Annotated in this window: 110 protein-coding genes and 8 pseudogenes (1 of these 118 cut by a window edge); 57 read left to right on the top strand and 61 right to left on the bottom strand. The window is 59.6% G+C overall.

Going from position 1 to position 112,480, the window contains the following annotated elements:
* The 4 genes from KEC16_RS10535 to KEC16_RS10520 form a co-directional block, all read right to left on the bottom strand.
* Positions 1-617: the 5' end (the start) of a nitric oxide reductase activation protein NorD gene (locus tag KEC16_RS10535; RefSeq protein WP_211548611.1), read on the bottom strand. Its footprint begins 1,279 nt before the window's first position; only the first 617 of its 1,896 coding nucleotides appear in the window; the start codon lies at positions 615-617; its stop codon lies off the left edge, out of view.
* Positions 618-623: 6 nt separating this feature from the next.
* A complete protein-coding gene (locus KEC16_RS10530) occupies positions 624-1,400 on the bottom strand; it encodes a CbbQ/NirQ/NorQ/GpvN family protein (protein WP_211548609.1) in 777 nt (258 codons plus the stop codon).
* Positions 1,401-1,469: 69 nt separating this feature from the next.
* A complete protein-coding gene (locus KEC16_RS10525) occupies positions 1,470-2,807 on the bottom strand; it encodes a cbb3-type cytochrome c oxidase subunit I (protein ID WP_211548608.1) in 1,338 nt (445 codons plus the stop codon).
* Positions 2,808-2,822: 15 nt separating this feature from the next.
* On the bottom strand, positions 2,823-3,272 hold the full coding sequence (locus KEC16_RS10520; protein ID WP_211548606.1) for a c-type cytochrome: 450 nt from the start codon (positions 3,270-3,272) through the stop codon (positions 2,823-2,825).
* Between the two features lie 203 nt (positions 3,273-3,475).
* On the opposite strand from KEC16_RS10520, the gene KEC16_RS10515 reads away from it, so the two are divergent.
* The gene (locus KEC16_RS10515) at positions 3,476-3,874 is read left to right on the top strand and encodes a hypothetical protein (RefSeq protein ID WP_211548604.1); all 399 of its coding nucleotides are present in this window, start codon (positions 3,476-3,478) and stop codon (positions 3,872-3,874) included.
* A gap of 20 nt (positions 3,875-3,894) precedes the next feature.
* Here KEC16_RS10515 and KEC16_RS10510 read toward each other — a convergent pair whose 3' ends face one another.
* On the bottom strand, positions 3,895-4,320 hold the full coding sequence (locus tag KEC16_RS10510; RefSeq protein WP_211548602.1) for a bacteriohemerythrin: 426 nt from the start codon (positions 4,318-4,320) through the stop codon (positions 3,895-3,897).
* A gap of 182 nt (positions 4,321-4,502) precedes the next feature.
* Between KEC16_RS10510 and KEC16_RS10505 the strand changes: the two genes are divergently transcribed.
* The 3 genes from KEC16_RS10505 to KEC16_RS10495 all read left to right on the top strand — a co-directional run bounded on the left by KEC16_RS10505 (position 4,503) and on the right by KEC16_RS10495 (position 6,194).
* Positions 4,503-5,135 carry a hypothetical protein gene (locus tag KEC16_RS10505; protein ID WP_211548600.1) on the top strand — a complete coding sequence of 211 codons (633 nt, stop codon included), beginning with the start codon at positions 4,503-4,505 and terminating at the stop codon, positions 5,133-5,135.
* 20 nt (positions 5,136-5,155) lie between these two features.
* Positions 5,156-5,557 (top strand): iron response transcriptional regulator IrrA, encoded by a 402-nt coding sequence (gene irrA / locus KEC16_RS10500; protein ID WP_211548598.1) that lies wholly within the window; start codon positions 5,156-5,158, stop codon positions 5,555-5,557.
* 484 nt (positions 5,558-6,041) lie between these two features.
* Positions 6,042-6,194, top strand: coding sequence for a hypothetical protein (locus KEC16_RS10495; protein ID WP_211548596.1), 153 nt, complete (start codon positions 6,042-6,044; stop codon positions 6,192-6,194).
* A gap of 297 nt (positions 6,195-6,491) precedes the next feature.
* On the opposite strand, the gene gor is transcribed toward KEC16_RS10495, so the two are convergent.
* The 6 genes from gor to KEC16_RS10465 all read right to left on the bottom strand — a co-directional run bounded on the left by gor (position 6,492) and on the right by KEC16_RS10465 (position 15,173).
* A complete protein-coding gene (gene gor, locus KEC16_RS10490; RefSeq protein WP_211548594.1) occupies positions 6,492-7,871 on the bottom strand; it encodes a glutathione-disulfide reductase in 1,380 nt (459 codons plus the stop codon).
* A 31-nt stretch (positions 7,872-7,902) separates the two neighbouring features.
* The gene (locus KEC16_RS10485; RefSeq protein WP_211548592.1) at positions 7,903-9,567 is read right to left on the bottom strand and encodes a hybrid sensor histidine kinase/response regulator; all 1,665 of its coding nucleotides are present in this window, start codon (positions 9,565-9,567) and stop codon (positions 7,903-7,905) included.
* Between the two features lie 161 nt (positions 9,568-9,728).
* Positions 9,729-11,582: an adenylyl-sulfate kinase gene (gene cysC / locus KEC16_RS10480; protein WP_211548590.1), complete on the bottom strand. Its 1,854-nt coding sequence runs from the start codon at positions 11,580-11,582 to the stop codon at positions 9,729-9,731.
* An 18-nt stretch (positions 11,583-11,600) separates the two neighbouring features.
* The gene (gene cysD / locus KEC16_RS10475; RefSeq protein ID WP_211548671.1) at positions 11,601-12,401 is read right to left on the bottom strand and encodes a sulfate adenylyltransferase subunit CysD; all 801 of its coding nucleotides are present in this window, start codon (positions 12,399-12,401) and stop codon (positions 11,601-11,603) included.
* A 13-nt stretch (positions 12,402-12,414) separates the two neighbouring features.
* Positions 12,415-13,110 carry a phosphoadenylyl-sulfate reductase gene (locus KEC16_RS10470; RefSeq protein WP_211548588.1) on the bottom strand — a complete coding sequence of 232 codons (696 nt, stop codon included), beginning with the start codon at positions 13,108-13,110 and terminating at the stop codon, positions 12,415-12,417.
* Positions 13,107-15,173 carry a nitrite/sulfite reductase gene (locus KEC16_RS10465; RefSeq protein ID WP_211548586.1) on the bottom strand — a complete coding sequence of 689 codons (2,067 nt, stop codon included), beginning with the start codon at positions 15,171-15,173 and terminating at the stop codon, positions 13,107-13,109. The genes KEC16_RS10470 and KEC16_RS10465 overlap by 4 nt, the downstream gene beginning before the upstream one ends.
* 143 nt (positions 15,174-15,316) lie before the next feature.
* Between KEC16_RS10465 and KEC16_RS10460 the strand changes: the two genes are divergently transcribed.
* From KEC16_RS10460 to mepK, 3 genes are all read left to right on the top strand, one after another.
* A complete protein-coding gene (locus tag KEC16_RS10460; RefSeq protein WP_211548584.1) occupies positions 15,317-15,736 on the top strand; it encodes a rhodanese-like domain-containing protein in 420 nt (139 codons plus the stop codon).
* 134 nt (positions 15,737-15,870) lie between these two features.
* Complete coding sequence (locus KEC16_RS10455) at positions 15,871-17,472, top strand: L,D-transpeptidase family protein (protein ID WP_211548582.1); 1,602 nt, start codon at positions 15,871-15,873, stop codon at positions 17,470-17,472.
* A gap of 83 nt (positions 17,473-17,555) precedes the next feature.
* Positions 17,556-18,119 carry a peptidoglycan L,D-endopeptidase MepK gene (gene mepK, locus KEC16_RS10450; protein ID WP_211548580.1) on the top strand — a complete coding sequence of 188 codons (564 nt, stop codon included), beginning with the start codon at positions 17,556-17,558 and terminating at the stop codon, positions 18,117-18,119.
* Here mepK and KEC16_RS10445 read toward each other — a convergent pair.
* Complete coding sequence (locus tag KEC16_RS10445; RefSeq protein WP_211548578.1) at positions 18,110-18,787, bottom strand: hypothetical protein; 678 nt, start codon at positions 18,785-18,787, stop codon at positions 18,110-18,112. The genes mepK and KEC16_RS10445 overlap by 10 nt on opposite strands.
* 109 nt (positions 18,788-18,896) lie before the next feature.
* Between KEC16_RS10445 and KEC16_RS10440 the strand changes: the two genes are divergently transcribed.
* The 5 genes from KEC16_RS10440 to KEC16_RS10420 all read left to right on the top strand — a co-directional run bounded on the left by KEC16_RS10440 (position 18,897) and on the right by KEC16_RS10420 (position 24,993).
* Positions 18,897-20,984 (top strand): ATP-binding protein, encoded by a 2,088-nt coding sequence (locus KEC16_RS10440; protein WP_211548576.1) that lies wholly within the window; start codon positions 18,897-18,899, stop codon positions 20,982-20,984.
* A gap of 84 nt (positions 20,985-21,068) precedes the next feature.
* Positions 21,069-21,752 (top strand): response regulator transcription factor, encoded by a 684-nt coding sequence (locus tag KEC16_RS10435; RefSeq protein ID WP_211548574.1) that lies wholly within the window; start codon positions 21,069-21,071, stop codon positions 21,750-21,752.
* A 76-nt stretch (positions 21,753-21,828) separates the two neighbouring features.
* Entirely contained in the window at positions 21,829-22,326 is a 498-nt protein-coding gene (folK, locus tag KEC16_RS10430) for a 2-amino-4-hydroxy-6-hydroxymethyldihydropteridine diphosphokinase (protein WP_211548572.1), read from the top strand.
* A 13-nt stretch (positions 22,327-22,339) separates the two neighbouring features.
* Positions 22,340-22,720, top strand: coding sequence for a dihydroneopterin aldolase (locus KEC16_RS10425; RefSeq protein WP_211548570.1), 381 nt, complete (start codon positions 22,340-22,342; stop codon positions 22,718-22,720).
* Between the two features lie 140 nt (positions 22,721-22,860).
* Positions 22,861-24,993 (top strand): ATP-binding protein, encoded by a 2,133-nt coding sequence (locus KEC16_RS10420; protein ID WP_211548568.1) that lies wholly within the window; start codon positions 22,861-22,863, stop codon positions 24,991-24,993.
* 145 nt (positions 24,994-25,138) lie between these two features.
* Here the strand turns inward: KEC16_RS10420 and KEC16_RS10415 are convergent, their stop codons facing one another.
* Positions 25,139-25,381, bottom strand: a complete 243-nt coding sequence (locus KEC16_RS10415; RefSeq protein WP_249209065.1) for a DUF2312 domain-containing protein — start codon at positions 25,379-25,381, stop codon at positions 25,139-25,141.
* 301 nt (positions 25,382-25,682) lie between these two features.
* Here KEC16_RS10415 and KEC16_RS19830 point away from each other — a divergent pair.
* The 3 genes and pseudogenes from KEC16_RS19830 to KEC16_RS10400 form a co-directional block, all read left to right on the top strand.
* Positions 25,683-26,089: pseudogene (locus tag KEC16_RS19830) on the top strand (transposase); the annotation flags it as partial.
* Between the two features lie 88 nt (positions 26,090-26,177).
* Positions 26,178-26,498 carry an XRE family transcriptional regulator gene (locus KEC16_RS10405; RefSeq protein WP_211548565.1) on the top strand — a complete coding sequence of 107 codons (321 nt, stop codon included), beginning with the start codon at positions 26,178-26,180 and terminating at the stop codon, positions 26,496-26,498.
* Between the two features lie 632 nt (positions 26,499-27,130).
* Positions 27,131-28,015: pseudogene (locus tag KEC16_RS10400) on the top strand (IS3 family transposase); the annotation flags it as partial.
* 3 nt (positions 28,016-28,018) lie between these two features.
* Here the strand turns inward: KEC16_RS10400 and KEC16_RS10395 are convergent.
* The 4 genes from KEC16_RS10395 to tnpA form a co-directional block, all read right to left on the bottom strand.
* Positions 28,019-28,681 carry a UPF0149 family protein gene (locus KEC16_RS10395; RefSeq protein WP_211548563.1) on the bottom strand — a complete coding sequence of 221 codons (663 nt, stop codon included), beginning with the start codon at positions 28,679-28,681 and terminating at the stop codon, positions 28,019-28,021.
* Positions 28,665-30,155 (bottom strand): IS66 family transposase, encoded by a 1,491-nt coding sequence (gene tnpC, locus KEC16_RS10390; RefSeq protein ID WP_249209086.1) that lies wholly within the window; start codon positions 30,153-30,155, stop codon positions 28,665-28,667. Before tnpC ends, KEC16_RS10395 begins: the two co-directional genes overlap by 17 nt.
* 96 nt (positions 30,156-30,251) lie before the next feature.
* Positions 30,252-30,599 (bottom strand): IS66 family insertion sequence element accessory protein TnpB, encoded by a 348-nt coding sequence (gene tnpB / locus KEC16_RS10385; protein WP_211548559.1) that lies wholly within the window; start codon positions 30,597-30,599, stop codon positions 30,252-30,254.
* Positions 30,596-30,973, bottom strand: coding sequence for an IS66-like element accessory protein TnpA (tnpA, locus tag KEC16_RS10380; protein ID WP_211548557.1), 378 nt, complete (start codon positions 30,971-30,973; stop codon positions 30,596-30,598). The genes tnpB and tnpA overlap by 4 nt, the downstream gene beginning before the upstream one ends.
* 137 nt (positions 30,974-31,110) lie before the next feature.
* Here tnpA and KEC16_RS10375 point away from each other — a divergent pair, with 137 nt between their 5' ends.
* The gene (locus KEC16_RS10375; protein ID WP_211548555.1) at positions 31,111-31,524 is read left to right on the top strand and encodes a tyrosine-type recombinase/integrase; all 414 of its coding nucleotides are present in this window, start codon (positions 31,111-31,113) and stop codon (positions 31,522-31,524) included.
* A gap of 20 nt (positions 31,525-31,544) precedes the next feature.
* Here the strand turns inward: KEC16_RS10375 and KEC16_RS10370 are convergent, their stop codons facing one another.
* The 7 genes from KEC16_RS10370 to KEC16_RS10340 all read right to left on the bottom strand — a co-directional run bounded on the left by KEC16_RS10370 (position 31,545) and on the right by KEC16_RS10340 (position 38,943).
* Positions 31,545-32,144, bottom strand: a complete 600-nt coding sequence (locus KEC16_RS10370) for a nucleoside/nucleotide kinase family protein (RefSeq protein ID WP_211548553.1) — start codon at positions 32,142-32,144, stop codon at positions 31,545-31,547.
* Positions 32,141-33,568, bottom strand: coding sequence for a prenyltransferase/squalene oxidase repeat-containing protein (locus tag KEC16_RS10365; protein ID WP_211548552.1), 1,428 nt, complete (start codon positions 33,566-33,568; stop codon positions 32,141-32,143). Before KEC16_RS10365 ends, KEC16_RS10370 begins: the two co-directional genes overlap by 4 nt.
* A gap of 129 nt (positions 33,569-33,697) precedes the next feature.
* Positions 33,698-34,834: an iron-containing alcohol dehydrogenase family protein gene (locus tag KEC16_RS10360; RefSeq protein WP_211548549.1), complete on the bottom strand. Its 1,137-nt coding sequence runs from the start codon at positions 34,832-34,834 to the stop codon at positions 33,698-33,700.
* Positions 34,835-34,845: 11 nt separating this feature from the next.
* The gene (locus tag KEC16_RS10355; protein WP_211548547.1) at positions 34,846-36,048 is read right to left on the bottom strand and encodes a phosphomethylpyrimidine synthase ThiC; all 1,203 of its coding nucleotides are present in this window, start codon (positions 36,046-36,048) and stop codon (positions 34,846-34,848) included.
* A gap of 364 nt (positions 36,049-36,412) precedes the next feature.
* Positions 36,413-37,476 (bottom strand): IS3 family transposase gene (locus tag KEC16_RS10350; protein WP_428846056.1). Its coding sequence is split into 2 segments (ribosomal slippage): positions 36,413-37,209 and positions 37,209-37,476, totalling 1,065 coding nucleotides; the frame shifts between segments, so codons are not numbered across the junction.
* Positions 37,477-37,654: 178 nt separating this feature from the next.
* Positions 37,655-38,110 carry a hypothetical protein gene (locus tag KEC16_RS10345; protein ID WP_211548545.1) on the bottom strand — a complete coding sequence of 152 codons (456 nt, stop codon included), beginning with the start codon at positions 38,108-38,110 and terminating at the stop codon, positions 37,655-37,657.
* Complete coding sequence (locus KEC16_RS10340; RefSeq protein WP_211548543.1) at positions 38,107-38,943, bottom strand: hypothetical protein; 837 nt, start codon at positions 38,941-38,943, stop codon at positions 38,107-38,109. The genes KEC16_RS10345 and KEC16_RS10340 overlap by 4 nt, the downstream gene beginning before the upstream one ends.
* 814 nt (positions 38,944-39,757) lie before the next feature.
* On the opposite strand from KEC16_RS10340, the gene KEC16_RS10335 reads away from it, so the two are divergent.
* Complete coding sequence (locus KEC16_RS10335) at positions 39,758-40,015, top strand: hypothetical protein (RefSeq protein ID WP_211548541.1); 258 nt, start codon at positions 39,758-39,760, stop codon at positions 40,013-40,015.
* A gap of 55 nt (positions 40,016-40,070) precedes the next feature.
* Here KEC16_RS10335 and KEC16_RS10330 read toward each other — a convergent pair whose 3' ends face one another.
* Both KEC16_RS10330 and KEC16_RS10325 read right to left on the bottom strand, forming a co-directional pair.
* Entirely contained in the window at positions 40,071-40,358 is a 288-nt protein-coding gene (locus KEC16_RS10330) for a hypothetical protein (RefSeq protein ID WP_211548539.1), read from the bottom strand.
* Positions 40,359-40,406: 48 nt separating this feature from the next.
* Entirely contained in the window at positions 40,407-40,943 is a 537-nt protein-coding gene (locus KEC16_RS10325) for a hypothetical protein (RefSeq protein WP_211548537.1), read from the bottom strand.
* Between the two features lie 63 nt (positions 40,944-41,006).
* Between KEC16_RS10325 and KEC16_RS19825 the strand changes: the two genes are divergently transcribed.
* The 3 genes and pseudogenes from KEC16_RS19825 to KEC16_RS10310 all read left to right on the top strand — a co-directional run.
* Positions 41,007-41,219 (top strand): helix-turn-helix domain-containing protein, encoded by a 213-nt coding sequence (locus KEC16_RS19825; protein WP_211548535.1) that lies wholly within the window; start codon positions 41,007-41,009, stop codon positions 41,217-41,219.
* 251 nt (positions 41,220-41,470) lie between these two features.
* Positions 41,471-45,709: an NACHT domain-containing protein gene (locus KEC16_RS10315; RefSeq protein ID WP_211548533.1), complete on the top strand. Its 4,239-nt coding sequence runs from the start codon at positions 41,471-41,473 to the stop codon at positions 45,707-45,709.
* A gap of 172 nt (positions 45,710-45,881) precedes the next feature.
* Positions 45,882-45,998 (top strand): annotated as a pseudogene (locus tag KEC16_RS10310) (transposase); the annotation flags it as partial.
* A gap of 121 nt (positions 45,999-46,119) precedes the next feature.
* On the opposite strand, the pseudogene KEC16_RS20005 reads toward KEC16_RS10310, so the two are convergent.
* Positions 46,120-46,578, bottom strand: a pseudogene (locus KEC16_RS20005) (IS630 family transposase); the annotation flags it as partial.
* On the bottom strand, positions 46,571-47,074 hold the full coding sequence (locus tag KEC16_RS20000) for an IS630 family transposase (RefSeq protein WP_211548531.1): 504 nt from the start codon (positions 47,072-47,074) through the stop codon (positions 46,571-46,573). The gene KEC16_RS20000 and the pseudogene KEC16_RS20005, both read right to left, overlap by 8 nt.
* 86 nt (positions 47,075-47,160) lie before the next feature.
* On the opposite strand from KEC16_RS20000, the pseudogene KEC16_RS10300 reads away from it, so the two are divergent.
* A pseudogene (locus KEC16_RS10300) lies at positions 47,161-47,313 on the top strand (transposase); the annotation flags it as partial.
* A 229-nt stretch (positions 47,314-47,542) separates the two neighbouring features.
* On the opposite strand, the pseudogene KEC16_RS10295 reads toward KEC16_RS10300, so the two are convergent.
* A pseudogene (locus KEC16_RS10295) lies at positions 47,543-48,594 on the bottom strand (IS110 family RNA-guided transposase).
* Positions 48,595-48,667: 73 nt separating this feature from the next.
* Between KEC16_RS10295 and KEC16_RS10290 the strand changes: the two are divergent.
* Positions 48,668-49,594, top strand: a pseudogene (locus KEC16_RS10290) (IS3 family transposase); the annotation flags it as partial.
* An 88-nt stretch (positions 49,595-49,682) separates the two neighbouring features.
* Here the strand turns inward: KEC16_RS10290 and KEC16_RS10285 are convergent.
* A protein-coding gene (locus KEC16_RS10285; protein ID WP_249209063.1) for an IS5 family transposase occupies positions 49,683-50,524 on the bottom strand; the annotation gives its coding sequence in 2 pieces (ribosomal slippage) (positions 49,683-50,152 and positions 50,152-50,524; 843 coding nt in all).
* Positions 50,525-50,791: 267 nt separating this feature from the next.
* On the opposite strand from KEC16_RS10285, the gene KEC16_RS10280 reads away from it, so the two are divergent.
* From KEC16_RS10280 to KEC16_RS10270, 3 genes are read left to right on the top strand one after another with little or no spacing between them, the layout of a single operon-like run.
* Positions 50,792-52,210, top strand: coding sequence for a site-specific integrase (locus KEC16_RS10280; protein WP_211548529.1), 1,419 nt, complete (start codon positions 50,792-50,794; stop codon positions 52,208-52,210).
* Positions 52,203-55,562, top strand: coding sequence for a VPA1269 family protein (locus KEC16_RS20120; RefSeq protein ID WP_211548527.1), 3,360 nt, complete (start codon positions 52,203-52,205; stop codon positions 55,560-55,562). Before KEC16_RS10280 ends, KEC16_RS20120 begins: the two co-directional genes overlap by 8 nt.
* A gap of 20 nt (positions 55,563-55,582) precedes the next feature.
* Positions 55,583-56,359, top strand: coding sequence for a hypothetical protein (locus tag KEC16_RS10270; RefSeq protein ID WP_211548525.1), 777 nt, complete (start codon positions 55,583-55,585; stop codon positions 56,357-56,359).
* Positions 56,360-56,472: 113 nt separating this feature from the next.
* On the opposite strand, the gene KEC16_RS10265 is transcribed toward KEC16_RS10270, so the two are convergent.
* Together KEC16_RS10265 and KEC16_RS10260 are read right to left on the bottom strand one after the other, a co-directional pair.
* Positions 56,473-56,736, bottom strand: a complete 264-nt coding sequence (locus KEC16_RS10265; protein ID WP_211548523.1) for a DUF2312 domain-containing protein — start codon at positions 56,734-56,736, stop codon at positions 56,473-56,475.
* A gap of 155 nt (positions 56,737-56,891) precedes the next feature.
* A complete protein-coding gene (locus tag KEC16_RS10260) occupies positions 56,892-57,047 on the bottom strand; it encodes a GapR family DNA-binding domain-containing protein (protein ID WP_211548521.1) in 156 nt (51 codons plus the stop codon).
* 336 nt (positions 57,048-57,383) lie between these two features.
* Here KEC16_RS10260 and KEC16_RS10255 point away from each other — a divergent pair, with 336 nt between their 5' ends.
* On the top strand, positions 57,384-57,788 hold the full coding sequence (locus KEC16_RS10255) for a response regulator (protein WP_249209061.1): 405 nt from the start codon (positions 57,384-57,386) through the stop codon (positions 57,786-57,788).
* A 116-nt stretch (positions 57,789-57,904) separates the two neighbouring features.
* On the top strand, positions 57,905-58,291 hold the full coding sequence (locus tag KEC16_RS10250; RefSeq protein ID WP_211548519.1) for a response regulator: 387 nt from the start codon (positions 57,905-57,907) through the stop codon (positions 58,289-58,291).
* A 10-nt stretch (positions 58,292-58,301) separates the two neighbouring features.
* Here the strand turns inward: KEC16_RS10250 and KEC16_RS10245 are convergent, their stop codons facing one another.
* Positions 58,302-59,090, bottom strand: coding sequence for an N-formylglutamate amidohydrolase (locus KEC16_RS10245; protein WP_211548516.1), 789 nt, complete (start codon positions 59,088-59,090; stop codon positions 58,302-58,304).
* Positions 59,091-59,226: 136 nt separating this feature from the next.
* Between KEC16_RS10245 and ykgO the strand changes: the two genes are divergently transcribed.
* Together ykgO and KEC16_RS10235 are read left to right on the top strand one after the other, a co-directional pair.
* Positions 59,227-59,352, top strand: coding sequence for a type B 50S ribosomal protein L36 (gene ykgO, locus KEC16_RS10240; RefSeq protein ID WP_041633398.1), 126 nt, complete (start codon positions 59,227-59,229; stop codon positions 59,350-59,352).
* Between the two features lie 102 nt (positions 59,353-59,454).
* Positions 59,455-60,024: a tetratricopeptide repeat protein gene (locus KEC16_RS10235; RefSeq protein WP_211548514.1), complete on the top strand. Its 570-nt coding sequence runs from the start codon at positions 59,455-59,457 to the stop codon at positions 60,022-60,024.
* Here the strand turns inward: KEC16_RS10235 and KEC16_RS10230 are convergent, their stop codons facing one another.
* The 3 genes from KEC16_RS10230 to KEC16_RS10220 are packed head-to-tail and all read right to left on the bottom strand — an operon-like array spanning position 60,025 to position 61,752.
* A complete protein-coding gene (locus KEC16_RS10230) occupies positions 60,025-60,732 on the bottom strand; it encodes a Crp/Fnr family transcriptional regulator (RefSeq protein WP_211548512.1) in 708 nt (235 codons plus the stop codon). It lies immediately after the preceding gene.
* A 37-nt stretch (positions 60,733-60,769) separates the two neighbouring features.
* Positions 60,770-61,216, bottom strand: a complete 447-nt coding sequence (locus KEC16_RS10225) for a YaiI/YqxD family protein (protein WP_211548510.1) — start codon at positions 61,214-61,216, stop codon at positions 60,770-60,772.
* Positions 61,213-61,752, bottom strand: a complete 540-nt coding sequence (locus tag KEC16_RS10220) for a GNAT family N-acetyltransferase (RefSeq protein WP_346344064.1) — start codon at positions 61,750-61,752, stop codon at positions 61,213-61,215. The genes KEC16_RS10225 and KEC16_RS10220 overlap by 4 nt, the downstream gene beginning before the upstream one ends.
* Positions 61,753-61,853: 101 nt before the next feature.
* On the opposite strand from KEC16_RS10220, the gene ccoG reads away from it, so the two are divergent.
* The 3 genes from ccoG (at position 61,854) to KEC16_RS10205 (ending at position 65,129) form a co-directional block, all read left to right on the top strand.
* Entirely contained in the window at positions 61,854-63,320 is a 1,467-nt protein-coding gene (gene ccoG, locus KEC16_RS10215) for a cytochrome c oxidase accessory protein CcoG (protein WP_211548506.1), read from the top strand.
* Positions 63,321-63,555: 235 nt separating this feature from the next.
* The gene (locus KEC16_RS10210) at positions 63,556-63,696 is read left to right on the top strand and encodes a hypothetical protein (protein WP_211548504.1); all 141 of its coding nucleotides are present in this window, start codon (positions 63,556-63,558) and stop codon (positions 63,694-63,696) included.
* A 185-nt stretch (positions 63,697-63,881) separates the two neighbouring features.
* Entirely contained in the window at positions 63,882-65,129 is a 1,248-nt protein-coding gene (locus KEC16_RS10205) for a phosphatidylserine decarboxylase family protein (protein ID WP_211548502.1), read from the top strand.
* Positions 65,130-65,173: 44 nt separating this feature from the next.
* Here KEC16_RS10205 and parE read toward each other — a convergent pair whose 3' ends face one another.
* The gene (gene parE / locus KEC16_RS10200; RefSeq protein WP_211548665.1) at positions 65,174-67,165 is read right to left on the bottom strand and encodes a DNA topoisomerase IV subunit B; all 1,992 of its coding nucleotides are present in this window, start codon (positions 67,163-67,165) and stop codon (positions 65,174-65,176) included.
* An 84-nt stretch (positions 67,166-67,249) separates the two neighbouring features.
* Here parE and KEC16_RS10195 point away from each other — a divergent pair, with 84 nt between their 5' ends.
* Positions 67,250-67,648 carry an acyl-CoA thioesterase gene (locus tag KEC16_RS10195; protein ID WP_211548500.1) on the top strand — a complete coding sequence of 133 codons (399 nt, stop codon included), beginning with the start codon at positions 67,250-67,252 and terminating at the stop codon, positions 67,646-67,648.
* On the opposite strand, the gene KEC16_RS10190 is transcribed toward KEC16_RS10195, so the two are convergent.
* Entirely contained in the window at positions 67,649-68,272 is a 624-nt protein-coding gene (locus KEC16_RS10190) for a hypothetical protein (protein WP_211548498.1), read from the bottom strand.
* A 333-nt stretch (positions 68,273-68,605) separates the two neighbouring features.
* On the opposite strand from KEC16_RS10190, the gene KEC16_RS10185 reads away from it, so the two are divergent.
* From KEC16_RS10185 to KEC16_RS10160, 6 genes are all read left to right on the top strand, one after another.
* Positions 68,606-69,283: a response regulator transcription factor gene (locus tag KEC16_RS10185; protein WP_211548497.1), complete on the top strand. Its 678-nt coding sequence runs from the start codon at positions 68,606-68,608 to the stop codon at positions 69,281-69,283.
* The gene (locus tag KEC16_RS10180; RefSeq protein WP_346344063.1) at positions 69,270-70,673 is read left to right on the top strand and encodes a sensor histidine kinase; all 1,404 of its coding nucleotides are present in this window, start codon (positions 69,270-69,272) and stop codon (positions 70,671-70,673) included. Before KEC16_RS10185 ends, KEC16_RS10180 begins: the two co-directional genes overlap by 14 nt.
* 72 nt (positions 70,674-70,745) lie before the next feature.
* Positions 70,746-74,174 (top strand): ATP-binding protein, encoded by a 3,429-nt coding sequence (locus KEC16_RS10175; protein ID WP_211548495.1) that lies wholly within the window; start codon positions 70,746-70,748, stop codon positions 74,172-74,174.
* Between the two features lie 60 nt (positions 74,175-74,234).
* Positions 74,235-74,873, top strand: coding sequence for a response regulator (locus KEC16_RS10170; RefSeq protein ID WP_211548493.1), 639 nt, complete (start codon positions 74,235-74,237; stop codon positions 74,871-74,873).
* Between the two features lie 70 nt (positions 74,874-74,943).
* Positions 74,944-75,549, top strand: a complete 606-nt coding sequence (locus KEC16_RS10165; protein ID WP_211548491.1) for a response regulator — start codon at positions 74,944-74,946, stop codon at positions 75,547-75,549.
* Between the two features lie 3 nt (positions 75,550-75,552).
* The gene (locus KEC16_RS10160) at positions 75,553-76,230 is read left to right on the top strand and encodes a response regulator (RefSeq protein ID WP_211548489.1); all 678 of its coding nucleotides are present in this window, start codon (positions 75,553-75,555) and stop codon (positions 76,228-76,230) included.
* On the opposite strand, the gene KEC16_RS10155 is transcribed toward KEC16_RS10160, so the two are convergent.
* Both KEC16_RS10155 and KEC16_RS10150 read right to left on the bottom strand, forming a co-directional pair.
* Positions 76,220-77,170, bottom strand: a complete 951-nt coding sequence (locus KEC16_RS10155) for an HWE histidine kinase domain-containing protein (RefSeq protein ID WP_211548487.1) — start codon at positions 77,168-77,170, stop codon at positions 76,220-76,222. The genes KEC16_RS10160 and KEC16_RS10155 overlap by 11 nt on opposite strands.
* Before the next feature lie 104 nt (positions 77,171-77,274).
* Positions 77,275-77,904 (bottom strand): response regulator, encoded by a 630-nt coding sequence (locus KEC16_RS10150; RefSeq protein ID WP_211548486.1) that lies wholly within the window; start codon positions 77,902-77,904, stop codon positions 77,275-77,277.
* A gap of 178 nt (positions 77,905-78,082) precedes the next feature.
* On the opposite strand from KEC16_RS10150, the gene KEC16_RS10145 reads away from it, so the two are divergent.
* The 3 genes and pseudogenes from KEC16_RS10145 (at position 78,083) to KEC16_RS19805 (ending at position 80,718) form a co-directional block, all read left to right on the top strand.
* Entirely contained in the window at positions 78,083-78,472 is a 390-nt protein-coding gene (locus KEC16_RS10145; protein WP_211548484.1) for a NifB/NifX family molybdenum-iron cluster-binding protein, read from the top strand.
* Between the two features lie 190 nt (positions 78,473-78,662).
* Positions 78,663-79,796, top strand: a pseudogene (locus KEC16_RS20115) (HAMP domain-containing protein); the annotation flags it as partial.
* 382 nt (positions 79,797-80,178) lie between these two features.
* Positions 80,179-80,718 carry a methyl-accepting chemotaxis protein gene (locus KEC16_RS19805; RefSeq protein WP_346344062.1) on the top strand — a complete coding sequence of 180 codons (540 nt, stop codon included), beginning with the start codon at positions 80,179-80,181 and terminating at the stop codon, positions 80,716-80,718.
* 57 nt (positions 80,719-80,775) lie between these two features.
* Here the strand turns inward: KEC16_RS19805 and KEC16_RS10135 are convergent, their stop codons facing one another.
* A complete protein-coding gene (locus KEC16_RS10135) occupies positions 80,776-82,689 on the bottom strand; it encodes a propionyl-CoA synthetase (protein ID WP_211548479.1) in 1,914 nt (637 codons plus the stop codon).
* Positions 82,690-83,057: 368 nt separating this feature from the next.
* Entirely contained in the window at positions 83,058-83,234 is a 177-nt protein-coding gene (locus KEC16_RS10130; protein ID WP_211548477.1) for a YdcH family protein, read from the bottom strand.
* 138 nt (positions 83,235-83,372) lie between these two features.
* Here KEC16_RS10130 and KEC16_RS10125 point away from each other — a divergent pair, with 138 nt between their 5' ends.
* Positions 83,373-83,939, top strand: a complete 567-nt coding sequence (locus tag KEC16_RS10125) for a UbiX family flavin prenyltransferase (RefSeq protein ID WP_211548475.1) — start codon at positions 83,373-83,375, stop codon at positions 83,937-83,939.
* 80 nt (positions 83,940-84,019) lie between these two features.
* On the opposite strand, the gene KEC16_RS10120 is transcribed toward KEC16_RS10125, so the two are convergent.
* Positions 84,020-85,114, bottom strand: coding sequence for an ATP-dependent 6-phosphofructokinase (locus tag KEC16_RS10120; RefSeq protein ID WP_211548473.1), 1,095 nt, complete (start codon positions 85,112-85,114; stop codon positions 84,020-84,022).
* 98 nt (positions 85,115-85,212) lie between these two features.
* Here KEC16_RS10120 and KEC16_RS10115 point away from each other — a divergent pair, with 98 nt between their 5' ends.
* Both KEC16_RS10115 and KEC16_RS10110 read left to right on the top strand, forming a co-directional pair.
* Positions 85,213-85,419: a YdcH family protein gene (locus tag KEC16_RS10115; protein ID WP_211548471.1), complete on the top strand. Its 207-nt coding sequence runs from the start codon at positions 85,213-85,215 to the stop codon at positions 85,417-85,419.
* 47 nt (positions 85,420-85,466) lie between these two features.
* A complete protein-coding gene (locus tag KEC16_RS10110) occupies positions 85,467-86,645 on the top strand; it encodes a multidrug effflux MFS transporter (protein ID WP_211548469.1) in 1,179 nt (392 codons plus the stop codon).
* On the opposite strand, the gene KEC16_RS10105 is transcribed toward KEC16_RS10110, so the two are convergent.
* On the bottom strand, positions 86,642-87,373 hold the full coding sequence (locus tag KEC16_RS10105; protein ID WP_211548467.1) for a GGDEF domain-containing protein: 732 nt from the start codon (positions 87,371-87,373) through the stop codon (positions 86,642-86,644). The genes KEC16_RS10110 and KEC16_RS10105 overlap by 4 nt on opposite strands.
* Positions 87,374-87,491: 118 nt before the next feature.
* Here KEC16_RS10105 and purE point away from each other — a divergent pair, with 118 nt between their 5' ends.
* The 4 genes from purE to KEC16_RS10085 all read left to right on the top strand — a co-directional run bounded on the left by purE (position 87,492) and on the right by KEC16_RS10085 (position 90,386).
* Positions 87,492-88,007 (top strand): 5-(carboxyamino)imidazole ribonucleotide mutase, encoded by a 516-nt coding sequence (gene purE / locus KEC16_RS10100; protein WP_211548465.1) that lies wholly within the window; start codon positions 87,492-87,494, stop codon positions 88,005-88,007.
* 5 nt (positions 88,008-88,012) lie between these two features.
* Positions 88,013-89,092 carry a 5-(carboxyamino)imidazole ribonucleotide synthase gene (locus tag KEC16_RS10095; RefSeq protein ID WP_211548463.1) on the top strand — a complete coding sequence of 360 codons (1,080 nt, stop codon included), beginning with the start codon at positions 88,013-88,015 and terminating at the stop codon, positions 89,090-89,092.
* Between the two features lie 103 nt (positions 89,093-89,195).
* The gene (locus KEC16_RS10090; RefSeq protein WP_211548461.1) at positions 89,196-89,630 is read left to right on the top strand and encodes a CBS domain-containing protein; all 435 of its coding nucleotides are present in this window, start codon (positions 89,196-89,198) and stop codon (positions 89,628-89,630) included.
* Positions 89,631-89,756: 126 nt separating this feature from the next.
* Complete coding sequence (locus KEC16_RS10085) at positions 89,757-90,386, top strand: DedA family protein (protein ID WP_211548459.1); 630 nt, start codon at positions 89,757-89,759, stop codon at positions 90,384-90,386.
* Here the strand turns inward: KEC16_RS10085 and KEC16_RS10080 are convergent.
* Positions 90,380-91,189, bottom strand: coding sequence for a lysozyme family protein (locus KEC16_RS10080; protein ID WP_211548457.1), 810 nt, complete (start codon positions 91,187-91,189; stop codon positions 90,380-90,382). The two genes, KEC16_RS10085 and KEC16_RS10080, sit on opposite strands and share 7 nt — an antisense overlap.
* Positions 91,190-92,032: 843 nt before the next feature.
* Between KEC16_RS10080 and KEC16_RS10075 the strand changes: the two genes are divergently transcribed.
* The gene (locus KEC16_RS10075) at positions 92,033-92,392 is read left to right on the top strand and encodes a hypothetical protein (protein WP_211548455.1); all 360 of its coding nucleotides are present in this window, start codon (positions 92,033-92,035) and stop codon (positions 92,390-92,392) included.
* 1 nt (position 92,393) lies between these two features.
* Here KEC16_RS10075 and KEC16_RS10070 read toward each other — a convergent pair whose 3' ends face one another.
* Positions 92,394-92,909 carry a GNAT family N-acetyltransferase gene (locus KEC16_RS10070; protein ID WP_211548453.1) on the bottom strand — a complete coding sequence of 172 codons (516 nt, stop codon included), beginning with the start codon at positions 92,907-92,909 and terminating at the stop codon, positions 92,394-92,396.
* A 6-nt stretch (positions 92,910-92,915) separates the two neighbouring features.
* Positions 92,916-93,212 (bottom strand): type II toxin-antitoxin system TacA family antitoxin, encoded by a 297-nt coding sequence (locus KEC16_RS10065; protein WP_211548451.1) that lies wholly within the window; start codon positions 93,210-93,212, stop codon positions 92,916-92,918.
* Positions 93,213-93,340: 128 nt separating this feature from the next.
* Here KEC16_RS10065 and KEC16_RS10060 point away from each other — a divergent pair, with 128 nt between their 5' ends.
* Together KEC16_RS10060 and KEC16_RS10055 are read left to right on the top strand one after the other, a co-directional pair.
* The gene (locus KEC16_RS10060) at positions 93,341-93,706 is read left to right on the top strand and encodes a toxin-antitoxin system TumE family protein (protein ID WP_211548449.1); all 366 of its coding nucleotides are present in this window, start codon (positions 93,341-93,343) and stop codon (positions 93,704-93,706) included.
* A complete protein-coding gene (locus tag KEC16_RS10055; protein ID WP_211548447.1) occupies positions 93,699-94,064 on the top strand; it encodes an HVO_A0114 family putative DNA-binding protein in 366 nt (121 codons plus the stop codon). Before KEC16_RS10060 ends, KEC16_RS10055 begins: the two co-directional genes overlap by 8 nt.
* Before the next feature lie 10 nt (positions 94,065-94,074).
* Here the strand turns inward: KEC16_RS10055 and KEC16_RS10050 are convergent, their stop codons facing one another.
* Positions 94,075-95,085, bottom strand: coding sequence for a Kiwa anti-phage protein KwaB-like domain-containing protein (locus KEC16_RS10050; protein WP_211548445.1), 1,011 nt, complete (start codon positions 95,083-95,085; stop codon positions 94,075-94,077).
* A 23-nt stretch (positions 95,086-95,108) separates the two neighbouring features.
* Positions 95,109-95,660 carry a hypothetical protein gene (locus KEC16_RS10045; RefSeq protein WP_211548443.1) on the bottom strand — a complete coding sequence of 184 codons (552 nt, stop codon included), beginning with the start codon at positions 95,658-95,660 and terminating at the stop codon, positions 95,109-95,111.
* 195 nt (positions 95,661-95,855) lie between these two features.
* Here KEC16_RS10045 and KEC16_RS10040 point away from each other — a divergent pair, with 195 nt between their 5' ends.
* Positions 95,856-96,410, top strand: coding sequence for a recombinase family protein (locus KEC16_RS10040; RefSeq protein ID WP_211548441.1), 555 nt, complete (start codon positions 95,856-95,858; stop codon positions 96,408-96,410).
* A gap of 148 nt (positions 96,411-96,558) precedes the next feature.
* Here the strand turns inward: KEC16_RS10040 and KEC16_RS10035 are convergent, their stop codons facing one another.
* Positions 96,559-97,863, bottom strand: coding sequence for a Ros/MucR family transcriptional regulator (locus KEC16_RS10035; RefSeq protein WP_211548439.1), 1,305 nt, complete (start codon positions 97,861-97,863; stop codon positions 96,559-96,561).
* A 424-nt stretch (positions 97,864-98,287) separates the two neighbouring features.
* Here KEC16_RS10035 and KEC16_RS10030 point away from each other — a divergent pair, with 424 nt between their 5' ends.
* Complete coding sequence (locus tag KEC16_RS10030; RefSeq protein WP_346344061.1) at positions 98,288-99,130, top strand: DNA adenine methylase; 843 nt, start codon at positions 98,288-98,290, stop codon at positions 99,128-99,130.
* 118 nt (positions 99,131-99,248) lie between these two features.
* Here KEC16_RS10030 and KEC16_RS10025 read toward each other — a convergent pair whose 3' ends face one another.
* From KEC16_RS10025 to KEC16_RS10010, 4 genes are all read right to left on the bottom strand, one after another.
* Entirely contained in the window at positions 99,249-99,662 is a 414-nt protein-coding gene (locus tag KEC16_RS10025) for a hypothetical protein (RefSeq protein WP_211548437.1), read from the bottom strand.
* A gap of 123 nt (positions 99,663-99,785) precedes the next feature.
* Positions 99,786-100,052 (bottom strand): hypothetical protein, encoded by a 267-nt coding sequence (locus KEC16_RS10020; RefSeq protein WP_211548435.1) that lies wholly within the window; start codon positions 100,050-100,052, stop codon positions 99,786-99,788.
* 271 nt (positions 100,053-100,323) lie between these two features.
* Positions 100,324-101,838 (bottom strand): VapE domain-containing protein, encoded by a 1,515-nt coding sequence (locus tag KEC16_RS10015; protein ID WP_211548433.1) that lies wholly within the window; start codon positions 101,836-101,838, stop codon positions 100,324-100,326.
* Positions 101,831-102,667, bottom strand: coding sequence for a hypothetical protein (locus tag KEC16_RS10010; protein ID WP_211548431.1), 837 nt, complete (start codon positions 102,665-102,667; stop codon positions 101,831-101,833). The genes KEC16_RS10015 and KEC16_RS10010 overlap by 8 nt, the downstream gene beginning before the upstream one ends.
* A gap of 417 nt (positions 102,668-103,084) precedes the next feature.
* Between KEC16_RS10010 and KEC16_RS10005 the strand changes: the two genes are divergently transcribed.
* Together KEC16_RS10005 and KEC16_RS10000 are read left to right on the top strand one after the other, a co-directional pair.
* Positions 103,085-103,585 carry a tyrosine phosphatase family protein gene (locus tag KEC16_RS10005; RefSeq protein WP_211548428.1) on the top strand — a complete coding sequence of 167 codons (501 nt, stop codon included), beginning with the start codon at positions 103,085-103,087 and terminating at the stop codon, positions 103,583-103,585.
* A complete protein-coding gene (locus KEC16_RS10000; RefSeq protein ID WP_211548426.1) occupies positions 103,576-103,980 on the top strand; it encodes a hypothetical protein in 405 nt (134 codons plus the stop codon). The genes KEC16_RS10005 and KEC16_RS10000 overlap by 10 nt, the downstream gene beginning before the upstream one ends.
* Positions 103,981-103,990: 10 nt before the next feature.
* On the opposite strand, the gene KEC16_RS09995 is transcribed toward KEC16_RS10000, so the two are convergent.
* A complete protein-coding gene (locus tag KEC16_RS09995; protein WP_211548423.1) occupies positions 103,991-104,140 on the bottom strand; it encodes a hypothetical protein in 150 nt (49 codons plus the stop codon).
* 143 nt (positions 104,141-104,283) lie between these two features.
* Here KEC16_RS09995 and KEC16_RS09990 point away from each other — a divergent pair, with 143 nt between their 5' ends.
* Positions 104,284-104,637, top strand: coding sequence for a helix-turn-helix domain-containing protein (locus tag KEC16_RS09990; RefSeq protein WP_211548421.1), 354 nt, complete (start codon positions 104,284-104,286; stop codon positions 104,635-104,637).
* Positions 104,638-104,737: 100 nt separating this feature from the next.
* Here KEC16_RS09990 and KEC16_RS09985 read toward each other — a convergent pair whose 3' ends face one another.
* From KEC16_RS09985 to KEC16_RS09960, 6 genes are all read right to left on the bottom strand, one after another.
* Positions 104,738-105,223, bottom strand: coding sequence for a sigma factor-like helix-turn-helix DNA-binding protein (locus tag KEC16_RS09985; RefSeq protein WP_211548419.1), 486 nt, complete (start codon positions 105,221-105,223; stop codon positions 104,738-104,740).
* 112 nt (positions 105,224-105,335) lie between these two features.
* On the bottom strand, positions 105,336-106,124 hold the full coding sequence (locus tag KEC16_RS09980) for a hypothetical protein (RefSeq protein ID WP_211548417.1): 789 nt from the start codon (positions 106,122-106,124) through the stop codon (positions 105,336-105,338).
* Complete coding sequence (locus KEC16_RS09975; RefSeq protein WP_211548415.1) at positions 106,121-106,867, bottom strand: M48 family metallopeptidase; 747 nt, start codon at positions 106,865-106,867, stop codon at positions 106,121-106,123. The genes KEC16_RS09980 and KEC16_RS09975 overlap by 4 nt, the downstream gene beginning before the upstream one ends.
* On the bottom strand, positions 106,867-109,872 hold the full coding sequence (locus tag KEC16_RS09970) for a type I restriction endonuclease subunit R (RefSeq protein ID WP_211548413.1): 3,006 nt from the start codon (positions 109,870-109,872) through the stop codon (positions 106,867-106,869). Before KEC16_RS09970 ends, KEC16_RS09975 begins: the two co-directional genes overlap by 1 nt.
* Positions 109,873-109,890: 18 nt before the next feature.
* A complete protein-coding gene (locus KEC16_RS09965; RefSeq protein WP_211548411.1) occupies positions 109,891-111,162 on the bottom strand; it encodes a restriction endonuclease subunit S in 1,272 nt (423 codons plus the stop codon).
* The coding region (locus tag KEC16_RS09960) for an N-6 DNA methylase (protein WP_211548409.1) at positions 111,143-112,480 on the bottom strand (1,338 nt) is incomplete at its 5' end. The genes KEC16_RS09960 and KEC16_RS09965, both read right to left, overlap by 20 nt.

The raw sequence follows: 112,480 nt of genomic DNA, 5'->3' as shown, positions 1-112,480 counted from the left end.
GCGGCAAGGGCCGGCCAGACCGGCAAAGGCTGGCCGCGCAGCATGGCGACGACCAAAGCCTCGACCTCGGCCTCGACCCCATTCAACCGGCGCAGCGGCCGCGCCGCCAGCAAGGCGGCGCACAAGGCGGCATGGCGGGGCCGCAAACCGGGGAATTGCGCCAGAACCACAGCCGAGGCCTCGGCCGCACGGCTCAGAAAAGCCAGGTCGGCGGCCAACGGGTCGGTCTCAGTCGCCGCAGCCGGCGGCAGCACGGCGAAGAACGCCGCCAGCCAGAAATACAAGGCGCGGTTCAGTTCCGGGTCCGCGAAAAATTCGATGCAATCGGGCAGCGACAGCGACACCTCGTCGCGGCTGGACACCGCCAGACGCTCGTCATCCATGCCGACACGCTGTTTCCAGCTTAGCCGGTGGGTCGAAGTCTTCAGACTGGACGAGGTGATGCTGATGCCGCCATCGCCGCCCAGACCGCGAAAGAACACCGCCAATTGACCGCGCACGTGATCAAGCGGGACGCCAGCTTCGGGATAGCGGGGCCAGGAATGCTTTTCCCCCACCAGCCGATGCCACAGGCGGCCGACTTTTTCTTCCAGTTCCAGGCCTTGCAGAACGGACATGGCCGGTTATCCGAAGACCGCCAGAACCACTTCGTCCAGCCCCTTTTTCACATCCAGATCATCGGTCAACGGCTCGATCATCGCCGCTTGCACCGCTTCGCGCAGGCCGAGGCCGGCCTTGATCAAGGTGGCGCAATAGACCAGCAGACGGGTGGAAACCCCTTCTTCCAGATCGTGGCCCTTCATCGCCCGCAAGCGCCCGGCCAGACGCACCAATTGGCCCACCCGGTCGGCATCCAGGCCGGTTTCCTCGACCACCACCGCGCATTCCACCTCCGCCGGCGGAAAGTCGAACTCGATGGCGACAAAACGTTGCCGGGTCGATGGCTTTAACTGCTTCAACACATTCTGGTAGCCGGGGTTATAGGACACCACCAGCATGAAATCATCGGGGGCTTCCAGCAATTCACCGGTGCGGTCAAGCGGCAACAATCGGCGGTCATCGGTCAGCGGATGCAGCACCACGGTGACGTCCTTGCGCGCTTCCACCACTTCGTCCAGATAGCAGATGCCGCCATGACGCACGGCATTGGTCAGCGGTCCATCGGTCCACACCGTGTCGCCGCCCTTCAGCAGATAACGCCCGGTCAAATCGGCGGCGGTCAGGTCGTCATGGCACGATACCGTATGCAGGCTCTTTTGCAGTTTCGCCGCCATATGAGCAACGAAACGGGTCTTGCCGCAGCCGGTCGGCCCCTTCAACAACAAGGGCAACTTGTGGCGGAAAGCCAGCTCGAACACGGTGCATTCATTGCCCACCGGCAGATAAAACGGGATATCCATCACCGCAACTCCAAAAAAACAGGGGTGGCCGACGATGCGGCGGCCACCCCCTTTGACGAGGCTAAAAGCTTACTCGGCGGCTTGATAGCCGGCGGCCTGCTTGGCCTTGCCCGGAACCACCAGCGACCAGACGATCAGCAGCACACCCAGCAGAGTGAACAGACCGGCGCCAAGACGGAACTGGTAGAACAACTGCAACTGGTCCTGAACATCCATGAAGCTCATGCCCATGACGCGTTGCAGATGGGTTTGCACCACACCGGCGAAGGTCAGGGCAAAGGTCATGAACGACACCGCGCCCGAAGTGATCCAAAAGCCCCACATATTGAGCAATTGGTTATAGGGCTCACGCTTCAGGATCAACGGCATGGCATAGGTGAACATGGCGATGTTCAGCATGACATAGGCGCCGTAGAAGGCCAGATGACCATGGGCGGCGGTAACCTGGGTGCCGTGGGTGTAATAGTTGATGGGAGCAAGCGTGTGCAAGAAACCCCACACACCGGCGCCGAAGAAGGCGAAAGCCGAACAGCCCAAGGCCCACAGCAGCGCCGCCTTGTTGGGATGGCTGCGCCCCCCTTTCCACACCATGTAGAAGGTGAACACCACCATGGCGAAGAACGGCAGGACTTCCAGGGTCGAGAAGACGGAACCGATCCACTGCCAATAGGCCGGGGTGCCGATCCAGTAATAATGGTGCCCCGTGCCCAAGATCCCCGAGAACAAGGCCATGGCGACGATGACGTACAGCCACTTTTCGACGATTTCACGATCGACGCCGGTCAGCTTGATCATCAGGAAGGCCAGCACCGAGGCCATGACCAATTCCCACACGCCTTCCACCCACAGATGCACGACCCACCACCAGAACATCTTGTCGAGAACCAGATTATTCGGGTTATAGAGCGAGAACAGGAAGAAGATGGCGATGCCCCACAACCCCAACAACAAGATGTTGGTGATGGCGGTCTTGCGGCCCTTCAACACCGTCATGGTGACGTTGTACAAGAACATCAAGGCGACGACGACAATGGCCAGCTTGATCCACAGGGGCTGTTCCAAAAATTCACGGCCTTCGTGAATCTTGAACAGATAACCGACCACGGCGGCGGCGGCCCCGAACAGGAACAGCCAGAATTGGATCACCGCCAGCTTAGGGCTGTGCAGCTCGGTTTCCGCCTCTTCTGGAATAAGGTAATAGGCGCAACCGAAAAATCCCATCAACAGCCAAACGATCAAGGCGTTGGTGTGGATCATGCGCAAGATGTTGAAGGGAACCAGATCGGCCAGGAAATTGGGCGCGACCACCACAGTGCCGAGTAAGGTGCCGAACAGCACCTGGGCGACGAACAAGGCCAAGGCGCCGGCGAAATAATACAGCGCCACCTTTTGCGATTGATATTTCATGATGTCACCTCCCGGTTAGCCGCTGACCTTGGGCGGCCAGTTCTGGGTGTCGACTTCGCTGGTCCACTTGAAGAAGTCGGCCAGGCTGTCCAACTCGCTTTCGCTCAGGTTGAATTGCGGCATCTGCCGGCGGCCTTCGACGCCGGACGGTTGGCTTTTCATCCATGCCTTAAGCGTTTCGCGGGCGCCATCGGGATCTTCCCGACCGCCAAAGCGAATCCAGACATTGCCCAGTTCCGGGGCGAAATAAGCGCCTTCACCCATAATGGTGTGGCAATTGACGCAGGAATGTTTTTCCCACACATGCTTGCCAGCCGCCACCCCTGGGGTGATCGGATTGGCTGCGGCGATGGCGTTGGCCTTGGTGACGCTATGCACGGTCAAGGCAACGAACACCGCGAAGAAAAAGGCCGTCCCGCCATAGAAAATATTGCGGGCAGCGGCTTTCGTCAGTGTCTCGGACATGGTCGCTCCTAAGGGTCTCGAGGGTTTTCACACAACCCATCGCGGAACTCCCCCCGCCGATGGTCGCACCCTGAACTCACACGCGGGGCGCACACCCCACGTCGGGACCAACCTATGAGACCGACAAGGCGGCAGCTTTAACATTGGTCAAGCTGGTGGTGAAAGAACGGGACAAACGCCGGCGATCCGGGAAGAATGTCGGCATGACCAAGCCTGCGAAAATCAGAATCGGCGACGACGACAGCGTGATCCCGCTGATGCTTGGACCAATAGGGTTCGGCATTCCTCGCTGGCTGCCCTTGGCTCTGCTTTATCTGGCGGTGGTCCTGGGCCTGGGAGCCATGGCCGAGACCATCGGCTGGCAACCGGCATGCGATGCCGCCAATATCGGCCCCGGAGTGATCGGCGGGATTGATCTGCTGCGCCGCCTGCGCACCACCCATTACCGTTGGGTCAATCCGGCTGGCGGCATCACCATCACCCCCGCCTCGCTGGTCGATCGCCTGACCTTTCGCGAATGCGGCTGGTATTTTCCCGTGCTGGCGGCGCCCCTGCCGCTTTGGCTGGTCGGCGGGCTGATCTGCGTCATCGCCTTGAGTTAGGAAAAATCAAGGATGCGCTGTCAGCTGGGATCGCGCACCCGTCGCGTCAAGGCCCAATTGCCCAGACGGCGGTCGCATTCATGGGAATGTTCCAACATCCAGCGCGCCACCACTTCGGACACCACCACGCGATCGATATCGGCACAGACATTGGCGGCGCGCATATGGCGCAATTGCTCGATGATGCGCCAATGATCCCGCCGATGATGATCTTCATGCGGATAGCCGGCTTCGACCATGAGCTGTTCCTGCAGGGCGAAATTCCGCCCCATGTATTTCAGCAAGGCGGTAAGACGCGTGCATTCGGTGCGGTCGCAACGGCCATGCTGGCGGCGACATTCCACCAGCGGCTCGAACAACCGCCCCATGACATAGCACAAGCCCTCGGTGCCGCGATCGATCTCGCGTACTCCCGTGCTCAATGACGTATGTCCGGCGATGGGCATCGGACGCTCCCCGCGAAACCGTATTATTTATGATTGAACTGACGGTACGGCAGTGGGCGGTGCAACAGCAACGGTTTAATACACAGCATTTGTGCTGTTTTTTACCCATATTCCGGGTTGACAGGGGCGCCGCCCGCGCTTTATTTTGCGAATGATTTTCATTTGCATAATGAGAGGCCGTCATGAGCCATTCCCGCGTCACTGCCTTTACCTTCACCGGCTCCAGCCGTCCCATGGGGCCGGGTGATTTTATTTGGCTGGCGGCGTTGGGCAGCGCCAGCCGTGGCGCCACGACGGCGGCGGCAATCTGCGCCTGCATCGACACCATCGCCGCCGGACAATGGTCGCCGTCGGCGCAACTGGTCTGCGATTGCCTGGATGAAATGGCGCGGGCGCGACATCTCAGCTTTTGCCATGACGGCAATTACAACCTGTTCACCATCACCCCCCAGGGGAGCGGCATTCTGGCCATGATGCTGGCCTTGCCGATCGAGCGGCCGACCACCCCGCTGGGGCAGGTGGGGACCCGGCTGAAACTGGCCTTCCTCGATCTTGCCGCCGCCGACGAACGCCGCCTGCATCTGACCGATCTGATCGCCGCCCACCAAGAGGAATTGGACCGCCGGCCCGATTCGTGCGCCGATTGTCACGCCCCCGGCTGCTTTGGCCGCATGTGGAGCACCCATCACACCGAGACCCTGCGCCGAGACCTTGAATTGTTGCAACGGATGCGTGAGATGAACGATACCCGCGATTCTACCCGAGGAGATGGTTGTTCCGCTCATGGATTGCGCCTAAACTGCATCTCAAATTAAGGTTATTTGGAGAATAAGACGTGCTGCGCATCGACGAAGCGACGCTAAGAAGCGTCGAAATCCGCCCCACCCGCCAGCGCCTTACCATCGGCCGACTGATCGAGGATGGCGGCAGCCGCCACCTGACCCCCGATAGCCTGCACCAGGAAGCGCTTTCCCAGGGCATGCGCTTGTCGCTGGCCACCGTCTACAACACCTTGAACGAATTCGCCGCCGCCGGTCTGGTCAAGCGGGTTCCCATGGGCGAGCGCAGCTGGTTTTGCACCAACACCGCCGAACACCACCATTTCTACCACGAAGCCACCGGCCGCATCGAAGACATCCCGGGGTGCCAGCCCCAGGTTCTCGGCTTGCCGGATGCGCCCGAAGGGATGGAAGTCGCCGGAATCGACGTTATCGTCCGGTTGCGCCGCGCCTCCTGACGCTGTCTTGTCCGATCAGGCGCAAGTGATCCGCTTGAGGTGTTCGACGTAGTGGACGAGGGTGGCGCCTGATCGGCGCCGGGCGGCTGTCACAGTAGCTTCTCCCTCGCCTCTTTTTTTCTGCTGGATTCATAAGTCGTGAAATTCTGCGGGTATCGGGTCGCCTCGCGCAGGGGGCTTGCGACTTTTGCCCAATCCACCCTCGCTGGATTGCGACTGCATCCGCATCCGTTGCCACAGCCCACCAATCCCCCGTGACGGGTCGGCAAAAGCTTGCGACAAAGGCCATATTTCCCGTGTCAGTGAGGAAATCCCCCCCCTCAGCTTCAAAGACAGCGGCCTCGCCTTCGACCGCGCCAACACGGTCGCCCAGTCCATGGGCCTATCCATGGAGGAAAATACCTGCTGGCCCGCATCGCCGAGGGGCACAAGCTGCTGCGCAATTGCCATCTCCCCCCAATGACAGCGATCTGGAAGAGCCGACATGCCAGCGTTGGGGAATTCCAATCCACGATCGGTGATCGACGCCGTCGACATGACCGGCTTGACTCTCGCTGCCATGTCCTCACCCGCCATCGACCAGCTTCACCGCCGGATCGCCCGCCTGTGCCAATGCTTACGCTTGCGGATGAACTGATAGACATCTCCCTTGCCGCCATAAATACATGCAACGACGAACTGAAGCAGCGCAAGGGCGCTGCTTGACCGATTGTTCACATGATATTTGTTTTTTCATTGAAGCGGTGATCTCAGTGCCGCAATTCAGTGGATGCCATAACAAACTCCCGGCATCAATTTTGGATGCCGCTATGTCCGCATTCGGGCACCACGATTAGATCCGAGAACGCCCCCTTTGGGCGCAAAGCGGACAACTGAACTACCTTCAGCGGAGCGGCCGGCAATAAGCCGGAACACCATTCCCGCGCCCATCTCCTTATTCCTGGCATTCCGGGCTGGGGTCGGGGCGTTTGTCGCGCATGGTCACCAGTTCTTCCGCCGCCGTCGGGTGGATGCCGATGGTGGCGTCGATTTGGGCCTTGGTGGCGCCGCATTTCAGCGCCACGGCGAAGCCTTGGACCATTTCGGCGGCGTCGGGGCCAAGCACGTGGATGCCCAGGACCTTGTCGGTGGCGCGATCGACGATCATCTTCATCAGCGAACGTTCGTCGCGGCCGGACAGGGTGTTCTTCATCGGCTTGAAGCGCGACACATAGACGTCGATGGCGCAGCCCAGCTTGGCGCGGGCCTGTTCCTCGGTCAGGCCGACGGTGGAGATGGTCGGCATGGAGAAGACGGCGGTGGGGACGTTGTCGTAATCGACCGTGCGCGGGGCGCCGAGATAGAGGCTGCTGACCAGGGCCATGGCCTCGGCGATGGCCACCGGGGTCAGGTTCATGCGGTCGGTGACGTCGCCGATGGCATAGATGGATGGCGCCGAGCTGCGCGAATATTCGTCCACCACCACGGCGCCGTTGGCGTCCAGCCGCACCCCGGCTTCCACCAGCCCCAGACCGGCGGTATTGGGGGCGCGGCCGGTAGCGTACATGACCAGATCGACACGCAACGATTCGTCGCCCGACAGCCGCAGATCGTAACCGCCGGCGACCTTTTCAATGGACAGAACCCGAGTATCGCAACGCAGATCGACGCCCTTGGCGACCAAAGCCTCGTCCAAGGCGGCGCGGATATCTTGATCGAAGCCACGCAAGGTCGCCTCGCCGCGCAGGATTTGCGTCACCGCCACCCCCAGCGCATTGAAGATGCCGGCGAATTCCACCGCGATATAGCCGCCGCCGACGATGGCGATGGATTTGGGCAATTGCAGCAGGTCCAACGCCTCGTTCGAGGTGATGGCATGTTCGATGCCGGGGATATTGGGCAAGGATGGCCGGCCGCCGGTGGCGATCAGGATGTGTTCGGCCGAATAAGGTTTCCCGCCGGCGGCGATGGTATGGGCATCAATGACGGTGCCGCGCCCTTCCAGCACGGTGACGCCGGAATCGCGCAAAAGGCGGTGATAGACGCCTTCCAACCGGTTCAATTCGGCGTTCTTGGCGCTGACCAGACGGCCCCAATCGAACGAAACATCGCCGATATCCCAGCCAAAGCCGGCGGCGTCCTCGATTTCCTCGGCCATATGAGCGCCCATGACCAGCAGCTTTTTCGGCACGCAACCGCGCATGACGCAGGTGCCGCCGACCCGGCTTTCCTCGGCCACCGCCACCCTTTTGCCCAACCGCGCGGCCATGCGCGAAGCGCGCACGCCGCCGGAACCGGCGCCGATGGTGACAAGGTCGAAATCAAAACCGGACATGGGAACACTCCTTGACTGCTGCGCCCACAGACTAGCAATCCAAGGGCGGAGAAGAAAGCCGGATGGTCACCGTGGTGCCCTGCCCCGGCTGGCTGTCCAAGGTCAGGGTGCCGCCATGCAATTCGATGAAGCGCTTGGCCAGCGGCAATCCCAGACCGGTTCCGGCGAACTGGCGGCTAAGGTCGCACTCGACCTGCACATAAGGTTCCAGCACCCGGTCGATATCCTTGGCGTGCATGCCGATACCGGAATCGGTGACCTTGATCCATACCCCCAGGCCATCTCGGCCCAGGGCCAAGATGACATGACCGCCAGCCGGGGTGAACTTGACGGAATTGGCCAACAGATTGAAAAGCACCTGCTTGAAGCGCAAGGGGTCAACCAAGGCCTGGCCGGGGTCGCATTCCGTGTGCAAGCGCAGATCCAGACGATGGCGCATGGCTTTTTCCGCCATCAACCGGATCACCTGTTCGGCCAGCGGCACCAGCGGCAACCATTCGGGCGTCAGGTCGAAATGACCGGCCTCGACCTTGGACAGGTCCAACACCTCGTTGATGATGGACAATAAATGAGTGCCGGATTCCCAGATGGCTTGGACGTATTCCTTATAAAGCGGATTTTCCATCTTCCCCATCACTTCCAACCGCATGGCGTCGGAAAAGCCGATGATGGCGTTAAGGGGGGTGCGCAATTCGTGGCTCATATTGGCCAGGAACTCGCTTTTGTAGTGATTGGCGGCCTCGGCCTGCCGCCGCGCCGATTCGGCTTCCTCGGTGCGGGCGGCAACGCGATATTCCAGCAGGTCGTTGGCCTGACGCAACGCCGTTTCCGCCCGTCGGCGGTCGGTGATGTCCTGGCCGACGATGACGACGCCGTCATCGTCGCTATCCAGCGGCGCCAGGTTCCACGAAATGATGTATTGCCCCAAAACGGTTTCGTGGTCGCGGATTTCCTGTCCTTCGCGCACATGGGCAAGCCATTGGTCGAACACCCCCCCATCGGCGCCCACATGATCGCGCCCCAAGATCTCCCCCCACAACTTGCCGATGGCGACAGCGGCGGTCAGGCCGAACATGCGCTCGGCCTCGCGGTTGAATTCCTGCACCCGGCCATCACCGCCGACGACGACGATGATGCTGGCGGCGACCTCGACCAGCGAGCGGAAACGGGATTCGCTGGCGCGCAAGATCGCTTCGCGCCGTTTGCGGTCAGTGATGTCCCCCAACGATCCGACCATGCGGGTGGCGATGCCTTGCTCATCGCGCACCGCCAATCCGCGCGATAAAATCCAGCGGTACTCGCCATTGCGGTCCCGCACCCGGTATTCGCTTTCAAAGTAATCGCTGCCGCCCTTGAGGTAACGGATCAAGGTCTCTTGGTAATAACCGCGGTCATCGGGATGCACCATCTTCAGCCATTCATGCGAATTGGTGCGCACGGTTTCGCCGGAAAAACCCAAGATCGCCAGCAGTCGGGCCGACAGGTACAATTCCTTGCTGATCGGGTTCCAATCCCACAACCCTTCATTGGGGCCGCGCATGGCAAGGGCGTAACGCTCCTCGCTTTCGCGCAACGCCTTGGTGGTGGCCATCAGGGCATCGCGGGCGGAATTGGCTTCCTTTTGCGCCAGTTCCAATTCGCTGATGCGCGAGCGCAGCCGCGAGACGACCGCGCGGCGGCGGAATGGCCCGACCATGATTGTCGATTTAATCCGGAGCCGGTTTGTCCCCACGCCATCTCCCCGCAATTTTTATTGGTATTACCTTTCAATCAGTGTGAGGTCGCAAGAGGATAAGAACAAGGGGGGCGAAGGTATGCTTCGCCCCAATACTTTAACCCAGACCTCATCCTTATTGATTAAGCGCTGCGGGATTCAACCGCATTGCGGCCGAATTCGGCTTCCACATAGGCGACCAGTTCCGACACCGTTTCCTCTACCGATTTGCCGTCGGTATTAAGCGCCAATTCTGGATTTTCCGGAGCCTCGTAGGGGGCGGAAATGCCGGTGAAATCGGCGATCTCGCCCTTGCGTGCCTTGCGGTACAGCCCCTTGGGATCGCGGCGTTCGCATTCTTCCAGATCGGTGGCGATGTGGATTTCGTGAAACGCCTGGGGATCAATGGACCGCACCCGGTCGCGATCGGCGCGATAGGGGCTGATGAATGCCGTGATCACCAGCATCCCGGCGCGGGCGAACAGATGCGCCGCCTCGCCCACCCGGCGGATATTCTCGGTACGGTCTTCGTGCGAGAAGCCCAGATCCGAGCACAACCCGTGACGGACATTGTCGCCGTCCAGCACATTGATCTGCCAGCCCTTTTGGAACAGACGCTTTTCCAGTTCCATGGCAATGGTCGACTTGCCGGCCCCCGACAGACCGGTCAGCCACAGCACCCCGCCCTTGTGGCCATTGGCACGGGCACGGGATTCGGTGGTCACCTGATGGTCAACCTGGAAGATGTTCCGGTTGTCCAGCGCCTGGGCGATGATACCGCCGCCGACAATGTCATAACCATGAACCAGAACGAAACGACCCAGCCGGGCATTGTCGCCAAAGCTGTCGAAAGCCATCGCCCCACGTGAGCGCAGCACCACTTCGGCCACGGCATTGCGGCCGACCTGGGCGCCTTGATGGCTGCCCAAATCCTCGACGTCGATGACCCGCTCGATGGCGGCGACCTCGACATGATATTCAGCGGTGGCCAGCTTTAACTTTAAGCGGTCACCCAAAGCCAGCGGATCGCGGCCCAACCAGAATACGCGGGCGCGGATTTCATGGGCCAAGGCGGGGGCGCCTTCGGCCAGATGGGCGACTTGGCCGCGTTCGACGAAAATCGGCTCGTCCAGGGTGACGCCCACCGACTGGCCGGCATGGGCGGTCACCACGCTGATGTCGCTGCCCGCCCAACCTTCGATCGAGGCGATGCGCGCCGATTTGCCCGAGGGCGAGAACACCAATCGGTCGCCGACCTTGATCCGGCCGCTTTCGATGCGGCCGGCGATGATGCGGCGATGATCGAATTTATAGACATCTTGCACCGGCAGACGCAGGCCCAGATCGGTGACCGAGGCGGCGGCGGAAAAACCATCAAGCGCGCCGATCACCGATGGCCCCTGATACCAGGGCGACTTTGTCGAGGCGGTGGCGATATTATCGCCGCCACGGGCCGACACCGGCACCACATGGGTCGGGATCACGCCGATGCCGCCCAGATAGGCGCGGATTTCGGCTTCGACTTCGTGGAAACGGCTTTCCGACCACTCGACCAGATCCATCTTGTTGACGGCCACCGCGATCTGGGTCAGGCCCAGAAGATGCAGCAGATAGCCATGGCGGCGCGATTGTTCCTGCACCCCTTCGTCGGCGTCGATGACCAACAATGCCGCCTCGGCCGAGGCGGCGCCGGTGATCATGTTCTTCAGGAATTCCTTGTGACCGGGGGCGTCGATGATCAGCACCGGCCGGTTGCCGGTGTGGAAGCGCAATTGCGAGGTGTCGATGGTGATGCCTTGATCGCGTTCGGCCTGAAGCGCGTCCATGACGAATGCCCATTCGAACGGCATGCCGCGCTTGTCGCAAACTTCTTTCAGGTATTCGACCTTGCCTTCGGGAAGCGCGCCGGTTTCGTGCAGCACGCGGCCGACCAGGGTGGATTTGCCGTGATCGACGTGACCGACGACAACGATTTTCAGCGGGGAAGTGTTGGACATGATCAGGGCGTCCCTTGCTTACATGTAGCCGGCGGCGCGCAGCCGCTCGAAGGCATCTTCGGATTCACGGTCCTGGGCGCGGCCGGCGCGTTCGGACGTCTTGGTGGTCTCCAGTTCCTCGACGATCTCGTCCACAGTGGACGCGGTCGAGGCGATGGAACCGGTGCACGGGGCGCAGCCCAAGCTGCGATAGCGCCGGCCATTCTTGGCGAAGTACAGATCGACCACCGGGATGCCTTCGCGGGCGATGTAACGCCACACGTCCAATTCGGTCCAGGCCAGCAGCGGATGGATGCGCAGATGGGTGCCGGGGGCGAAATCGGTCTTGAACTGGTCCCAGAATTCCGGCGGCTGGTCGCGCACGTCCCATTCGTTGGTGTCGTTGCGGGGAGAAAACACCCGTTCCTTGGCCCGAGTCCCTTCCTCGTCGCGGCGGATGCCGGCGATGACGCCGGTATAGCCGTGCTCGGCCAACAACGCCTTCAAGCCTTCGGTCTTCAAGGCCGAACAGCAGGTGACGCGGCCTTGCTCGGGGCTCATGCCCGCCGCCAGGGCGGCCTTGTTCTGACCGATGATCAGCGGCAGATTCCATTCCGTGGCGACGCGATCGCGGAACTCGATCATTTCGGGAATCTTGTAGCTGGTATCCACATGCAGCACCGGAAACGGCACATGACCGAAAAACGCCTTGCGGGCCAGCCACAGCATGACGTTGCTGTCCTTGCCGATGGACCACAGCATGGCGATCTTGTCCAGGCGGTTGAAGGCTTCGCGCAGGATGTAGATGGATTGCGCTTCCAGTTGATCGAGGTCGTTCATCATCTTCTTTCCGTCAGATCCCGGCGCCATCGCGGCCAAGGACAAGAGAGGTATGGATTCCGCATTCAGTCTTGGCGCTGCCGGCCCAACGCCCGGCACGGGCGGATTCGCCCGGCTTGGTCGGCCGCGTGCACGGCCAGCAGCCGATGGAGCGATAGCCCTGCTCCACCAATGGATGGCTGGGCAGCCGACGGGCGACAAAGGTCTTGCGCACCGCGTCCTCGTCCCAATTGGCCAATGGGCTGACCTTGACCACGCCGCCGGCAAACGCGACCGTCGATAAGGCTTCGCGCTCGAAACCGTGGGCCTGCTTGCGGCCGTCGATCAGGGCGTCGAAGCCTTCCACCGCCCGCGCCAGCGGCAGCACCTTGCGCAGGTGGCAACAACGGTCGTGATCGGTGCGCCACAAATCCTCGGCTTCGGCTAAATCCTCGGAGGCCGGACGAACCACTCGCACATCGGTCAGGCCCAACTGGCGCTCCAGCCGATAGCGATATTCCAGCGTCTCGTCGAATAATTCACCGGTGTCAAGGAAGATCACCGGCACCGAGGGATCGACCTGGGCCACCAGATCCAGCAATACCGCCGATTCGGCTCCGAACGACGAGGTCACGGCGATGCGGCCGGGAAACACCTGGCGGGTCATGACCGTGATAAGTTCAGCTCCCGACAGATGCCCATAGGTGGCGCTGTAATCGACGGAGTTCATTGCGCGGCTCCCAACAGGGCAGTGATGTCGCCGATTTCGGCCACCACCGGCGGCGGCGGCGCAGTGACCGCCTCGGTCACGGTGTCGAGAAGATAGGCCACCGCTTCGCGATAAAGGTCGGCGGTTTGTCCACCCGCCACCCGCACCGCCACCAAGGCTTCCACCACCGCGGCAACATCCCCCCAAGTTTGAGCCACCTGCGACTCGACGGCTTCCAACGCCACACCGTCTTCGCTGGTAACGCCACGGGCATGCAGCAGCCGCCGCAAGGCAAAGACTAAGGCTTGGCTGGCTTCGGCGCGGGCTTGCTCGGACTGGCCGACGATCAGGTTGCGATCGGCGGCGATCAGCGCATCGTCGGCCAGATCAGCGTAGCACAGATCCATGGCGAAGGGAGCGGCGCACTCGCCCTTTGCCTGCGGCGCGCCGGGAAAATCCACCGCATCGCCCCAATCGACGAACAGCCCATCGGCCTGCGCCATGTCCAGCGGCGCCAGGATCGCCTCGATACCGTCCTTGCCCAGACGTTCGGCCCAACCGCGCACGCTTTCGCCGGGCTGGCGGCCGGCGGCCAGGGCTTGGCGCAGCAAGCTCAGGGCCTGATCGGCCAACTTGGCCGGAATGGTCGGACCCGACAGGCCGATCGCACCGCTATTGGCCTCGCCGCCGATATGGAGTTGGTAATGCGGAGCCGAGCGGCCATCGACCTTTTTGGCAGCGCCGTGCAGACCGAAATCGGCGATATGATGCAGGCCGCAGGAATTCTGGCACCCGGAAACATGGACGCTGATCCCCTTGGCCAACGGGTCCAATTGGGCCGAGGCAAAAGCCTGACGGGCGAAATTCTGCGAATTGGTGATGCCGATGCGGCAGGTGGTGGTGCCGGGGCAGGAAATCACGCTGGGCGCGTCCTCGGCCGAAGCAGGAACCTGCAAGCCGATGGCGCGCACGCCGGCAACCAGAGCATCCACCTTATCGGCGGCGACGCCCAGGAACACCAGATTTTGCTCCCGCGTTGCCCGCAGATCGGAAACGCCGGCCTGTTCGGCGATCTCCGCCAAACGGTCCAACTGATCCGACGACAAGATCCCCAGGGGCACCAACACCGACAGCGCGACGCTGCCGTCATGGGCGGTGATCAAACCGACCGGAGCGCGGGAAACCGGGGCTTCCAAAGCGTCGCGCCATTCCAGCCCAACCCAGGGACGCTGCGGCAAGGCGCGGACACGGTCGAATTCCTCAACGAACAAAGTGCGGAACTTTTCCTCGCCGAAACGCTTGACCACGAATTTGACCCGCGACGCATTGCGGTTACGGCGATCGGAATAACGTTGATGCAGACGGGCCAAGGCCTCGATCACCGCCGGCAGATCGGTCTCGGCGACGAAAGGCAGCACCTCCACCGCCGGGCGCGGCAACGAGCCCAGCCCGCCGCCGGCGACAATGCGAAAGCCCTTGGCCCCGTCCTTTTCCACCGCGATCAGCCCAAGATCGTGGATGGTGGAATGGCCGCAATCGGTGGCGCAGCCAGACACCGAGAATTTCAGTTTGCGCGGCATGTTCTGCACTAACGGATGGCGGATCCACGCCCGCGCCAATTGATCGGCGACCTTGCCGGCATCGACCAGCTCACGCGGGCAGGCGCCGGCCAGGGCGCAAGCGGTCAAATTGCGGATGGTGTTGCCGCACGCCTCGCGGGTGGTGATGCCGTTGCCGTAGAGCAATTCCAGCAATTCAGCGCTTTGGTCCAGCGGCACCGAATAAATCTGCACATCCTGGCGGGTGGTCAGATGGGCGTCACCTTGGGCGAAACGACGATTGGCGGCGCCGATGGTGCGCAGCCAGGACGGCGACAGCCGGCCGCCGGGGATCTTGATGCGAACCATCTGCACCCCCGGCTGCTTTTGCCCATAGACGCCAAAGCGCAAACGGAAAGCGGTAAAGCGTTCGCCGTCCCATTCGCCCAGCCGGTGGCGCTCCAAGCCGCGACGATACTCCGCCAGGTCGCTGTCGCGCACCAAAGGCTCGGCCAAAACCGGATCGACGTGGATGGCATCCAACATTGCAGGCACCCTTTCTTATTCACACCCTTGAAGGTGTATGTCATACTGTGATTTACGAAATATCACGACACAATCTACAAAACAACAGTTTTTTGTGTATATTAATCCCATTTACCACTAGACTATATGTAGAAAGGAAAGCCATGAGCTCTTATGCCGGCGATATCTCGCCCCGCGATACCTGGGATAAACTGCAATCCGATCCCGAGGCTCGCTTGATCGATGTTCGCACCCAGGCTGAATGGCAATATGTCGGCCTGCCCGACCTGTCGGCGCTGGAAAAACAGCCTGTTTTGGTGTCCTGGCAGGTGTTCCCGACCATGGCCCGCAACGAGGCTTTCGCCCAACAACTGGCCGCTCAGGGCATCGACAAGGACACGCCGTTACTGTTCTTGTGCCGTTCGGGGGTCCGCTCCAAGGCCGCCGCCGAACTGATGACCAGCCTGGGCTATAGCCAATGCTGGAATATCAGCGACGGCTTCGAGGGGCCGCTGGACGATAGCCGCCATCGCGGCGATCAAGCCGGCTGGAAGGCGCAAGCCCTGCCCTGGCTGCAAGGCTGACCCCCCAATCAATAGTGTTGCACAACGGACGCAGTGTCGCGGCACCATCACCATGGTGTCGCGACAAAAGTTGACTTCCCCGGCTACAGGGATGATATCCAATGCCAGATAGAATCCTGTCCAGGTAGAAAACCGTGTCCTTTGTTCGTCCGCTCTATGTCGTCGCGGCTCTGGTTTTGTTGCCCGTGCCGTTCTGTCCGGCCGCCTGGGCGACATCCATCGCCTCGCGGCTGGCCGAAGACAGCGCCGTCATCCAGATCGGCGAGCATCCGCTGGAAGCCGACTTGATCCGCGAGTTCTATAGTGAACGCGCCTTCAAGCCGGCATGGGATGGCAATTCCAGACAACGGGGCGAGCATCTGCTTGATCAGATTCGCGCCATCGCCCCGACCGAGGGATTGCGGGCGCAATCCTATACGGTTCCCGAAGCCGCCGGCGCCGACGACCGCGACCTGCTGATTTCGGAAACCCTGGCCCGTTTTGCCCGCGACCTGTCCATCGGCCGGGTTACGCCGTCGCGGCAAGTGGGCGGCATGGGAACGGAAATCCGCGCCAAGATCGACAGTGCCACCGTGCTGCGCGACCTGGCCGCCGGCCGCGACCTGTTCGCCACCCTGATTCCGGTACAGCCTGCCTATGCCGGCTATCACCGGCTGAAAGTGGCGCTGTCCCTTTACGAAAAACTGACCGAAGCCGGCGGTTGGACCGCCATCGCCGACGGCGCCTCGATCAAGCCGGGAATGGAAGATGCCCGCCTGCCGGCTGTGCGTAAGCGCCTGATGATGACCGGCGAGCTGGCTGCCAATCAGGCTCAGGGCAAGACCCTGGACGCGCCGCTGGTCGAAGCGATCAAACGCTTCCAAGCCCGCCACGGCATCGACCCCGATGGCGCCATCGGCAAGCAGACGCTGGCCGCGCTCAACGTCAGCGCCGAGGAACGGCTGCGCCAGGTTGCCGCCAATCTGGAACGCTGGCGCTGGATGCCGCGACGGCTGGACGGCACCCATATCGCCGTCAACCTGCCTGCCGCCCATTTCGAGCTGGTGCGCGACGGCCATATCGACATGGCCATGCGGGTGGTGGTTGGCGATGTCTCACACCAGACGCCGACCATGGCCACGACCATGACCTCGGTGGTCATCAACCCGACCTGGACGGTCCCGCCCTCGATCGCGACCAGGGAAATCCTGCCCAAACTGCGCAAGGATCCCAGCTATCTGGCCAGCAACAACATGCGCATCCTTGACGCCTTCGATACGGATTTCGAAAAGGCGCAAGGACTGGGCATCGACTGGTCGCGCTATTCCAAATTCCCCTATCGCCTGCGCCAAAAACCCGGCGCCGACAATGCGTTGGGACAGGTCAAGTTCAACTTGGACAATGGCGACGACATCTATCTGCATGACACCCCCAAGCGCCAGTATTTCGGCCATATCTTCCGCGCCCTGTCCCATGGCTGCGTGCGGCTGGAACGCCCGGTCGAGTTGGCCAAGATGCTGGTGCCGACGCAGAGCGACAAGCTGGAGGAATGGGTCAAGGACGACACCACCCGCACCCTCAAGCTGGATAAGCCGCTGACCGTCTATCTGATGTACATGACCGCCTGGGCCGACGAGGATGGCACCGTGCATTTCCGCGAGGATCTCTACGGTCACGATGCCCGGCTCAAGACCGCGCTGAAGCGGCGACAGCACCCGCAACAGCCCCAAGTCAGCCAAGAACCCGCCAAAAGATAGCTGTGCGTTACGCCTTTCATTGCGGGTTGACTCCATCCCCCCCGGCGATGGTATGACTCTCCCCGTCATCAGGGGAATACCGTATGAACCAGGATCACACTGGCGACCGCACCTTGTCGCGCCGCCTCTTTCTTGGCGCCGGCATCGGTGCCGCCGCGACGATGACCTTGACCTCGCCCCTCGAGGCGGCGGTTCGCGCCATGCCGGAACGCGCCCTCAATCTTTACAATATCCATACCGGTGAATGGCTGAAGACGGTCTATTGGGCCGATGGCCGTTACATCGCCAAATCGTTGGCCCAAGTCAGCCACTTGCTGCGCGACCACCGTTCCGACGATGACCATCCCATGGATCCGCGCCTTTTGGACCTGATCGCCGCCACCCATCGCCGCCTCGGCTCGAAGGGGGCCATCCATATCATTTCCGGCTATCGCTCGCCCGCCACCAACGCCCTGCTGGCCGCCGCCACCGATGGCGTCGCCCAAGGCAGCCTGCACATGAGCGGCAAGGCGGTGGATATCCGCATTCCCGGCACTACCATCCGCACCGTTGGCCGGGCGGCCAAGTCGCTTCGCGGCGGCGGCGTCGGCACCTACCTGAACTCAAAATTCGTCCACGTCGATACCGGCCGCATTCGCTATTGGTGAGCGCCGCGGCCTTCGAGCAAGGGACGCAGCGATTCAAGCGCCAGCGCAAGCCGTTCCGGCGGCACCGAGCGCAGGTCCATGCCGAACCAACCGGCCGGCAATTCAAACATCCGTTCCTCGACCCGGCCGATCCTGACATTTGACAATGTCGTCTCCACCTCGGACCTGCGGCCGTCGCCGCTGCTGAGGGTACCGGCCGCCTTCAACATAATCCCTTCGGCCGAGAACCAGGCATGGCCGTCGAAACGGCTGCCCTTGGGGCCAGAGCCGCTGACCTTGAAGCGTGTCGCCTTGAGACCGGCGACGGTGTCGGTGCCGACCCGGCTGCGCTCGACGGTCAAGCTATCCAGACCACCGGCCAGAGTGGCGACGGCGGCAAAGCCCAGTCCCACATACCAATGACCGCTGGGCTTGAGCAAATAGGCGCTGTCGCTATCGCGGCGCAAGATGACAGCCTGGCCACCGTCCTTGGTGCCGAAATCACGGCGTTCCCGTCCCGGCGCATGCCACACCGTGCCGTGATAATTCCCCTTATCGCCACTGACCTGAAAGTCGGCCGTGAATGAAACCGCCGGGTCCAGCAGGTCCATGGCCCGTTCCGCCGCCATGCTTGGCAGGACCATCACCACATTCAAGACTAATCCGACGAAGTAGGACCCGATCCGCATGCCACACCCTTTTTGCCTGGGGCTTAATCCTAGGAAACCCTATCGCCCCGTCACGCCTCAGGCTAGCATGTAACTCCAACCTGCCGACAGGGAAAGGCCCTCCGCCTCAATGATCGCTCATTCCGTCGCCGATCAATTGCGCCAGATCGACCGCGCCGTCACCACCCTGACCCGCTCGACCGAGGCATTGCTCAGAGCGACCGACGAAACCACCTTGTTGGAACACATCTGTCGCATTGCCGTCGAGGTGGCCGGTTTCAAGCTCGCCTGGGTTGGCTATGCCCAATCCGACGACGATCGGTCAATCCTGCCGGTGGCGGTGTCTGGCAGGGGGGCCAGCTATCTTGACGAGATCAAGGTCTCTTGGGGGGAAGATTGCTTGGGTCAAGGCCCGATCGGCAGCGCTATCCGCACCGGCCTCACCCAGATCACCGCCGACACCCAAACCGATTCCCGCTTCGCCCCCTGGCGCGATGTGATCAAGAAGCACGGTTTCCGCTCGTGCATCGCCTTGCCCTTGTCTCAGGTCGCCGAGCGCATCGGCGCCTTGGTCATCTATGCCGGAGAACCCGATGCCTTCGATGCCGACATCGTCCGCCTGCTGGAGGATTTGGCCCGGAATCTCAGCTATGGCATCGGCACGCTGCGCATGCGCGTCGAACATGATCGGGCCGTGCGCGAATTGGCCGAAAGCGAGGAACGCTACCGTTCGCTGATCGAACTGACTCCGGACGCCATCTTGGTCCATTCCATGGGTGAGGTGATGTTTGCCAATCCGGCGGCAAATCAGGTCTTTGGCGCCGGCCTGCCGGAACTGATCGGCAATTCCATCCTGACCCTGATCCCCGCAGCAGAACAACCGGACATCGTCCAGCGCTTTGCCCAGCCGCCGCCGGGCAAAGTCCGGGCCGAACACAAGATGATCCGCTTGGACGGCAGCGTCTTTGATGCCGAAGTGGTCGGCACCACCATCACCTTTCATGGTCGACCGGCCCGCCTGTTGGTGATCCGCGACGTTTCCGATCGGCTTGAGGTGCAAGAACAGCTGGTGCAGACGGCCAAGCTGGCCACCTTGGGGGAAATGGCCGCCGGGCTGGTGCATGAATTGTCACAGCCGCTGAACATCATCCGGCTGACCGCCGAAGGGGCTTTGCTGTTCATTGAACGCGGCAAGGCCACCCCGGAATGGCAGGCGCAACAATTCCAGTTGGTGGCCGAACAATCGCAACGCACGGCCGAGATCATCGACGACATCCGTATTTTCTCGCGCCGCGACAATTCTCCGGTTCAGGTTTTCGATGCCGTGGCGGCGACCAAATCGGCCATGGCTGTCCTGGAAGGCCAGTTGCGCCCCGACGAAATCACCTTGATCACCCACCTGCCCGGCAACGCCATTCCGGTCCGCGGACGGCGCGTCCAACTTGAGCAAGTGGTGATGAACCTGCTGTCCAACGCCCATCATGCGCTGAAGGAAAAGCGCGAGCGCGAAGGCAATGGTTGGCCGGCCGAAATCACGGTCACCGGCCGCCGCACCGCCGACCGGCTGATCATCCGGGTGACCGACAATGGTCCAGGCGTGCCCGCCGCCGTCCGCGCCCGCATCTTCGAGCCGTTTTTCACCACCAAGGAAGCCGGTCGCGGCACCGGATTGGGATTATCGGTCAGTTTCGGCATCATCAATGCCATGGGCGGGCGACTGGAGCTGGAAAGCAGCGCCAAAGGCGCCTGCTTCGTCATTTCCCTGCCCACCGACGATACGGCCGAGCCGGAAACGATCGTCGCGCCAAGCCCGCAGCTCTGCCCCATTGATGCCCATATCATGGTCGTCGATGACGAAAAGACAGCAGTGGAGACGCTGGGCCGCTATCTGACCGAAATGGGATACCGGGTCACCTTGTGCGGTTGCGGCTCCGAAGCCCTGGCCCGTTTCAAGGCCGACCCCGCCGATGTGGTCATCACCGATTTGCGCATGCCTTCGGGCGGCGGCGAACAATTGGTGGAACAATTGCGCGAATATGACCCGCTGCAACCCATCGTCATCGTCACCGGCCATCTGGGGGCGACGGAAAGACTGGCGGAAAATCTGCAAGACGACCGCTGCGCCGTTTTGAAGAAGCCGGTGGCCCTGGGCAAGCTGGGCGAGATCATCGCCACCTTCTTGTTACCCCCCGGTGATGAAGAATTTACCCCATCGTGATGGTTGCCATTGTTCATGGCGATTTGTCCCTCTATGCTTTCGTACTATCAATCCGGTCCGTCGGTCGGGGCGAAGGAGCGTGATATGCAGATATTGGTCGCAGATGACCACAAACTTGTGCGTGACGGGCTGAAGCCCTTTTTGCACGAACTCGATTCTTCGGCGGAAATTCTGGACGCCTCGAACCTGTCCGAGGCTCTGGCCGCCGCAAGCAACGCCCCCACCTTGGGATTGATCTTGCTTGACCTGATGATGCCGGGCATGGATGGCCTCAAGGGGCTGGAGAGCGTGCGCAAGCAATGCCCGGACGTGCCGGTGGTCATCGTTTCCGGATTTTCCACCCGTGACCACGTGGTCGCCGCCGTCCAGGCCGGAGCCGCCGGGTTCATTCCCAAAACCGTCAGCGGCGCCGCCATGGTCAACGCGTTGCGCTTGGTGCTGTCGGGGGAAAAGTACCTGCCCTCCTCCACTTTCTTCGAAGATCCGGTGCAGGCGCCGATGATGCCGCGCCAGCCGACCCCGACCCGCACCGGCGAAATCCCCGCCCCTTTCGACAAATTGTCGCGACGCGAATCGGAAATCCTGGCGCTGCTGGTGGAAGGCCGCACCAACAAGGAAATCGCCATCGTTCTGGAATTGCAGGAAATCACCATCAAGGTGCATCTGCGCAACGTTTACCGCAAGATTGGCGCCGCCAACCGGGCGCAGGCGGTTCGCATCGCCATGTCTTCGGGCTGGGCGGCGCCGTTGGATCTGGCTTCCAACTGACCCCACGCACACACCGCTTGCCTTAACCGCCGTTTCGGAGGATTGTTGCGCCCTTCCAAGGCCAAGGGCAGGAGCAATGGCAAGCGTTTATCTGGGATTGGGCACCAATCTGGGCGACCGTGCCGCCAATTTACGCACCGCCCTCGCCGCCCTGTCCCAATTGGGACAGGTCGCCCGGCTCTCGCGGGTTTATGAAACCGCGCCGCTTTACGTCACCGACCAACCAGCCTTCCTCAACATGGCGGCCTGCCTGGAAACCGCCCTTGCGCCCCAGGCTCTGCTGGGTCGGTTGAAAGTCCTGGAAGATGAATTAGGACGGGTGGCGTCGCGCCGTTACGGCCCGCGGCTGATCGACCTGGATATCTTGCTGCACGGCGACAATATCGTCGATCTGCCGCAGCTGAGCATCCCCCACCCGCGCCTGACCGAACGCCGCTTCGCCCTGGCACCGCTGGCGGATTTGGCGGCGGACGTTATTCACCCGGTGGCCGGGCTGACCATCGCCCAATTGCTGGCGGCCCTGCCCGCCGATGACGACGATCAGGTGATCGTGGTCGACAACGCCCTGATCTGAAAGAGGATACGTCATGTTCGCACAGTCCGGCGACGCCAGAATCTACCGCATCCTGGTTCGCGATCTGGTGCTGAAATGCCTGATTGGCATTCATGCCCACGAACTTCTGGCGCCGCAACGTGTCCGCATCAATGTCGAGATGGCGGTTCTGGAACAAGCCGGTCCTCTGTCCGACGATATCGCCAATGTGGTGTCATACGAAGACGTCATCGAGGGCATCAAGCGTATGCTGGCGGAAGGTCACATCAATCTGGTGGAAACCTTGGCGGAAAACATCGCCGCCCTGTGCCTGGTCGATCCACGCGTCCGCTCGGTCCGCATCCGGGCGGAAAAGCTCGACGTCTACGCCGAAGCCGCCTCGGTCGGCATCGAAATTGAACGCCGTCGCGAATAGCCCTGGCCGACAACGGCGAGATATGCACACACCCATAAGCATTGATCCGTCAACCTTTAGATTGCGCGCTTGCCACGCCTAGAACGGCCCCCCACAATACGTCTTCTGGGCGTAATGAATGGGGATGGCAGTCCAAGCTCATGGATTTTCGTCGGCGTAGTCTTCGCATCTGGGGCGCTGCCGCTCTTTTGGCATTGACCACCTCTGTCATGTCGGCGGCGCAACTGGCTTATTCGCGCCAACGCCACCTTGATTCCGGTCGCGAACTGGCGCTCGCCCTGTCCAATGCCGCAGCCCAACGGGTTCTGGCCAGCATGCAATTGCTTGACCGATTACTGCAAGAAGCGGTCAGTCGTATCCCCTCGCAAGGCCCCGTTCCCCCCGGAATTTTAGAACCCTTGCGGCCGAAACTGGCCACCGCCAACGAAATCCAGGCGCTGTCCTTCATCGATGGCGATGGCATTTTACGCCAAGTCGTGCGCCGCCAAGCGGAAATACCGCCGCAGATCCTGTCGGTGGATGTTTCCGATCGTTTGCATTATCAGTTTCAGCGGCGTCATTGGAGCGAAGACCGCATGGCGGTGTCGCCACCGGCCATCGATTATTTGACCGAAAGCATGGCCTGGTTCGCCTCGCGCCCGGTGATCAGCCCTGACGGACGCTTTCTCGGCATGGCTGGAATGGCCATCGACCCGGAATTGCTCGCCGCCCCCTTGCGAGCCGGGACCCCTGGTGACGGCGACGCCGCCGGCATTTTTTCGACCGAGGGCGTCCTCTTTGCCCGTCACCCCTATGTGCCGCAAAGCATCGGCCGTCCCATCACCGGTTCGTCGGTGTTTCAGGCCTATAGCGAATTGGGGGAAAGCGGCAGTGTCGCCGAAATCGTCAGTACGGCCGACGAGAAGACGCGCACCGTCGGCTTTACCCAGGTTCCTGGTTATTCCCTGGTCGTCAACGTCGGCATCAGCCATGAACGCCTGTTGCGCCAGTGGTGGCGCGAAGCGCAGATCCATGGCGGCATTCAGCTTGCCTTGACCTTAGGCATCTTTCTGCTGGCTTGGGGGATGGTTCGGGCGGAACGCAAGCACCTGAGCGCCTCGGAAAAACTGCGGGCCACCGAGCGTGAGCATATCGACACCTTATCGCGTGAGGTGGAAAGTCAGACCGCCCAATTGCAGCATTCCCTGGCGGCCTTGCAGGAAAGCGAAGAACGCTTCCGCCTGATCGCCGATATCTCGCCATTGCCGCTGGTGGTGACACGGCGTTCCGACAGCGTGGTGGTCTATATCAACACCCAGGCGGCGGAAGCCTTCCAGGTTCCGCAAGCCGACGCCAAGGGTAAGATTGCGCCCAATTTCTGGGAAAACCCGCTTGACCGCACCCGCATGGTTGAAGCCCTGGCCAAGGACGGCTGCATCCGTAATATGGAAACGGTGCTGAAGCGGGCCGATGGCCAGCGCTTCACCGCCTTACTCTCTGCTGCTTTCGGCCATCTGCAAGGCGAGGCCATGGTTTTGGTCAGCGTCATGGATATCAGCGAACGCAAGTATCTGGAACAGGAACTGGCCCGTTCCAACGCCGAGCACCAGCGCTTTTCCTATGCCATCTCCCATGATCTGCAAGAGCCTTTGCGCATGGTGGCCAGCTATCTGGCGCTGGTCGATCGCCGCTATGGCGAAAAACTGGATCAGGAAGGGCGCGACTTCATCGGCTTTGCCGTCGATGGCGCCAAGCGGATGTCGCGGATGATTTCCGATCTGCTTGAATATTCGCGGGTCCGGCGTCAGACTTGGGACTTTCAAACCTCCGACCTGAACGCTGTCGCCGCCGACGCCCGCGCCAACTTGGTGGCCAGCATCCAAGACAGCCAAGCTCAAATTGACATCGGCCCGATGCCCACCGTCGCCGCCGATTCCGGCCAAATCATGCGCGTGCTGCAAAACCTGATGGGCAACGCACTGAAATACCGTTCCCCCGATCGGCCGCCACAGGTCACCGTCAGCGCCACACGCGACGGCGGCTTTTGGAACATCTGCATCGTCGACAACGGCCGCGGCTTCGATCCGAGCGAGAGTGAACGGCTGTTCCAGATATTTCAGCGCCTGCACCCCAACAGCGGCATTGACGGCTCCGGCGTCGGGCTGGCGCTATGCCGTTCCATCATCACTGCCCATGGCGGCGCCATCTGGGGCCGAAGCGACGGTCCCGATCAGGGGGCGACCTTCTGCTTCAGCCTGCCCGTCGAAAGGCAGAGCCAAAAAGGCGCGGAATAATCCCGCGCCATGTCCTGGGCAACCCGACACAGATCAAGCAACCGATCGGCAGCCCGCTCGAAATTGCCCCCCCTATGAATAAAATCAGGCGGCCCACAATGGGGCCGCCTGTCAGATCCACACATCAAATTAACGCCTGAAATGATCAGACCATGCCAAGAGCAGCCTTATAAAGCTCAAGCAGCTGATCAACTTCCTCTCGCTCTTGGTCTTCCATTTTCCTAAGGGAAATGATTTTCCGCAAAATTTTCACATCGAAGCCTAATCCCCCCGTCACCATTTGTATTCCATCCACAGAATTAACCCGAACCGTGTTCATATCTACCTGTGATTCTACCCCTTCCGAATCTGTATCGCAAACATCTTTGTGAACCTCGGAGCCGCGCAAGGACCGCTTGCCCCGGGCCCGCGCAGTGGGCAAGGGCTTGAGCGTAGCGCCCCTTGCCCATGAGCAGGCTTGGGGCATAAAGGGCCTTTCGTGGATCTGAGGTGAACCTGGGTGAGTGCGCGGGGTGAACGGCCCCAGGGGGGCCGAGAGGGGCAAGGCCCCTTGGGGGGCAAGCAATTTGTCAGCATGAGATTCCACCGAACGATGGGATTTGCGCCCAACCAATGTTACTTATAGTCATCTTGATTTGCCCGGAAAGAGTGGAGAGCGTGCATGCTCACCTTGCACGAAGGACAGTCAGATGACAGGTTTCGGGATGAGGAAATTCACCGAGGATTTCAAGCGCGAGGCAGTGCGTCTGGTGCAAACCCGCGGCCGGACCATCGAGCAGGTGGCGGACGCTCTTGGGATCGGGCGTTCGACGTTGGGCAAGTGGCTTGCCAAGCACGTGATGCAGATTTGCTGTCGGGTCCGCACGAAGACACTGCCAAGGAACTAGCTCGGCTGCACAAGGAAAACGAGATTCTGCGGGCCGAGGGGGAATTGCTAAAAAAACTGCGGCCTTCTTCGCCAAGGAGACTAGTCGATGATCTTTCGGCACATCGACGCAGCGAAGAAGGCCGATTTGTGCTTGGCCCGGACATGTGCCCTGTTCGGTGTGAGCCCCACGGCTATTACGCCTGGAACGGGCGCAAACCCAACCACCGTGATAGAACGCCGGAAACTCTAGCCTCCGGCGATCCAAAGTCCGGGGGGCACATCAGGCAGGTCACCTTGCGCAAGAAGGAGAAGTGACATGGGACGGACCCTTGACGAAGTGATGGCCGGTCTGCCGGCGGAGCGCCGCCAGGCCGTCAAGGCCAAGGCGGAAGAGTTGTTGCACGAGGTGGAAGGTCTGCGGGCGCTCCGTGTCTTGGCCGAGCGCAGCCAGGAACAGATCGCCGATGGCCTCGGCATCAAGCAACCTTCCGTGCACAAGATTGAACGACAAGCCGATCTCTACCTGTCCACGCTGCGCCGCTTCGTCGAAGCAGCAGGCGGCACCCTGGAGCTTCGGGTCAGCCTGCCTGGAGAGGGAACGATCCTCCTGACCGGGATCGGCGACCTTCATTCCTGACCTGTGTCTCATGTTCCGTCTCCAACATTGCTGCCTCCGGTTGGTAGCTCATGGGCCAATAGCAAGTGTTTTTGCTTCCGCCGGAACCTTTCACCAGCATCTCACGCTGCAGCAGGTCGTTGATGTCCCGCTGCGCGGTATCGACCGAGCACGTTCCCAGAGCGGCCCACTTTTTGGCCGTGAGAGTTCCTTCAAAGCCACCATCAAGCAACCGGTTAACCCCTCCATCGGCGACCTGGTGGGGGCGACCTACGAAATGGTGCGCCATAACGCCCGCCTGAAGGACGCTCTGTTCCCTGAGCGTCCGGCTCACCAACGCTGGGACATCGGCCAAGGCTGTGGCTCCCAGACCATGGCGCTGCCCGATGCCGTGGTTTCACTGTTTGCCTCTTCTATGACGTTGGCGACCGCCGACTTCCGGCGCAACGGCCTGCCAATTGACGGTGGGCGCTTGCTTCTGGGCCTCCGCGAAGGCTTCCAAGTCAGATGGCGCAATATCCAGGTGCCACCGTTCAAGATCGTCAGGGCTGAGGACGGCAAGCCATGGGCAATTCGGATCGGTGCCGAGGTCGATGGAGCCATCGCCGCCGAGGTCGCACGCTATCCCAAGGTCGAAACGGGTGGCATCCTAAGCTGTCGCCCATCTGCGGAGCCTGTTCGAGATGAGCGAGCGTCGGGCCTGCGCAGTCATCGCGGTGGACCGCACCACGATCCGCTACCGGTCGGTTCGTCCAGACGACACAGATCTGCGCGAGCGGCTGCGCGGCCTCGCCCAGCAGCGGCGCCGTTTCGGCTATCGACGGCTGTTCATCCTGCTGCGGCGGGACGGCGAGCCGTCGGGCATCACTCGCATCTACCGGCTCTACCGCGAGGAAGGCTTGGCCGTGCGCAAACGGCGGAACCGGCGCAAGGCCGTCGGCAGTCGGGCGCCGATCCTGGTAGAGGCAGTTTCCAATGCCCGCTGGTCGCTGGATTTCGTGCACGACCAGATGGAGGGCGGACGGCGCTTCCGCGTGCTCAACATCGTCGACGATGTGACGCGGGAATGCCTGGCCTCGGTGCCCGACACCTCGATCTCCGACCTACGGGTCGTCCGCGAGTTGTCGGCGCTGGTGGCCCAGCGCGGCAAGCCGGGCATGATCGTCTCCGACAACGGCACCGAGCTGACTTCGAACGCCGTGCTGAAATGGGCGCAGGACCATTGCATGCAATGGCACTACATCGCCCCCGGCAGGCCCATGCAGAACGGCTTCGTCGAGAGCTTCAACGGCCGCATGCGCGACGAGCTGCTCAACGAGACGGTGTTCACCAGCATGGCCCAGGCCCGAGCCGTCATCGCCGCCTGGGTCGCCGACTACAACACCGCCAGGCCGCATTCGGCCCTGGGCTACCAGACACCGGCGGCCCATGCCGCCAAACTCAAAGCAATGGGGCCGGTCTCTCCACCCCTCCGGGGCTCCGAGCCCGGCCCCATTGCTCAGTATCCGTCCGGTGAGGACCGTGGGAGCAGCGGTTGACGGTCAGTTTGCCCCGCAACACCTCTTGAATTTCTTGCCCGACCCGCAAGGACACGGGTCGTTTCGGCCGACCTTGGGGCCTGAGGATTGGCGCACTGGCGCGGTTTGGGTGGCGCGCCAGTAATCGGCGATGGCGAGGACGGTTTCGGGAATGATGTCTCCGGCCTCGGCGAAGAGGCGGTCCTCCACGTCCTGCGGCAGATCGAGCAGTGGTTCACCATCGTCGTCGCAGCACAGGGCTAGGATGGGCAGCATCAGTTCCACGTTCTTGTCGGACGTGAGCAGCGGCTTCCAGGCGGCGGGGCGCAGGGTGACGGCTTGCATGAAGCCTTCGGCCCAATCGGCGGCGATGACCTCGCCGCCCGGAGTTTCCATGATGATGGGGGCGACGGTTCCGTCGGCGACCTGGCTGAGGATCTCGTTGTAGCGGGCCATGATGGTACCGATGATGGCCTGGGCCTGGGTGACATCATCGAAGGCCGGTTCCTCGCCGCCCCAGATGACCGGCAGCCATTCGCTGGGCATGATCAGTTCCGGCCCGATGGCGATGCCGGTGAGAAAGCCGTCGAGATCGCACAGCATCATGCAGTTTTCTGGCGAGAGGTCCGACATCAGGAACTGGTCGAGCGCTTCGATCTCCGCCTCGAGGTCATGCAGCGTCGGCATGGCATTCGCTTTTCCAGTTCCACGGCAACAATTCGTCGATGCGTTTGGCGGGATGTCCCGGCAGGCGCTCCAGCACATCGGCCAGCCAGGCGCGCGGATCGATGCAGTTCATCTTGCAGGTCTCGATCAGGGTGTAGAGCGCGGCGGCGCGCAGTCCGCCGGCATCGGAGCCGGCGAAGGTCCAGTTCCTGCGCCCGACGGCGATGCCGCGCAGCGCCCGCTCCGCCGCATTATTGGACAGATCGACGCGGCCGTCCGTCAGGAACAGGGTGAAGGCCGGCCAGCGTTTCAGCAAATAGTCCATGGCCTTGGCGGTGTCCGATTTGCCCGACAGCCCGGCCCGCTTGTGGTGCAGCCACAGGGCCAGATCGTCGATCAGCGGGCGGGACCGCTCGGCGCGGGCGGCCTGGCGTTCCTCGGGGGACAGGCCGGCGATGTCGCGCTCGATGGCGAAGAGCGCGTCGATGCGGGCCACCGCCTCGATGGCGATGGGCGCCTTCTTCAACTGCGCCAACTCGTAGAACTTCCGCCGGCCGTGCGCCCAGCACGCCGCCTCGACGATGGCGCCCTTCTCGTACAGCCGGTTGAAGCCGGCAAAGGCGTCGGCCTGCATGATGCCGGAAAAGCCGGCGAGCAAGGTTTCGGCATGCTCGCCGCCGCGGTCGGGCGAATAGGCATAGGCAGCCACCGGCGGATCAACACCGCCGAAGGGGCGATCGTCGCGCACCATGGTCCACAAGCGGCCGGTTCGGGTCTTGCCTTTCGCCAGCACCGGCACCGGGGTATCGTCCACATGGACGCGCGGACCGGCCCGCGCGTGGTCAGCGATGGCGGCGACCAGCGGCCGCAGCGCCACGCTGACGGCGCCGACCCAGTCGGCCAGGGCGGAAACGTCGATCTCCACCCCTTCAGCCGCGAAACGCTCGCTTTGGCGATGCAGCGGCAAATGCAGGCCGAATTTGTTGAACACCACCTCGGCCAACAGCCCGGCACCGGCGCGGCCGCGCGCGATGGCGTGGAATGGCGACGGCGGCTGGGTGATGGTCTGGCAGGTGCGGCAGGAGAATTTCTCGCGCACATGTTGGATCACCCGCCACTGGGCCGGGATGCGCTCCAGCGTCTCGGTGACGTCCTCGCCCAGCTTGGACAATTCGCCGCCGCAACAGGGACAGGCTTCGGGTGCCGGCTCGACCACGCGGAGGCGGGGCAGATGATCCGGCAGCGGGCGGCGCGCCGGCTTGCGGCGGGGCTGGGGAGCGGCGATCTCGACGGCAGCCTCGCAGGCGGCAGCGGTCTCCTCCAGATCCTCCAGCGACAGCTCCAGCTGCTCGATGCGGGCGCTCCGCTCGGCCGACTGGCCGTAGCGCTCGCGCTTGAGCCGGGCGATCTCCAGTTTCAGCCGCTCGATCTCGATGTCGAGCACGCGCCGGTCGGACTCGGCCGACAGCCGTGCTGCCCGCTCGGCGAGGATCATCGCGTGGGCGGCGGCAAGGTCGGCAGGAAGGGTTTCGGCGGCGTCGGTCACCCCGAAAGTGAATCAAATCCCGCCGCCGATGGGAATCGTTTTCTGCTATCCGGTGGCACTGGGACGCCAGGTTTCCCGCGGCATCCGCCAGTCGATCCCCTCCAGCAGATAACCCAACTGGGCCGGGGTGATGGTCACCGCCCCATCCGCCGACGACGGCCACAGGAAGCGGCCACGCTCCAGCCGCTTGGAGAACAGGCAGAAGCCCTGGCCGTCGTACCACAGCACCTTGACCAGATCGCCGCGCCGGCCGCGAAAGACGAACAGATGGCCTGAATGGGGATCGCGCGACAGCCGCTCCTGCACCAGCAGCGCCAGGCCGTCGAAGCCCTTGCGCATGTCGGTGTGCCCCGTCGCCAGCCACACCCGAACCCCACTGGGAATCGGGATCATCGCCCGGCCGCCGCTTGGATCACCGCCGCCGCCAGATCGGGCGACGCCGAGACCGGGATGCGGAGCTGGGCGCCGTCGGCCAACCGAACCTCGATTGCCGCGCCACCGGGGGTCTCCACGACAGAGCCGATGTCCGGCGCGACAACCACCTCGGTGAAAGCGGCCGAACCAACGCGCAACTCGCGGCGCCAGCGATACAGCAGGCTCGCATTGACGTCCGCCCGCCGCGCCACATCGGCCACCACCGCCCCAGGCGCGAACGCCGCGCCGACCAGCGCCGCCTTCTCCTCCGGCAACCAAATCCGCCGCCGCACCGGACCCGTCAGAACGTGAACCTGCCCCATCGCCTCGCCCTTGGCATCGGTGCAAACCACAATGCTTGCACCATCACCAAGGCTGGCAGCCCCAAACGGGGCCGGCAAGGCCAGCTTCAGCGGCCTTCACCGGACGGATACATTGCTCAGACCGCGCCACACGGCGTAACTTCGCCCAAGGCTCTACTTACGACTGGATGAAACTTCCAGGGCAGGTCATCTGGATCAAGCCCGCCGCCACCACGAAGCAGCGCCGCCTGCATCGCGCGCCGATCAGCACTTCCGCCGCCGCCTTGCTGCGCACGATCCGGCTGCTCGTGCCCGAAGATTGCGAATGGGTATTTCCCGGCGATGCCGAAGGCAAGCCGCTTCAGGACATCAAGCGGTTCTGGGAAGATGTCCGGGCGAAGGCCGATCTGCCCGCCGTCCGCATCCATGATCTGCGCCATACCTTCGCGTCGCTGCTCGTTTCGGGTGGCATGACGCTGCCGATGATCGGCAAGCTTCTGGGCCACACACAGGTTCAGACCACCCAGCGCTACGCCCACCTGCTCGACGATCCATTGCGCAAGGGTTTAGAAGAGTCACTCCGTGACCTGCCTAGTTATTGACGGGCGTCTCAACTGAAACGTCACCGACCGTCGCTATCCGATAATGTATTCAGTATCCTTTGTGCCGCAATGCCGGGATCGTCTGCAGAATTATCTACCTCGACCATACTCAATAGACCAAATAATTTCTCCAGCTCATCAATAAATGAGCCGGCTCCATTTTTCTCTTGATCGTCGAGAGACTTTTCCTGATCTCTATGTTCAATTCTATCTTGGCGTATTGCTTCATCACCCACCTTTAATAAAACACTCAAGTGTGGCTTCAGAAGGCCGCTATCTGTGAATACCGGAGGTGGTATGTTTGCGCCTCGCGCACGGTGGTATGCAAACGTAGAGTAACAGTAGCGATCAAGCACCACATTTGAATAGTGCAGGATATCCCTCACCTTGTCTGCTGTTGCGAGGTTGCTTGCATGATAAAAATTATATCGACTGTATACGCTCTTGACTTGCGGCACTTTCATGGCAATTTCAATATATGGTTCTGGTACACCATACAACAACTCGCACAAACCTCCCTGTTTTAGAATGAGACTCTGTACCATTCTGCATACTGTTGACTTGCCAACACCATCAATTCCCTCAATCACGATGAACTTGTGTTCAGACCAAAACATCATTCCCTCGTTAGAAAGATAGAGATGACATTGACTGCCACTCCGAGAATTAGAAGTATTGCCAACTCTCGATAGTCAAATCCTTTGATTGCAATAAAAACGCCGATTGCAAACGCAACAAATAGCGTTCTTAAAATAAAACTATTAAAGAAATTTTGTGATGCTGAAATTTGACCACCTAGAACAAGATCCCGGACTTGGCTAAGCGCCAGCACGGAATGAGCAATCCAGTAAAGCGGATATTCTTCTCCGAGCGAGTTGCGTCTACTGCGAAAAGCCCCTCGCAAAGGTCCATCTTTTTGCTGACGTCCAACCAATTGTTTTGTGAGACTAAAAATAGCTTTCGACACCACTTTGCGCCTTCCAGTACTAAGCGAAAGCCTGCCGCGGTGTTGGTACACCTCACACAGTGCTATTAGTACTGTTGCTTCTAAAGGGTGCTCATGGGCGATTATTCTCTTCCTGAATATCTCATTCCTAGTGAAGATCGCTTGCGCATATCTGTCGAAGGCATCCTGTTCGCTAGCTCGCCCAAGCTGTTTTGATTTAACGTTCTTTAATAGCCAATCCACCGATCGTATCGCTGCAAACTCAGTGTCCTGATCATTTGAAAGCAATAGAACTCGAAGCGCCCAAGCTGTATGGCCGATGCGCGGAACATCCTGACCGTCGCGACCAAAGCCGCCACTTTCGTGTTGGATTTCCTTCAGCCATGCAATGCCGTCTAGCTTTAGCTTTTCTAAAATTGCTCGATATGGGCATTCCTCGTCACCGGCAATTGCCTTTAGAAATCTATCAATTGCTAGTACCATGGCTGCCGTTGGGCCCGTGGCAGGTATATACTGTGCTTTGTCGGCCATATAGTCGGAACTGGTGAAGTACCAACCCCTGTCCAGACGATTGGACTTAATCCAAGATACCGTTTGTGACAGCCAATCAATACGAGCTCGATATGTATTGAGGTTTTCGAAAGAGGTTGAGACAACTGGCCATCTAGGAGAAATTTCTTTCTCAAGAAATCCGCCATCCAGCAACGCTGTGAGCGCGTATATTGTGTCATTGACGATTCCCTCCATCTCATCGGCTCGGCCGAGTCGAGGCGCCAATTGAATTGATGGCCAAGAACCGTCGGCCTTCCGAAGACCAATAAGCGTGGACAGGGGACTTTGCGCAAGGCGCGGATCTCCACTTTCCGCAATAGGCAGGCTCTGACGCAACCCAATGAAGCCCAAAGATGTGGCGCAAGTGTCAATCTCATAAGCTTCGTTGGGCCCAATTGAGGCCGGTGTAAGAAATAATGGCCAAAGAACGCCTTTGTCGCCACCCGGAAAATGGAATTCCTGTTGACTTGTCGAAAGAATACTACGCGCAGACCCTAAGGAACTTTCAATCAAACTCTTGATGCCGAAAATTCTTGACTGATCCATAGCTGCCCACCTCACATCATGCGGAGCTTACTCGCGCATGGTATTCAAACCACCTGTGGGCTGCTCACCTAATCAAGCCCCTCCACAAACACGACAACTCGATTTGGGGTCCCGCTATCTAACCCACAACTACATGCTGCGAAATACTGACTCTATCTCATTGTCGGTAAGCAATTTTGGCGCCCCTTCCATATCTGGATTCCGTGATTCTGCTATCAACCTAGCCATTCCCTGATCCGACAAATCAATTTCAGGAATTCCGACTTTGCGGTTAGGGGCAACACCATCGAGGAACGCTTCAACCGCTTCAGGAAGCTTCATTGATTTCGGTAGGTTGAGTATCTCACTAATGAGTTCTTCGACTACGTGATAGCGCTCAGCACACTCCTCATAGTTAGCTAATAGAACCTTGGGAGCAACAAGCGCCAATGCGCGACCATGGTGAATGTCGTAAATTCCACTCAATGGGTCAGATAATGCATGAATTGCTCCAACCGAAGAGTTCGCTACGGCAAGCAAACTTTGGGCACTAGCGTGAGAAAGCTGTTTCCATACCGATGGACTGCTGCCCGAAACAGAGAGCCTTTTTATCCCCTCAAGAGAATTCTTGATACCAGCCAAGGCGTACATTTCCGCCCACAAATTGGCCTTTTGCGAAGTTAATGCTTCCAGTGATTGAGCAAAGGAGTCAAATGCCGTTAGTACATCTAGCTCGATATCGGAACTTCCGATATGCTTAAATGAATAATATGCTGCCTTAGGATACAAATGCGGACTGAATATAATCCTTTTTTGGTGACCAATACGAACTAGACTTGCAGGGGAAATCTCTGTTCCAGTCCCAACCATCGACGGCATACAGAACAACGGAACATTTCTGTTTTTGATCTTATTATATCCCTGTCGCTCGACTGTTAATTCTTCAATTGAAAAGTCCTCATTGATTAGCACGGATACAATCTTCGCAGCGTCGTGGACGCTTCCAGCGCCTATGCTCAGAATGCATGCGGGCCTATTTTGTCTGGCATCTTTCGCCGCCTGAATTATTTCTCCTTCGCGTGGATTTGAATGTATGCCCTCTATGACAAGCACACTTGACAGTCTGGTACGCAGAGAACGTAGCGCTTCTACGAAAACACTTGATCCTCGGGTTCTCGCTCCACCTGTAATAACCAGACAAGACGAGAAGTTCTCGGAAATGTCTCCAACGACCTTCTCAACTGCATCGTCGGCAAAGTGGATCTTTGTCGGAAAGTAGATGTCCATTTATGCGGCCTCTAGTGAATCGGTGACGCGGGTGCGAGAACAATTGGGCATTCAAAGCTACAGCGATTGCAGCCCTTTCTCGGATCGTCAACACGCTCGTTGAACAATCCGCCCGCCACGACACAACTGACTTGCTTGCCTCTTTGTTCTATAGTCATCCTGTCGAATGCTTTAATGCGCTCAAATCTAGTCACATTGACCGAATGTGCCGCAACTTTAGCTGCCTTGAGTCCTTCAACCACAGATTCTAAGCTTGGGACACCACCTGTGTGCTCTTCTCGAGTGATTGAATTCAGAATGTGCGCACCCCCGGCAAGTGCCATTGTGACACCCCCTATTGCGTTGACCACATGATCGAAGCCAATTGCGCTGTCTGTTGTCGTTGGACCAAGCGGCATAAACGGGCATTTGGCCTTAGAAGCAATTGCTATATACCTTGGTATGTCGGTCAATTGCACATGACCAACACCTTCCATAATCACACTTACTCCTGCCTCTCTGAGTTCCCTGACAATCTGCACCTGCCTTTTTGTTTCGAGCGTGTGGGCTTCATCGAGCGCGGAAAAAATGTCGGGCGGGCGGTACGTCGTTCCTACGCTTATCGTGGCATCAAATTTTCGAAATACGGATGCAATATCAGCAATTGCTGCCCGAAAAACATTTTCATTTCTGCCAGACCTCAACATGTCTCTCACGACTAAGCCGCCGCCGCGAGAAGTGACGGGTATTGGTCTGGTCTTGCGAGCAACATCATAAATGTCTGGATCTGACGTGAAATGTAGCGTCATAAACGCTACACCGCCCTCTAGCATTTCTGTGATCCTATCGATCAGCGCAGATTTTTCTATGCCATGTTGTGGGCTATATATAGTGTAGTGAGGAAGAGTTCCAACAGGCCCATCAAAATGACGGACCATAGTCTTCCAAAAATCGCGGTGCTCCCGATCGATAGTATGATCCATCATCAAGTCGGGGCGAAATGAAAAACTACTTAATAGCTTTAATTTTTCCACTTCGACGTTAGGGTCTGATTTATCAGATATCCCAATGTTGGTATTGATCTTAACAGGAAGGCTGCTACCAACTGCCACTGACCTTTCTCGACCGCGAATTAAAACAGCACTACCATCCTCCACAGCGTTGCGAAGCAAATCGGCCGTAATGTTGCCACGAAGCACGTCATCTAACCCAAGTATTATTTCGTCAATTTCCATGAGTGCCTCGTCATCCATTTTCTACACGCCGCACGGCGATTCCTTGACAAACAGGGCTGTTAGAGTAGTGATAGCTCTCATCTCTCGCAAGCACAACGTGTCAATGAATCCGCGACACCTCGTCGGGGAATTTAGGCAGCACATTCGTGCGCAGGCGAGTTGATCGAGACGGCGCTGGGCGGGGCTGGGGTCCGTGGCGGTTTGCGGACGAAGCGCTGTGGATTTTGGCTGAAGGCGTGATCAAGGACGGCCTGCCGGGTCTCTCGCACGGTTTCGGCGCAACCGGTCTGGACCATCCACGGAGAGGTGGCCCCGTCCGTTTGGACAATTTGGCGGCTTGGTTAAACTATTGCCTTGTTGATGCTCATGCCGCCAGTGCGCTGATCAACACCCTGTCCGGGGCATGCGCCGGACAGGGTGTTGGCGCGGTTTGATGATACGCCTCGTCGGGTGTGCGTCCAGCCAAAGCTAGGCGCTCGATGAAGACGTTGTCCATCCAGCGGCCGCGCCCGTCCATGCTGATGCGCACCTTGGCGTCCTTCAGCACCTGGGTGAAACGTGGGCTGGTAAACTGGCTGCCCTGGTCGGTGTTGAAAATCTCCGGCGGAGCAAACCGGGCCAGGGCGTCTTGCAACACCTCGATGCAGAAATCGGCCTCCATGGTGTTTGACAGCTTCCAGGCCAGCACCTTGCGGGTGGCCCAGTCCATCACCGCCACCAGATACAGGAAGCCCTTGCGCATGGGGATATAGGTGATGTCGGCGCACCACACCTGGTTGGGCCGGGTGATCGCCAGGTCCTTCAGCAGGTACGGATAGACCGGGTGCTGGGGATGGGGATCGCTGGTCCGGGGCTTCTGATAGATGGGCGACAAGCCCATCAGCGCCATCAGACGCGCCACCCGCTTGCGCCCAGCTATGTGTCCCTGGCGGCGCAGATGAAACATCATCTGCCGCGCTCCGAAATAGGGATGCTCGGTGAAGGTCTCGTCGATCCGCCGCATCAGCTCCAGGGTGAAGCCGCTCTCGCCCCGAGGGCGGTAATAGAACACCGACCGGCTGAGCGAAATCAGCGCACATTGCCGCCTCACCGGCAGATCGGGATGATCCGGATCGATCTTTTGCCGCCTCCGCTCGACACTCATCGACCGGAGGCCTTCGCCAAAAAATCCCGCTCCACCAGCAATTGGCCGATCTTTGCATGCAATCTGGAAATCTCGTCCTCGCGCGAGACCTGCGCAGCCTCCGCCTTGCCGGAGAACGTTCCGGCCATGCCTTCGATCGCCTGACGCTTCCACGCCGCGATCATCGTCTGGTGGATGCCGTGCTTGCTGGACAATTCCGCCAGCGTCAGGTCGCCCTTGATCGCTTCAAGCGCAACCTTCGCCTTGAAGTCAGCCGTGTACCGCTTCCTCGTAACTTTGCCCATTCTCAAACGTCCTTGCACGTAATGGGCGATAGCTTAACACCTTGTCCGAATTTCCGGGGCCACCTCTGCCTGGGCCCCGAGAATGCTAAGGGCTAAACCAGCATAGACTGACTGGATCATGACGGAGCTAAGATGGCCACGAACGGCGACGCGTTCCGCTCGTGGCCATTCCCATAGGTCAGCGATAGCCCCGACCCGCGTTGATGAGGGCATAGAGGAAGGTGGCCACCAGCGCCACCTCGGTCAGCCCATAGAACCACCCGCTCGCCCACCAGGGAAACTCGACAGGGAACGTGTCTGACCAGGGCACTGTGTCGGCGTAGGCCAACAAAGACCGTCGTCCGGGTGGCTTTTCTGCGTTGGCCGCGATGCTGTCGACCGCCTTCCACCATGACGGCCAGATCAGGGCCGCCAATCCGCTGATCCGCGTGGACCAGTTGGCTTCATCGTAGGAGAAGCGGAACCACAGCCAGACGGCGAAGCCGACGATGACCAGGATCGTCCACCCCACGGCCATGAGTGTTGGCAAGAAGTCGGCGCCTAGCGCCATCGAAAGGCGGAGAACGCCGCCACCGACCACCAGGACCACGACAAGCGCGATGGTCGTCTCGGGAGATGCGTTCCGGTCGCTCATTGCCCGCCCTCTTCGTCAGCGGAATCCTCGGGAACGAGGAACTCCATGTGCCGTATAAATTCTTCCTCCGAGATCCATTCGACCTTCGGCCCTCGGTCGGGCAGCGGTTTTTTGGGACGGATGTCCATGGTCACGTACAGCCATGCATCGCCATCTTTGGCGTAAATCGTGTAGTCGCTGCCCGCGAGCCTATATCCCCACCAATTCCAGTGCACGGCACCGATATATTTTCCCGCGCCGTCTTTGAGGACGATGGTCATGCGCGCGTTGGAGAGTTCCCCTTTCTTGCCAAGTGGCCACGAGCGAAAGATTTCATGCGGGCCGAACCGCTTCAGGCCAAAAATTTCCGGCGGCGGCATCGGCGGCAGGAAGGCGCGCTGGCTGGTGGAGACGTTATTCGCCTCCCAGTGGGATTTGAGGGGGGCCAACAGCGGCACCCTCTGGAGCTCAAGGGGATAAGGGTGGATGACCTCAATCCCGTCCTCAATGGTATCCGGAGGGGGCAAAATGAGGTCGGCAAGGAGCCGTGCGATGTCGGAATTCCAGTATCCGATCAGGTCCTGGTACTGGCATCCGGCGAACACATGCGCCAGCGCCTGCTGGCACCTTCCGAGTGATGGCTTGCCATCAAGCCTGTTGAGGTAATTGGCCAGCCCTTCCGCACCGGATAGGACGGCTTCCGACGAAGACCACCGACGCTCCTGTCGGAGCAGGAAGACCATGAGTCCGTCGGCAGCGACGCGCCCATTCCGGCGAGCTGAATTGACGGCGTCCAGCAATTCCTTGCTGGCCGTCTTGAAAGCAGATTCGTAGCGTAGGAAGGAAATAGTCATGGGACAGACTCCACCCGTGCCCAGGTCCACGTAGTGTGAGCGGCGCCATACTCACCGCGGCCTGGAGGGTAAAGGAGATCTGATACTACTTGACGAATTTACCCGATGAAGGCGCCAGGTTGGGCGTCACCCCAACCGCCCAATGGCGGCGCCAGTAGGATATAAATGCCACTGCACGGCGCAAGCAAAAAGTGAACCCGCGCCCCGCTGAGATCCTTACGCCCATCTAATTTGCGGATCGATGATGGAAGAGCCACTAGCTGAGGCCCATCATGGACGCCATCCCTTCACCGTTCCCCTCCTCAAATCTTACAGATACAGAGATCGCCCCACTCCCTCTGTATATGAGCGTCCTTGAAGAGTCTGTGGCTGCTGGCAACTGGCAGCTGGTCCGTCACCCCCTCTGACCTGCCTTGGAAAATCTCCTCCAGTGTCTGACGTCAACGCCGTCGTTCGTTCCGCGCCACGACAACTCCCGGACACCTGGACAACGGATGGGACGAATCCGATTTTTGGCTGATCGAGTCCAATAATTGATTGCAGAATCCGATCTTTTGGTGATTTTCACACGTTTTGAGTTGGCGTTTTCGGCCCAGATTTCTCGGCCAGGAAAAGATGGTCAGAGATGAAGGCAGCGAAGTTCACGAACGCGCAAATGGTCTTCGTTCTGAGCCAGAGCGCGGACGGCTGCCAAGTTCAAGACGGCACGGCCAGCGCCGACTCACTTCGCTGACGAGCGAGTGCAACACAATGGATTGACGACTTTCCATGTGACGCATAGTCTACATTTGGGCCGGCCGACGAGCGCGTTAACATGGACATTGAAGATCAGCTTTCTGTGGATCTTAATTTGTCGGCGCAAATCGCTCGCTCGACGCATCTTTTGGTCAGTCAGGAGTATCCTGAAGACCTTAAGGCAACAGCCGCACATTTATGCGGCGCCCTTAGCTTGGTTCTATTTTCGATGTCCAAGCCTGGAACATCAATGAATTGTATCCCAGGAATCGCAGAAGCAATGAAATCAATTCTCATTCGAATTGAAAAGCTGGACGCAGATTCCGCATTAAAGTAGGTCCATTATTTTAATAATACATCAATGAAACAATGGATTTAATTGAAAAATGATACTATCCATTTAATAACTTATCCATGTATAGACTATTATCTCCGGTTTCCTCTTTAATTTTTTTGTAGGTAACCATAAGTTTTTCCTGGTCTATAGAGTGGGCTTCCGCAAAATCATCGATGAGAGATGGACTGACTTCCGTGAAGAAGGTCGCTATGTGACACAGCCACTCATCAGTTTTCCCCTCTTTGATTTGTGTCGCCAGGGTCTCAGCATCAATGGCGCGCTTCCAGGGCGCGTTAACCGTGCCTAAGACCAAGTTGTCAGTACTGTTTGGCAAGCGCCTCATAAAATACCCTCAAGATTAACCGTCCAGAAAGAGAGGCCGATAGTAACATTAAGACACGTTGATCGAACGGGAGGCATCAAGCTTCCAACCTTGTCCAATCAACACATTATGCATCTCATTTAGCGGAAACCGAGCTCTTCGCAATCCTTGTCTAAGTTTCCACCCAGCCCAAATGGCAAGCGGAATACCAAAATATAGGAAAAGCACTAAAAGCGTCATTAGCACCCCAAATAGCGCAACGGAACCCCACGTCAGCGCGACTTGACGAATCAGCGACCTCCGAAATCGCTCCAGTTCATCGCGATCATAGACTTGACGGCCTTGCGTCTCGGCTGCGTAAAGGAAGTGCCCGCGTCCATCCCAGGCAATTGCATACAGAGTGCATTTTTCACCCTCTTTTAAATAACTTCCGACTGAGTTCCCAACGGAAATATTTTGCAGCACGTTCACTCCCTCACCCTCCTCATTGATGCGTAGGTACGCAATATGAGTTCCGTCGCTGAACTGGCGTGCCACTTTAATTGCTTCGATACGTCCCTGGAATTGGATGACCGAAAAAGGCGTTTGTTGGTGAAGCACCTTCATGGCTGACCCCCATGTGACTCATAGTCTGTAGACCTATAGTCGTCATACCGCCTTGCTTGCAAGGTGGATATCTGCTCGAACCTTGGTCGGAATGTGAAGAGGATTAGGCTTGAAAAGGCCTGGTCGCAGGAAGAGCTTGCTTTCCGTTCAGGGCTCCATCGGACTTATGTCAGCGGTGTGGAGCGCGGAAAAAGGAATCCGACAGTGATCGTTCTTCAGCAGATAGCGGATGCGTTGGAAGTATCCGCATCAAGGCTGTTGGAGATCGAGAGCTGATCACGAAATTAGCGGCACAGATCTTCCCAGTGAGATCGGTCAAAATACTTCCTGACTCGCCCTGAGGCGGCAGAGAGACAAACACTGTGATGTCATTGAGGGCTTCAGGCTGTAGACCTGAGGTGAGTTACTGAACGGGCTCCCGCCATAACAGCAAGGCGTGACCTGCGAGTTATGTGTAATGACAACTATACAGCGTTTCACTGATTGCCTAATTGGCTCATCCACGACCAACTGCCATACTACCCTTCATGCGTAAATCCCACATTGATCTCGACCGCAGGTTTTTGGATTGTCAACTGGACGCAGGCTCTGAGGAGGTAGCCCTCGACAGCTATGTCACTCACGCCAATGGCAACCTTACGTGGGACGATCTGATCGCCCATGGACGCGTGGTGCTGCTGGGCGAGGCTGGCAGTGGCAAGACGTGGGAAATGGAGGCGCAGGCCGAGCGGCTGGTGCGGGCAGGCAAGCATGCCTTCTTCGTACGGATCGACGCTTTGGGTGAGGGGGGCCTTGAAGGCGCCTTAGCCCCCAAAGATCGAAATAGGTATGCGGATTGGCAGCCAAGGCTTGGTCACGGAATATTTCTGCTAGATGCCAAGGACGAAGCGCAGTTGATCGACCATCACGCCTTCGAAAGAGCACTTAGGAAATTCACCCACCATATTGGAGATTATCAGCACCATATTTCATCGATAAACAAATCAGCGAACATTAGGAAATCGAAACTCCTCCACTCTTCCATCGTCCTTTCCTGTCGTGTCAGCGAATGGCAGCCCTTATCCGATCTACAAATGGTCCTGCACCTGCTGGGTCCCTCCCCTTTCTCCAATTCAGACGACGAAAAAAGAGCTCCATTGCGTATCGTCCAAATTGCACCACTGGACAATGAGCGCGTCCACCGTTTTGCCTCCCGGCGCATGGACAACCCGTCCGCCTTCCTCAACGCAGTGAATCAAGCCCATGCCTGGGAGTTCGCGCGCCGTCCCCGCGATGTCGAGAATTTGATTGGGTATTGGGAAGAGCACAAGCGACTGGGCTCGCTAAGTGAATTGCTGGAATTCGACGTTAACCGCAAGCTCACAGACATCAATCGCCAATGGATCAAGCTTGTTCCGCTTGAACTGTCCAGAGCACGCGAGGGCGCCGAAGCACTGGCAGCGTGTGTCACATTTACGCGGCGGTTCACCTTTGCAATTCCTGACGAGGAGACACGTTCGCCACCAGACGCCCTCGACTCCCAGGCAGCGCTGCCCGACTGGACAGACAAGGACAGGCAGGCGTTACTCAGCCGGGCGATGTTCGACGAGGCCACCTATGGCCGCATCCGCTTCCACCATCGTGGCTCCGTTGATTACCTGTCAGCACGATGGCTCCTACGTTTAGTGGATGATTATAATTGCCCGCGTGCCGAGATCTTGCGCCTACTCTTCCCTACCTCCAGCAGCAGCACTGTGGTGCCAACGTCCCTGGCACCGGTGGCCGGCTGGCTGGCAGGATGGATTAAGGAGGTGAGAACCCGACTGCTGGAAGTCGATCCCGACATCCTCATACGGTTTGGTGACCCCAGCCTGTTGCCCCCGCCAGTGCGCATCCAGTTACTCCAGCGCATCGCCGAAACCAACCGCCTCCGAAATACCGAAGACCGAGAACAACTCGGCCGTCTGGCAGATCCTACGCTGGCGCCCACGATTAACCGGCTGCTGCGTGGTGCGGATGTCGCCCCCGACGTCAAACTGATGCTGCTGATCCTGGTTCAGCAGGGGCGGCTGAGGGACTGCGGTCGCATGTGCCTGATGATCGCCGCCGACAGTCATCAACCATGGCATCTGCGCCATGACGCCATTGCCGCCCTGCACGCCATGGATGACCGCCGCCGGCTCGCCGCCCTGGCGATCCAATTGACGAACGGGCCGACCATCCCCAGCACGCTGGCATCGACGATCGTCAAATTCCTGTATCCGAATACCATGAGCGAGGATGATGTAGGCAATTTGCTGGCGCGAACAGACGTCGAAGGGAGCGGCGGACGGCGCATGGCGCACGCCTGCGAGGATGTCGTAACCTCCGTGGCCGAGGACCGCCTGCCGGCGCTAACCGACATGTTGTTTTCCTTGACGTTCTCCGCCCCGTGGGTGGACGAAGGCCGAGGGCAAAGCCTCAACCGCATTTCCCGCGCCTTCGGCTGGACGGCCCGGCCGCTTCTAGCCGCAATCTATCGGCTGCTTGGAACCCATGACTTGGTCGAGCGTCCACCCGAATATGTAGCGGAACTGGTCGATCGCCTGAAAAATTTCCAGGGCGACATTCGAGGAGAGGGCAAGGACCTTCAGGCGGCGCTCGAGCCGCACCCCACGGTCATACAAGCCCTTACCGACCGCCAGATCGCAGCATTGCGCGAAAAAGGGCCGGACGACCGCATCCGGACCTTCGCCATTTCGGGATACCACTGTGGCCTTTGGCACTTGGCCAACCGCGACATCCCCTGGCTCCTGCAACGGGCAACCACCACTTTGGAGCCAGCCGACCGCCGGTTGGCTCTGAGACTTGCCATCGAGCTTTGGCAACAACACGGTCGTCGACTTGCTGTGCGAGCAAGGATCATGTCTGTCGCAATCGCCCGGCCGATTTTATGGCGCACCTATTGGTCATGCATGGACAACCCGCTCGTGCGGTTGAAGCAGCAGGCCGAACGATGGCGTCAGCGGTGGCGCGAGGATCGGCCAAGTTTCTACGTCCTACGTCACCGGCTTCAGACCGCCCGAATTCGCGCCACCATCGCTTGGCATTGCGTGACGAGTTTCCGCCGTCTGATGCGCGGGGAAGATTGGGCGACGCTCTACAATCTCCTACACTTTTCCGAGGACGAGAGCCGCACCATCCATCAATGGGAAGATCAAACTCTCGAACCAATGGCGAAGACTTTCGGGCGAATGATCAGGGCCATCGCCCGGCGGGGCTTCAAGAACCATTGGCGACGGTGGCAACCGCCGCCGCCAGAACTGAACACTGGATACAAGCCCGCCGAGGTCAGCCTGTTGGGGCTGAAGCTGGACGTTGATGATGGCCTGGACCTCGCCGCGTTGTCGCCCGAGCACGCCGAGATTGCCGCCCGGCTCGCCTTGCACGAGCTGAATGGCCTCCCATCATGGCTTCCCACCTTGATTGCCCATCACCCACAGACGGCGCGGACAATCTTTGCCCGGCAGATTGGCGCCGAATTCCAAGTTCCCGCCGAAGTCCAGCATGTCAGCGAGTTGATTTCCGCTCTGCTGTGGGAGGACGACGGCGCGGCCCGTGCTCTGTGCGGCCCCGGACTGCTGGCTGCGCTATCCAACGCGGAACCAGCGCATCCCAAAGTTCTAGCCGATGCCGTGGCCACCCTGTACCGGGATGGGGATACCGCCGCCCTCGCCGCTTTGGCCGCCCATTACGGCCCCACGCATTCCTTTGGGCAACCGCAATTCCTGACCTGGCTGGTGATGTGGTTCCTGACCGACGCCAAACCCGCCCTCGCCTTCCTGGAAGCGACGCTAGCGGCGCATCCTGGGCAGGCGGACGATCTGGTGGTGGCCCTTGCAGCGGCGTTCCTGGACCGTATGGAAGGACCGCCGGACACCCACCGACCGTCCATCCACGCACCTTCCGTCCTTCGCCCCTTTGTCACCCGGCTTAACCGGCATGTGCGATATGGCGACGACATCAACCGCTCCGACGGAAAGGCCTATTCGCCGACCGCGCGCGACCGGGCGCAACAATTGCGGGACAGCCTTTTCAACCTGTTGATCGACAAGGCGACCAGCGAAGAACTCCGCGACCTCGCGGCGAATCCCGTCTTCGTGTGCCAACGTGACCGTCTCCTCCACCTTGCCAACGAGCGCGCCAAGAGGGAAGCCGAGCGTAACTGGACGGTCAGGGACGTCGCGGACTTCGCCCAGCGCTTCACCAAACCCCCGACGACCGCCGATGAATTGTTCGACATCGTCTGTTGGCGGCTGGAAGACATCGTCGAGGACGCTGAAAACGGTGATTTCTCATTACGGGGTACATTCGGCAGTTACGACCACGAACGAGTTTTGCAGGTATGGCTAGCCCGTCAACTCGAACTAACCAGTCGTAAATTCTACACGGTTGAGCGCGAATCAGAGGTTCTCTTCGCCGATAGACCAGACCTCCGTCTTCGCTATCCTGGCCTTGATCCCGTAACTCTCGAGGTCAAATGGGCACATAAAGAGCATTGGTCCTACTCGACATTGCTTGAAGCCCTGGAAACACAGTTGATCGGCCAGTACATGAGGTCGAACCGTTCAAGGTACGGCATCTACTTCCTTGCCACTGTCAATGCCACCCGTTTATGGATCCCACCGGGCGAACCGCATCTTGATTTCCCCGCCTTGTGCCTCCGCCTGCAACAGGAGGCCAAGCGCTTGCTCGAAGCCCGTGGCCGGGGGGAGCGGATCACTGTGGTGGGGCTCGATCTGAGCTAACCTATTGGCTCTTGCAAAACCTTTTTGGGAAACTATCTGGCGCACAATACACTATTACTCACAATACTCGCCACTCAGCCCCTTGGAATGACGTGAGAAAGTCACCAATGACCTGCCTTGAGAAATTTCCTCCAGTTTGAAGTAGAGTCCGGCCCATCAGAGGACGGACGACATGAAGCGCAGCAGGTTTTCAGAAGAGCAGATCATCGGCATCCTGAAGGAGCAGGAGGCCGGGGCAGCGACGGCGGATGTGTGCCGCAGGCACGGCATATCGAGCGCGACGTTTTATACCGTTCGCCCGATGAAATGACTTCTTTGATCCACGGATAGAGGCAGAGGCTTGTGATGCGGGCGGCGTCAGCGGCGAGGGCGTTCCAGGCATCGCAGCATGCCTGGATGATGGCGTCCTGATCGGGCCAGACCTGAAGCGAGAGGAAGCGTTCGCGCAGGTATAGCCAGACGCGTTCGACCGGGTTGCATTGCGGCAAATAGGGCGGCAGGGGGACCAGTGTGATGTTGGCGGGCACTGCCAAAGCGGCGCTTCCGTGCCATCCGGCACCGTCGAGGACCAGGACGGCATGATCCTCCGGGGCCAGGGTCTTGGAGAATTCGGCTAGAAACAGGCTCATGGTTACTGTGGACACGGTGGGCAGGACGAGGGCGAATTCGGCCCCGGTAGCGGGTTCGACGGCGGCGAAGATATAGGTCCAGTCGAACCGTTGGTCGCACAGGCCCGGCGGACGCTGCCCTTTCACCCACCAGCGATGGCAGGTTCTCCCCTTCTGGCCGACGCGGGCTTCGTCCTGAAAGAACAGCCGGATGCGTTTGCCAGGATGCGCCTGGGCGGCGGCGGTCAGGGCTTCAGGCAAGTCTTTTTTGAAAGCGCTCCTGCGCCTTGGCGTCGGTCTTGGGATGGACGGGCCGGGTCTTCTGCCGCGACAGGCCGTTGCGGCGCAGGATGCGGCCGACGCTGTCGGGATAGATGGTCTTGCCGAATTTCTCCGAAATCCAGATCGCCAACGCCTCGCACGTCCAGGTGCAGACGCCATCGACCTCGGGCTTCGGCCCCTTGAAGATGGCGGCCTTCAGCGTCGCCTGCTCGGCCTCCGTCAGCCACTCCTGGCGGTGTCCCTTCGGACGGTCGAGCAGTCCTTCCAAGCCTTCGGCGTTGTAGCGGACTACCGCATCCCGCAACGCCTGGCGCTCCATCCCCGCCAGCCGCGCCGCTTCCGCCCGGCTCAATCCGTCAAGGGCGTTGGCGATGGCATAGGCCCGCGCCGCCGCCCGCCCATTGCCGCAATGACGCGCCCAAGTCCGAAGCTCCGACGCCGACAGGCAATCCGATATCTTGAGGCCGGGATGCATGGCTCCTCCCTTCGCTGGTGGAGCCATCGAATCACGACTTCGCGCCTGTGGGAATCCCCTTTCGAGTCACATCAAACGGCGGCCGGTATTACAAATGGAAGGCCAAGTACGGCGGCCTTGACGTGTCGGAGGCCCGGCGGCTGAAGGCGCTGGAGGATGAGAATGCCCGGCTGAAGAAGCTGCTGGCGGAATCCATGCTGAACGAGGCCGCGCTCCGCGATCTTCTGGGAAAAAATGTATGGTCCGCCCCGTCCCTGCAAGGGTCTTGGGCGAATGGACGGGAACAGTCTGCGTAAATGTATCCGGCCTCTCGCGAGTGGGCTGCTGTTGCAGCCAGGCCATGATGAGATCGGCTCGTGCGTTCCCAAATAATGGTGCGGGCACAGTGCCCGTTTTTTTGACAGGGTTTACGGCACGGCGATCAACTGCCTCGTCATCACGTCCTCGACCTCGCAGTCTGTTGGAGCCCTACGCCATGGCCGGATCGCGGCGTTCGTAGAGGGCTCCGGGTTTGGTCAGCACCACCCAGGCGATGCGGGCGATCTTGGCGGCCAGCGCCACCGTCACCTTGTTGGGGTGCATGCGCTGTTGCAGCTGGTCGATCCAACGCCCCAGCCGATCACGGGACCTATCCAAATGCAGCACGCAGGATCGGGCGCCATGGATGAGTAGACGCCGGATGTAGGGATTGCCGCGCTTGCTGATGCCGAGCAACGTCTGCTTGCCGCCGGTGGAATGCTGGCGCGGCACCAGTCCCAGCCACGCTGCCAAGTCCCTGGCTTTGGTGAACTGCTGACCGGCGCCGACAGCGGCGAGCAATGCCGTAGCGCCCAAGGCACCGATCCCCGGAATGGTCGTCAGGCGCCGAGCCACATCGCTGCACGCGGCCAGGGCGTCGATCTCCCGACTGACCACCGCGATGCGTCGCTCCAGGTGGGCGAGGTCGTCAGCCAGATCCCCCAGAAGTCGGCGCATGGTGGGCGTAAGGTCGTTGCCTTCATCAGCCAGAACCCGTTGAAGATCCAGTTTGAAGACACCGGCTCCCTGTCGCATCGCCACGCCATATTCCAGACAGAACGCGCGCATCTGGCAGATCAGCCGGGTCCGGTTGCGCACCATTTGGTCGCGGATGCGATGCAAAGCCTGAAGATCGACCTGCTGGGGCGTCTTGATCTCGACGAAGCGCATCGTCGGTCGCGTCACTGCCTCAGCGATGGCGGCGGCGTCGATGATGTCGTTCTTGTTGGATTTGACGTAAGGCTTCACGAATTGGGCCGGGATGATGCGGACGGTGTGCCCACGTTCCTGGAGTTTGCGTGCCAGCCACTGCGATCCAGGGCATGCTTCCATGCCAACGGTCGCACCTTCGGCGCGCTCAAAGAATTGCAGCACGGTGTCGCGGCGGAATTTTACCTTCTGGATCGGCTTGCCGTCGGCATCTATGCCGACAACGTGGAACACAGGTTCTTGCCGATGTCGATGCCGTAGGTCACGGCTCCCTTGGGTTTGTTGCGGATCATGAGGGCGGTCTCCCCTGATTGGATTGCCGACGTCCAGTGTGCGGTTGGTTGGACGGGGCGGACCATCCCATTAATGGTAGGGCCCGCCGCCAAGCGAGAAGCTGTCGTCCATCTGCGGAGTGCCTTCGAGATGAGCGAGCGTCGGGCCTGCACGGTCATCGCCGTGGATCGCACGACGATCCGCTACCGCTCCGTCCGGCCCGACGACAGCGCCTTGCGCGACCGCCTGCGCGGGCTTGCCCAGGAGCGCCGCCGGTTCGGCTATCGGCGGCTGTTCATCCTGCTGCGGCGCGACGGCGAGGCGTCGGGGATTACCCGCATCTACCGGCTTTACCGCGAGGAAGGCTTGGCGGTGCGCAAGCGGCGCACCCGGCGCAAGGCCATCGGCACCCGTGCGCCGATCCTGGTGGAAGCCAAGCCCAACGCCTGCTGGTCGCTGGATTTCGTCCACGACCAGTTGGACAACGGGCGGCGCTTCCGCGTGCTCAACATCGTCGACGATGTGACGCGGGAATGCCTGGCCTCGGTGCCCGACACCTCGATCTCCGACCTACGGGTCGTCCGCGAGTTGTCGGCGCTGGTGGCCCAGCGCGGCAAGCCGGGCATGATCGTCTCCGACAACGGCACCGAGCTGACTTCGAACGCCGTGCTGAAATGGGCGCAGGACCATTGCATGCAATGGCACTACATCGCCCCCGGCAGGCCCATGCAGAACGACTTCGTCGAGAGCTTCAACGGCCGCATGCGCGACGAGCTGCTCAACGAGACGGTGTTCACCAGCATGGCCCAGGCCCGAGCCGTCATCGCCGCCTGGGTCGCCGACTACAACACCGCCAGGCCGCATTCGGCCCTGGGCTACCAGACACCGGCGGCCCATGCCGCCAAACTCAAAGCAATGGGGCCGGTCTCTCCACCCCTCCGGGGCTCCGAGCCCGGCCCCATTGCTCAGACCGCGCCACACGGCGTAACTTCGCCCAAGGCTCTACTTACGACTGGATGAAACTTCCAGGGCAGGTCAGACCTACCGAAACGGAATGACGCCCAGAAGAATCCGGAGGTCATGTCTCAGAGTCCGTCCGCAAAGTTTTCTATGATTTCCGGTACCTTGCGATTCTGCGCAGCATGAGGCGGATCATGGCGAGGCGCAGGAACGCCAGCGCCATTCTGGCGAGGTTCTCGAAGTCCTTGGCGAGGCGTCGGCAGCGGCCGAGCCACCCGAAGGTGCGCTCGACGATCCAGCGTTTGGGCAGCACCTCGAAGCCCTTGGCTGTGTCGGAGCGTTTGACGATTTCCAGGTGCCATGCGCCGAGTTCGCGCACCGCCGCTGCCGTGGCGGCCCCCTGGTAGCCGCCATCGGCGAATATCCGCACGATGAACGGAAAGAGGCGGCGGACCTCCTTGAGCACCGGCAACGCGCCGTCGCGGTCCTGGACATCGGCGGGCTGGATGTGGGCGGCCAGGATCAGGCCGAGCGTGTCGACGACGATGTGCCGTTTCTTGCCTTTGACCTTCTTGCCCGCGTCGTAGCCCGACGGGTCGATCCGCGCCCCCCTTTTTCCGCGCTTTTAACGCTCTGACTGTCGATGATTGCCGCCGTCGGACTGGCTTCCTTGCCAGCCAATTCCCGCACCGCGACGAACAGTGCGTGATGGAGGCGGGCCAGGGTGCCATCCCACTCCCACAGCCCAAGATATTCATGCACCGTACTCTTGGGCGGCAGGTCTGTCGGCAGCGCCCGCCACTGGCACCCGGTCATCAGCACATAGAAAACGCCGTTCAGCACCTCGCGGATGTTCACCGTCCGCTGGCGGCCGCCACGTTTCGCCGGGGGGATCAGCGGTTCCACCAGCGCCCATTCCTCATCCGTCAAGTCGCTGGGATAGCGCAGCCCACGCCGCTCATAAATCCGACGATTCTCTTTCGTCCACATGCTGCCCCCCAAATTCGCCTGGGGAGCCATGGAATCACAACTGATTCATCGGACTCAAGAACCTTCCGGACGGACTCTCAGGTTCTTCGAGAGACAGGATCCCTGGGAGAATAATCACAAACCATCACGATCGTGGCCGATAAAACTCTCGGTTTTCTCCTGCCAAAACAGATGAGGTGGCGCAACTCATTTTGAGTGTAACATCTACACAATTTCGTGGCCATTTGGTTTAATGCGCCAGCCCATTGTTGTGAAATGGGGGGGCAAGTGAACGAGAAAAATGATAGCGCACCGTTCTTTGCAGTTCGTACGCTACCCACGCTGTCACCCCCTGGGGCGTTGCCATTCTTGTTCGTTGCCGACGAAGTTGGGGATGTTGCACTATCGCGCGAGGCGCTCTCCTGGGCAAATGCACTAACCCAAACCCGTTCACTTTCCAGCATAGAGCAATGGGTGGGAACCATAGGCCGTTTGCACGATTGGTACGTCATCGGCTGGCAGGCACGACCCCTGACCACCGAACTATTGACCGACCTAGTTTACAGCTACCTGTACTTCCGCTTGCATGGCACCATCGACCCAAGCGGCCGCACTATAGTCCCTAGCATTTCGTGGAAGCCTGTGCGCTATGAGACTGTCCAGGGCGAATACAGCGCGATCCGCAGCTATGTGCAGCACTGCAACACGGCGTTCGGACACATTGGATTGGCCCGCCGCACAACGGTGATCAATCAGTCATTCATCGCGCAGATGTTGGCAGATAAGGAGAGTTCGGCTAGGGACTTCTTTGCCCACTTGAACGCGCACCGGGAACGCTGGCGAACATATTTCGACTTCGCAGATGATATGCCGAGGCTCGCTGGCGGCAAGCGGCCAATACGCTCCCGCGTGGGCTTTCGGCAGATGATGCCCATCGAGGAATGGGTTGCGCTCATCGATGCCGAGAAGAACCTGGTATTCCGGGGAATTTGGATGCTCTCGGCTTTTGGTGGCCTCCGGATCTCAGAGATATTGAACATGTGGCAGGTCGATGTCCTGCCGGCAAGCTACAGGGGGCGGTTGTTCGGCTTCGACGACGACACTATCCTGGTGCTTCGGGCGCACCCGTGCGACTCGACGTACACCACGACAGTTGGGGATCGGAGGACGACTAGGCGCCAGCACTTGGCGACCAAATATGGCCGCGTGCCGAGACCTGACAGCATTGTTTCCTCCGAGCGAGCCGGTTGGAAGGGGACGGTGTTCGCAAACGATGATCGCTTGCTGCTTCCGGTCTTTTGGCTCGACGCTCGCATGGCTGAGCTATTCGCCGACTGCGTTCAGCAAATCATGCGCTTCCATCAGACTCAACGCACTAGTGCGAGCCATCCTTACCTGTTTGTCAACATGGCGGCGCGACGCGACGCGCTAGGCGAACCTCAAAAGATCTCGAACGTTGAGGCAGCCTTCGAGCGTGCCTGTCGCCGGGTCGGCCTTGAGCCCTACCGGTACGGCCGGTCGATCCATGCTGGACGCCACCTCTACAAATGGATGGCCAAGGAGATGCTCGGACTTGGACCCGATGCCATTCAGTTGATCATGGGCCACGCCAGCATCGAGAGCCAAGATGCATACGGACGGCGCGCGAAAGAAGCAGCTGACAGCATCCGCATGGGGCAGTCCAAACTGGAGACGGGCCGTGGCTGAGATCGACTTCCCAAATGAAGGCAACGTGATTGACCTCCTCGAAGATGGGGCGCTCGTCAACACCACTGACAACACGTTCGTTCTTCTGCAAGGGGTGCCCTCCATCGACGATATTCGCAAGGCTCACTCCCGGTTCAAGGAGGCGGTCACAAACCATTTGGTCTGGGTCATGGCGAGTCCGGTGGACGAACTGGATCAGACGATCGGTTCAGTGCGTCGAAGCGGCAGTAAGGTCTCCTCGCTCTCGCTTGTTGCGCTCAGCTACAACGGCACATCACTTGTTTACTGCCAAGCTGAGCCCCTCGTGCTGTCCTTGGGCGAACTGGGGTACATATCGAACATCACGGCCCGAGGTGCCCGCCGCCGCGCCTCGAAGAAGGACGGAAATCTGCCGGAGGTAATCGGTAAGCTCAACCCGTCGCAGGTACGCGACCTGATGACGTATGCAGAAGCGAACTTCGGTTGGGACAAGGTGCTGAAACCGGCCTACAGCGCTGGCCTCTCCGAGTTGGAAAAGCTCATCAAGAGCAACCGCTCGGCCCAGAGCATACTTTCGACGGTGGCCGATAAAGCTCACTCGTTTCTAGCTGGCGGCACCACGGATGTGCGGACAGGATGGGCATGGTTCGCTCAATGGCTTTGCCGCGAAGGCATCTGGATCCAGCCATTCTCGCACGTGGGTAGCTTGGACCGCCTCACATTTGTTCCATTCAATTACCTCTGGGTTGACATCTTCTGCCCGGACATCGGCAATTGGCGTAGCCTAGTGAGGAATGCGTGGCAGCTTTGGCGCAACCGGGCACGCGAAGCAGAACGGGAGGTCTTGGCAGCGTGCCGCCAGTTGCTCCATAGCACTAACGCTGCCCAGTTTTCGCACCTGTCCCTCGGCCCGTTCGCAGCCCTCCGGACCCTTCATCTGGACAGAAACCAAAGTGGTCGCGCGACTGGCTTTAACTCATTGGCGCGCTTAGCCTGTACGGCCTTCGATGTCGATCTCTTGGACATGGACGAGGCCCAACTATTCGAGGGGCGTCGCCGGCTTGCGTTGCAGCACGGGACGGGCCTGTTTGCTTGGGTAGAGCGGCCGACCAAACGCAACACGCAGCGCTACCAGGAACTTGTCGGGCCTCCCCCACCCAGGTTTCCCGATTTCCTTCGTCAGTGGGCCGAGAATTTCCGCGAACTCTTCCCATTGCTTGAGGCGAAATCGGTCTACGGACCGTCAGATTCACTTAACCTCTTCCTGGTGTATCTAGCCAAGCTCGGCGAAGAGCGAGCGCCGAGAACGCTCGCCGAACTCGTGCGTGAGAAGCACATAAATTCGTTTGGCAATCCTGCGCATTACACGTTCATGGACTTTCTCAGACACGCCGACATTCACCCGGACCGGAAGAATACGGCGCTCACCCGCTTGGCCCAGGTGTGGATCTTGGCCTCCAAGCGAGACGGGTTCGGCGGCAGGCTGACATGTCCAATCGACCGTAAAGTGGACCAGTTCGGACGCTCGAACAAGCGCCGGGCTCGCACCCCGCGCAAGGCCATTGACCAAGAGATCCTGGCAATTCTGATGCGAGAAAACCGTCGAGACAATTTCGTGTTCGCACGGAACCTCGCGCGCTATGACAGGATTGTGTTCGACCGCGAAGCTGGCAAAGCCAGCACCGAGTTCTGGCCCGCCCTTCCCATTCTGTTCGACCTCATTTTTTCGACGGGAATGCGGAAGTCCTCGGCCCTGTGGCTAGATAGCGCCGAAGGCGATGAATCTTGGCCAGATCCCGAAACGCTCAGGGAGTTGCCGAACCCGCTGGGGTTAGCAGAGAAAGGGCGTCGGGCGGGCTTCTTGCGGGTTATGGAGATTGCGCCGGGTCAACGGGTTCTCGGGATGCACCTAGAGGTGAATAAGACCGGTTCCTATGAGGTTCCTTACGTCGATCCGGCCGCCGCACACCAGTACGTCCAAATGCGGGACTGGCAGATTCGCTTCAACCCCGCAAAAAAGTCCATCGCGGCACTGCGAGGCAAGGAAAAACATCTAGTCGATCACGACCTTGTCGCATCCGTCTATCCAGTTTTCCGCGACCCTCAGGGCGGGGCCCTCATGCAGCCGCCAACAGATCCAACGGTGAACCGATATTGGATAGATCTGCTCAAGCACTGCCAGCCCTTGGTGGATGAAACCCTAGGATACGAATATCCACTCGTGCTGGGCGATGATCAGCCCCGCTGGGATATTCACTCCTTGCGGGTCACAGTCGTGTCCGTCCTGCTCGACAACGGCGTGCCTATCCACGTCGTCCAGATGCTGGTCGGCCACGCCACCCCGATCATGACCTGGCACTATAAGGCGGTGGATCTCGCCGCAGTTCACCGAGGGATCCAGGAGGGCTTTGAATTTCGCAAGCTTGCGCTCTCAGCCGAACGCCTTGCTGCGATGGACGAAGACGAAATGGAGGCCGAGATCTTCAAGGCGGTCGGTGAGCCGGTAACGCTACGCTCAAGCGAAGATTGGGCTGGAATCTCGATGCTGAAGGATAACTTCGAGTGGGGAGCCGGATCGTGGGAGGTATTAGCGCACGGAATCTGCCCAGGCGGCGACTGCGCTACCGGCGGAGAATATTACAAGAACGCCTATCAACCTGTCTTCAGGCCCCGCGCCTGCTCTCGCTGTCGATATAGGATCACCGGCCCTGCTTTCTTGAACGGCCTTATCCTGAGATTGAACGCCCTCATGATTGACATTAAGCAGTCTATGAACCGTGAGGCTGAGTTGGAGGACGAGGTCGTTGCGGCAGAGGACAGCGGGCGTCCGACCGCCGCGCTCCGAGGGGCGATCGGAAAGATGCGCGAAACACGGGACTCGCTGTTCGCGGAGTGGTGCGCTGAACTGCGCACGATCCATGCTTGCGAAAGCATGATGCAGACCGCCAGCGACAGCACCCCGTTGCCCGTTATCACTGGAATTACCGAAGCGGAAGTCAGGACGAGGCTGTCAGAAACCCATTTCCTGAACCTGATGCACACGGTGCTCAGGGATGCCGCTGTTGTCTCGGGAGGCTTAGCCGATGTGCCCCACGGCACTCGGGAGATGCGGGATGAACTGCTGCTGCGAGTCGCCCGCAGTAATGGCGTGGAGAAATTCTTCTACAGCATGGACGAGCGGACTCGGAGGAAAGCACTCGACCGGTTCGGCGACATCCTACTCGATACCGCTCCCCCGGAGGCCGTGGAAGATCTGATCGACGGCCGTCAGCACTTCGAAGGCTTGCCGGGGCTTGATGCAGCAATAATGGCCTTCGTCCAGCAATTGGACGAGCGAGCGAACGGGGGTATCCTGGAGACGATGAATCAATGACGGACACATCCGAATTGATCATGGACCGGTTGATCCATGAGGCCCGTCAACTCAAGCGGGGCTATATTCGACTGGCCACCCTTGGTCGGCTAAAGGACGCCTGCGATGCTATAGCGGATGGCAGTGCAGCTGAGGTCCTCCGACGTGCGCGGTCGAAAGGAGCGCACGCCTACCGTGCCGGAAGCGCCCCGATCAATGCATCGACAATTGAGGCATACGTTAAAGCTCGGCAAGCCCTCGGTCACACCGAGTGGATTGGTCCGACGAGGGTCACAATCGCGGCCGACAAGTCTGGGATGATGACTTACATCGCCGCACGCCAAGCCGAGCGGGGAATTGTCACCCTCCCCAAAAAGACACCCCGCCAAAAATCTATCGACGAGATCATTGATCGTTTGGATGCGGTGGAGGATCAGCAATTCCTTCGGTTCGCCTTAGAGGAGCTTCGTCAAACGGCGAGCAAATATCGGATACTTGTAAGGGGGCTCACATCGATACCTGGCATCGACGTCCAGTCAATCCTCCACGGCGCCCCAGCAACGCCGGCTCTACCTGCGCGGTCGGTCGACCCAAACGTTCAGGCAAGTCTCCGACGTCTCACCCAGCGCCTGTGCGACGACCAAGCGCTAGCAGAATACGACCTGACGTTCGACGGTCGACGGGTCCGACAGCGTTCTGGCATGAGGAAACAACTGGTTCAGGCCGACGAAATCGATGCGCTGAGAGGGCTCACCAGCGAGAAGGTAGATACAGAGCCGGAGACCTCTCCCTTCGAGGCCGACTGCGTGGAGAGCTGATACAGCTCCCGCACAGGCCATAGCTGCGCACCAACTCATGCAGGAACGGTCGAAGCGAGACCTGTAAGGTGAATTCCCAAAAAATATGGGCGGCTCCGAAGCCGCCCATTTGTTTACGCCATTCCAAGCGCTGCTTTGTAGAGATCGAGAAGTTGATCGATCTCTTCACGTTCCTGATCTTCCATCCTTCGAAGAGAAATAATTTTCCTAACGATCTTGACGTCAAAGCCTTGGCTCTTGCACTGACCGTAAACGTCTTTAATATCTGCGGAGAGCGCTTTCTTTTCTTCTTCCAGGCGCTCGATCCGCTCCACGAATTGTCGAAGGGCCTCAGCCGCGATACCGCCAATCTGAGCATTGCTTTCTTCGTCAGACATTTTCTCTTCCTTTCATTTTGCCCCGGCGCGGTTGCGCAGGCCATGGGCTGTTGTGTATCTCATAGTTGCCCACTCGGCGTGCAATACAGCCTTGTGATACGCGTATTGCTGCTAAGTCGTTGAGTTTACATACATGCTACAAAAGTGAGGGGGGATTAGAAGCCTTGGCTTTTCGCCTGGCCGTAAACGTCTTTAATGTCAGCCGAAAGCGCCTTCTTTTCTTCTTCAAGACGCTCAATTCTTTCGACAAATTGCCGAAGGGCCTCGGCGGCGATACCGCCGATCTGAGCGTTGCTTTCGTCGTCAGCCATCTCTTTTCCTTTCAGATTGCCCTGGCGCGTTTCCGCAGGCCTCGGGGGGATATATTTTGTGGTCGCCAATGTGAACTACGATACAGACTTGGGAAACGTGTATTGCCGCCAACCCGTTGAAGCGACATCCACGCCTCCGATCCGATTGTTATTCTGGTCGTCGCTCATTCCTTCATCTCTCGTCCCGCATGGGCAGCAGACCATAATGCGCTGCCGGTCCGGGTTCAAGAGTCACGTCGCCGGGAAAAAACGCACAGGATAAGGTGCGCACCTGATGCAGCATTTTAGGCTCGGCGATATCATCTGGTTACCACAGACAATTCGCGTATAGAGAGCATGACCATGATCCCATCGTCGTCCCAGCCACGCATCATGTTGGTCGAAGATATTCCGGCCATGCGTCTGCTGGTCCGTCAGATGTTGCGGTCCTTGGGCGTCAACGAGATCCTTGAAGCCAATGACGGCTCCACCGCCTTGCAGCTTCTTCGTGCTCAACCTGTGGATGTTGTCTTGTCGGATTGGAACATGATTCCCATGACCGGCTTGCAGTTGTTGATGGCCATGCGGGAAGATCCACAAACCAGCCATATTCCCTTTGTCATGATCACGGGCGAAGGATCGATGGAACACGTCAAACGCGCCCGTTCGGCCGGGGTCAACGGCTACCTGATCAAGCCTTTCGGTCTAGATGCCCTGACCCGCCAATTGACCAAAGTGGTACGTTGGCAGCCGGCGGCCTGATTCCAAAGTATGGCGCCGTGCTGCGGATGATCGCGGTCCTAAGTCTTCCGCCCCCTGGGTTAATGTTCTGGTTGCAGGCATCTTGGCGTCATCGCCTTGCAGCTTCGAGACACCCCATGACGCCGTTTCGTACAATTCTTCTGGTGGAAGATAGTCCCCTGACCCGGCGCATGATTCGGCAGATGCTGGAACAGCATGGCGGCTTTGTCGTCGAGGAAGCCATCGACGGCCAGGACGCCCTCAAGCGGCTGGCCACCACCCGCGTTGACGTGGTGTTGTCCGATTTGCACATGATGCCCATGGATGGCCAAGGGTTGCGCGATAGCATCCGCGCCCAGGCCGAATTGTCGCATCTGCCTTTTATCATGATGACGGGACAACATTGCCCCGAGGCCATTCGCCGCACCGTCGATGACCAGGGCAGCCATTATCTGGCCAAGCCGTTCAGCCGCGAGCAATTGTTTCAGACGCTGGAACGGACCATGCCGCGGCAAGCCGCTTAATCGCGAAACGTTAAAACACCTGCACCCGGCGCAATTGCCCATCGGCCAGAACGGGCTTGAGCACCTGGGCCAACAGGGTGGCCCAGCGGCGGCATCCGGCCGCGTCGGCCAGCAAGTCCTGGCGGATTTCAAAAGACAGGTGCGGCAGACCGGCGGCGCCGGCATGGGTATCAAGGGTATAATTGATCTCGCGCCCCGAATAAGGCTGATTGTCGCCGACATTCAGGCCGGGGACGCCGCGCAGGGCGTCAATCACCGGCAAAGCCATGCGGCCATCCCGGTTCCACAGCACGCCCACCTGCCACGGCCGCGGGAAATCGCCCATCCGGGGGGTAAAACTGTGCAGGGAAATCATCACCGGCACCGGTCCACGCCGAAACATCCGCCCCAAGGTGGTGCCGATTTCCTGATGATAGGGCCAAAACCACGCCGCCGCGCGGGCTTCCGCCTCGGCATCGTCGATCTTGCGGTTACCGGGGACTTCGGTGCCGCAGGTTCGGGCCGGGATCGACGATGGGTCGCCGGGCTGACGATTGCAATCGATGACCAGTCGGCTTATTCCGGCTAAAAGGGCGGCGCAGCCCAAATCCGCCGCCAGCATCCGGGTCACCGTGGCGGCGCCGATATCCCAGGCCACATGGGCGCCGCGGGTGGCGTCATCCAGCCCCAGCGCGCCATAGCGGGCCGGGATGATCGCCGAGGCATGGTCGCAGACCAGCAAGATGGAACTGTCGCCCGCCGCGTCGACACGCTCGAACGGCTGCGGATCATTGTCGGAAGAAGCAATAAACTGTAGCATGGCACCATAGATAAACGGGCCGACAGAAAAAATCCATCAATGGGTTGACAGCCTATGGGGGTTTCCGTATTTTCGCCGCCTCCGGTCGCGCACCCGGACTTGACCATTCGCGACCTAAGTGTTAGGGAAGTTGGATATGAAGATTCGCAATTCGCTCAAGTCGGCCAAGCTGCGCGACAAGAACTGCCGCATCGTTCGCCGCAAGGGCCGTGTTTTCGTCATCAACAAGACGAACCCCCGCTTCAAGGCTCGCCAGGGCTGATCAGCTTGGTCGAACCGTACAACAAACCGCGTCCCCGTTATCGGGGGCGCGGTTTTGTTTTGGGGGCTTGGCAAGCTACGCCGCCATGACCACATCCCTTCCATGGGACGCATTGTTGGCTCACTGTTAGCGATTATCCTGCTGGGCACGGTGATGGGCTGCTCGCCAAAACCGGTGGAGCGGGTTGATCGCCAAGACAGCCTGGACATTTTGTTCGAACGCCTGCACGTCACCACCAATACCGTCGAAGCCCGCGTGATCGAGGCGACCATCCGTCAAGTCTGGGCGCGGAGCGAACGCGCCGAAGTGGACAAGATGATGACCCAGGCCATTGCCGCCCTGCATGCCGGCGCCATTGACGCCGCCATCGGCGCCTTGGATCAGGTGGTGGTTCTGGCCCCCGATCTGGTGGCGGGCTGGAATTTGCGGGCCACCGCCCATTATGCCCAAGACGATTTTTCCGCCGCCCTTGCCGATATCGCCATGACCTTGACGCTGGAGCCCCGCCATTTCGGGGCCTGGGCCGGGCTGGGTTTGATTATGCTGGATCTGGATCGCAAACAAGCGGCGCTGCGGGCGTTCGAAACCGCGCTGCGCTACAACCCCCACCTGCCTGACGTGCGCGACGATGTCGCGGCGTTGCGCGGCCAATTGGTGGGATTGCCGTTGTGATCAGCCATCGACAGCGATTTTTTCCAACGCTTCAGCCTCAAGCTGGAACGTGTTCGGGCGGATTTCACGCACCACCCCCAGGCGTTTGAACTCGGCCACCGTCCGGCTGGAAGTTTCGGTGGTCAGCGACAAGATCGCCCCCACATCCTCGCGCACCAGCATGCGGCACAGCCCATCCTCGTCCAGGGAAGCCAAATGCAGGAACAGCCGGGCCATGCGCTGGCGCGACGTTCCGGTATTCAACTCGGTCAGCCACTCATCGGCCAAGCGCAGCGATTCGCTCCACTTGTTCATCAACTGACGGTGCAGGCGCGGGGTTTCCTGGTTCAGCCGCTCTACCACTTCGCGCGGCAGGCGGCAAACCAAAGCCGGTTGCAACACCTCGGCCGCATGCTCGTAGGACCGCCCCGCCAACACCTCCAACCCGGCCACCGCCCCCGCCCGCAGCAATCTGACGATGCGGCGGTTGCCATCGGGCAGGTATTGCACCAGCTTGACCAAGCCGCTGCGAATGGTGAAGGCGGCGGCGCCATCGTCGCCGGGGCGATACAAAGTCGCCCCCGAATCCAGCATCAATTCCTCCACCGGCTGGTGGATCAGCTGGAAATCAGCTTCCTGCAAATCGGCGAACAGCACCAGATCACGGATGCCGCAATTGCGACATTCGGCCTTTCCCAACCATGCGGCTTCGATCTGGGTGCGGCGCATTGCCTAAACCTCCATCATATTAGAGTTAATTCATACACTAGCGTTTCCTGGCCGCTTGCACCAGCCGCTCAAGGCCATCAAGAAAGCGCGAGCGGTCCTGTTTGGTAAATCCTGACGGACCGCCGGTCACCTCGCCACGTTCACGCAAATCCTTCATCAGATCGCGCATGGCCAGTTGCATGCCCATATTGGCTTCTTGAAACGGCCGGCCACGGGAATCCAGCGGCAAGGCTCCCTTGGCCAGACAACGGGCGGCCAAGGGAATATCGGCGGTCACCACCACGTCGCCATCCTGGCAACGCTCGGCGATGACATCGTCGGCGGCGTCGGCGCCTTCGGCCACCACCACCTGCTCAACCAGATAATGATCAATGCGATGCCAACTATTGGCGACGATAATCACGGGAAGATCATGGCGCGCCGCCACCCGCAAAACCTCTTCCTTGACCGGGCAAGCGTCGCCGTCGATGAAAATGCGGGTCATGGCCGCCCCTTGCGATACAGCACATGCCGGCGCAACGGATGGCCGGCCGCCAAGATCGGATGATCGAAATCGCCCTGTTCGTCACGCACCATGCCGATACGTTCCATCACCTTGCGGGAGCGGTGATTATGCGGCACGGTGTAAGCGACGATCTCGGCCAGACCAACTTTGCTAAAGCCGAAATCCAAGGCGGCCCGCGCCGCCTCGCTGGCATAGCCCCGGCCCCAATAGGGTCGGGCCAGCCGCCAAGCCATTTCCACGCACTGCCCCCCTTTTGTCTGGAACGGCATGAGCGAAGCCGGCTCGTTCAAGCCGACATAGCCGATAAAATCGGCTTCCCCCGGAACCTCGACCGCCCATAAACCCCAGCCGCGGGTGGCGATGTCGTCCATGATCCGAAGCGCCTGGGCATCGCTTTGCTGGGCATCCAAGGGGGACGGCATCAGGGCCATGACCTCGCTGTCGGCGTTGATGAAACGAAAGGCGGCCAAGTCGTCGGGCCGCCAGGGACGTAATGTTAAGTGTTCGGTCCGCACCGAGCCCCTCCATTCATGCATAGCTGTTAGTGACAAATGTCACTGAAAAGTGGTTAAGCCTCAGCTAAACCTGGGTTCGGGACAGGAGGATTGAAGCAGTCATGAACGCGACCATCGACCCCGATCAGATTACCGAACGCCAGCCCACCAAGGGCGAGGTTCCTTTTTATCGCGAAAACGGCCAAGCGGTGCCTCGCGGCGTCACCGGGTTGTTCCGCACCCTCAAATGGTGGGCCATGGCCATCTTGCTGGCATGGTGGCACCTGGGGCCGTTCTTGCGCTGGGATCGTGGTCCTGACGCGCCGGGTCAGGCCATCTTGGTCGATATGGCCGGACGGCGGGCTTATTTCTTCGATATCGAGATTTGGCCGCAGGAAGTCTATTACGTCACCGGCTTGCTGTTGATCGCCGCCATTTCCCTGTTCCTGATGAGCGCCCTGGCCGGCCGCGTCTGGTGCGGGTTCCTGTGCTGGCAGACGGTGTACACGGATCTGTTCCAAAACATCGAACGCTGGGTGATCGGCGAACGCACGACCCGCATCGCCTTTGAACGCGCCCCCCTCAGCGCCAAGAAGCTGGCGAAGAAGACGGTAGTCGTCACCGCTTGGGCGGCCGTATCGGCCGCCTGCGGGATCGGCGTCACCTTATGGTTCGGCGACGCCTTCCAGATGTTGAAAGACATCTTCACCGCCCAGGCGCCGTTCTCGGTTTATCTGTTCATTCTGATCATCGGCGGCTTTTGCTTCCTGTTGGGGGGATTCGCCCGCGAACGCGTCTGCGTTTACATGTGCCCCTATTCCCGCTTTCAGGCGGCCATGTTCGATGAACATTCGCTGATCGTCAGCTACGAAGCCTGGCGCGGCGAGCCCCGCGCCCCGGCGCCCAAGGACCGCAATTTCGACCAGCGCGGCCATTGCGTCGATTGCAAGATGTGCGTGCAATCGTGCCCCACCGGCGTCGACATTCGCTTTGGCAATCAATTGGCCTGTATCGGCTGTGGCGTCTGCATTGACGCCTGCGACCAGATCATGGACAAGTTCGGTTTGCCGCGCGGCCTGATCAGCTATGATTCCGCCGTCAACCTGGAAGCCCGCGAAGCCGGCAAACCCGCACAGGGGATCAAGCCGATCCGCGCCCGCACCTTGCTGTACGCCGGCCTGCTGGCCATCGTCGGCGGCGTCATGCTGACTTCGTTGCTGACCCGCTCGACCACCGAAGTCAACGTGCTGCACGAACGCACCCCGCTTTTTGTCCAGATGTCCGATGGCTCGGTCCGCAATGGCTATGCTTACAAGGTCCTCAACATGGTGCGCGAAGACCGCACCTATGTCTTGAAGACCGAAGGCTTGGCCGACGCCACCTTGGAAGTGGTCGGCGGAAAATCCGGCGCGACCGAATTGGAATTCCAAGTGGAAAAGGACCAGGTCAGCACCTTCCGCATCTTCGTCAACGCCCCGGAAAGTGCCCTAAAGGGGCGCAGCACCGACGTCACCTTTGTTCTGACCGAACAGGGAAAGAGCGAAAAGCCGATCCGCAGCAAGACATTGTTCGCCGGACCGGAAAAATAATCCTCAAGCATCAGCCCCGGAAGGACCCAATCCTTCCGGGGCTTTTTATTGCCTGATTTTTGAGCCACATGCGCACGCCGATGGCTCGATTGCCATTATCTGGCGTTCAAGCGGACTGATGACGCCAGAGCCGGGGGAACCCCCCCCGTTTTGTGCCTTGGCGGCGGAGTAGCCGGTTGACTTTGCCCCAGAGCCCATGCGAGCTTTGCCGCAATCAATTCAATGGAGAACCGTCATGTCCGGTGTGCTGCAAGGGGTCATCGTCCTGATCGTCGCGTCCGTCGCCGTCTATGGCCTGCTGATGGCCGTCGGTTCGGGCAAGGCGGCCGCGGATGGTCACGGACATGACAGCCATGGCGGCCACGGCCACCACTAAACGCGGTTGGCGCCCACAGCAAAGCCCCGGCATCGACCGGGGCTTTTTTTACGGAAACCGAATAACCTTTGAGGGCGACAAAACGTCACAATTACACGTTTTACGAAGCGATCCTTTTTATGCCATCCTGCCTCCACCGATTGCCGCCAAAGACGGCAAAGTCATCTCATGGGTGGAGACCAAGCATGAACGAAGCCGTCAAGATCATCTCGAAATCCCGTCCCGGCGGCTGGCTACCCTCCGATGAAGCGGTCTTGTCCGCCTTTCGCGCCGAAATCGAGGCCGAAGTCGTCGCCCATCCCGGACGGCCGTTGGTGCGTCCGGTCCTGGCCCTGTACGACTGCATCATGGATGAACCGCTCTACCGCATGCATCTGACCCAGGCCATCGAACAGGCCCGCGCCGCCGGCTACAAGCTCGGCTATGCCGACATTGACGGGTTGATGCACCGCATCAATGCGGTCATGCACTACGCCCCGCCGTTTTCCACCTCGGAACTGGTCGGCTGCCCGCTCAATGCGTTGCTGGACTGGCCCATGTGCATGCCGTCGGGCTTTGCCTTTTTCCAGTTTCCGGCCATCAACGAGAAACTGCGCGACGTGCTTAACTATTGGAGCGCCTTTCTCTCCGGCCCCAATTCCCGCACCTACCTGAACACCGAAAATCCCAAGGGCTGGTTCAGTTCCACCGCCGCCACCAAGGTCAACATGAGCGAGTTCATTTGCGACCCAGATCAGCCCCATTGGGGCTATGGCTCGTGGAACGACTTCTTCACCCGTCAGTTCAAGCCGGGACAACGCCCGGTGGCGAGCCCCGACAACCCCCTGGTGGTCACCGCCGCCTGCGAATCCGGCCCCTATGCCCTCCAGACCGGCGTGAAAATGCAAGACAAGTTCTGGATCAAGGCCCAGCCTTATTCCCTTGGCGACATGTTTTCCGCCGACCGCAGCGACCTGGCCGATTTATTCGCCGGCGGCACCGTCTATCAGGCCTTTTTGTCGGCGTATAATTACCATCGCTGGCACGCCCCGGTGGCCGGCACGGTCACCGACGCCTATATCGTTCCCGGCACCTATTACGCCGATGCGCCGTCCGAGGGGCTGGACCCCGCCGGCCCCAACAATTCCCAAGGCTTCATCACCGCGGTCGCCACCCGCGCGGTGATGGTCATCGACACCGGCCATCCGGTTTTGGGCAAGGTTGGCTGCATCTTCGTCGGCATGGCGGAAATTTCGTCATGCGTCTTCGAGGTCAAGATCGGCCAGAAACTCGATAAGGGCGACGAAATCGGCTATTTCCAATATGGCGGATCGACCCATTGTCTGATTTTCCAACCCAATGTGAAGCTGGATTTCCTGCCGCCGCAACCCTATGGCGTCGATGATCCCGAGATCGTGCCGCTGAACTCAGCCCTGGCCAATGTGACAGTGTAAACAATGAGAAAACCACCGCGCCCAGCCGGGCGCGGTGCAGCCAGCTAAACGTCGAGATCGCGGGCGAACTTGGCGTGCTTTTGGATGTAGTGAAACCGCAATTCCGGCTTTTTGCCCATCAGGGTTTCCACCAGATTAGCCACGTCCTTGGCTTCTTCCAGGTCTTCCTCGGTGCGGCCGGCGGGGATGGTGACGCGGATCAGCGTCCGCCTTGCCGGGTTCATGGTCGTTTCCTTGAGCTGCGCCGGCGGCATCTCGCCCAAGCCTTTGAAGCGGCTGATTTCGATGTTCTTTTTGCCGGCGAACAGCGTCTTCATCAACTCGTCCTTGTGGGCGTCGTCACGGGCATAGGTGACGGTCTGGCCATGAGCCAGACGATACAAGGGCGGCATGGCCAGATACAGATGCCCAGAGCGGATCAGCTCGGGCATTTCCTGATAAAAGAAGGTCATCAGCAGGCTGGCGATATGGGCGCCATCGACGTCGGCATCGGTCATGATGATGATGCGTTCATAGCGCAGCTTGTCGGCGTCGAAGAACTCGCGGCTGCCGCAGCCCAAGGCCTCCATCAGATCCTTGATTTCCTGGTTGGCCCGCAGCTTGTCGGCGCTGGCCGAGGCGACGTTCAAGATCTTGCCCTTCAGCGGCAAGATCGCCTGGGTCTCGCGGTTGCGGCCCTGCTTGGCTGAACCGCCGGCCGAATCACCCTCGACCAGAAACAATTCGGTGCCGACATTGAGTTGACGCGAACAATCGGCCAGCTTGCCGGGCAAGCGCAGCTTTTTCGTCGCCGTCTTGCGGCTGGTTTCCTTGGCCACCTTCTTGCGCAGCCGTTCCTCGGCCTTTTCGATCAACCGCGCCATCAGCGCCTTGCCCGATTCGGGGTCGGCCGACAACCAGTGATCGAAATGGTCCTTGATGGCGTTTTCCACCAACCGCGTCGCTTCGGTGCTGACCAGCTTTTCCTTGGTCTGGCCCTGGAATTGCGGATCGCGCAAGAACAGCGACACCAACACGCAGGCGCCGCCCATGACGTCTTCCGCCGTCACCTGCGCCGCCTTTTTATTGGCCAGCAGATCGCCATAGCCGCGCAAGCCCTTGGTCAGGGCATTGCGCAGACCGGCTTCATGGGTGCCGCCATCGGGGGTCGGCACCGTGTTGCAATAGGTGTTGACGAAGCCGTCCTCGTCATCATCGGGCCAAGCCACCGCCCATTCCACCTGCCCCATGTCGTCGGCCAACGGAGCCGTGCCGGCGAAATAGCCGCGCGTCACCAAGGGCCGGCCATTCAGGACGGCGGCAAGGAAGTCAGCCAAACCGTTGGGGAAGTGCAAGGTATCTTCGGCCGGAATGTCGTCGCCGTCATCAATCAGCAGCGGGTCGCATTTCCAGCGGATTTGCACGCCCCGGAACAGATAAGCCTTGGAGCGGGCCATGCGGTACAGCGTGCGGGCCTTGAGCCGGGCGCGATCACCGAAGATTTCCGGGTCAGGATGAAACCGCACCGCGGTGCCGCGCCGGTTCTGCACCGAGCCGACCAAGGTCGCCGGCCCCAAGGGCGCGCCCTTGGAAAAGCTTTGGCGCCACAATTGCCGGTCGCGGGCGACCTCGACCACCAAGGAATCCGACAGCGCGTTGACCACCGAGACACCGACGCCATGCAGACCGCCCGACACCTTATAGGCGTCGCCGCCGAACTTGCCGCCGGAATGCAGGGTGGTCAAAATGACTTCCAACGCGCTTTTGTCGGGAAACTTGGGATGCGGGTCGACCGGAATGCCACGGCCGTTATCCCGTATGGTGGCATGGCCGGAAACGTCGAGTTCCAGTTCGATCCAACTGGCATGGCCGGCCACCGCCTCGTCCATGGAATTGTCCAGCACCTCGGCGACCAGATGGTGAAGCGCACGGTCGTCGGTGCCGCCGATATACATACCGGGGCGGCGACGAACGGGCTCGAGCCCCTCAAGGACTTCGATGTCCTTGGCGGAGTATTCGGTCCCCTTGGGGGCGAGTTGCTGGAACAGGTCTGACATGGCGGGCATTATAGGAGAGCATTGGTCAGGCGCAAGCGCCTGCTGTAGGTTGACCAAAACCGATACAAGATGTTGGGATTATCCATGAGTGAAAGCATCGAAACCAGCACCGCCCCACGCGGTCGATTGTCCATCCGCACCGTCGCCATGCCCGCTGACACCAACCCGCACGGGGCGATTTTCGGCGGTTGGCTGCTGGCGCAAATGGATCTGGCCGGCGGCACCCACGCCTTTCATCGCGCCAAGGGATTGGTGGTGACGGTCGCGGTGGATTCCATGACCTTTCACGAACCGGTGTTCGTCGGCGACGAGGTCAGTTGCTATACCGACGTCGTCCGCGTCGGCAATTCGTCCATTTCCGTCCGCGTCGAGGCCTGGGTCCGCCGCGACAACAACGACGAACAGATCAAGGTGACCAGCGCTTTGTTCCACTTCGTCGCCGTCAATGCCGACCGCTCGAAACGGCGGGTCCCGCCCGAGTGATTATTTCCCCGCCGGCCACGTCACCTTGAAGCCGGCGACATAGCCGTCGATAACATCGACGGCTATGGGAAAGGATGGCCAGGTCCATAATTGCGGCCCGTCGACCTTCCCCTGACAACGCTGCTCTGGCCAGCCCAGGGTGTCGATGAGCTTTTGCTGATCGTCACCCAGGGTCAGCCCGGAAAAACGCACGGGAATCTGCATGGGCGGGCCGACCAGTTGCACCGCCACCACCTGTTCATCGCGATAGGTGACGACGTAATGCGGACGCAACGTCCCGCGCTGCGCTACCTCGTAAACCCGGCTCTCGCTGAAGACGTCAAGGTCGATTACCCCCGCCGGCTCCCCCAGCAGGGCCTCGACCGCGGCGCGGGACGCGCCGATGACCACCGGCCCCACCCGCAGGCAGGGCAGAAAGCTGATGGCGCTTTCATGCTTGGCCATGGCCACGCCCTGCTGATTGGAAACCACGCAGCCCAAGCCCTGTTCCGACGAATAACGGAATTCACCTTCGGCCAGCGGCAAAGACGGACCCGGCAAGGGTAATCCTTGTGGTCCACGACAAGCGGCAACGGCGGATGGGGCGGCGGCAAGCGCCGCCAGCAAGATGAGAATTCGACGCATGTGGCAAACCTTACCAAGAATTAATCCCGCCGCAAGACTGGCGTAAGGTGCGGATGGGCATGATCACTCTCAACAACGGTGATGAACCGGATCGAAGCGGAAACAGCGCTCCCCGCCAAGATCCTTCACCACCAAGGCGGTCCTTGAACTCCTCCGCCGACCGGGAAAGCGACCTGTCCCCCCAGGGTATCGCCCCCAAATACTTCGAGACCGGCTCCCCCCCTTGCCGGTTCAGCGGACAAAGCCCTCGCAGCTCTCCCCCTGGCTGCGAGGGCTTTCCGTTTGATGGGGGGCACGGTAAGCTTAACCCGCTTCAAAGCACAAGGGTATGTCATGCGGATTCTGATCATCGAGGACGACCAGGAAGCCTCGGCCTATTTGGCCAAGGGCCTGAAAGAAGCCGGCCACACCGTCGATCAGGCCAATAATGGCAATGACGGCCTGTTTCTGGCCACCACCGAACGCTACGATGCCTTGATCGTCGATCGCATGCTGCCCGGTCTGGATGGCCTGACCATCGTCCAAACCATTCGCGGCACCGGCAATCTCACCCCGGTGCTGATCTTGTCGGCATTGGGCAAGGTTGACGACCGGGTCAAGGGCCTTAAGGCTGGCGGCGACGATTATCTGGTCAAGCCCTATGCCTTCGCCGAATTGCTGGCCCGGATCGAAGCCTTGGGCCGACGCACCACCGCCGCCCAGCCGGAAACCCGCATCAAGGTCGAAGACCTGGAAATGGACCTGCTGGCCCGCACGGTCACCCGCTCGGGCCGCGACATCGATTTGCAGCCGCGCGAATTCCGCTTGCTGGAATATCTGATGCGCCATGCCGGTCAGGTGGTGACGCGCACCATGTTGCTGGAAAACGTCTGGGAATATCATTTCGACCCCCAGACCAACCTGATCGACGTCCACATCAGCCGCCTACGGCAAAAAGTCGACAAGGATTTCGACCAAGTGCTGATCCACACCGTACGCGGCGCCGGATATACCCTTCGTGCCGCCCGTTAATCTGCAATTACCGCCGCTGCTGCGGGCCACCACGTTTCGCCTGGCGCTGTCTTACCTGGGCATCTTCACCGTCTCGGCCATGGCATTGTTGGCCTTGGTGTCGTGGAGCACCTCGGTGTTCATCGAATGGCAGGTGCAAGAGACGGTCGAGGCCGAGGCAACCGGCCTGTCCGAACAATACCGCGAGCGTGGCATTCGCGGCCTGGCCGAGGTCATCGCCGGCCGCGCCGGCCAGGATCTGGACCGCCGTGCCGTCTATCTGCTCTCGGGGCCGAACGGTACCCGCATCGCCGGCAATTTGTACGGTTGGCCGTCGGAAAGCATCGATTCCGCCGGTTGGATCCGCTTTTCCATCGAACGCATGGGCTCGGAGAACTTCGCCACCGAAGTGCTGGGCCGCACCTATGTCTTGCCCGACGACCACCAATTGCTGGTCGGCCGTTCGCTGCACGAAGCCAAGCGGGTCAAATCGGCCATCAACCGGGCATTGGGCTGGGGGCTGGCGCTGACCATCTTGCTTGGCATCATCGGCGGCTATTTCACCAGCCGCCATCTGCTGCAACGGGTCGAAGCCATGAACCGCACCGCCAAGCGAATCATCGGCGGCGACATGAAAAGCCGGATGAAGCTTTCCGACACCCGCGATGAATTCGACCAATTGGCCGCCGGCTTCAACGAGATGATGGACGAAATCGAGCGGCTGGTGGAAAGCATCCGCACCGTTACCGACAACGTCGCCCATGATCTGCGCACGCCGCTCAACCGCCTGCGCTCGCGCATCGACGTGGCGTTGCTGTCGGAAACCGACCCCGCCGCCTTGCGCCGCACGCTCGAGGAAACCCTGGCCGAAGCCGATGACATCTTGGCCACCTTCAACGCCATCTTGACCATCAGCAGCGCCGAATCGGGGCAGCGCCTCCACAGTTTCGAGCCGCTTGATCCTGCCCGTCTGGCCGAAGATATCGCCGAATTATACGAACCATTGGCCGAGGAAAAGGGCATCGCCCTGACCTGTGCCAGCCAAACCGGCCTGATCGTCGATGGCGACCGCCATCTGTTGTTCCAGGCCTTGGCCAACATGGTCGACAACGCCGTCAAATACACGCCCGCCGGCGGCACCGTCCAGGTCGGCGTCAGCCGGAATAACCAGACCATCGACATCACCGTCGCCGATTCCGGCCCCGGCATCGCCCCCGATCAGCACGAGCGGGTGCTGGAACGCTTCGTCCGTCTGGACGCCACCCGCTCGACTCCGGGCAACGGCTTGGGTCTGTCGCTGGTCAATGCCGTGGCGCGGCTGCATGGCGCGGCGCTTCGTCTGGCCGACAACGCCCCCGGCCTGACCGTGCGGCTCTGCTTTCCGGCAAGCAACGGCAACGGGCAAGACTGAACACCAAGACGATTGCCCAAACCCCCATCTACCTCCACAATGCCGGAACAAGACTTTGGTCAAGGAGGTCATATGACCGGCACCGGGATATGGCTGCGCGCAAAAGCCGCCTGGGCGGCGTTTCGTCACCCCGAAGCTATTCCGACACGGCCACGACCGGATCTGGACGTCTTGCTGCAATCGGTGCCGGCGGTGATCTATGCTCGCCAATGCCACGAAAAATCCCCCCTGACTTACGTCAGCGGCAACGTTCAGGCGTTACTGGGCTATCAGGCCGAAGAAATCCTGAGCATGCCTCGGTTCTGGATCGAGCACGTTCACGCCGATGATCGCGAGCGATGCCTGGGCAGCCTTGCTTCATTGCCCAGCCTGGGACGGCTGGAAATGGAATACCGTCTCAGGACCAAGGACGGTTCGTGGCGTTGGCTGCATGATGAATGCAAGGTGATCCATAACGCGGACGGCACTCCCCGCGAAGTCGTCGGATCTTGTACCGACGTCACCAGCCGCCACCGTTCCGAACAAGCCCTCGCCCGCAGCGAAACCGATTTGCGCGCCGCCCAGACCCGGTTGATGGACGCACTGGAAAGCAGTGATGACGCCTTTTCGGTCTTTGATGCCGAGGATCGACTGATCGCCTTCAACAGCCACTATCTGTCCATCTACCCGACCATCGCCGACATCATCCGCCCCGGCGTCAGCTTCGAGGAATTGCTGCGGGTCAGCGCCCAGCGCAGCCAATACCTCGGCATTGGTCCCGATGCCGTGGAATCTTGGGTGCGCGAACGGCTGGAACGACACCGCAGCCCCGCCGGACCATTCGAACAATTGCTGGAAGACGGCCGCTGGCTGGAAATCATCGAACACCCCACCGCCGAAGGGGGGCGCGTCGCCATTCGACGCGAAATCACCCATCGCAAAAAGATCGAAGCGGCGATGCGCGACGAACTGGCCTTCAAACAGACCTTGATCAACGCCCTGCCCTATCCGGTTTTCTACAAGAACACCGAGCTTGTCTACCTGGGCTGTAACGATGCTTTCGCCGCGGCGCTGGGGAAAACCGCGGCGGAAATCGTCGGAAAAACCCTGATGGAGACCTATGGCGCGGACGAAGCGACAAAATTTCGCCAACGCGACGTCGAGCTGCTCACCCATGGCGGTATCCAAAGCTACGAAACCGCCTTTCGCTGGAGCGACGGATCGCTGCGTCAGATCGCCATTGTCAAAGCCCCCTTCACCGATCAGACCGGCAAGATCATTGGCCTGATCGGGACCATCATCGATCAAACGGCGCAAAAACGGGCGGAAGAGAAATTGGTGCAAACCGCCCGGCTGGTCACACTGGGACAGATCGCCTCGGAAGTGGCGCATGAAATGAACCAGCCGCTCTCCATCTTGCGGATGACGGCGGAAAACAGCCTGGAACGGCTGCACCAGGACGACATCGCGCCTCAGACCTTGGCGGGAAAATTGTCGATCATGATCGAACAAACCGGCCGCATGGGGGAAATGATCGCCCATTTGCGTTCCTTCGCCCACAGTGAAATGGACGAACGCCGTCCCTTCGCACCGTTGCCGGTTATTCATGCCGCCATCGCCTTCCTGCGGCAGCCTTTCCAGTTGGACGACATCACCCTCAGCGTCGATATGCCGGAAAGCTGCTCCGAGCTGAACGGGCAAGCCAATCAATTGGAACAAGTCGTCTTGGCCTTACTCAGCAATGCCCGCGACGCGGTCCGCAGCCAGCGCCCGCCGGGACAGCGGCGGGTCAGCCTGCGGCTGGAACAAGGGGCGGACACGCTCACCTTGTCGGTGCAAGACAATGGCGGCGGCGTTCACGAAGATCTGTGGCCCCGCATCTTCGCCCCTTTCTTCACCACCAAGGCCGACGGCAACGGCAGCGGCACCGGCCTGGGATTGTCCATCAGCACCAATATCGTCGCCGCCATGGAAGGCCAGATCAGCGGCCACAATACTGACGATGGGGCGTTGTTCCAGGTGTCGTGGCCTTGCCGGGCGCAGACACAAACCCCCATTGTCCTTGCCGGAAACAAACCCCGTCCGACCGGCACGGAACGCCGCCGCATCCTGGTCGTCGATGACGAACCCTTGGCGGTGGATTGCATCACCGATTATCTGACCGCCCGCGGCTACGCGGTGATTGCCGCCATTTCACCGCTCGACGCCCTGGAATTGGCCAAAGCCGACAGTTTCGATCTGGTCCTGACCGATCAGCGCATGCCGGGAATGGACGGCAATGTGCTGATCTCGCACTTACGCGACCTTTGGCCACAGGTGCCGGCGGTGATGATGTCGGGCGGCACCATGCCACTGCCGCCAAGTGGGGCCGGCCCCACCGCCAGATTAACAAAGCCATTGATTTTAGAGGAATTGGGCCGGACGATCGACGACTTGCTGTCGCCCTCCGCCATGACCGCGCCCGCACCGGATGTATTGCCGGCACAGACAACGCCAGCGCCAAGCAATAGCGCCACGCCGGCGCAACGCTTGTGGTTGATGGGGGAACTGACCGCCAATCTGGCCCACGATTTTGGCCAGCCCATCAATATCATCCGCCTGAACGCTGAAAACGTCTTGGATAATCTGGCGGATAATCGCCTGAACGATGACCGCCTGCGCCGCGCCTTGACCTCGACCATCGAACAATGCCAACGGATACAGGATTTCGCCCAATCCCTGGTCCTGGCCACCCGCCGGCCGACAGCCCCGCCCCAGCGCTTTTCCGTAATGACCGTCCTGCGCCATGCGCTGGCCGGTATTCAAGACCGCATTCGCATGCAGGGCATCGTCTTTTGTTGGCATGCGGCGGCCAAACTGCCGATGATCTCTGGCCACCCTGCCCGCCTGCAAGTCGCGCTTGCCGGTCTGCTCGACAATGCCTGCGATGTCCTGGCGACCGAGGCCATGACCCGTCACGCGGCGACGCCGCCTTGGCAGGCTCGCTTAACCGTGTCGTGCCAAAGGGCCGAAGACCGCACGATCGCCATCAGCATCAGCGATAACGGACCCGGCCTCCCCGAACAGGTCCACCACAATCTGGCCGGCGGCACCGTCAAGGGGCTGGGGTTACCCATTGCCATGGGGGTCATCGCCGAGTTGGGCGGCACGATCGATTTCATCGTCAAGACCGGGACCACAATCCACATTCATCTGCCGGTGCCCCCGCGCCAATTATACCTCAACGATGCCGCCGGCCCCGTGGCGGCGGAAATCGCCGTCTTCGGCTGGTGCGCCGTCACTCAGCCGGATCAGGCCGAGGCCGCCTTGCTGCGCGGCGATTGGCAAACCCTGGCCCCGGCCCTTCATGATCTCAATCAAACCGCTCCCGACCTCCCCATCATTGTCATCGGCGATTTGACCGAAAGTCTTTCGCGCCAAACCGTCGCCGCCGGAGCCATGATGGTGATCGCCGCCGACAGCACCGTCAGCGACATTGCCGCCAGTCTGGACGAATGCGTCCCCGCCTTGGATTACCTGTAATCTTTTTCTTGCGTGCCTCTGCCTAAAGACGTAACACAGAAGCGTGGGAGAGGAATAATCATGCGCATTATTTTAGCCGATGACCACGTCATGCTGCGTGAAGGATTGCGGCCCTTCGTTGAGAGAATCGCTCCCGGAACCATTATTCAAGAAGCCGGTTCATTCACCGAGGCCTTGGCCCAAATCGAAGCGGATCCGGCCGTCGATCTGCTGATTCTCGACATCAAGATGCCGGGCATGAATGGCTTCCAGGGCCTGTCCACCGTCCGCACCCGTTTCCCGGCGATTCGGTGCGTTATCTTGTCGGCGGTGGCGGATCGCGACCATGTTCTCGAAGCCATGCGCCTGGGCGCCGACGGCTTCATCCCCAAACACCTGTCTGGCGGCGCCATGGTTTCCGCCCTGCAATTGGTGCTGTCGGGCGAACGCTTCATCCCCTCCATGCTGATGGACAATCCCGGACAACCGCCGGGAGCAAACGATCGCTCACCCTCTGGCGACCTGCTGGGGCGCCTGACCCCGCGCGAACGTGACATCTTGCATTTGCTGCGCGAAGGACTGCCGAACAAGGTGATCGCCGCTCGCCTGGATGTCAGCGAGGTCACGGTTAAATCGCACCTGGGCAACATGTTCCGTAAATTGGGTGTCCAAAATCGTCTCCAGGCCATGCGCATGCTGGTCGATACGGAATCGCTATAACAACCCACCCATTGATGTTTGCAGCGCCCCTGACCCATGTCATAGTGAATCGACAGGGGGGGAAGCGGTGATGCTGTCGCGCACGTTCGTTCATGATGCCAATCAGTGTCTGCATGTCATCCGTTTGGCGGCGGAATCGCTGGCGTTGGAACATGGCGACGGAAAGCTGACGGACGAACGCCTGAACAAGCGAATCGGCACCATTTTGGGACAGGTTGATCAGCTGACCCAACTTATCGGCCACACCACCTCGTCGACGCCATCCATTCTGCCGCGGTCGGACAATGTGACGATGGTGGGTGCCCCATTGATCCTGCTGGCCGATGATGAAGTCTTGGCTGCCATGATGCTGGCCGATCATTTGCAACAACGCGGCTATGACGTCCACGTCGCTCATGACGGCCAGGAAGCTTTCGAGCTGTGCCACAATAACGTCTATGACGCCGTCATCACCGATATTCGCATGCCGCGCATGGATGGCATGGAACTGATCCGCCGCCTGGAGGAATTGCAGCCGGGAACGCCAATCATTGTCGCCAGCGGCCATATCCGCGGCGCCGAGGCCGAACATCTTCCCGACAGCGTGGTCAAGCTGGTCGGCAAGCCGTTTTCCCTGCCCCAAATCAGTGACGCCCTGGCCAAAACCCTGGCCGCCCCCTTAGGGAGCCGAGGCTGAGCCATGGATATCTTGTTGGCCGATGATCATGCCCTCGTCCGCGACGGTTTAATTCCCTTTCTGCAACGGGTCACCACCGGCGCCCAAGTCATTGAGGCCGGAAGTTTCAGTGAAGCGCTGAGCAAAGCCCGCGAAGCCAGCAATCTGGGACTGACCATCTTGGATCTGAACATGCCGGGCATGGATGGGTTGAACGGTCTGATGGCCATGCGGGCGGAATTTCCTTTGGTTCCGCTTGTCATCTTGTCGGGATCAACGCATCCCGCCGATGCCTTCCATTCCATCGAAAGCGGCGCCGATGGCTTTATCCCCAAGACCATGCGCGGGGAAACCATCATCGGCGTCTTGCGTCTGGTGCTGTCGGGGGAAAAGTACATCCCCCCCTTCCTGTTCGATTACCGCGAGGATTTGGGCCGCAAAGAAACCGATCCGCCAAGCAACAAAGCCGGGCCACTGGCGGCATTGTCAGCGCGCGAGCTCGACATCTTGTCGATGATCGTCGATGGCGCCCCCAACAAGACAATCGCCCGCGCCTTGGAATTACAAGAGGTGACGGTCAAGGCGCATCTGCGCAACATCTTCCGCAAGATCGCCGTCAGCAATCGCACCGAGGCGGCCCGGACCGCCATTTTGGCCGGTTTACCGGGAGCGTCGACCAAAGCAGACTTGGTTAAGGACTGAAATCCAAGGTCATCCGACCGCACAAATCCGATGCGAATTGCGCGCGCAACTGCCGCGCCAAAGCCTCCACCAACCGCAAATTCAAGCAATCTCTGGCGATGCACAGCCCCGAGATGCTTAACCGGACTCTTTCGTTTAGACGGCGAATGCTGACGTCGATCTCGCACTCGACACCGTCGGCGGCGGCCTTGGCCGCCGCCGAAAACACCTCATAGACGATCAGGGCAATGGGCACGGCAACATCGATGGACGGCGCCAACGGCACGTCATCAAGTTCCAAGCGCAGGGACAAGACGTTCGGTTCCAGCCCAAGGCCGGAACAGACCAAGGCGTGAAGCGAACGGATACAGGCCACCAGATCAACCATGGCGATGCCGTCGCGCACCTCCAAGGTGTCATGGGCTTGCGCCATGGCCAAAATCCGGCCGCGCACCAAATCAAAGGCAGCGTCATCGCCGCCTCCGGGGGCACCTTCCAGATACATCATCGCCGACAGGACATGCAGGACATTGCGCACGCGATGCTGCAATTCCGCCGCCCAGGCCTGATTGTCGGCCCGCAGGCGTAGCAAATCCGCATTCAACCGAATTTGCTGGGTGATGTCGGCAAACAGCACCAGAACCTCGTTTTTCCCCCCAGCCAATGCATGCAGGCGCGCTTCCAGCCGACGGCCATCACCGGGCACCGTCACCACCTGCGTCTCGTCCTGCCCGCCCTGCCGGACCCGGCGGCACAACGCCGCCAAGGCTCCCGCATCGGCGATGGAAAGAATGCTGTCGTTCCAGCTTTGCGGCGCCCGTCCTTGCCGCCCAAGCAGCCGCCGCGCCGCGTCACTGACGAAGCTCAAGCGCCCATCGTTGCGGGCGACCACCGCAGCCAACCCGGCAATTTCGGCAAAATTCAGCCGCCCGCCCCTTAGCCTTTGCGTTTGCTTGATCAAGCCGCCCTCACCCACCAAAGCATGGGATGTGCTTAAACCGATGGGTTAGGAAAACCAACATGGCAAAGGGCGGAAGCAACACCTTATGGATTAGTTCTAACGAACTACTCAATCAGGCCGCGCCGAATGGCATAAGTCGCCAGCTCGGCCGAATTATGCAGATCCAACTTCTGCATGATCTTGGTGCGATGGGTTTCCACCGTCTTGATGGCGATGGACAAGGTATCGGCGATCTCGCGATTTTTCAGCCCTTGCGCGATAAGACGCAGAACTTCCAGTTCGCGCGCGGTCAATGCCGGGACGTTCATTTCACCGCCATCCAGATGCTCGCGCACCTGTTGGACGTCCAAACCCGGCCCCAGATATTGTCGGCCCATGCGCACGGAATTGATGGCGGTCATCAATTCCTCGTGGCCCAAGCGCTTCAAGGCATAACCATCAGCCCCGGCCGCCAAGGCCTCGGCCACCCGGCGCTCGCAATTGGCCACGGTCAAGATCAAGACCCGGATCTGCGGCGCCGCCCGCTTCAGCCGCCGCGTCGCCTCGACGCCATCGACACCGGGCATGGATAAATCCATCAAGACGATATCCGGTTTCAAGCTTTTAGCCATGTCAACGGCTGCGGCCCCATCTTCGGCTTCACCGACGATCAGCACGTCTTCGGCCTTCAACAAGGCGGCCAACCCCTGGCGCACGAGTAATTGATCCTCGGCGATCAGGATGCGAATGGGCACTTAGGTTCTCCTCACCCGGTTGCATTTTGTTTGGGGGCCAGGGCACAAGATGCACCATTTAGGCGATGAAATCGAGAACCGACATACAGCCCACCATATACATCGCCAACAGCCCTTGTCGCACCGGACTTATGCACATAATCTATACAGCAGATGCCATATGCGGAGTTTTTAGGCAATGAAGATCGCCGTCGCCAGTTCCGACTTCCGTTCGGTCAGCGGCCATGCCGGCCGCGCCAAGCGCTGGCTTGTGTTCACCATCGATGAGAATTCTGCTGTTTCAGCCCCGCAGCAACTGGAATTGCCGGGAGAACAGGTTTTCCATTACGTCGAGGAAAATGGCGGCGCCCATCCGTTGGACGGCATTGATGCGGTCATCACCTTGTCGGCGGGGGATGGCTTCGTCAAACACATGGAAAAGCGCGGCGCCATCGTCGCCCTGACGGCGGAAAAAGACGCGGCCAAGGCGGTCCATGATTATCTGGCCCAAACCCTGTCCGACCCCAAACCGCACCCCATCGGCGCCCTTATCTGCAAGACGCTGGACTTGTTTTCCAAGCATAAATAAATCCCCCGCCCCCCCCCCCCCCGCGACAGGCCATACCTTAGAACGAGGCTGCCGCGCAAAATAAGCACGGCATAGCGCCTTTTGCGCCATTCTCCGAACCACCTCTCCTATGAGACACTACAAGCGAAATGGATAGCCTATTCGTTTAGCTGAACGGAATGGACGCATCCTCGCCTGGGGAGGGCACCGTATGAACTTGCGCGCACGGGTTTTGATTGGCAACGTCGCGATCGGCACCTTGGCAGTCTTCGTCTCCGGGGTCATGGCCTGGGAATCGGCCCAGGATTTGGCTGACCAAAACAAAGCCGGGATCATCCTGGCCGCCTTCCACCAGGAACTCAAACTCAACGGCAATTTCGGCGCCGAGCGCGGCGCCTGGGGCCAGGCCTTGCAGGCGGAAAATGCCGCCACCCCGGACGATCTGGCCAAAGTGCAAAAAATCACCGCGGAGACCGACGGCTACATGCAGGCCGCGATCGAACAGTCGCGCATTGCCGGTCTGTCCTTGACCGCGTTGGAAGCGGCGCAGAACGCGTTGAAAAGCTTGCGCGCCACTTCCTTGACCGCACTTGCCAAGGCAAAAGCCGAACGACCGGATAACGCCCTGAGCGCCAATGTCGATAGCTTCGTCACCGTGGTCAACCAAGTCAACCAAGCAACCAACCAAGCCTATCGCGCCTTGGGCTTGGCGGCGCCGAACCTGAGCAGTGCCGCCGGCTTGGCCCTGTTGGCGCAAGAGATGCGCAACGTCAACGGCATGCGCTCGTCCAACTTGGGCATCTACGCGCGCAATGCCCCATTTTCCCCCGAACGCCTGAACAGCGCCACCGAACAGACCGGCCAAGTCGCCTTGTTGTGGAAAATGCTGCAACAAGAAGTCAAAAGCCAGGACGAGCCACCGAAGCTGAAAGAAGCCATCCAGCACGTCCGCTCAACCTTGATGGATGAAGGCGAAAAACGCTTCCAATCCGTGCTGCAAGCCGCCCGAGCCGGCCAACCCTCGCCCGAGAAATGGGGGACGTGGACCACCCAGACGTTGAACAACGTCTTTGTCCTGCGCGATTCCGCCATCGAAAACGCCCAAGACATCAATGGCTTGTCCCGCGCCGACGCCAAGCTCCGGCTTACCCTTTCGGTCGGTGTCTTGCTGACGGCTCTGCTGTTGATTGGGGCGGTGTTGCGGGTGATGTCGCGCAAGGTGATCCGCCCGCTGACCGACCTGACCAAGCTGATGACCCGACTGGCCGAACATGACTTGGCGGTGGAGATCACAGGGGCCGAGCGCGCCGACGAAATCGGGTCGATGGCCAAGGCCATGCAAATCCTGCGCGACAATTCGCTGCGGGCCGATACTCTGGCCGAGGAACAAAAGCGCGATCGCGAAACCCGCGAGAAGCGGGCGAAGATGCTCGAAGAAATGGCGCGCGGTTTCGACACCGAAGTCTCCGGCGTGCTGGACGGCGTGACCGAGGCGTTGACGGCAACTCGAGCACACCGCCGCCGCCATGAACGATATATCCCAGCATACCACCACCCAAGTCGGCACGGTGGCCGCCGCCTCGCAAGAGGCTTCGCTCAGTGTGCAGACGGTCGCCTCGGCCGCCGAGGAACTGTCCGCCTCCATCGCCGAAATCGCTCGGCAAGTGGCCCAATCCAACCAAGCGTCGCAAGCCGCCGCCGAAGAGGCGCATCAAACCAACACATTGGTGCAAAGCCTCGCCTCGACCTCGACCCGCATCGGCGACGTGGTCAGCCTGATCAACAATATCGCCAGCCAGACCAACTTGCTGGCGTTGAACGCCACCATCGAGGCGGCGCGGGCCGGTGAAGCCGGCAAGGGCTTCGCCGTCGTCGCCAATGAAGTGAAGTCGTTGGCCAACCAGACAGCCAAGGCCACCGACGAGATTACTTCTCAGATTCAAGAAGTCCAAGCGGCGACGCGCGAGACGGTCAACGCCATCCGCAGCATTGTCGGACGCATCGAGGAAATCAACCACATCGCCACCGCCATCGCCGCCGCAGTAGAGGAACAATCCTCGGCGACCCAGGAAATCGCCCGCAACGTCCAGCAAACGGCAGACGGCACCCAGCAGGTTTCGACCAATATCGCCGGCGTCAGCCGTTCCGCCAGCGAAACCGGCCAAGCCGCCGAACAGGTGCTCAGCAGTTCGCAAACCGTGGCTCGCGGCACCGGCGAATTGCGCGCCACCGTCACCGCCTTCCTTGGTAACGTCCGCGCGTTGTAGGCGACCAACAAAAAGGGGAGCCTTTCGGCTCCCCTGATGTTGTCTCGGCGCTTGGGGTTATTCCACCGCCTCGCCGCGAGCCTTGGAATAGCCGATGCTTTGCAGCGATTCGTCGATTTCTTCCAAGATGGCCGGATCGTCGATGGTCGCCGGCATCTTGTAATCCTGGTTGTCGGCGATCTTTTGCATGGTGCCGCGCAAGATCTTGCCCGACCGGGTCTTGGGCAAACGCTTGACCACGGTGCAGCTTTTGAAGGCGGCGACCGGGCCGATGGTTTCACGCACCAGCTTGACCGCTTCCTTGACCACTTGCTCGTCCGACTTGGTGACGCCGGCTTTCAGACAGATGAAGCCCAGCGGCAATTGCCCCTTCAACTGGTCGGCGACGCCGATGACGGCGCATTCGGCCACGTCGGGATGGCTGGCCAGCACTTCTTCCATCTGACCGGTGGACAGACGGTGGCCGGCGACGTTGATGATGTCGTCGGTCCGGCTCATGACATAGACATAGCCGTCTTCGTCGATCATGCCGGCATCGGCGGTCTTATAGAAACCGGGATATTCGGCCATGTAGCTTTCGAAGAAGCGATCCTCGGCATTCCACAGGGTATAGAAGGTGCCGGGCGGCAACGGCAGCTTGACCACCAGCGAGCCGGTCTGCCCCGGCTTGCACGAATGATGGCCTTCGTCGAGGACTTGCAAGTCCCATCCGGGCGCGGCCTTGGTCGGCGAACCGGGCTTGACCGGGAACTCATGCAGGCCCAGGCAATTGGCGGCGATGGCCCAGCCGGTTTCGGTCTGCCACCAGTGATCGACCACCGGAACCTTCAAATTGGTCTGCGCCCATTTGATGGTATCGGGATCGGAACGCTCGCCGGCCAGGAACAAGGCCTTCAGGCAGCTCATGTCGTACTTGCCCAGCAATTCGGCGTTGGGATCTTCGCGCTTGATGGCACGAAACGCGGTCGGCGCGGTGAAAAGCGCGGTGATCTTGTGCTGGCTGATCATGCGCCAGAAGGCGCCGGCATCGGGGGTGCCCACCGGCTTGCCTTCGTAGACAACGGTGGTGGCGCCGTGCAGCAAGGGCGCGTAGCAAATGTAAGAGTGACCAACCACCCAACCCACGTCGGACGCGGCCCAGAACACCTGGCCCGGCTCGATGTTGTAGACGTTCTTCATGGTCCACTTCAGCGCCACCATGTGGCCGCCATTGTCGCGGACCACGCCCTTGGGCTGGCCGGTGGTGCCCGAAGTGTACAAAATGTACAGCGGATCAGTGGCGGCGACCGGCACGCAATCGGCCGGATCGGCCTTGGCCGCCTCGGCCCAATCGACGTCACGCGGCGCGGTCATGGCGGCGGCCACTTGCGGGCGCTGCAAGATGACGGTATGGGCCGGCTTGTGATCGGCCAGCTCGATGGCATGGTCCAAGAGCGGCTTATAGGGGATGACGCGGGCGGTTTCGATCCCGCACGAAGCCGAGACGATCACCTTGGGTTGGGCATCGTTGATGCGGGTGGCCAACTCGTTCGAGGCGAAGCCGCCGAACACCACCGAGTGCACCGCGCCCAGACGGGCGCAAGCCAACATGGCGACCACCGCTTCCGCCACCATCGGCATGTACAAAAGGACGCGGTCGCCCTTGTCCACGCCCAGGCCGCGCAGCAGGCCGGCGAAGCGCGACACCTGATCCTTCAACTCGTCATAGGTGATGGTCTTGACGGTGTCGGTGACCGGGCTGTCATAGATGATCGCGGCTTGGGCGCCACGGCCGGCCTTGACGTGACGGTCGATGGCGTTGTAGCAGGTGTTGACCTCGCCCCCGGTGAACCAGCGATAGAACGGCTTGCGCGAATCATCCAGAACCTTGTCCCAGGTCTTGTACCAGTGGATGTCCTTGGCGGCTTCGGCCCAAAACCCCTCGGGGTCGGTCAGCGAGCGCTCGTAAGCCTGTTGATACGCATTGGTCATTGATGCCGTTCCCTCTGCTTTAACGATCTTTCCCCGTGGTTAGGGTCCAGCCCCTCCCTTCAGAGGCGGTCAAGATGCACCAGACGCGAAATTTTTGCAAAGGGCCAATCACTGGAAATGCAACAGAACTTATCTTATGCGGGCAAGTACGCCATAAAATATCGTCGGAACCACAGATTTCGTCACCGGAATGCGGAAATAAAATAACCTGAAAGTGCAATCATTCCAAATAAAGGCACCCGCCGGCGCGATGACCGACGGGTGCCTTTTCACGGCAAAAATACCTTACAAACAACACACTACGATGATTTCACGACCAACCGGACGGCACATTTCCCGCCCAGATCAACCGTGCGTCACAAAAATCCTTAGTGTGGGTTACCGGTGCCGAAACGCAGCAATTCGTCCTTGATGCGCAATTTCTTGCGCTTCAAATCGGCGATCTGGCTTTCGTCGGGAAGGGGGCGGCGCGTTTCGCTTTCGATGGCGGTATCCAGCGCGGCATGGCGGGCTCTCAAAGACTCGATCCGGTCCTGAAGGCTCATTACAATCCTCCCTGTATGTGGGCTAAGGTGGGTAGCCTAAGACAGAGATCCATCCGCTGTCAGCAAAAAAATTGCGTTTTATGCCGCATCGCCTTGGCGAAAGCAATCTACAATCGGCAAAAATCAGGAGAATGTTTCATGACGGCACATCCGCCCCGCCTGGTGGTCGGCATCAGCGGCGCCTCTGGGGTCGTTTACGGTATCGCCGCCTTGCGCGCCCTGCGCCGGTTGGGAGTGGAAACCCATCTGGTCGTCAGCAAGGCGGCCGAGATCACCTTGGCCCATGAAACCACGGTTAAAGTGGCCCAATTGCGGGCCATGGCCGATCACTGGCACAAGGCCGAGGATATCGCCGCCGCCCCCGCTTCGGGTTCGTTTCGCACGCTGGGCATGCTGGTGGCGCCCTGCTCGATCCGTTCCATGAGTGAAATCGCCAGCGGCGTCACCACTTCGTTACTGACGCGGGCCGCCGACGTCACCTTGAAGGAACGCCGCCGACTGGTGCTGATGGTGCGCGAATCGCCGCTACATGCCGGCCACCTGCGCACCATGCTGCATCTGACCGAGATGGGGGCGGTGATCGCGCCGCCGCTGCCGGCCTTTTACGCCAAGCCGCAAAGCCTGGACGACATGGTCAACCACAGCGTCGGCCGGGCGCTGGATCTGTTCGGCCTGGATGCCGGGATCAGTCGCTGGGGCGAATAGACGTCCGTGAAAAAGTCCCTCGGGTTTGCTTCTTTAAACAAGGCGCGAGGGCACCGCCAAGCGCCCCCGCAAACCCCGAATTACGCCTTCATCTCGCCGATATAGATGCCCAGGCCGCGCGCCGTGTGGGCGATGGTGCCGAAGGGATCGACGGCGCGGGTGATGCCGGCGATTTCCGACAGCGGCACATCGACCACTTGACCATGTTGCCACGCCACCATGCGGTCCATCTTGCCCTGGGCGATCAGATCGACGGCGTGAACGCCAAAGGCCGAGGCGACCAGACGGTCGCGCATGCCCGGCGTGCCGCCGCGCTGGACGTGGCCCAGCACGGTGACGCGGGTTTCCGCCTCGATCATCTTGCCCAGTTTGGCCGCCAAATATTGACCGATGCCGCCATAGCGGAATTCGCCGTCGGCCTGCACCTGGGTCACCGGCACCCCGCTCTCGGTCTTGCAGCCTTCGGCCACCACCACAAGCGCGTGGTTGCGGCCTTCCTGGTTGACCTCGTGCAGCTTGGCGACGATGCCTTCCAGGCTATAGGGGATTTCCGGGATCAAGATGACGTCGGCCCCGCCGCCGATGCCCGAGGACAGGGCGATATGGCCAACGTCACGGCCCATCAGTTCCAGAATCATCACCCGATGATGGCTGGCGGCGGTGGGGGCAAGGCGGTCGATGGCTTCGGTCGCCACCCCCAGGGCGGTGACGTAGCCGATGGCGTAATCGGTATGGGCGACGTCGTTGTCGATGGTCTTGGGGATACCGACCATGGGCACGCCGCCCTGCTTGCACAGCTTGTTCAAGATGCGCATGGAGCCGTCGCCGCCGATGACGATCAGACCGTCGAGCCCCAATTCCTGATAGCCTTCGACGAATTCATCCGACCGATCCTTGGTGGTGCCGTCGGGCATGGGATAGGCGAAGGGGTCGCCCTTGTTGATGGTGCCCAAGATGGTGCCGCCCATGCGCAGCATCTCGCCCGAGGCGACCGAAAGATCGAATTCGCAATAATCCAGCGGCCGATTCATCAGCCCCAGACTGCCGTCGCGGATCCCGAACACCCGCCAGCCATAGCCGCGGATGGCGCGGTGCACCACGGCGCGCAAGGCGGCGTTGAGGCCGGCGCAATCACCGCCGCTGGTCAGGATGCCGATACGCTTGGTTTTGGACATGGGGTCCCCCGGAAAGTTCATGACCTTACCCATACCGTTTCACATCGAGTTCTGCTAGTGTCAACCATGCTGAACTCTTCAAGTGTCGCCAATTCATAATGATCGACGAAAATATCGAAGAAATCCGTCGCCAACTGGCGGACCTGCTGAGCGAGCATCGCGATCTGGATGATGTGATCAACCGCATCGCCGCCGATCCGCTTCAGGACCAGTTGCAACTACAGCGGCTGAAAAAGCGTAAGCTGGCGCTGAAGGATCAGATCAGCACGCTGGAGAACCAGCTGATTCCCGACATCATCGCCTGAACCGGCGAGCAGGCGGGAACCCAATCCCCCTCCGTCTTGGATTATTCATGTCCGCGCCGTCACGTTTTATCGTCCTCATCCTCGGCACCTTGACTGCCCTGGCGCCGCTTGCCATCGACATGTATCTGCCGGCGCTGCCGCAAATGCAGACCGATTTCGCCGCCAGCACCGCCCAGGTTCAGATTACCCTGGCCGCTTTCCTGGCCGGATTCGCCCTGGGGCCGGCATTGTATGGCCCGGTTTCCGATGGCTGGGGCCGCAAGCTGCCGCTTTATGCCGGGTTGGGCCTATTCACCTTGACCTCGCTGGCCTGCCTGTTCGCCCCCACGGTGGAATGGTTCACCATCGCCCGCTTCTTTCAAGCCATCGGCGCCTGTGCCGGCGGCGTCATCGGCCGCGCCATGGTCCGCGACCTTTACCCCCCGCAAGAAACCCAACGGGTCTATGCCTCGCTGATGCTGGTCATGGGCGCCGCCCCCATCGTCGCCCCCATGGCCGGCAGCTTGCTGATCAACCAGTTCGGCTGGCGTTCGATCTTCGCCACCCAGGCCTTGCTGGGGGCCGCGTGTCTGATCTTGCTGCATCGTTGGCTGGTGGAAAGCCACCCGCCGCATCTGCGGCACCGTGCCGGTTTTCTTGGCGCTTTGCGCGCCTATGCTCGCCTGCTGGCCGATCGCTCGTTCATGGCCTATGCCCTGGCCGGCAGCGCCGGCATGGCTGGCCTGTTCACCTATATTTCCGGCTCACCCTTTGTCCTGATCCAATATCACGGGGTGGCGCTGGATCATTTCGGCTGGATTTTCGGCGCCAACGCCTTTGGCTTCATCCTCGCCGGTCAGATCAATGGCCGGGTGTTGCACAAACTGGACCGTCACAAGGTGCTGGCGGTGGCGCAATGGGTGCAACTGGTCCTGGCGACAGGGCTTGTCTTGATCGCCGCCACCGATTTCGGCGGTGTCGTCGGCTTGTCGGCGGGCTTGTTCGTCACCATCGCCTGTATCGGCTTCATCGCCCCCAATTCCGCTGTCCTGGTGATGGCCCCACGCGGCGGCGCCATCGCCGGCACCGCCTCGGCCTTGTTGGGGATGCTGCAATTCGCCATCGGCGCCTGTGCTTCGGCCCTGGTCGGGCTGGTTCACGCCCATTCCGCCGTGCCCATGGCAGCGGTGATCCTGGGCTTCGCCCTGATGGGGCCGCTATCGCTGCGGCTCTTGAAAAAGACTTAATCCAATCCCCGGCGATGGCGATCAGCGGCGGCCACCGCCTGCTCCGCCCCCTCGCCCGCGGTCAGCACATGTAGGCCACAGGCCGATTGCAGGGGAATGCGTTGCCCCAGCCACATATAAGGTGGGTCGGTCATATGGGCGATGATTTCATCAAGCTTGATCCCGGCCTGGGCAAAATCCGCCCCCGGCAACAAAATGGCGAAATCCGAGCCGCCCAAGCAGCCGACCACATCGGTGGTGCGCAAGGCGCCGATGACGGTGGCGCAGATATGGCGCAACGCCCCTTCGCCAGCGGCCAAACCATGCAATTGCCGCAACGCCTCGACGCCGGCGACTTGGATCAGGGCGACCACCCCACTGCCGCCACCGACCAGATAACCATCCACTTCCCGCATGAAAGCCCGCCGCGTCAGGCAGGGAACGACGGAATGGCGGTCGGATTGCTGTTCCAGCCAGGTCTGACGCCGGTCGGCCTGTTCGCTTTTCCAGCGCAGCCGCTCCAACTCAGCCAACAGCGGCAACAATGCCGCCAAAACCTCGGGCGTCACCCTGTCCGCCGGCAAACCCAGCACCGAAGCGGCGTCGGCGCTGCTGTGCGATGATGATTTATCGGGGTTTTCATAGGCATGAGGCGGCAGATGACGGCGCTGGCCTTCGTGCGGCTCGCGTCCGAATTCGTGAATGACGTTGGCTCTGAACACCTTTTCGGTGCGATAATCGTCGCTCATGGCGCCCCCGGTCTTCTTCCGGTTCAAGTTTGAAGTGTAGCACACCCAAAGCAATGCTTGCACGAGTTCCGCCGATTTCTATAATCCCTCCCTTTCCTTGCCAGGAAAGAATAGGGATATGAGCCAAAGCACCCCGGTTATCGGCATCATCATGGGCAGCCAGTCCGATTGGGAAACCATGCGGCACACGGTTGAAGTGCTGGTGGAATTACAGGTCCCGTACGAAACCCGCGTGGTTTCAGCCCATCGCACGCCCAAGCGTCTTTACGACTATGCCACCGGCGCCAAAGGGCGCGGTCTCAAGGTCATCATCGCTGGCGCTGGCGGCGCCGCCCACCTGCCGGGCATGGCCGCCGCCATGACCACCTTGCCGGTGCTGGGGGTGCCGGTGGAAAGCCGGGTGTTGAAAGGCGTCGACAGCTTGCATTCCATCGTCCAGATGCCCGGCGGCGTGCCGGTGGGGACGCTGGCCATCGGCAAGGCCGGCGCCACCAATGCCGGTTTGCTGGCCGCCTCGATCATCGCCTTGATGGACCCGGCCTTGGCGACGCGTCTGGAAGAATGGCGCGAGCGGCAAACCCAGGCGGTGGCGGAAAAGCCCGTTGACGCCGAAAACCCAGAATTGATCGTTTAAGCATCATGAACACCCCTGTGGCCCCTGGCGGCACCATCGGCATCATCGGCGGCGGACAATTGGGACGGATGGCCGCCCTGGCCGCCGCGCGACTGGGCTATCGCGTCCACGTCTTCACCCCGGAAGCCGACAGCCCGACCGAACAGGTCGCCGCCCAAGCCACGGTGGCGGCCTATGACGACATGGCGGCGCTGGAAGCCTTTGCCCGCGCCGTCGATGTCGTCACCTTCGAGTTCGAGAACATCCCCGCCGCTTCGGTGCGGCTGCTCACCTCGCTGGTGCCGGTGCGGCCATCGTGGAAAGTGCTGGAAGTCGCCCAGGACCGCATCAGCGAAAAGCGCTTTTTCAACGGGATCGGCATTGCCACCGCGCCATGGGCGGAAATCAACTCCGCCGCCGAGCTGAAAGCGGCGGTGGATACCATCGGCCGGCCGGCGGTGCTGAAAACCACACGGCTGGGATATGACGGCAAGGGACAGGTGAAAATCACCGCCCAGACCGATCTGGACCAAGCCTGGGCCAGCATGGACGGCGCCCCCGCCGTGCTGGAAGGGTTTATCGATTTCGCCGGCGAAATCTCGGTCATCGTTGCCCGTGGGCTTGATGGATTTTGCGCCACCTTCGATCCCGCCTGGAACATCCATACCAACCATATCCTTGACACCACCACCATCCCCGCCCCGATCTCGGCCCCGCTGGCCGAGCGCGCCACCCAGGTCGCCCTAAAGGCCGCCCAAGCGCTGGATCTGGTTGGCTTGCTGGCGGTGGAAATGTTCGTCACCAAGGCCGGCGAGGTCCTGGTCAATGAAATGGCGCCGCGCCCGCATAATTCCGGCCACTGGACCATGGACGCCTGCGTCACCGACCAGTTCGAGCAATTCATCCGCGCCGTCTGCGGCCTGCCGCTGGGCAACCCGGAACGTCATTCCGACGCGGTGATGACCAATCTGATCGGCGATGACGTCGATCAATGGCTGGACGTCCTGAAAGAACCCGGCGCCAAGCTGCATTTGTACGGCAAGGCGCAAGCCCGCCCTGGCCGTAAAATGGGCCATGTCACCCGGATTCAGCCGCGCCAATACTGATTTCATAATTCCTGATTGACGCCCCCCTTCCGATACCCGATTTTGCTAACGCTGCCTTGCAAAGGCGGCCACGCAAGAACAATCACCAGGGAGGCTCGTCACCATGTCCTCGCGCCTGATCCGCGACGTTATCAAGAATCAATCGGTCGTTGCCCTGCCGCACACCGCCACCGTGCGCCAAGCAGCCCAGGAAATGGCCAAACGCCGCATCGGCGCCGTCGTCATCGTCGATGAGGGGACGCTGTCGGGCATCTTCACCGAACGCGACGGCCTGTTCCGTGTCCTCGCCGAAGGCCTCGACCCCGACACCACCACGCTGGATCAGGTGATGTCGTCCAAGCTGTCGACGATCGCCCCCGACCGGCCGCTGTTGCACGCCCTGCACATCATGCACGACCACGGATTCCGCCACATGCCGGTGGTCCAAGGCGGCAAGCCCGTGGGTATGCTGTCGATCCGCGACGCCTTGGATTACGAGCTGGTTCATTTCGTCAAAGAGATTGAAAAGAAGGAAGCCCTGACCGAAATAATCCGCTGACCCGGCGCTTTGGGTCGGTTGATGACGAAACCGTGGCACCCCGGTTTCACCGTTGACCGGCCGCCCCGGATGCGAGATTTTGCCACTCCGGGGGATGCACCCCAGGCCAACTGACGGGATAGATCCTTGGAAGAGCTTCTTCAGACGATCCTGAACGATTACGGTTTCTTGCTCTATCCGTTGATCCTGGTGTGGACCTTCGTCGAAGGCGAGACCGTGGTGATCCTGTCAGGGGCCTTGGCCTCTGAACACAAGTACAACATCAACGTTGAATTGTTGGCCCTGTTCGCCTTTGCCGGCAGCTTCGCCGGTGACCAGCTTTACTATTACATCGGCCGTCGTTACGGCACGCCGCTGCTCAATCGCTGGCCGACCCTGGGGGCCAAGATCGACTGGGCCTTCCAACTGGTCAAAACCCATCCGACCTTGTTCATCTTGTCGTTCCGCTTCATCTATGGCGTGCGCAACATCGCCCCCTTCGTCATCGGCATTTCCGGGGTGGCGCGCCTGCGCTATATGGCGCTCAATGCCATTGCCGCCATGATCTGGGCGCACAGCTTCGCCTGGGGCGGCTATTTCCTCGGCCGCGTGCTTGAAGATTGGCTGGGTGACAACAAGTGGTACATGCTGGTGGGGTTCGTCATCATCGCCTTGACCGTCGGCCTGTACGGCTATTTCCGCAACAAGCGGCGGATGAAGGCGATCGAGGCCAAGGAACAGGCCGAAGACACCGCCCCTGCACGCTCGGATCAATAACCGTCTGGCGACAATCCACGCGCCCGCCGCACCTCGACCATGCGGGCACGACGCATCTGATACTCGGACAGCCGGGCCTGACGATAGGCCTCGGCGATCTGCCGGGCCTCACCGCGATACGCCGCCTGCTGGTCGCGCCACGCCTGACGCTGTTCCTCGACACGCGGCGACGATGGCACCAGCCCCGGCCCCTTCCCCGGCTTGATCGGCTGGAGTTGCGGCCGCGCCAGCGAAGCCATCTGGGTACTGCCCGCCCCTTCCCACACCTTCATCAGCCGCTCGCGATAAGCCGCGGCCAAATGCGGGGTCTGGCTATGATAATAAGAGGCCGCCGTCACCCAATTGTCTGTGGCGCCGAACAGGCCTTTCAGAAAACGGGCGGCATAGCCGACATTGGCCACCGGCTCGAATGCCTCGTCCAGCGAGGAAAAGGCAGTGGGGTGATACATCAGGTTGATCTGCATGCAGCCGACATCGATGCTTTTGACCCCCTTGCCCTGCAAACGCCGGACTTCGGCAATGGCTTCCCCCTTGGTGGGGAAATATTTTCCCTCCCCCTGCGAGGTCACCGTCCACGGCCAGGCAAGGGTTGCCTTGTAATCGCGGTCGTAACGCCCCGATTCGACCACCGAGATGGAATTGAGCAAACGGCTGGGAATGCCATACAGACGCTCATTCTTGCCAGCTTCCTCGGCACATTGCGTCTCTGGCGGCAAAGACGGCGCGGCCCAAACGGCCCGCAGCGGCGCGGCCAAGGCCATCGCCGCCATTCCCGTCATCATCATCTGCCGCCAAAAGCCCATATCACCCAACCTCACCCGGACGATTGCCCGAGCAAATACAATGCACACACCATGCCAGTGATCAAAGTATCACAAAGGGCGCCGTCACATGCCTGGAATGCGTTGATGCAAAATCAAGCAATTCCGTACCTTTAACACTTTTATGCCGCTTTCGAACGCATTTTCCCCTTGCGCTGCGCTGCGGAAAGACCTAATTATTGCACTGCAACAAACGGAACGTCTTCTGACCTATTCCCTTGTTGCCTTTCTTGGACGTTTCCTCCCTAAACTTGAGCCTGCACTTCGGTGCAGGCTTTTTTTTGGCTTAAATCAAGGTATTAGCGGCTTTTTACGTATATTAGAAAATCGCAAAATGTACGTGGAAAATGTACGTACGGAATGTCCGCGCCTACACCCGACTGGAATCTGGCGAACCATCGCCACCACCGGCTTCGGAAAGTGGCTTACCAATTTCGGCGCTGCGTTGCACCCAAAGGCCTGCTCGCGCCACCACGGCTGCTTGCCGTCCACGCCTTGTGGCTGGCCTCAGGCCACCACTTAATACCCACCACCTCGACCGACGCGGCGATATCCGCGACAGAGCGGAAAAGCACCTACGGATCGTCCTTGGATGGCAGGAAGCCGTGTCGTTGCAAGAGTGCAGCGGCATCAGGGTCGGCCCACACAAAGATTCGCGACGCAGCTACTCAAGGTTAGTCAATAAAACAAGTAACCATACAATAAAATAAACAAATCCACCTTTGACACACATCGGGTATAGGCTTCCTTTAGTTCAAATTTAAGGAGGTTGCCCATGGCAATGCACTTCACAAGATTCGCCCCATTTAGCTCTGGGGGTGTAAGATGAGCAATTCAACGTTTCTAGCCCTTTCACCCGAGGGCTTCCAGCTTGTAGCTGACGCCTTGGACGACGAGTATCACCCCCATTGCTGGAGCCGGGACGATGCAATGTGGTCCATCTACTGGCTGATCGGAAAACGCCCTTGGCGCATCAAACGCCTTGGCCTGGACGTGATGATGCAGGCTCTTACTTCTGCCCTGAGCGTCATTACTCGCCTTGACGATGACAGCATGCGCCAGCTTGCGGTTCTTGGCTATCAAGCGAGAAAGATTCGCGAGATCACCGACCGGGAGCCTCGCGATCTCTGGCCCGCGCTCGCCACCACTCCCATTAGAGAGGTTCTGGACGATATCATCGGCTAAGTCAGATGCGGATACCCGCCGCCGTCACCGACGCGGCGATCTCCGCGATAGACCGATACAGCATCAGCGGATCATCCTTGGACGGCAAGAATCCGCGTCGTTTCCAGAATTCAGCAGCGTCAGGATCGATGGCATTAACCATCAAGGCACGACCGCCGATCAACCGCGCCCCCTGTACACAGCGGATCAGGGCATGGCGCAGCAGGCCGGTGCCGATACCATGACCGGCCCAGTCCAGATCGGTCGCCAGTTGCCCCAGCAACAGACACGGTACAGGATTGGGTGGCTGCCCCGTTTTGATCGAACGGGGCAGCACGGTCGGGACCACTGCCGTGGGAGCCAAACCGTAATAGCCCACCACCCGACCTGCATCATGGACGACCATCACAACCGTGAAGCCCTTCTCCTGATTGGACAGGGCGCGGGTCTGGAGCCAATGATCGAGTGCAGGCTTGCCACAGGTGAACTGCGATACGTCGTGGGTAGCGTTCAATGGCTCAGGAGCAGACAAAGGCATCGACGGTCAGCCTTGCCCGCTTTCCCGTTCCCACGGCGCAGGACGCTTCAGAACTTCGACCATGGGAGCCACTGGTGCCGCCGGGGACGACAGCACCGCCATGAACTCGGCAAACCCTTCCTGGCTCATGCGGATCAGACCCGCCTCCATCAGCACGGCCTCTGCGGCACGCACTGCTGCCTCGCGCACGAAATCGGTTCGTGACCGCCCACGCAACTGGGCCGCACGATCAATGATGGCGAGATCAGCGTCGGGCAGGCGCATGGACAGCGGATGGTCTTTGCGATTGGCGGTGACGGGCATGCGGTGACTCCCTGGTGTTGGGGCTAATATGCTCCGCTGTAGTGCGTTTTGCAATACGATGGATGAGGTCGGCCCGCCGTTCAGGGTTGCCCTTGCCAACTCTTATCACTAACTGATATGTGTTGAGGATGGGCCGCGCCGATGAAACCCTCTCGTACCTACTCGACCTCGATGGTGAGGAGATCATCTACGACGGCGGTCATGTCGCACGATTCAAGGTCAAGGAGATCGGCGCGACGCCCGAGAAGCCCCACGGCATCTCGTACTCGCTGACCTTCCACGCACGAGATGGTCGGCGGTTGATGGGCTACGACAACGCCCATGGTGTTGCCCATCGTGGCGGTAAATTTGTCGAGCGGCATGCTGCCTTCGACCATTGGCACCGTGACGAAACGGACGAAGGTCGGCCCTATCAGTTCGTCACCGCCGAGAAGCTGATTGCCGATTTCTTCGATGAGATCGAGCGTATCCTGAAGGAGAAGAACGATGGCTGAGAAGATCAAGGTCGGCATCGCCACCCACGAAGAGCTTCGGAAACGTGCCATTCAGATTGCTCGGGGTGAACGTCGCCGCCAATCCGATGAGCCTAAGGTTTGGTTCACGTCCCTGGAATCGATGGCTAAGGTACTGTCGGAGCCGAATCGGAAACTGCTGCGCATCATTGACGAGCAGCACCCCGCGTCGCTTGCCGAGTTAGAGATGCTGAGTGGCCGAAAGGTCAGCAACCTGTCCCGCACCCTCAAGACCATGAGCCAGTACGGGTTGGTTAAACTCGTTCCTGGCAAGCGCGGTTCAGTCGCGCCCGAAGTGCTGGTGCGTGGCGTTCAGATGGAGCTAAACATCGTGGGATAACTGACGACCGTTAGGCCGGGTTTCGTGGCCTTCTGGGGCGTTGGTCAGGCTTCTTAACATAAGCCTTCCATTCTCTGCGAGTGACGGGAGAGTGAAGATAGAAATCAGTTAATAGGTTAACAAACTCCTCGATTTTCTCTCCATCCTCCGCATCTAAATCAAATACAAATTGATCTCCACGTTTTTCGAGAGAAAGGTCGATACCCTTTTCCGCGATGCGTTCGATCAACGCATCTCCGTCAACGTCTTCAATGACACCGTGCTGGGCAGCAGCGGCGAGTTTTTTTGAAAGCTTTGTACTATTTGCAAGTTTATTCTTAATTGCATCGACATTCGCCACTTGAAAGCGTTGAGCGAAAGCATCCATTGCCTTTGCGGCCTTGCTAATCGTGACCGCACGGATATTTGTTAAGCTTTCGAATGCGCCGAGGTTGCAAACATAAATAAAACCGCCCCATTCAAAGAAATCTATTTTTTGGTCAAAATTAACAATCATTCCCTCTACGGGGCGCATTTCGGCAGCATCTTGCTGGAAAAAGGCTGAAATCCCCCGACTTGTTTCCAGAATGATGTCGATGCCTCGCTTGCTTCGAAACAAGCGGAGGATTTTTCCATCGGGGAAATTGATTCTGGTCGCGTAAAATCGCACCTTATCCAAAAATTGGCTATCGCCTCGGAATAGCTCCGCCCAATCTTCATCTGGGAGTTCGTTCAACCAGTCTCCAACTGACTCTGCGTCACCGGTTGCAATCACGCCGACGCTGCCGGTTGCCATCACGTCAAAGTCGAATTCATCGATTGGCCGATCACCAAGGCCTACCTGCAAATCGACGATGGATTCCCTGGTCGCATCGACAAACCGTGACGACAGGTCGCCGTCCATACTGACGCGCTTCCACTTATCCCGCTTTTCTCTTCCGCGCTGTGCATACAGAAAAACGTGACACCCGACCTCATCCGGCCCCTCGAAACCCGCGCGCAAATCCATCAGTGCGGCAGTGGCGTCCTCTATCAGAGCCATCGTTTCCATTCCGTTATCGGAGATCACTCGCCAAAATATAAACGCGATGGATGCACTTCGTATAAGCTTAACATATCCCCGTCGATTATATCCTGTCGGTTTGTAATTAGAACGATTGACCTGTTGGAGCCTTCAAGTCGCCCCCTGTAGAGGCGATAGCCCGATGCTATGAAAAATGGGTTGATGTAAATCGTGCTTGAGCGGAAAAGCAGGAAAACCATCGTGGCATAAAAAATTACGATGGGAATGGCCTTTGCTGGGTCGCTGAAACTGTCGGTCATAAATGGCGGAAAGTACGAAACGAGATAAGAAAATACGCCCTCATCGAGATTTGATTCGACGGTGATTGCCTTTCTAATAACTGACTTGCGCTTAAATCTACTTTTTAGCCAAAGAAAGACAATGACAGCCATCGCGAATGCTATGACGCCACCCCACCAGAGCCTAACGCCCTGCACGTAGAGGCTCGCTGCGAACAGGACATAGAGCGGCCCAAACGAACTGAAAAGGAACAGCGTTCGGAACCAGGGCGTCATCGCCCAAACCTCCTGCCAAGTTGAACAAAGATCGAACATACCCGTGATCGACAAAGTTGGCAATGCGTATCCTGCCGCCTACTGGTCCACCACCAAAGGCTTCTGTCCCAATGAACCAGGGTCTTGTGAGGCCCGCCGTCCAGCTTCATGCGGTGTCTCAATAGACCTCGATTTGATATTTGATACAAAGCGGCCTTAACCTCTTAGGTGTCATTGGGACATCAGGGGGCCGCCATGCTGATCGGATACGCACGAACTTCGACTCTTGATCAGCGAGCCAGCATTGAGGCCCAAATGCGCGACCTGACGGCAGTCGGGTGCGAGAAGGTCTTCAGTGAGCAGGTATCGTCGGTCGATGTCACCAACCGCGCGCAACTGGCTCTGGCGCTGGATTTCGTCCGCGAAGGCGACACTCTGGTGGTGACCAAGTTGGATCGCCTTGCTCGGTCTGTGGCGCATTTGCTGTCCATCGTGGACACCTTGAGCCGCAAAGGGGTCGGCCTGCGCATTCTCGGCATGGGCATCGATACCGCGACACCGACAGGCAAACTGATGTTGACTGTGCTTGGCGGCATTGCTGAGTTCGAACGCGAAATCATGCTGGAACGTCAACGTGAAGGGGTGGCTCGCGCGAAGGCGGAGGGGAAGTACAAGGGGCGGAAGCCGACCGCGATGGCACAGGCGGACGATGTGCGTCGGCTGAAGGCTGAAGGCGTGGGTGCCACCGAAATTGCCAACCGCCTTGGGATCGGTCGGGCGTCGGTCTATCGGGCCCTGGCCGGGAAGTAAGCCCCCGACCACTCATCCCGAAATTGGCGCAGCCGCCAGCTTCACTATCAGTCGCACGCTGATTTCTGAAGATGGGCGGCCACACATCGCGACCTCCCCAATGGCGACATTCATCTAATGCCGTCATGGAGATGGCGGCGCGTCTTTTTCAGACATCGCAGCTATCTCCATCCAAGGCCTGAGAAATCATGTTCCGTAGTTTGGCACCTTCGTTGTCCAAAGCCCCTTCTAGTGCCCGCCGGAGACGGACCAACAGTAACCGGGGCAGGACGAGGTAGACCTGCTCACCATGGCGACGGACCACCGGTTCACACCCCGCATCTTCGCCAGATTCCGTGCTGTCCGTTACCTCGCCGGAACTGGCTCCCTTCGCTTTAGCCAATGCTTCTTCGTCGGCCTCGGTTGGGCCATTACGACGCGAGGCGTATTTTTCGTCGTGCGCGGCCCTGATGGCAGTCGCACCGCCTTGGCTGTCGAACCAAGTGCCAAAGGCATCTGGGCAAACGCCCCACTCATCAGCATGCTCGCCTCGGTGTTCACCTGCCCAGCGGATGATTCGTACCGAGTAGTCGGTCAAGCTCTTGACGTTTACCTCCTTTACCATGGCCTCCGCTGCGAGCTTTCTGGCGGTGTCGGCGTCACACCCGGCCTTTGCCATTTCCCCCTCGATCTCGGCCTTCACTGTTTTCGCCAACATGGAGAAGAAGTGCCGGACGGGTAACTGATATGGGTGCTTGGGCGCTTTGACACGGGCCTTGCAGATCAGCCGGAACCCATCAGGGTCGCCGTAAAGCGCATGCCAAACAAAGCGGTAAAGGACCGCGTGTCGTTCCCGCGACACATCATGGCGATTCTTCCAGCCTGCAACCAAGTCCGATGTCCACTGGAAGATGGCGTCGCTCTCCAGTTCCTTGATCCCGGAGAGCCTGATTCTGGGCGGGTCTTCGAACACATCGAGGCCGGTCGCTGAAGGTCTACTGACTGGACCTTCGTCGCCAGGGTTGGTGAGGGGCTGGCCGGCCATTCCCGCCGTTTCGGCGCCGAGACCCTGTGTGGACTCCTGCTCCAACGCGACGCCATCAGCACTTTCCGCGACGCGCCCTTCATCGCTTTGATTTGATGGACTGCATTCCGAGGGGGCAACGGTGACCAACACGTCCCGCTTGGGACTCGCCTGGACAGCACCGGCGGCCATCTTTCTTGGCCGACCTCCCCGCGCGCCTGGGCCATGGATGAGGGCGTCGGGGAAACGGCTGCGGTATTCCTCGGCGGCCACACCATGGGAATGCAGATGGGCCGCGAGAGACCTGTATCGCTGATGGCAGATCAGGCATTCGACCTTGCCATCATCCTTGTCCGAAGCCGGATCACCATCCGGCCGGGCATCATGAGGCATCAACGATGGGGGAGGCAGGACGGGTGTAGAGGAAGAGGCGTTTGCTGCCGGGGACATGATCGTGACTCCGTGTCACCCAGGGACAACTGCGCAACTCACCGTTCCGGCGCGGATGTACATCGCGGCGGCCTAATGATCATTGCTCGCAGCCACATGGGCAGAGCTTTCTGTTCGAATGATATCCACCGACTTTTCGTTGATGGATATCACCGCTTCTTACCGGCGACGGCGCTAGAAGTCAAATAAAAATACAGTGCATCTCAGGATTGCAACCCCTTAATTCAAGTTCCATCGTAACATACAATTGTATAGATATGACAAAGCCACCAAATAATAAAATCAAGCTGCCTTTTATCGGTCTATTATCACTGCTGTATTGTCAATAAAACATAGTCATAATTCTGTGTTTATTTAAATTGATCTTCGTAATAGGTCAGCCTCATCGTTGTGCAAGTAAACAGCTTGCGTAACGAGGACAAAGGTGACGTTTTTTCGATACATTGGCGGTAAAACGCGTGGCCGCGACATGATCACACGCTATATTCCAGGCGACATTTCAGAGATTTGCTCCCCGTTCCTGGGGGGCGGGTCCGTTGAATTGGCCTTGGCGGGAGGCGGCGTCCAAATCCACGGATATGACGTGTTTCAACCATTGGCCAACTGCTGGCAGCAGGTGAAAAGAGACGCTGCTGCGGTGGCCGGCGCAGCCGGACGGTTCTTCCCATTGGGGCGGGAGGGATTTTACCAACTACAAGATTCGTACAGGCAGATCACCGACCCTGTGGAGCAGGCCGGGGCGTTCTTTGCCATCAACCGGGCATCCTTCAGCGGCCTGACGTTTTCCGGCGGCTACTCGGGCGTAGACAACCGCTTTACCGAATCTTCACTGCGCAAATTGCGGTCGGTGTCGATTCCCAACATCACGGTCGAGGTGGCTGACTTCGAGGATAGCCTCTCGCGGCACCCGGATGCCTTTGTCTACGCTGATCCGCCGTACCTTTTGCCGCCGAAGAAGGCGACTCTTTATGGTGTCCGAGGTGATGCCCATCGGCATTTCAACCACGACCGCTTGGCCGAAATCCTGCGTGCGCGTCCAGGCCGCTGGTTGCTGTCGTACAATAACGACGAGGAGGTGCGGCGGCTCTATTGGGGATTCCCAATGATCCCTCTATCCTGGGCCTATGGTTCCAGTCGCAACAGGGACAACACCGAGTTGCTGATCCTATCCGACGAGTTAGCTGACAGCTTGGGGCTGGGGGGACTAAGCCAAGCAAAAATTGTTGCTCAAGCCGTCGAGGATGCCGAACTCACGCGGGTTGCGTGACGGCGAGGTCGTCTGGGCAATCCATCTTTAAGTTGCCGACCAAGTAGCATGGCGGGGCCGCGGCCCCGCCATGCTACCATCTGGCCGCTTTCTTGCGCTTCAGCTTCAATGGAGCCAATCAGTCCTTCTTGCGGTGGCTGCGCGCCTTCGCCTCGTTGATCGCGTCGTCCAGCACCCCTTTCTCGATGCCGCTTTTCACGGCTTCGAGGGCCTTGATGACGGAAGCGATATCCTTGCCGCATTCGATGGTCGGTTTGCCATTCAGCATCACGACCTGGGACGAGCCGTATTTGATCTGAAGAAACATCTTTCCCTCAAACTCCCAGAACCACGGCTTGGGCGGACGGCTGGTCATCTGACGGCCATAGCCGTCGTCACCCTTCACATACCGCGTCCGCTCAACGGTGTACTTCGGATTTTTGAGCAGTTCGAGTTGGTGGCCGATCCCCTCCAGCACCACTTCACGCGGCGACTTGCGACGAGTTTCCGCGATCAGCGGCTTCTTCGTATCGACCAATTTCAGTCCGAACATCGGACACCTCCATATGTTGTTGCATGAAGGTTATGGCCAGTGTTTATCGCGGCCAAGATGCTGACCATGGATTTCATCTCCATCACGGTGATTGTCGGTGATGGTGGCCGGTCGGCGATGGCTTCATGGTCGGACACGGCTGGCGATCTCATTCCACAGTTCGGATTTTAGATTGCTGATCACGCCCAGTTGCTTGGCGGTCAAGTTCGAGAATCGCACTTCAGCGAGTGAGAAATAGAACGCCAACAGCGACTCGGTGGATATCCGGCGCTCATGCTGTCGCGTCATTGCGCTGCTAAACCAGCTATCGGCGCGGCCCCACATGTAGCTGAACGCGCGCTGGCTATCGGTCAGTCCGATGTTCCTGCATTGCTCGTAAATTTCGCTCATCGATCTCATTGCGGCCCCCTGCATCTGCGTATGCAGGTATTTATCAATTTACCGAAATCATTTCTGCCTACGCGGGACTGACAAAATCGAAGGGGTGAAGGGGTTTCCCCAATGAGTTCACCCTTAAATATTCTCATGTTTTCTTTTCTCGGATGACTTTTTCAACCAAACCCCTTCACCTCTTCGAAATTAGAAATTATATAATAAAAACAATGTGATAATACAGAAGGGGTTGGCGCATTAGCGCATGCCAAACCCCTTCGATGTCAAGTTATCTATTTGATTCTATTGTCTTTTTTAGAAGAGAACCTCTTCGGGCTGCCGCCTCCACCCGCGCTTGGTCGATAGCAACGACAACGGCGGCATAGGTTTCCGAGGGTTCTCCGACCTGATAAATGGCGCGGCGGCTCACCGGGTCGAGCTTCTTGTCATGCGGATAGTCGCCATCGCGCAGAATTCGACCAAATTGGGTTGCGAAACTGCTGAGATTGGTCTTGTCACCGGGATAGAGCTTCTCTTTCCAACCCGCGAACAAGGCGAATATATCCGCAACGCCCTTGTGCTGCTGCCAACCACCGGCATCTACTTCGTATTTCAACCATTCCTCGACAGGCGTAAGAACACGCTTCTCCGTTTCGGATGCGATCAAAAGTTCAACAATTTCGTTTGTTTCCGTTGGACAAACATCGTGTTCGTTCACGGATTGCCAAAGCTCCAGTGCGTTGACTTGCTCGAACAGGGCGTCAAGAAACTTGTACAGGTCTTTCCGACATTCTAAAGGGAAGAACCGCCGCAGGCCGGTGGGGTCGTGGAAAACCTCACTGAGATCGAGATTTCCAGCGCCGAAAAATGTGGAAATCATCCGCCCCTTGCTGGCTTCACCATAGAGTTTTCGGAACATTCCCGTTTCCGCCGTCATCATGTTTTTGACCTTGGCAGCGTCGGCCTTGTCGGCACGAGCGACCTCATCGAAGAAAATAATTGGAGTGTTTTTCATCACGATCTGTTTTTCATCGTGGTCAAACATGCCGAAATCGGTCTGGATCATTCCGTCTGCAACGGGGCCGAGGAACCAGCGCATGAAGCTGGATTTGCCGCACCCCTGCTTTCCTCGCAAGTACAGCATGATGTGCTGAATGGTGGGGCGATTGATCAGCTTCGCTTTGACCCGCCACACTGCCGCCTTCATCACCGCGACCACCAGTCGGTGGTATTCGTCGCGGGCCAAACCCATTGGACTGTCACCAAGGTTGGCACACAGGGTATCTACAACGAGTTCCCAGGCCGCATCACTTGCCGACGAATCAAACGCAATGCGTTCGTAGAACTGTTTGACGTTGCCGCGCTCTTGCTCAGCTTTCCATTTTTGCCATGCGGATGTCAGGTAGTCTTTTCCCGTGAAGGCTCCGAACTCGCCAGTCCACAAGAAGATGTCGTTGAAAATGTCGCGGTCTGATGTTTCGTTTCTGCCTTTCGTCATCTGGCGGTCGAGCGTGTATTTGACATCGTGTTTTCTGCAATATGCTTCAACGAAGCCGTAATGGTTTTTTGGTATTTCCCCCAAACCAACCTTAATTTTCATGTTCCTGCAAATTGCATCAATGATGGGTTTACGCAGCTTGGTGTGGGCGGACAGCACCATCCCGAAGTGGTCAACGAGATCAAGCTGATCACCGTCCCACGCCTTGGCCGCCGCGATGAAGGTGTCGATGCGCCCCTGATCCGTGATTACGGTTCCGGCCTGGAAATCCAGCCATTCCCCAAGTGTTTTCTCAAAATCAGACATATGCCAGTTCCTTTCTTTTTGCTTTTGCCTTCGCACGAAGGGCTACCAAGTTGCCTGTTTGTTCTTTTACCTGCCGTGGGTTGGCGTGCGTCCAGGCGTAGCGAAGAATCTCAACGACCTCTCCGCGCCGCTCATGTCCGACCTTGGCAACGCCGTGATCGAAAACGAGCCGTGATGTTGCATTCCAATCGAGGACACCCGCCTTAGCTATCTCGGCCAGACGGATCGCCGCCGACAAAATCGCGTTATGACGTTGGCTGGGAACAGCCCGCTCGATGCGGGCGATCTCGCCCTTCACCGCCGCATCCACATATCCATTGGAAACTTTGACGGCGGTCAGCGGGATCGTCGGCTGGGCCGGTGCCGGTGGCGGCACTGGTGGGCAAAGGGAAAGCCAGTCTTCTGCCGCCAGAATGGTTCCTGGCACGTGAATAAACAGGTTCTCCGCCGCCGACGAGTATCGCGCTGGCTGGTACAGCAGCGCATACATGGTGAGTTTTCCCCGATCAACGGCGACACCCAACGTCTTCTGCAAATGCAGGCAGATTTGTCGGTAATCGTCATGGTTGGTGATCGGGGTAGAAACGGGAACGATGATCCGAAAGCGGTCAGCAGGTGGAACATGACCCGCACTGGTATAGGCCAATGCGTCCAGACCCAGCGCCATCAAGCCTTCAACTGCTTTTGCAAGTTCGTTTGGACTGCCATCTTCACAGTCCAACCAGAAAAAATCGGCGGCTGTCGCATTGGCCTTCAACCGCCGACCATCATTGGCGAACGTGCAAGCAGTAAGGCCGCTCGCTTTGTCTTTGCACTCGTTTTTGCTCACTCCTGATATGCCCTCGTTGGACATTTCGCGGAGTAAAGAGACCAACCCTGTCCAATCCGTGTCAACAGCGGTCGGGTAGTTGTCCTCCTTGTTATTCCCAATTGTAATCTTCACAACATCACCTCATAAAAAAGCCCTCAGCGGGTTCCAATCGCTGAGGGCTAAGTGCCAGAGGTGACGCAGGCACGGTAATCCCATTGCACTAAAGCTCTATGCATTGCGTCACACACGTCAACTTTTGGAACCGACGTTATGTGTATTTATAAAATTCAAACGTCTGCGTTGACCGTCTGCTTTCCCCCAAGAGAATTGGATTACGGCATGCGTTGAGGCCGCCAACCATCAGCACCAGCCGATGACGCCAAAATTGGCTTGCCATCCCTTGGCCGCTCTTGATCGGGTTGATAGGCTGGTCACATGCCAGCCCACCCATGGAACCCCCTGCCATTCGACCTTGCCATTTGCGGCCTGATCGAATTGCGGGCGACGCTGGCGGCGTTCCGGGCGACCCACGTTATCTCCATATCAGACCCAGGCGGTGCCTCCCCGGAAATACCGGACTCGTTGACCGTGCTGCGGCTGGCATTTTGGGATGTCGATTCTCTCGACGGTATGGTGGCGCGGAAGCTGGCGCCGGACACCCCCGATGCCTATCCGTCTATCGCCCATGTGCAACTGATCCTCGGATTTGGTCGGCAAATTCCTGCCGGTGCCAGGGTGTTGGTGCATTGCAGTGCGGGGATCAGCCGCTCGTCCGCGACGGCTTTCCTGATCGCCGCCCAGGCGATGGCTGGTTCCGAGCATCGGGCTTTCGACCTCATCAAATTGCTGCGCCCGCAGGCTCGCCCAAATAGGTTGATTGTCAAATTCGGGGACCGGCTACTTGGGGCTGAAGGGCGGATGCTCGCGTGCCTGTAAGCCCGAATGAGGCCGCCGATGCACTGGCCGAGATAGTCCGACATCTGCTCGACCATGCTGCCAACCACGATGATCTGGATCATCTCGTCGCCGCGCTCGATATCGTTCAGCACCTTTGTTGGAATGGCGTCAGCCTGAAGGACATTACCGAGCCGGTCAAGATGGATGCTGTGCAGATGGCGCTGGCAGCGGGTGTGGTCGAAAGGCTGGTGGAGGTCTATTCGGCGCCGCCGCATAACCTGCCTCAGCAGGCACCAGTATGGTGTGCTGGTGTTCCACCAAGCCCAATCGAGGTCTGGTTGGTCAGTCCGACTCCGGCGGAAGGCGCCACGCTGAATCCAATTTTCCGGCGCAGAAACGTGGTCACCCTGGAGAATTTTTTGTCGTTCGCCTGACCCCTCGTTTTTACTTCGCCTTGCGCAGCAATACGCAGGTGCACCCAGGATTCTGGCGTTTGGCGATGGTAACGGCATCGCCACCGGTGACCGCTTTGATCGTCACCTCGTAAGCGGCCTGTCCGCCGCATTGGACTCGGATGATGTACGAATCCTGCATGTCGGGTCTCCTAAGTTTTGTGCCGCACTGAGGTCGGCGCAACAATACGGGCTTGACTATAGGAAAGTAACGTCAATCTCACAAGTAGGAAAATTACACCAATAGCCTGACCCGGCATCTCCCATCAAACTGGGGGCATGAGCATGAACAACGACATTGGCAAACGTGTCGGACACCGACTCAAGCAATTGCGGGAGGCCCGAGGACTCACCCAGGCTCAACTTGCCACCTTGTCGGGAAAATCCGTCGAAAGCATCTCGAACTTCGAGCGTGGAAAGGTGGTCACCTCGCTTGCCACTCTGGACCAGCTTGCTCGCCTGCTGGATGTCCAATTGCGAGATTTTTTTGAGAACACGCCGGTGACGATGGCACCGTCATCCATGTCGGCGCCCGCACAGGCAGTGGTGAACGCACTGCGCCTTTTGCCAGACCAGGACATCGAGATTTTGGCCGGGGTTGCCGCTGTGCTCGAATCGCAGCAGCGCCGGAAGGGGTAGCACGACCAAGTGCCGCTTCTTGGGCACTCGGTTGAACAAGGCGATCCGGCGACCATCAACGACCTCAAAGTGCAGCACCCGCGCAACTCCGATGCGCTTGTCATGACCCGATTCCTGTCTCACGCAATGCGCGGCGCGCCCGTTGGAGCAGAATTCCAACGTCATCGTCGGTGACCCCGAGCACCAAGGCGATGTCGGCGGGTTTAAACTGCGCCACGTAATACAGCGTCAATGCCACCCGTTGCAGCGGCGGGAGCATGGCGACGGCATCTTCCAGTGAGCTTCCCGAGGATGTCTTGGGTTCGGCGCACGTGCTGTAACCGACCACGGAAGCGTATAGCCGGACGGCGAACGGGGTGTTCTCCGCCACCCAATTGTGGCTGTCCTGCCAAACCGACACGAGGCATTTTTGGGCGGTTGCCTCGGCTGCTGCCGTGTCCAGGCAAAGCCGGAATGCCAGGGCATAGGCGATAGGCGCATGGCGTTCGACCAGAACGCGGTAGGCGTCAGCATCACCAGCGGCGATCCGCAGCAGAAGGTCTTCGTCGGCAGCGGCACCGTCGCGATGCCGGGTGAGAATGGACATCCGCTTCTCCATCCGGGTATGGAACCCGGAAGTTGGCTTCTTCTCCGACTATAGTAAGATAACATCTACAATGAAAGCAGGAAAATTACGCCTATGCCGGATGACAGGTGGGTCACGTTGGCGCAACACCGAGTATCCACCCCTCGACCTGCGCGACTGTTCGTTCTGGCGGGGTCAGGTCTGGTGAAAAGTAGCTGGTGAGACTGCCAATGCTGTCAGCACCAGCCATCCAGGCGACGATGGAGTAGGCGTCGTGTTGATCCGGCGTCCGGTCTTGGCGTGGAAACGAACGGTTCCACAGGGCCGGATAGACCTCGGTAATGACCGAGTGTCCTTCCGGCACCGCCCAGCCATCGAAGGGCCAGAAATGGACGCGGGAACCAAGCTGGCGGCGGATAAATCGCAGCCAGGGGATACCGGCATGGGTGGATTTGGCGACCTGACCCTGGACATCGAAATGGAAGACCGACTTGGCGCCACCGGCGCGTTCCTCGGTCAACCGCCGCCAACGGGTGTTACCGCCGCGCGCAGCCCCATTGCCGACGATCCCATCGCGAACGAAATCCACATAGATGTTGTCCCCGTCCGTGGGCCAGTGGTGCTGGAAGTCATCCAGAAACGCCGACCAGTCCGGCATCAAACCATGGGCTTCGAAGTACCGAAGCGGGAATGAGAAGCCGTGGTCGATGCCAACCAGAGTGGGAATGTCGCCGGATAATTCCTCGACCAACCAATGGGCGATGCCCTTGCGCGTCCAATACTTCCTGGGGCTGGGGGGCGGCAGAATCTCGCACGGAGAAGCATCGGGCCTGACCTCATAGACCCGCAGTCCCTTCAGGCTGGCGGTCGGCACCTCGGCGCCGGAATAGTCGATGCCAATGTACCGGGTGAAGGCGGTCATGTCCGTGGCTCCACCCGTTCGAACCCCAGCAAATGCTCGTTCCTGTCCAACCATGCTTTTCGCATCTGCCAGTCGGGCAAAATGCTGCCGACCAATTGCCAAAATGCGGTGTCGTGGTTGCGGTGCCGCAGGTGGCATAGCTCGTGGACGACGGCATATTCCAGTACCGGCTTTGGAGCGAAAATCAGGCGCCAGTTCAGATTAATCACGCGATCTTGGCCGCAGCTTCCCCATAGGTGCTTCTGGTCCTTGATACGGATGTCCTTGGGGTACATGCCATTGACGGCATGTTGGCGGGCAATGGCAACCACATCCTCACGCACACGTTTTCGCAACCAGAGCGCCAGCGCAGCCTCGATCACCGAATCACGGGCATTCGGCGCGATTGTCTGCGGGTATTCCACCCGGAAGCCGTTGCGATAGGCCACCTCAACCAAACTGCCGGTTCCCGGCTGAACGGTCAGACGCATCAACCGGCCACGATAGGGAATCTTCGCGCCGGTGACGAAGCGGTGGATGGTGTGACCCTGTGCCACCCGTGCCCGCATGGCTCGTGTCTGTTCAAAAATCCAGGCGCGGCGACGATGAAGCGCCCGGCCGATCTGTTCGTCGCTGGCCGTGTCAGGTACAACCACCTCGACCTGATCAGGGGTCACGGTGATCCGCGCCCGCCGCGCTGTGGGTGACCGCTTGAGGATATAGGGAATCTGGGTGCTGCCGACACTCAGCACGGGCATCAGCATTAGTCCTTTTCCAGATACTTCAGTGCAAATTCCTCGACCTGTTCCGACAGCGCGATCATGTCAGCAAATCCCAGTCCATGGGCCATTTGTCGCACCTTCTGGCGCAGGGTTTTCCGCAGTTCCGGTTTCTCCTGCCACAGGGAAGGGGCCGAAGCATCGTCGGTATAAAGGGCTTCGATGTCCTTCGCCAAGATTTCAACGGCATTGGCATCGCCTTGGGCATCAAACGCCTTCAGCACCGCCAGAATGCCGAAAGCGGCTTGGGACAGACCCGTGCCTTCGTGTGCCATTTCCTCGGCCTGGATGTCCTTCGCCAGTTCCTCGGCAGCCTTCAGCTTTTCGGCCCAGGAAAGCTGAGCGTCATCCATCTTGCGCAACAGTTCCTTCAACCGGTCGGAGAACTTGCCGTACTGATGGGGGTTATCCGCCACCTTTTCATAGGTGACCTTCCTAAGCTCGGTGGTCTTGCGGATCGCCGCCGTCTTCAGATCATCTTCGTCTTTGCCCTCAGGGTCGAAGTCCGTCCAAAAATCGGGGTCGGTGATATGGCGCAACTTGACGGTGACGCTCAGGCCCGTGGCATCCAGATGCTCGGCCAGCATATCCCTGATCTTGCGGCTGTATTCCCGCTGGTCGAAGGCTTCCTTCTTTTCGAACACCTGGGTGCCGTACTGGAGGAAATTCGCCACCCATTTGAGATCGGCGGTGAACTCCAGCACCGAGGTATCCGGTGACAAAGCCTGATACAGCCCGATGAACTCCCTGGCCTTGGTGCGGAACTCGAACCAGTAATCCTCGGTGTTCAATGCCTTGACCAAGGCATCGTACTCGGCCTTCAGATTGCCGGTGCCGCGCTTCACCCCTTTCGCCAGTTTCATCACGGCGGCATGAGCAGCACGAAGCTGGCTGCGCAGATCATCCAGATCGCGCATGGCGTTCTTCACGTCATCGGCGCGGTAGGACGACAGGGCATCGTCCAGATTCCGCGACACCCCGATATAGTCCACGATCAGGCCGTTGCGCTTGCCATCAGCAACCCGATTGGCGCGGGCGATGGCTTGCAGCAGGGTGTGCTCCTTCAGCGGCTTGTCGAGATACATCACGCATTCGGCGGGGGCATCGAAGCCGGTCAGCAGCTTGTCGCAGACGATCAGGAAATGGGGCGCTTGGCCGCGCTTGTCGAATGCCTCCTTGGCATCCTTCTCGGCGTCATAGTCGAGGTAATGACGGCGGAGTTCGGCCCGCACCGCATCAACCTGCGGGTCTTCGCTGGGCTTGTCGTCTTCCTGGGACTTGGAATAGACGCAGGCCGACATTGCCGCCGCCTGGGCTTGGGCTTCCGCTTCAGGGACGCCCTGCTTCACCAAGTCCTCAGCAATCACCGCGTCCATGGCCTGTTTGTACAGGATGACCGCTTCCCGGTCGAAAGCGACGATCTGCGCCTTCAGCCCATCGGGCAGAGCGTATGCCTTGAAGTGAGTCCAGATGTCATAGGCGATCAACGGGATGCGCTTTGGGTGCTTGACCAGATCGGCAATGGTCACCCCGCGCTTCTTGAGCAGCGCCATTTTGTCGTCCGGCAGATCGGCAAACCAGTTATCAAACAGGATGTCGATCTTGGCTTCATCAATGTGCCAGTCGGTCTTCCGCCCGGTGTAATGGATCGGCACCGTCGCGCCATCGGCCACGGCGTCGTCAATACCGTACTTGTCGAGATACCCTTCGCCCTCGACCCCGAAATTCGCGTAGGTGTCCTTGTCGTCCTTTTTGACGGGCGTGCCGGTGAAGCCAAAGAACCGGGCATCCGGCATGGTGGCGCGCAGGAACGCGCCCAAGTCCTTTTCCTGGGTGCGGTGGCATTCGTCCACCATGACGATCCACGAAGCCGAATCGGCAATGGCCTGCTTCGATCCCGCAAACTTGAAGATGGTGGAAAGGACGGTCAGGCCGTTCACCCCCTTGCCGATGACGGAGCGCAGGTCAGCCACCGACTCGGCCCGTTGCGGATTGGGCAAGCCACACGCCTGGAATGTGCGGCTGATCTGATCATCCAAATCGATGCGGTCGGTCAGCACCATGATGTTGGGATTGGTGAGTGCCGGATGGTTCAGCGTCAAATGGGTCTTCAGCTTCAATGCGGCGAACACCATGGTCAGTGATTTGCCTGACCCCTGTGTGTGCCAAATCAACCCTCGACGATGCTTCCCCTCGATGATGCGGGTCACGATCTTGTTAACCGCGCGGAACTGCTGGTAACGGCAGATTTTCTTGACCTTGCCGCTCCGCGCCGTCTCGAACACCACGAAATGGGCGATCAAGTCCAGCAGCCGGGCCGGTTCCAGCAGACTCCACAGACCCTTGGAAAGTTCGTCGGTAAACTCGTCGGCTGCGCGGGGGAACGGATCACCCCACGCCCCATAGAACTTCGATGGGCTGCCGGTTGCCCCATACAGGCAATTGGTGCCGTCGCTGACGATGTTGAACGCATTGGCGAAAAACAGGCGGGGGATGTCGCGTTCATACTGGCGGATTTGGTCGAACGCCTCGCCGCTCTTGTCCTTGCCGTTCAAGGGCGACTTAAGCTCGATCACCACCACCGGGATGCCGTTGACATGGATCACGACATCGGGAATGCGGGATTTCTCCGCCTTGACGTAAAGCTGGTTGGTGACGGTGAAGACGTTGTTGGCGGGATTCTGGAAATCGATGACCCGAAGGGTCTGCTTGGTCGCCTTGCCCTGCACCGTGCGACTGTAATTCCCGCGCAGGATGCCCAGCCATTCCTCGTTGTCATCCTTGGCCAGCAGTTCCACATAGGCAGCCCGCGCATCCGCCTCGGCCACGCCGTTGATGCGGCGAATGGCATCGATCAGGATCGGGCGGAACAGGGTGTGGTTTTCACCGTCACGCAGCGCATGGTGGTCAGAGGAGGGGACAAAGCGATAGCCCATGCCCTGAAGACATTCGATGGTCGGCTTTTCAGCCAAGGTCCATTCACTGCCCATGATTTCCCCCTCATTCCATCATTCAGCAGCGATGTTTTCGGGCAACGGCACCCGCTTGCGTCCGGTAAGGAGATCGGCCATGAGGGCGGATTTAAGCGATATTTTCTCATTGAGAGCAGTCGCACTCTGGCTCTCGACCATCGAAATATTCCTAACCACATCAGTAATCCGTTCGATCTCAGAGCGAGGTGGGATAGGAATAAAGAAATTTCTTACGTTCTCGAGGCTGAGTCCTGGCTTACTTTGCCCGTACTGAGCATTTAAAATCTGAGAGTTGCCAGGACCATCAGGCGAAAAAAATGCCACAAGCATCTCTGACATCATTGGGTCATTTAGGCGGGCTAACGCAATGTGTTGGCTGACGTAAGCCTCTCCTATGTCACCTGCGCTTGAGACGTTTCCAACGCTATTGCCCGTGATGGTGAACAGTAGATCATCGGCAACAATTCGCGTCCTTGCTCCCTCCGTCCCAGCGGGTACACGAACATATTGCCTGTCCGTCAAGTCAAGGCATCCACAGCGCACATTCTGCGAGCGGAGGAACAATGCGCCACTCTCAGAATAGTACTGTGCCCACCCCCGTGAACCGCTGGTTATTAGGCTGCATACGTCACGAAACCGCTTTACATCCCACCCCTCTGGAATCTCCCCGATTTCGGTCTGTTTCAACCGGGTCTGTCCGATGCCTTTGGTCAGCAGGTGCTTCAGCACACCCTGCTTGACGGTGCGGGTCTGATTGATGACCGCCTGGGTCGCGGCGATGGCTTCATCGACGCTGGAGAGGATTTCTGCGATGCGGCGTTGTTCTTGTATTGGCGGAACTAGAATGCTGATCTCTTCCAGACTTACGCGGCTCAATTCAATTTGGTTAGTGCTGCCAGTTACGCAGGTTGTAAATATCTCCTCTTGAACTGATGGCAGCGACAGCCATTCTGAAACGATCTTTGGACTTGCCGATGAATTTGTCCGAATGATTGTTACGTGCATGTCGGCAAAAAAGGATGCGGTATCACCTTTTTGCCACATTGCCACTCTGCCAAGAGTTCCGGTTCCAGTGCTATTGATGCATACATCCCCAGACCGGAGAAAAGACCGCCCTTTGATCTGCTTCGATGGCGCGTGAGGACGAGAGAATTTCGTGTCGATGAAGCCATCTCGAATACATTTCTGACTGATCGCCCACACACCCGTTTCAGACTCGGCATATTGAGGTGCATCACCTCGGCCAATGAAATCACACAGGGATTTAAGCCGAACGCTACGCCACCCTTCAGGCACCTTCCGGGACATAGCCAAGCTCCCTCAAGAATCCCATCATCTTGGCTTCAGCTTCGTCCCGCTGCACCCGAAGCTCGATCAGCTTTTCCACCTCTTCCGCCACATCCAGTTCCACCTCGTCCTCGTTCAAATGGACATAGCGGCTGATGTTCAGGTTGAAGTCGTTGGCTTCGATTTCTGACATCGGCACGACCCGAGCCAAACGCTCGATGTCGGCGTAGCCATGGAAGGCGTTGGCAAGGGTCGTGACATTGGCATCCGACAAATGGTTTTGGGCTTTGCCTTCAACGAATTGGTCGGCGCCGTTGATGATCAGCACCTTGCCCTTGTGGGCGGCGGGCTTGGATTTTCGCAGGATCAGGATGCACGCCGGAATACCCGCGCCGTAGAACAGGTTCGGGGCCAAGCCGATCACTGCCTCAACCAGATCGTCCTTCAACAGGCCTTCGCGGATTCTGCCCTCTGATCCGCCGCGAAACAGGACGCCATGGGGCAGGACCACGCCCAACATGCCGTTGCCCTTCAGGCTGGCGATCATGTGCTGGACGAAGGCCAGATCACCATAGGATTTGGGCGGGCAGCCGTATTTGTCGCGCCCGAACTGATCGCCGCCGCTCCACACGTCATGTCCCCAGTTTTTCAGTGAGAACGGCGGATTGGCCAGCACCCGGTCGAAGGTGCGGATCGCCTTCACCCTGTCGCTCACCAGATGCTTGGGATCGATCAGGGTGTCGCCGCGTTCGATGAAGGCATCGTCAATGTCGTGCAGGAACAGGTTCATCTGGGCGATGGCCCAGGTGTTGAGGTTCTTTTCCTGACCGAACAGCGACAGGTTCTTGGGGTTCTTGCCCTGGCGTTCCAGATGGTGAACCGTCTCCAGCAGCATGCCGCCCGAGCCGCAGGTGGGATCGTAGACGCTCATGCCTTCATTGGGGCGAAGGCAGTCCACGATCAACCGCACCACCATCTTGGGGGTGTAGAACTCGCCGCCCTTCTTGCCCGCGTCGTCCGCGAACTGCTTGATCAGGTATTCATAGGCGTTGCCCAGCATGTCGGGTTCCACATCCGCCCGGCGCAGGCGATAGGCCTCGAAATGCTGGAGCAACTTCTCCAGCATGGAATCGGGGAACCGTTCCTTGTTGTTGAAGTCCACGTCCTGAAAGACACCACGCAGGCGGCTGTTCGAATCTTCGATGGCGTGGAAGGCGGCGTTCAGGTGCTCACCGATGTTGGTGGCGTGCTTGCGCACGTCGGCCCAGAAATGGCCCTCGGGGATATGGAAACGATGCTCGTCCCTATGCGCCGCCAACTTGGCGTCGCCATAGGTCAC

Source organism: Magnetospirillum sulfuroxidans (assembly GCF_018224925.1).
GTDB lineage: Bacteria > Pseudomonadota > Alphaproteobacteria > Rhodospirillales > Magnetospirillaceae > Magnetospirillum > Magnetospirillum sulfuroxidans.
The sequence above is the reverse complement of the archived record's forward strand: the minus strand, read 5'-3'. Positions and strand labels throughout refer to the sequence as shown.

Excerpts from the sequence above, each read along its gene's own strand:
- KEC16_RS10040 (WP_211548441.1), top strand. The coding sequence starts at position 95,856 with ATGCTGATCGGATACGCACGAACTTCGACTCTTGATCAGCGAGCCAGC.
- KEC16_RS09980 (WP_211548417.1), bottom strand. The coding sequence starts at position 106,124 with ATGACCGCCTTCACCCGGTACATTGGCATCGACTATTCCGGCGCCGAG.
- KEC16_RS10420 (WP_211548568.1), top strand. The coding sequence starts at position 22,861 with ATGGATTTTCGTCGGCGTAGTCTTCGCATCTGGGGCGCTGCCGCTCTT.
- KEC16_RS10135 (WP_211548479.1), bottom strand. The coding sequence starts at position 82,689 with ATGACCAATGCGTATCAACAGGCTTACGAGCGCTCGCTGACCGACCCC.
- KEC16_RS10325 (WP_211548537.1), bottom strand. The coding sequence starts at position 40,943 with ATGAAGGTGCTTCACCAACAAACGCCTTTTTCGGTCATCCAATTCCAG.
- KEC16_RS09970 (WP_211548413.1), bottom strand. The coding sequence starts at position 109,872 with ATGGGCAGTGAATGGACCTTGGCTGAAAAGCCGACCATCGAATGTCTT.
- KEC16_RS10015 (WP_211548433.1), bottom strand. The coding sequence starts at position 101,838 with ATGTCTGATTTTGAGAAAACACTTGGGGAATGGCTGGATTTCCAGGCC.
- KEC16_RS10525 (WP_211548608.1), bottom strand. The coding sequence starts at position 2,807 with ATGAAATATCAATCGCAAAAGGTGGCGCTGTATTATTTCGCCGGCGCC.
- KEC16_RS09990 (WP_211548421.1), top strand. The coding sequence starts at position 104,284 with ATGAACAACGACATTGGCAAACGTGTCGGACACCGACTCAAGCAATTG.
- KEC16_RS10115 (WP_211548471.1), top strand. The coding sequence starts at position 85,213 with ATGATCGACGAAAATATCGAAGAAATCCGTCGCCAACTGGCGGACCTG.
- KEC16_RS10365 (WP_211548552.1), bottom strand. The coding sequence starts at position 33,568 with ATGGATCAGTCAAGAATTTTCGGCATCAAGAGTTTGATTGAAAGTTCC.
- KEC16_RS10005 (WP_211548428.1), top strand. The coding sequence starts at position 103,085 with ATGCCAGCCCACCCATGGAACCCCCTGCCATTCGACCTTGCCATTTGC.
- cysC (WP_211548590.1), bottom strand. The coding sequence starts at position 11,582 with ATGTCCAACACTTCCCCGCTGAAAATCGTTGTCGTCGGTCACGTCGAT.
- KEC16_RS10105 (WP_211548467.1), bottom strand. The coding sequence starts at position 87,373 with ATGAGCGACGATTATCGCACCGAAAAGGTGTTCAGAGCCAACGTCATT.
- KEC16_RS10160 (WP_211548489.1), top strand. The coding sequence starts at position 75,553 with ATGGATATCTTGTTGGCCGATGATCATGCCCTCGTCCGCGACGGTTTA.
- tnpB (WP_211548559.1), bottom strand. The coding sequence starts at position 30,599 with ATGATCCCGATTCCCAGTGGGGTTCGGGTGTGGCTGGCGACGGGGCAC.
- KEC16_RS10210 (WP_211548504.1), top strand. The coding sequence starts at position 63,556 with ATGTCCGGTGTGCTGCAAGGGGTCATCGTCCTGATCGTCGCGTCCGTC.
- KEC16_RS10190 (WP_211548498.1), bottom strand. The coding sequence starts at position 68,272 with ATGCGTCGAATTCTCATCTTGCTGGCGGCGCTTGCCGCCGCCCCATCC.
- KEC16_RS10360 (WP_211548549.1), bottom strand. The coding sequence starts at position 34,834 with ATGGACATCTACTTTCCGACAAAGATCCACTTTGCCGACGATGCAGTT.
- KEC16_RS10060 (WP_211548449.1), top strand. The coding sequence starts at position 93,341 with ATGGGCCGCGCCGATGAAACCCTCTCGTACCTACTCGACCTCGATGGT.
- KEC16_RS10235 (WP_211548514.1), top strand. The coding sequence starts at position 59,455 with ATGGGACGCATTGTTGGCTCACTGTTAGCGATTATCCTGCTGGGCACG.
- KEC16_RS10395 (WP_211548563.1), bottom strand. The coding sequence starts at position 28,681 with ATGCCGACGCTGCATGACCTCGAGGCGGAGATCGAAGCGCTCGACCAG.
- KEC16_RS10315 (WP_211548533.1), top strand. The coding sequence starts at position 41,471 with ATGCGTAAATCCCACATTGATCTCGACCGCAGGTTTTTGGATTGTCAA.
- KEC16_RS10255 (WP_249209061.1), top strand. The coding sequence starts at position 57,384 with ATGACCATGATCCCATCGTCGTCCCAGCCACGCATCATGTTGGTCGAA.
- KEC16_RS10070 (WP_211548453.1), bottom strand. The coding sequence starts at position 92,909 with ATGCCTTTGTCTGCTCCTGAGCCATTGAACGCTACCCACGACGTATCG.
- KEC16_RS20000 (WP_211548531.1), bottom strand. The coding sequence starts at position 47,074 with ATGCATCCCGGCCTCAAGATATCGGATTGCCTGTCGGCGTCGGAGCTT.
- KEC16_RS10170 (WP_211548493.1), top strand. The coding sequence starts at position 74,235 with ATGCGCATTATTTTAGCCGATGACCACGTCATGCTGCGTGAAGGATTG.
- KEC16_RS09995 (WP_211548423.1), bottom strand. The coding sequence starts at position 104,140 with ATGCAGGATTCGTACATCATCCGAGTCCAATGCGGCGGACAGGCCGCT.
- ccoG (WP_211548506.1), top strand. The coding sequence starts at position 61,854 with ATGAACGCGACCATCGACCCCGATCAGATTACCGAACGCCAGCCCACC.
- KEC16_RS10125 (WP_211548475.1), top strand. The coding sequence starts at position 83,373 with ATGACGGCACATCCGCCCCGCCTGGTGGTCGGCATCAGCGGCGCCTCT.
- KEC16_RS10520 (WP_211548606.1), bottom strand. The coding sequence starts at position 3,272 with ATGTCCGAGACACTGACGAAAGCCGCTGCCCGCAATATTTTCTATGGC.
- KEC16_RS10445 (WP_211548578.1), bottom strand. The coding sequence starts at position 18,787 with ATGCGGATCGGGTCCTACTTCGTCGGATTAGTCTTGAATGTGGTGATG.
- KEC16_RS10340 (WP_211548543.1), bottom strand. The coding sequence starts at position 38,943 with ATGACTATTTCCTTCCTACGCTACGAATCTGCTTTCAAGACGGCCAGC.
- KEC16_RS10425 (WP_211548570.1), top strand. The coding sequence starts at position 22,340 with ATGTTCGCACAGTCCGGCGACGCCAGAATCTACCGCATCCTGGTTCGC.
- mepK (WP_211548580.1), top strand. The coding sequence starts at position 17,556 with ATGAACCAGGATCACACTGGCGACCGCACCTTGTCGCGCCGCCTCTTT.
- KEC16_RS10370 (WP_211548553.1), bottom strand. The coding sequence starts at position 32,144 with ATGATGTTTTGGTCTGAACACAAGTTCATCGTGATTGAGGGAATTGAT.
- KEC16_RS10515 (WP_211548604.1), top strand. The coding sequence starts at position 3,476 with ATGACCAAGCCTGCGAAAATCAGAATCGGCGACGACGACAGCGTGATC.
- KEC16_RS10045 (WP_211548443.1), bottom strand. The coding sequence starts at position 95,660 with ATGTTCGATCTTTGTTCAACTTGGCAGGAGGTTTGGGCGATGACGCCC.
- KEC16_RS10405 (WP_211548565.1), top strand. The coding sequence starts at position 26,178 with ATGGGACGGACCCTTGACGAAGTGATGGCCGGTCTGCCGGCGGAGCGC.
- KEC16_RS10020 (WP_211548435.1), bottom strand. The coding sequence starts at position 100,052 with ATGAGCGAAATTTACGAGCAATGCAGGAACATCGGACTGACCGATAGC.
- KEC16_RS10175 (WP_211548495.1), top strand. The coding sequence starts at position 70,746 with ATGACCGGCACCGGGATATGGCTGCGCGCAAAAGCCGCCTGGGCGGCG.
- KEC16_RS10230 (WP_211548512.1), bottom strand. The coding sequence starts at position 60,732 with ATGCGCCGCACCCAGATCGAAGCCGCATGGTTGGGAAAGGCCGAATGT.
- KEC16_RS10440 (WP_211548576.1), top strand. The coding sequence starts at position 18,897 with ATGATCGCTCATTCCGTCGCCGATCAATTGCGCCAGATCGACCGCGCC.
- KEC16_RS10435 (WP_211548574.1), top strand. The coding sequence starts at position 21,069 with ATGCAGATATTGGTCGCAGATGACCACAAACTTGTGCGTGACGGGCTG.
- KEC16_RS10460 (WP_211548584.1), top strand. The coding sequence starts at position 15,317 with ATGAGCTCTTATGCCGGCGATATCTCGCCCCGCGATACCTGGGATAAA.
- purE (WP_211548465.1), top strand. The coding sequence starts at position 87,492 with ATGAGCCAAAGCACCCCGGTTATCGGCATCATCATGGGCAGCCAGTCC.
- KEC16_RS10510 (WP_211548602.1), bottom strand. The coding sequence starts at position 4,320 with ATGCCCATCGCCGGACATACGTCATTGAGCACGGGAGTACGCGAGATC.
- KEC16_RS10080 (WP_211548457.1), bottom strand. The coding sequence starts at position 91,189 with ATGGGCTTTTGGCGGCAGATGATGATGACGGGAATGGCGGCGATGGCC.
- ykgO (WP_041633398.1), top strand. The coding sequence starts at position 59,227 with ATGAAGATTCGCAATTCGCTCAAGTCGGCCAAGCTGCGCGACAAGAAC.
- KEC16_RS10530 (WP_211548609.1), bottom strand. The coding sequence starts at position 1,400 with ATGGATATCCCGTTTTATCTGCCGGTGGGCAATGAATGCACCGTGTTC.
- KEC16_RS10265 (WP_211548523.1), bottom strand. The coding sequence starts at position 56,736 with ATGTCTGACGAAGAAAGCAATGCTCAGATTGGCGGTATCGCGGCTGAG.
- KEC16_RS10465 (WP_211548586.1), bottom strand. The coding sequence starts at position 15,173 with ATGTTGGATGCCATCCACGTCGATCCGGTTTTGGCCGAGCCTTTGGTG.
- tnpC (WP_249209086.1), bottom strand. The coding sequence starts at position 30,155 with ATGATCCTCGCCGAGCGGGCAGCACGGCTGTCGGCCGAGTCCGACCGG.
- KEC16_RS10345 (WP_211548545.1), bottom strand. The coding sequence starts at position 38,110 with ATGAGCGACCGGAACGCATCTCCCGAGACGACCATCGCGCTTGTCGTG.
- KEC16_RS10330 (WP_211548539.1), bottom strand. The coding sequence starts at position 40,358 with ATGAGGCGCTTGCCAAACAGTACTGACAACTTGGTCTTAGGCACGGTT.
- KEC16_RS10335 (WP_211548541.1), top strand. The coding sequence starts at position 39,758 with ATGGACATTGAAGATCAGCTTTCTGTGGATCTTAATTTGTCGGCGCAA.
- KEC16_RS10260 (WP_211548521.1), bottom strand. The coding sequence starts at position 57,047 with ATGGCTGACGACGAAAGCAACGCTCAGATCGGCGGTATCGCCGCCGAG.
- KEC16_RS09985 (WP_211548419.1), bottom strand. The coding sequence starts at position 105,223 with ATGTCCATTCTCACCCGGCATCGCGACGGTGCCGCTGCCGACGAAGAC.
- KEC16_RS10110 (WP_211548469.1), top strand. The coding sequence starts at position 85,467 with ATGTCCGCGCCGTCACGTTTTATCGTCCTCATCCTCGGCACCTTGACT.
- KEC16_RS10270 (WP_211548525.1), top strand. The coding sequence starts at position 55,583 with ATGGACCGGTTGATCCATGAGGCCCGTCAACTCAAGCGGGGCTATATT.
- KEC16_RS10095 (WP_211548463.1), top strand. The coding sequence starts at position 88,013 with ATGAACACCCCTGTGGCCCCTGGCGGCACCATCGGCATCATCGGCGGC.
- KEC16_RS10130 (WP_211548477.1), bottom strand. The coding sequence starts at position 83,234 with ATGAGCCTTCAGGACCGGATCGAGTCTTTGAGAGCCCGCCATGCCGCG.
- KEC16_RS10075 (WP_211548455.1), top strand. The coding sequence starts at position 92,033 with ATGAGCAATTCAACGTTTCTAGCCCTTTCACCCGAGGGCTTCCAGCTT.
- gor (WP_211548594.1), bottom strand. The coding sequence starts at position 7,871 with ATGTCCGGTTTTGATTTCGACCTTGTCACCATCGGCGCCGGTTCCGGC.
- cysD (WP_211548671.1), bottom strand. The coding sequence starts at position 12,401 with ATGAACGACCTCGATCAACTGGAAGCGCAATCCATCTACATCCTGCGC.
- KEC16_RS10025 (WP_211548437.1), bottom strand. The coding sequence starts at position 99,662 with ATGTTCGGACTGAAATTGGTCGATACGAAGAAGCCGCTGATCGCGGAA.
- parE (WP_211548665.1), bottom strand. The coding sequence starts at position 67,165 with ATGTCAGACCTGTTCCAGCAACTCGCCCCCAAGGGGACCGAATACTCC.
- KEC16_RS10375 (WP_211548555.1), top strand. The coding sequence starts at position 31,111 with ATGAAACTTCCAGGGCAGGTCATCTGGATCAAGCCCGCCGCCACCACG.
- KEC16_RS10065 (WP_211548451.1), bottom strand. The coding sequence starts at position 93,212 with ATGCCCGTCACCGCCAATCGCAAAGACCATCCGCTGTCCATGCGCCTG.
- KEC16_RS09975 (WP_211548415.1), bottom strand. The coding sequence starts at position 106,867 with ATGCTGATGCCCGTGCTGAGTGTCGGCAGCACCCAGATTCCCTATATC.
- KEC16_RS10120 (WP_211548473.1), bottom strand. The coding sequence starts at position 85,114 with ATGTCCAAAACCAAGCGTATCGGCATCCTGACCAGCGGCGGTGATTGC.
- KEC16_RS10485 (WP_211548592.1), bottom strand. The coding sequence starts at position 9,567 with ATGGTCGGGCCATTCCGCCGCCGCGCGGTCGTCTCGCGGCTGCGCTCG.
- KEC16_RS10250 (WP_211548519.1), top strand. The coding sequence starts at position 57,905 with ATGACGCCGTTTCGTACAATTCTTCTGGTGGAAGATAGTCCCCTGACC.
- KEC16_RS09965 (WP_211548411.1), bottom strand. The coding sequence starts at position 111,162 with ATGTCCCGGAAGGTGCCTGAAGGGTGGCGTAGCGTTCGGCTTAAATCC.
- KEC16_RS10495 (WP_211548596.1), top strand. The coding sequence starts at position 6,042 with ATGCCAGCGTTGGGGAATTCCAATCCACGATCGGTGATCGACGCCGTC.
- KEC16_RS10165 (WP_211548491.1), top strand. The coding sequence starts at position 74,944 with ATGCTGTCGCGCACGTTCGTTCATGATGCCAATCAGTGTCTGCATGTC.
- KEC16_RS10225 (WP_211548510.1), bottom strand. The coding sequence starts at position 61,216 with ATGACCCGCATTTTCATCGACGGCGACGCTTGCCCGGTCAAGGAAGAG.
- KEC16_RS10245 (WP_211548516.1), bottom strand. The coding sequence starts at position 59,090 with ATGCTACAGTTTATTGCTTCTTCCGACAATGATCCGCAGCCGTTCGAG.
- KEC16_RS10050 (WP_211548445.1), bottom strand. The coding sequence starts at position 95,085 with ATGGCTCTGATAGAGGACGCCACTGCCGCACTGATGGATTTGCGCGCG.
- KEC16_RS10055 (WP_211548447.1), top strand. The coding sequence starts at position 93,699 with ATGGCTGAGAAGATCAAGGTCGGCATCGCCACCCACGAAGAGCTTCGG.
- KEC16_RS10470 (WP_211548588.1), bottom strand. The coding sequence starts at position 13,110 with ATGAACTCCGTCGATTACAGCGCCACCTATGGGCATCTGTCGGGAGCT.
- KEC16_RS10195 (WP_211548500.1), top strand. The coding sequence starts at position 67,250 with ATGAGTGAAAGCATCGAAACCAGCACCGCCCCACGCGGTCGATTGTCC.
- KEC16_RS10205 (WP_211548502.1), top strand. The coding sequence starts at position 63,882 with ATGAACGAAGCCGTCAAGATCATCTCGAAATCCCGTCCCGGCGGCTGG.
- KEC16_RS10090 (WP_211548461.1), top strand. The coding sequence starts at position 89,196 with ATGTCCTCGCGCCTGATCCGCGACGTTATCAAGAATCAATCGGTCGTT.
- folK (WP_211548572.1), top strand. The coding sequence starts at position 21,829 with ATGGCAAGCGTTTATCTGGGATTGGGCACCAATCTGGGCGACCGTGCC.
- KEC16_RS10505 (WP_211548600.1), top strand. The coding sequence starts at position 4,503 with ATGAGCCATTCCCGCGTCACTGCCTTTACCTTCACCGGCTCCAGCCGT.
- KEC16_RS10355 (WP_211548547.1), bottom strand. The coding sequence starts at position 36,048 with ATGGAAATTGACGAAATAATACTTGGGTTAGATGACGTGCTTCGTGGC.
- KEC16_RS10035 (WP_211548439.1), bottom strand. The coding sequence starts at position 97,863 with ATGTCCCCGGCAGCAAACGCCTCTTCCTCTACACCCGTCCTGCCTCCC.
- KEC16_RS10185 (WP_211548497.1), top strand. The coding sequence starts at position 68,606 with ATGCGGATTCTGATCATCGAGGACGACCAGGAAGCCTCGGCCTATTTG.
- KEC16_RS10145 (WP_211548484.1), top strand. The coding sequence starts at position 78,083 with ATGAAGATCGCCGTCGCCAGTTCCGACTTCCGTTCGGTCAGCGGCCAT.